The 112,925-nt window shown below is 69.2% G+C and carries 104 protein-coding genes, 4 tRNA genes and 2 pseudogenes (2 of these 110 running past the window's edge); 47 read left to right on the forward strand and 63 right to left on the reverse strand.

Going from position 1 to position 112,925, the window contains the following annotated elements; all coding sequences use genetic code 11:
• On the forward strand, positions 1-174 hold the end of the coding sequence (locus ABZ463_RS07345; RefSeq protein ID WP_352010352.1) for a MaoC/PaaZ C-terminal domain-containing protein. Its footprint begins 276 nt before the window's first position; the window shows 174 of its 450 coding nt (coding positions 277-450); the start codon falls outside the window, past its left edge; its stop codon occupies positions 172-174.
• A 45-nt stretch (positions 175-219) separates the two neighbouring features.
• On the opposite strand, the gene ABZ463_RS07350 is transcribed toward ABZ463_RS07345, so the two are convergent.
• Entirely contained in the window at positions 220-978 is a 759-nt protein-coding gene (locus tag ABZ463_RS07350) for an AfsR/SARP family transcriptional regulator (protein ID WP_352010351.1), read from the reverse strand.
• A 199-nt stretch (positions 979-1,177) separates the two neighbouring features.
• On the opposite strand from ABZ463_RS07350, the gene ABZ463_RS07355 reads away from it, so the two are divergent.
• Genes ABZ463_RS07355 through ABZ463_RS07365 form a run of 3 tightly spaced genes read left to right on the forward strand, consistent with a single transcriptional unit; the run spans position 1,178 to position 3,055 of the window.
• Positions 1,178-1,582 (forward strand): MaoC family dehydratase N-terminal domain-containing protein, encoded by a 405-nt coding sequence (locus ABZ463_RS07355; protein ID WP_352010350.1) that lies wholly within the window; start codon positions 1,178-1,180, stop codon positions 1,580-1,582.
• The gene (locus tag ABZ463_RS07360) at positions 1,575-2,003 is read left to right on the forward strand and encodes a MaoC/PaaZ C-terminal domain-containing protein (protein WP_352010349.1); all 429 of its coding nucleotides are present in this window, start codon (positions 1,575-1,577) and stop codon (positions 2,001-2,003) included. The genes ABZ463_RS07355 and ABZ463_RS07360 overlap by 8 nt, the downstream gene beginning before the upstream one ends.
• A 26-nt stretch (positions 2,004-2,029) precedes the next feature.
• A complete protein-coding gene (locus ABZ463_RS07365) occupies positions 2,030-3,055 on the forward strand; it encodes a lactonase family protein (protein WP_362774005.1) in 1,026 nt (341 codons plus the stop codon).
• A gap of 79 nt (positions 3,056-3,134) precedes the next feature.
• Here the strand turns inward: ABZ463_RS07365 and ABZ463_RS07370 are convergent, their stop codons facing one another.
• Both ABZ463_RS07370 and ABZ463_RS07375 read right to left on the reverse strand, forming a co-directional pair.
• Positions 3,135-3,770, reverse strand: coding sequence for a MerR family transcriptional regulator (locus tag ABZ463_RS07370; RefSeq protein WP_352010347.1), 636 nt, complete (start codon positions 3,768-3,770; stop codon positions 3,135-3,137).
• Positions 3,771-3,886: 116 nt separating this feature from the next.
• A complete protein-coding gene (locus ABZ463_RS07375; RefSeq protein ID WP_352010346.1) occupies positions 3,887-5,308 on the reverse strand; it encodes an MFS transporter in 1,422 nt (473 codons plus the stop codon).
• A gap of 122 nt (positions 5,309-5,430) precedes the next feature.
• Here ABZ463_RS07375 and ABZ463_RS07380 point away from each other — a divergent pair, with 122 nt between their 5' ends.
• The 6 genes from ABZ463_RS07380 to ABZ463_RS07405 all read left to right on the forward strand — a co-directional run bounded on the left by ABZ463_RS07380 (position 5,431) and on the right by ABZ463_RS07405 (position 12,215).
• Positions 5,431-7,590 carry an MMPL family transporter gene (locus ABZ463_RS07380; protein ID WP_362774009.1) on the forward strand — a complete coding sequence of 720 codons (2,160 nt, stop codon included), beginning with the start codon at positions 5,431-5,433 and terminating at the stop codon, positions 7,588-7,590.
• Between the two features lie 12 nt (positions 7,591-7,602).
• Complete coding sequence (locus ABZ463_RS07385; protein ID WP_352010733.1) at positions 7,603-8,631, forward strand: aldo/keto reductase; 1,029 nt, start codon at positions 7,603-7,605, stop codon at positions 8,629-8,631.
• Positions 8,632-9,069: 438 nt separating this feature from the next.
• Entirely contained in the window at positions 9,070-10,131 is a 1,062-nt protein-coding gene (locus ABZ463_RS07390; RefSeq protein ID WP_362774012.1) for a histidine kinase, read from the forward strand.
• The gene (locus ABZ463_RS07395; RefSeq protein WP_362774015.1) at positions 10,050-10,769 is read left to right on the forward strand and encodes a response regulator transcription factor; all 720 of its coding nucleotides are present in this window, start codon (positions 10,050-10,052) and stop codon (positions 10,767-10,769) included. Before ABZ463_RS07390 ends, ABZ463_RS07395 begins: the two co-directional genes overlap by 82 nt.
• 22 nt (positions 10,770-10,791) lie before the next feature.
• Entirely contained in the window at positions 10,792-11,760 is a 969-nt protein-coding gene (locus ABZ463_RS07400; RefSeq protein WP_362774018.1) for a hypothetical protein, read from the forward strand.
• Positions 11,757-12,215: an ABA4-like family protein gene (locus ABZ463_RS07405; protein ID WP_362774020.1), complete on the forward strand. Its 459-nt coding sequence runs from the start codon at positions 11,757-11,759 to the stop codon at positions 12,213-12,215. Before ABZ463_RS07400 ends, ABZ463_RS07405 begins: the two co-directional genes overlap by 4 nt.
• 62 nt (positions 12,216-12,277) lie before the next feature.
• Here the strand turns inward: ABZ463_RS07405 and ABZ463_RS07410 are convergent.
• From ABZ463_RS07410 to ABZ463_RS07420, 3 genes are all read right to left on the reverse strand, one after another.
• Positions 12,278-12,354, reverse strand: a tRNA-Lys gene (locus ABZ463_RS07410).
• A 399-nt stretch (positions 12,355-12,753) separates the two neighbouring features.
• Complete coding sequence (locus ABZ463_RS07415) at positions 12,754-13,152, reverse strand: OsmC family protein (protein WP_352010338.1); 399 nt, start codon at positions 13,150-13,152, stop codon at positions 12,754-12,756.
• A gap of 76 nt (positions 13,153-13,228) precedes the next feature.
• The gene (locus tag ABZ463_RS07420; protein WP_352010337.1) at positions 13,229-13,513 is read right to left on the reverse strand and encodes a hypothetical protein; all 285 of its coding nucleotides are present in this window, start codon (positions 13,511-13,513) and stop codon (positions 13,229-13,231) included.
• A 196-nt stretch (positions 13,514-13,709) separates the two neighbouring features.
• On the opposite strand from ABZ463_RS07420, the gene ABZ463_RS07425 reads away from it, so the two are divergent.
• On the forward strand, positions 13,710-14,078 hold the full coding sequence (locus ABZ463_RS07425) for a phage holin family protein (protein ID WP_352010336.1): 369 nt from the start codon (positions 13,710-13,712) through the stop codon (positions 14,076-14,078).
• A 141-nt stretch (positions 14,079-14,219) separates the two neighbouring features.
• On the opposite strand, the pseudogene ABZ463_RS07430 reads toward ABZ463_RS07425, so the two are convergent.
• Positions 14,220-14,816: pseudogene (locus ABZ463_RS07430) on the reverse strand (transposase); the annotation flags it as partial.
• Between the two features lie 399 nt (positions 14,817-15,215).
• On the opposite strand from ABZ463_RS07430, the gene ABZ463_RS07435 reads away from it, so the two are divergent.
• Positions 15,216-16,586, forward strand: a complete 1,371-nt coding sequence (locus ABZ463_RS07435; protein WP_352010335.1) for a carbohydrate-binding protein — start codon at positions 15,216-15,218, stop codon at positions 16,584-16,586.
• A 156-nt stretch (positions 16,587-16,742) separates the two neighbouring features.
• Here ABZ463_RS07435 and ABZ463_RS07440 read toward each other — a convergent pair whose 3' ends face one another.
• On the reverse strand, positions 16,743-17,723 hold the full coding sequence (locus tag ABZ463_RS07440) for a LacI family DNA-binding transcriptional regulator (protein ID WP_362774026.1): 981 nt from the start codon (positions 17,721-17,723) through the stop codon (positions 16,743-16,745).
• A gap of 230 nt (positions 17,724-17,953) precedes the next feature.
• On the opposite strand from ABZ463_RS07440, the gene ABZ463_RS07445 reads away from it, so the two are divergent.
• Positions 17,954-18,844, forward strand: coding sequence for an amidohydrolase family protein (locus ABZ463_RS07445; RefSeq protein WP_352010333.1), 891 nt, complete (start codon positions 17,954-17,956; stop codon positions 18,842-18,844).
• A gap of 52 nt (positions 18,845-18,896) precedes the next feature.
• Positions 18,897-19,421: a cysteine dioxygenase family protein gene (locus ABZ463_RS07450; protein WP_362774030.1), complete on the forward strand. Its 525-nt coding sequence runs from the start codon at positions 18,897-18,899 to the stop codon at positions 19,419-19,421.
• 79 nt (positions 19,422-19,500) lie between these two features.
• Here ABZ463_RS07450 and ABZ463_RS07455 read toward each other — a convergent pair whose 3' ends face one another.
• Both ABZ463_RS07455 and ABZ463_RS07460 read right to left on the reverse strand, forming a co-directional pair.
• Entirely contained in the window at positions 19,501-20,598 is a 1,098-nt protein-coding gene (locus ABZ463_RS07455; protein WP_362774033.1) for a glycerophosphodiester phosphodiesterase, read from the reverse strand.
• A gap of 493 nt (positions 20,599-21,091) precedes the next feature.
• Positions 21,092-22,552, reverse strand: coding sequence for a benzaldehyde dehydrogenase (locus tag ABZ463_RS07460; RefSeq protein ID WP_362774036.1), 1,461 nt, complete (start codon positions 22,550-22,552; stop codon positions 21,092-21,094).
• Between the two features lie 147 nt (positions 22,553-22,699).
• On the opposite strand from ABZ463_RS07460, the gene ABZ463_RS07465 reads away from it, so the two are divergent.
• Complete coding sequence (locus ABZ463_RS07465; protein WP_362774039.1) at positions 22,700-23,407, forward strand: haloacid dehalogenase-like hydrolase; 708 nt, start codon at positions 22,700-22,702, stop codon at positions 23,405-23,407.
• On the opposite strand, the gene ABZ463_RS07470 is transcribed toward ABZ463_RS07465, so the two are convergent.
• A complete protein-coding gene (locus ABZ463_RS07470; RefSeq protein WP_362774042.1) occupies positions 23,399-23,521 on the reverse strand; it encodes a hypothetical protein in 123 nt (40 codons plus the stop codon). The two genes, ABZ463_RS07465 and ABZ463_RS07470, sit on opposite strands and share 9 nt — an antisense overlap.
• Positions 23,522-23,664: 143 nt before the next feature.
• Here ABZ463_RS07470 and pcaB point away from each other — a divergent pair, with 143 nt between their 5' ends.
• From pcaB to ABZ463_RS07485, 3 genes are all read left to right on the forward strand, one after another.
• A complete protein-coding gene (pcaB, locus tag ABZ463_RS07475; RefSeq protein WP_362774045.1) occupies positions 23,665-25,014 on the forward strand; it encodes a 3-carboxy-cis,cis-muconate cycloisomerase in 1,350 nt (449 codons plus the stop codon).
• Between the two features lie 141 nt (positions 25,015-25,155).
• On the forward strand, positions 25,156-26,118 hold the full coding sequence (locus tag ABZ463_RS07480; protein ID WP_362774295.1) for a LacI family DNA-binding transcriptional regulator: 963 nt from the start codon (positions 25,156-25,158) through the stop codon (positions 26,116-26,118).
• A 135-nt stretch (positions 26,119-26,253) separates the two neighbouring features.
• Positions 26,254-26,814: an RICIN domain-containing protein gene (locus ABZ463_RS07485; RefSeq protein ID WP_352010326.1), complete on the forward strand. Its 561-nt coding sequence runs from the start codon at positions 26,254-26,256 to the stop codon at positions 26,812-26,814.
• Positions 26,815-26,819: 5 nt separating this feature from the next.
• On the opposite strand, the gene ABZ463_RS07490 is transcribed toward ABZ463_RS07485, so the two are convergent.
• The gene (locus ABZ463_RS07490; protein ID WP_362774048.1) at positions 26,820-28,022 is read right to left on the reverse strand and encodes an MFS transporter; all 1,203 of its coding nucleotides are present in this window, start codon (positions 28,020-28,022) and stop codon (positions 26,820-26,822) included.
• Between the two features lie 65 nt (positions 28,023-28,087).
• On the opposite strand from ABZ463_RS07490, the gene ABZ463_RS07495 reads away from it, so the two are divergent.
• Positions 28,088-29,068, forward strand: a complete 981-nt coding sequence (locus tag ABZ463_RS07495) for a winged helix-turn-helix domain-containing protein (protein WP_362774051.1) — start codon at positions 28,088-28,090, stop codon at positions 29,066-29,068.
• Between the two features lie 324 nt (positions 29,069-29,392).
• On the opposite strand, the gene ABZ463_RS07500 is transcribed toward ABZ463_RS07495, so the two are convergent.
• Complete coding sequence (locus tag ABZ463_RS07500; protein WP_352010323.1) at positions 29,393-30,169, reverse strand: AMP-binding protein; 777 nt, start codon at positions 30,167-30,169, stop codon at positions 29,393-29,395.
• Positions 30,170-30,818: 649 nt separating this feature from the next.
• Complete coding sequence (locus ABZ463_RS07505) at positions 30,819-33,299, reverse strand: tetratricopeptide repeat protein (RefSeq protein WP_362774054.1); 2,481 nt, start codon at positions 33,297-33,299, stop codon at positions 30,819-30,821.
• 221 nt (positions 33,300-33,520) lie between these two features.
• Here ABZ463_RS07505 and ABZ463_RS07510 point away from each other — a divergent pair, with 221 nt between their 5' ends.
• On the forward strand, positions 33,521-35,509 hold the full coding sequence (locus tag ABZ463_RS07510; RefSeq protein ID WP_352010321.1) for an ABC transporter ATP-binding protein: 1,989 nt from the start codon (positions 33,521-33,523) through the stop codon (positions 35,507-35,509).
• On the opposite strand, the gene ABZ463_RS07515 is transcribed toward ABZ463_RS07510, so the two are convergent.
• From ABZ463_RS07515 to ABZ463_RS07530, 4 genes are all read right to left on the reverse strand, one after another.
• On the reverse strand, positions 35,497-37,014 hold the full coding sequence (locus ABZ463_RS07515) for a penicillin-binding protein 2 (RefSeq protein ID WP_362774058.1): 1,518 nt from the start codon (positions 37,012-37,014) through the stop codon (positions 35,497-35,499). The two genes, ABZ463_RS07510 and ABZ463_RS07515, sit on opposite strands and share 13 nt — an antisense overlap.
• An 85-nt stretch (positions 37,015-37,099) precedes the next feature.
• Complete coding sequence (locus tag ABZ463_RS07520; protein ID WP_352010319.1) at positions 37,100-37,510, reverse strand: MerR family transcriptional regulator; 411 nt, start codon at positions 37,508-37,510, stop codon at positions 37,100-37,102.
• Positions 37,511-37,546: 36 nt separating this feature from the next.
• On the reverse strand, positions 37,547-38,203 hold the full coding sequence (locus ABZ463_RS07525; RefSeq protein WP_352010318.1) for a TetR/AcrR family transcriptional regulator: 657 nt from the start codon (positions 38,201-38,203) through the stop codon (positions 37,547-37,549).
• Between the two features lie 493 nt (positions 38,204-38,696).
• Positions 38,697-39,614 (reverse strand): aldo/keto reductase, encoded by a 918-nt coding sequence (locus tag ABZ463_RS07530; protein WP_352010317.1) that lies wholly within the window; start codon positions 39,612-39,614, stop codon positions 38,697-38,699.
• Between the two features lie 168 nt (positions 39,615-39,782).
• On the opposite strand from ABZ463_RS07530, the gene ABZ463_RS07535 reads away from it, so the two are divergent.
• Complete coding sequence (locus tag ABZ463_RS07535; protein ID WP_362774064.1) at positions 39,783-40,355, forward strand: MerR family transcriptional regulator; 573 nt, start codon at positions 39,783-39,785, stop codon at positions 40,353-40,355.
• Here ABZ463_RS07535 and ABZ463_RS07540 read toward each other — a convergent pair.
• A complete protein-coding gene (locus tag ABZ463_RS07540; protein ID WP_362774067.1) occupies positions 40,347-40,754 on the reverse strand; it encodes a hypothetical protein in 408 nt (135 codons plus the stop codon). The genes ABZ463_RS07535 and ABZ463_RS07540 overlap by 9 nt on opposite strands.
• A 380-nt stretch (positions 40,755-41,134) precedes the next feature.
• Between ABZ463_RS07540 and ABZ463_RS07545 the strand changes: the two genes are divergently transcribed.
• Both ABZ463_RS07545 and ABZ463_RS07550 read left to right on the forward strand, forming a co-directional pair.
• Positions 41,135-41,569 carry a transposase gene (locus tag ABZ463_RS07545; protein ID WP_362774298.1) on the forward strand — a complete coding sequence of 145 codons (435 nt, stop codon included), beginning with the start codon at positions 41,135-41,137 and terminating at the stop codon, positions 41,567-41,569.
• Positions 41,488-41,958, forward strand: coding sequence for a transposase (locus ABZ463_RS07550; protein WP_362774301.1), 471 nt, complete (start codon positions 41,488-41,490; stop codon positions 41,956-41,958). Before ABZ463_RS07545 ends, ABZ463_RS07550 begins: the two co-directional genes overlap by 82 nt.
• A gap of 37 nt (positions 41,959-41,995) precedes the next feature.
• Here ABZ463_RS07550 and ABZ463_RS07555 read toward each other — a convergent pair.
• Positions 41,996-43,324, reverse strand: a pseudogene (locus ABZ463_RS07555) (IS701 family transposase).
• A 725-nt stretch (positions 43,325-44,049) separates the two neighbouring features.
• Positions 44,050-48,966: a LamG-like jellyroll fold domain-containing protein gene (locus ABZ463_RS07560; RefSeq protein WP_362774070.1), complete on the reverse strand. Its 4,917-nt coding sequence runs from the start codon at positions 48,964-48,966 to the stop codon at positions 44,050-44,052.
• Positions 48,967-49,283: 317 nt separating this feature from the next.
• Here ABZ463_RS07560 and ABZ463_RS07565 point away from each other — a divergent pair, with 317 nt between their 5' ends.
• Positions 49,284-52,451: a BTAD domain-containing putative transcriptional regulator gene (locus tag ABZ463_RS07565; protein ID WP_362774073.1), complete on the forward strand. Its 3,168-nt coding sequence runs from the start codon at positions 49,284-49,286 to the stop codon at positions 52,449-52,451.
• Between the two features lie 20 nt (positions 52,452-52,471).
• On the opposite strand, the gene ABZ463_RS07570 is transcribed toward ABZ463_RS07565, so the two are convergent.
• From ABZ463_RS07570 to ABZ463_RS07585, 4 genes are all read right to left on the reverse strand, one after another.
• Positions 52,472-53,398, reverse strand: coding sequence for a hypothetical protein (locus ABZ463_RS07570; protein ID WP_362774076.1), 927 nt, complete (start codon positions 53,396-53,398; stop codon positions 52,472-52,474).
• A gap of 549 nt (positions 53,399-53,947) precedes the next feature.
• Positions 53,948-55,090 (reverse strand): acetate kinase, encoded by a 1,143-nt coding sequence (locus ABZ463_RS07575; protein WP_352010312.1) that lies wholly within the window; start codon positions 55,088-55,090, stop codon positions 53,948-53,950.
• A complete protein-coding gene (gene pta / locus ABZ463_RS07580; protein ID WP_352010311.1) occupies positions 55,087-57,126 on the reverse strand; it encodes a phosphate acetyltransferase in 2,040 nt (679 codons plus the stop codon). The genes ABZ463_RS07575 and pta overlap by 4 nt, the downstream gene beginning before the upstream one ends.
• Positions 57,127-57,227: 101 nt before the next feature.
• On the reverse strand, positions 57,228-58,016 hold the full coding sequence (locus tag ABZ463_RS07585; protein WP_362774081.1) for an alpha/beta fold hydrolase: 789 nt from the start codon (positions 58,014-58,016) through the stop codon (positions 57,228-57,230).
• 209 nt (positions 58,017-58,225) lie between these two features.
• Here ABZ463_RS07585 and typA point away from each other — a divergent pair, with 209 nt between their 5' ends.
• A complete protein-coding gene (gene typA / locus ABZ463_RS07590) occupies positions 58,226-60,079 on the forward strand; it encodes a translational GTPase TypA (RefSeq protein WP_352010309.1) in 1,854 nt (617 codons plus the stop codon).
• A gap of 489 nt (positions 60,080-60,568) precedes the next feature.
• The gene (locus ABZ463_RS07595) at positions 60,569-60,799 is read left to right on the forward strand and encodes a DUF397 domain-containing protein (RefSeq protein ID WP_362774085.1); all 231 of its coding nucleotides are present in this window, start codon (positions 60,569-60,571) and stop codon (positions 60,797-60,799) included.
• Positions 60,800-60,930: 131 nt separating this feature from the next.
• Here the strand turns inward: ABZ463_RS07595 and fmdA are convergent, their stop codons facing one another.
• The 7 genes from fmdA to ABZ463_RS07630 form a co-directional block, all read right to left on the reverse strand.
• Positions 60,931-62,178: a formamidase gene (fmdA, locus tag ABZ463_RS07600; protein WP_352010307.1), complete on the reverse strand. Its 1,248-nt coding sequence runs from the start codon at positions 62,176-62,178 to the stop codon at positions 60,931-60,933.
• Positions 62,179-62,268: 90 nt separating this feature from the next.
• Positions 62,269-62,916, reverse strand: a complete 648-nt coding sequence (locus ABZ463_RS07605) for an AmiS/UreI family transporter (RefSeq protein WP_352010306.1) — start codon at positions 62,914-62,916, stop codon at positions 62,269-62,271.
• Between the two features lie 21 nt (positions 62,917-62,937).
• Entirely contained in the window at positions 62,938-63,213 is a 276-nt protein-coding gene (locus tag ABZ463_RS07610) for an FmdB family zinc ribbon protein (RefSeq protein WP_352010305.1), read from the reverse strand.
• A gap of 207 nt (positions 63,214-63,420) precedes the next feature.
• Positions 63,421-64,056 (reverse strand): DUF2461 domain-containing protein, encoded by a 636-nt coding sequence (locus ABZ463_RS07615; RefSeq protein WP_352010304.1) that lies wholly within the window; start codon positions 64,054-64,056, stop codon positions 63,421-63,423.
• A 30-nt stretch (positions 64,057-64,086) separates the two neighbouring features.
• Complete coding sequence (locus ABZ463_RS07620) at positions 64,087-64,935, reverse strand: polysaccharide deacetylase family protein (RefSeq protein ID WP_362774091.1); 849 nt, start codon at positions 64,933-64,935, stop codon at positions 64,087-64,089.
• 61 nt (positions 64,936-64,996) lie between these two features.
• Positions 64,997-65,311, reverse strand: coding sequence for a hypothetical protein (locus ABZ463_RS07625; RefSeq protein ID WP_352010302.1), 315 nt, complete (start codon positions 65,309-65,311; stop codon positions 64,997-64,999).
• Between the two features lie 150 nt (positions 65,312-65,461).
• A complete protein-coding gene (locus ABZ463_RS07630; protein ID WP_352010301.1) occupies positions 65,462-66,037 on the reverse strand; it encodes an XRE family transcriptional regulator in 576 nt (191 codons plus the stop codon).
• Between the two features lie 85 nt (positions 66,038-66,122).
• On the opposite strand from ABZ463_RS07630, the gene ABZ463_RS07635 reads away from it, so the two are divergent.
• Positions 66,123-66,959: a DMT family transporter gene (locus ABZ463_RS07635; RefSeq protein WP_352010300.1), complete on the forward strand. Its 837-nt coding sequence runs from the start codon at positions 66,123-66,125 to the stop codon at positions 66,957-66,959.
• A gap of 26 nt (positions 66,960-66,985) precedes the next feature.
• Here ABZ463_RS07635 and ABZ463_RS07640 read toward each other — a convergent pair whose 3' ends face one another.
• The gene (locus ABZ463_RS07640) at positions 66,986-67,573 is read right to left on the reverse strand and encodes a sigma-70 family RNA polymerase sigma factor (protein ID WP_352010731.1); all 588 of its coding nucleotides are present in this window, start codon (positions 67,571-67,573) and stop codon (positions 66,986-66,988) included.
• Positions 67,574-67,855: 282 nt separating this feature from the next.
• On the opposite strand from ABZ463_RS07640, the gene ABZ463_RS07645 reads away from it, so the two are divergent.
• Positions 67,856-68,932, forward strand: coding sequence for a PLP-dependent cysteine synthase family protein (locus tag ABZ463_RS07645; RefSeq protein WP_362774096.1), 1,077 nt, complete (start codon positions 67,856-67,858; stop codon positions 68,930-68,932).
• Positions 68,933-68,954: 22 nt separating this feature from the next.
• Here ABZ463_RS07645 and ABZ463_RS07650 read toward each other — a convergent pair whose 3' ends face one another.
• Positions 68,955-69,977 carry an iron-siderophore ABC transporter substrate-binding protein gene (locus tag ABZ463_RS07650; RefSeq protein ID WP_362774099.1) on the reverse strand — a complete coding sequence of 341 codons (1,023 nt, stop codon included), beginning with the start codon at positions 69,975-69,977 and terminating at the stop codon, positions 68,955-68,957.
• Between the two features lie 135 nt (positions 69,978-70,112).
• Here ABZ463_RS07650 and ABZ463_RS07655 point away from each other — a divergent pair, with 135 nt between their 5' ends.
• From ABZ463_RS07655 to ABZ463_RS07665, 3 genes are read left to right on the forward strand one after another with little or no spacing between them, the layout of a single operon-like run.
• Positions 70,113-71,168, forward strand: coding sequence for an iron ABC transporter permease (locus ABZ463_RS07655; protein WP_362774102.1), 1,056 nt, complete (start codon positions 70,113-70,115; stop codon positions 71,166-71,168).
• A complete protein-coding gene (locus ABZ463_RS07660) occupies positions 71,165-72,274 on the forward strand; it encodes an iron chelate uptake ABC transporter family permease subunit (protein WP_352010296.1) in 1,110 nt (369 codons plus the stop codon). Before ABZ463_RS07655 ends, ABZ463_RS07660 begins: the two co-directional genes overlap by 4 nt.
• Positions 72,271-73,098 carry an ABC transporter ATP-binding protein gene (locus tag ABZ463_RS07665; protein WP_352010295.1) on the forward strand — a complete coding sequence of 276 codons (828 nt, stop codon included), beginning with the start codon at positions 72,271-72,273 and terminating at the stop codon, positions 73,096-73,098. Before ABZ463_RS07660 ends, ABZ463_RS07665 begins: the two co-directional genes overlap by 4 nt.
• 51 nt (positions 73,099-73,149) lie before the next feature.
• On the opposite strand, the gene ftsY is transcribed toward ABZ463_RS07665, so the two are convergent.
• Both ftsY and smc read right to left on the reverse strand, forming a co-directional pair.
• Positions 73,150-74,328 (reverse strand): signal recognition particle-docking protein FtsY, encoded by a 1,179-nt coding sequence (gene ftsY, locus ABZ463_RS07670; protein WP_352010294.1) that lies wholly within the window; start codon positions 74,326-74,328, stop codon positions 73,150-73,152.
• Between the two features lie 501 nt (positions 74,329-74,829).
• Positions 74,830-78,504, reverse strand: a complete 3,675-nt coding sequence (gene smc, locus ABZ463_RS07675) for a chromosome segregation protein SMC (protein WP_362774107.1) — start codon at positions 78,502-78,504, stop codon at positions 74,830-74,832.
• Between the two features lie 126 nt (positions 78,505-78,630).
• Here smc and ABZ463_RS07680 point away from each other — a divergent pair, with 126 nt between their 5' ends.
• Complete coding sequence (locus ABZ463_RS07680; RefSeq protein WP_362774110.1) at positions 78,631-79,413, forward strand: hypothetical protein; 783 nt, start codon at positions 78,631-78,633, stop codon at positions 79,411-79,413.
• 156 nt (positions 79,414-79,569) lie between these two features.
• Here the strand turns inward: ABZ463_RS07680 and ABZ463_RS07685 are convergent, their stop codons facing one another.
• The 9 genes from ABZ463_RS07685 to recG form a co-directional block, all read right to left on the reverse strand.
• Positions 79,570-79,764 carry a hypothetical protein gene (locus ABZ463_RS07685; protein ID WP_184719995.1) on the reverse strand — a complete coding sequence of 65 codons (195 nt, stop codon included), beginning with the start codon at positions 79,762-79,764 and terminating at the stop codon, positions 79,570-79,572.
• A gap of 188 nt (positions 79,765-79,952) precedes the next feature.
• Positions 79,953-80,228, reverse strand: coding sequence for an acylphosphatase (locus tag ABZ463_RS07690; RefSeq protein ID WP_352010291.1), 276 nt, complete (start codon positions 80,226-80,228; stop codon positions 79,953-79,955).
• The gene (gene mutM / locus ABZ463_RS07695; protein ID WP_362774115.1) at positions 80,225-81,091 is read right to left on the reverse strand and encodes a bifunctional DNA-formamidopyrimidine glycosylase/DNA-(apurinic or apyrimidinic site) lyase; all 867 of its coding nucleotides are present in this window, start codon (positions 81,089-81,091) and stop codon (positions 80,225-80,227) included. Before mutM ends, ABZ463_RS07690 begins: the two co-directional genes overlap by 4 nt.
• Before the next feature lie 36 nt (positions 81,092-81,127).
• Positions 81,128-81,862 carry a ribonuclease III gene (gene rnc / locus ABZ463_RS07700; protein ID WP_352010289.1) on the reverse strand — a complete coding sequence of 245 codons (735 nt, stop codon included), beginning with the start codon at positions 81,860-81,862 and terminating at the stop codon, positions 81,128-81,130.
• Between the two features lie 210 nt (positions 81,863-82,072).
• Positions 82,073-82,252, reverse strand: a complete 180-nt coding sequence (rpmF, locus tag ABZ463_RS07705; protein WP_179824792.1) for a 50S ribosomal protein L32 — start codon at positions 82,250-82,252, stop codon at positions 82,073-82,075.
• Position 82,253: 1 nt separating this feature from the next.
• On the reverse strand, positions 82,254-82,808 hold the full coding sequence (locus tag ABZ463_RS07710; protein WP_362774119.1) for a YceD family protein: 555 nt from the start codon (positions 82,806-82,808) through the stop codon (positions 82,254-82,256).
• Between the two features lie 66 nt (positions 82,809-82,874).
• Positions 82,875-83,351, reverse strand: a complete 477-nt coding sequence (gene coaD / locus ABZ463_RS07715; protein ID WP_352010287.1) for a pantetheine-phosphate adenylyltransferase — start codon at positions 83,349-83,351, stop codon at positions 82,875-82,877.
• 16 nt (positions 83,352-83,367) lie between these two features.
• The gene (rsmD, locus tag ABZ463_RS07720) at positions 83,368-83,937 is read right to left on the reverse strand and encodes a 16S rRNA (guanine(966)-N(2))-methyltransferase RsmD (RefSeq protein WP_352010286.1); all 570 of its coding nucleotides are present in this window, start codon (positions 83,935-83,937) and stop codon (positions 83,368-83,370) included.
• 426 nt (positions 83,938-84,363) lie between these two features.
• Positions 84,364-86,535: an ATP-dependent DNA helicase RecG gene (gene recG / locus ABZ463_RS07725; protein WP_352010285.1), complete on the reverse strand. Its 2,172-nt coding sequence runs from the start codon at positions 86,533-86,535 to the stop codon at positions 84,364-84,366.
• 261 nt (positions 86,536-86,796) lie between these two features.
• On the opposite strand from recG, the gene rpmB reads away from it, so the two are divergent.
• Both rpmB and ABZ463_RS07735 read left to right on the forward strand, forming a co-directional pair.
• Positions 86,797-86,982 (forward strand): 50S ribosomal protein L28, encoded by a 186-nt coding sequence (rpmB, locus tag ABZ463_RS07730; protein WP_012894387.1) that lies wholly within the window; start codon positions 86,797-86,799, stop codon positions 86,980-86,982.
• Between the two features lie 116 nt (positions 86,983-87,098).
• Positions 87,099-87,710 carry a hypothetical protein gene (locus ABZ463_RS07735; RefSeq protein WP_362774124.1) on the forward strand — a complete coding sequence of 204 codons (612 nt, stop codon included), beginning with the start codon at positions 87,099-87,101 and terminating at the stop codon, positions 87,708-87,710.
• 56 nt (positions 87,711-87,766) lie between these two features.
• On the opposite strand, the gene thiD is transcribed toward ABZ463_RS07735, so the two are convergent.
• From thiD to ABZ463_RS07750, 3 genes are all read right to left on the reverse strand, one after another.
• Positions 87,767-88,570 carry a bifunctional hydroxymethylpyrimidine kinase/phosphomethylpyrimidine kinase gene (thiD, locus tag ABZ463_RS07740; RefSeq protein ID WP_352010283.1) on the reverse strand — a complete coding sequence of 268 codons (804 nt, stop codon included), beginning with the start codon at positions 88,568-88,570 and terminating at the stop codon, positions 87,767-87,769.
• Between the two features lie 34 nt (positions 88,571-88,604).
• Positions 88,605-89,576, reverse strand: coding sequence for a hypothetical protein (locus tag ABZ463_RS07745; RefSeq protein WP_362774127.1), 972 nt, complete (start codon positions 89,574-89,576; stop codon positions 88,605-88,607).
• A gap of 203 nt (positions 89,577-89,779) precedes the next feature.
• The gene (locus tag ABZ463_RS07750; protein ID WP_352010281.1) at positions 89,780-90,736 is read right to left on the reverse strand and encodes a thiamine-phosphate kinase; all 957 of its coding nucleotides are present in this window, start codon (positions 90,734-90,736) and stop codon (positions 89,780-89,782) included.
• A gap of 51 nt (positions 90,737-90,787) precedes the next feature.
• Here ABZ463_RS07750 and ABZ463_RS07755 point away from each other — a divergent pair, with 51 nt between their 5' ends.
• Complete coding sequence (locus ABZ463_RS07755; protein WP_352010280.1) at positions 90,788-91,021, forward strand: Lrp/AsnC ligand binding domain-containing protein; 234 nt, start codon at positions 90,788-90,790, stop codon at positions 91,019-91,021.
• A 17-nt stretch (positions 91,022-91,038) separates the two neighbouring features.
• Positions 91,039-91,485 carry a DUF3515 domain-containing protein gene (locus ABZ463_RS07760; protein ID WP_352010279.1) on the forward strand — a complete coding sequence of 149 codons (447 nt, stop codon included), beginning with the start codon at positions 91,039-91,041 and terminating at the stop codon, positions 91,483-91,485.
• A gap of 1 nt (position 91,486) precedes the next feature.
• Here the strand turns inward: ABZ463_RS07760 and ABZ463_RS07765 are convergent, their stop codons facing one another.
• The 4 genes from ABZ463_RS07765 to ABZ463_RS07780 form a co-directional block, all read right to left on the reverse strand.
• Positions 91,487-92,596 (reverse strand): D-alanine--D-alanine ligase family protein, encoded by a 1,110-nt coding sequence (locus ABZ463_RS07765; RefSeq protein WP_352010278.1) that lies wholly within the window; start codon positions 92,594-92,596, stop codon positions 91,487-91,489.
• 50 nt (positions 92,597-92,646) lie between these two features.
• Positions 92,647-93,897 carry an aminotransferase class I/II-fold pyridoxal phosphate-dependent enzyme gene (locus ABZ463_RS07770; protein ID WP_352010277.1) on the reverse strand — a complete coding sequence of 417 codons (1,251 nt, stop codon included), beginning with the start codon at positions 93,895-93,897 and terminating at the stop codon, positions 92,647-92,649.
• A 148-nt stretch (positions 93,898-94,045) separates the two neighbouring features.
• The gene (locus ABZ463_RS07775) at positions 94,046-95,056 is read right to left on the reverse strand and encodes an NAD(P)H-dependent glycerol-3-phosphate dehydrogenase (RefSeq protein WP_352010276.1); all 1,011 of its coding nucleotides are present in this window, start codon (positions 95,054-95,056) and stop codon (positions 94,046-94,048) included.
• Between the two features lie 20 nt (positions 95,057-95,076).
• Entirely contained in the window at positions 95,077-95,790 is a 714-nt protein-coding gene (locus tag ABZ463_RS07780; RefSeq protein ID WP_352010275.1) for a lysophospholipid acyltransferase family protein, read from the reverse strand.
• A 66-nt stretch (positions 95,791-95,856) separates the two neighbouring features.
• Here ABZ463_RS07780 and cofC point away from each other — a divergent pair, with 66 nt between their 5' ends.
• Positions 95,857-96,543 carry a 2-phospho-L-lactate guanylyltransferase gene (gene cofC / locus ABZ463_RS07785; protein WP_352010274.1) on the forward strand — a complete coding sequence of 229 codons (687 nt, stop codon included), beginning with the start codon at positions 95,857-95,859 and terminating at the stop codon, positions 96,541-96,543.
• 90 nt (positions 96,544-96,633) lie between these two features.
• Here the strand turns inward: cofC and ABZ463_RS07790 are convergent, their stop codons facing one another.
• Positions 96,634-98,091 (reverse strand): MFS transporter, encoded by a 1,458-nt coding sequence (locus ABZ463_RS07790; protein WP_352010273.1) that lies wholly within the window; start codon positions 98,089-98,091, stop codon positions 96,634-96,636.
• Positions 98,092-98,291: 200 nt separating this feature from the next.
• Between ABZ463_RS07790 and ABZ463_RS07795 the strand changes: the two genes are divergently transcribed.
• On the forward strand, positions 98,292-99,047 hold the full coding sequence (locus tag ABZ463_RS07795) for a TetR/AcrR family transcriptional regulator (RefSeq protein ID WP_352010272.1): 756 nt from the start codon (positions 98,292-98,294) through the stop codon (positions 99,045-99,047).
• Positions 99,048-99,065: 18 nt separating this feature from the next.
• Positions 99,066-99,281, forward strand: a complete 216-nt coding sequence (locus ABZ463_RS07800; RefSeq protein WP_352010271.1) for a hypothetical protein — start codon at positions 99,066-99,068, stop codon at positions 99,279-99,281.
• 88 nt (positions 99,282-99,369) lie between these two features.
• Here the strand turns inward: ABZ463_RS07800 and ABZ463_RS07805 are convergent, their stop codons facing one another.
• From ABZ463_RS07805 to leuC, 4 genes are all read right to left on the reverse strand, one after another.
• A complete protein-coding gene (locus ABZ463_RS07805; RefSeq protein WP_352010270.1) occupies positions 99,370-99,669 on the reverse strand; it encodes an HU family DNA-binding protein in 300 nt (99 codons plus the stop codon).
• Positions 99,670-99,810: 141 nt separating this feature from the next.
• Complete coding sequence (locus ABZ463_RS07810; RefSeq protein WP_352010269.1) at positions 99,811-100,065, reverse strand: hypothetical protein; 255 nt, start codon at positions 100,063-100,065, stop codon at positions 99,811-99,813.
• On the reverse strand, positions 100,044-100,631 hold the full coding sequence (gene leuD, locus ABZ463_RS07815; protein WP_352010268.1) for a 3-isopropylmalate dehydratase small subunit: 588 nt from the start codon (positions 100,629-100,631) through the stop codon (positions 100,044-100,046). The genes ABZ463_RS07810 and leuD overlap by 22 nt, the downstream gene beginning before the upstream one ends.
• Positions 100,632-100,643: 12 nt before the next feature.
• Positions 100,644-102,023, reverse strand: a complete 1,380-nt coding sequence (gene leuC / locus ABZ463_RS07820) for a 3-isopropylmalate dehydratase large subunit (protein ID WP_352010267.1) — start codon at positions 102,021-102,023, stop codon at positions 100,644-100,646.
• Positions 102,024-102,092: 69 nt separating this feature from the next.
• Here leuC and ABZ463_RS07825 point away from each other — a divergent pair, with 69 nt between their 5' ends.
• Positions 102,093-102,809 (forward strand): IclR family transcriptional regulator, encoded by a 717-nt coding sequence (locus tag ABZ463_RS07825; protein WP_352010266.1) that lies wholly within the window; start codon positions 102,093-102,095, stop codon positions 102,807-102,809.
• A 51-nt stretch (positions 102,810-102,860) separates the two neighbouring features.
• Entirely contained in the window at positions 102,861-104,606 is a 1,746-nt protein-coding gene (locus tag ABZ463_RS07830; protein WP_352010265.1) for a hypothetical protein, read from the forward strand.
• 165 nt (positions 104,607-104,771) lie between these two features.
• Here ABZ463_RS07830 and ABZ463_RS07835 read toward each other — a convergent pair.
• The 3 genes from ABZ463_RS07835 to ABZ463_RS07845 all read right to left on the reverse strand — a co-directional run bounded on the left by ABZ463_RS07835 (position 104,772) and on the right by ABZ463_RS07845 (position 105,069).
• Positions 104,772-104,844: transfer RNA gene (locus ABZ463_RS07835), tRNA-Glu, on the reverse strand.
• 15 nt (positions 104,845-104,859) lie between these two features.
• Positions 104,860-104,935, reverse strand: a tRNA-Glu gene (locus tag ABZ463_RS07840).
• 62 nt (positions 104,936-104,997) lie between these two features.
• Positions 104,998-105,069 (reverse strand) — tRNA-Gln (locus ABZ463_RS07845).
• 199 nt (positions 105,070-105,268) lie between these two features.
• Between ABZ463_RS07845 and ABZ463_RS07850 the strand changes: the two genes are divergently transcribed.
• Complete coding sequence (locus ABZ463_RS07850; protein WP_362774141.1) at positions 105,269-107,245, forward strand: M3 family metallopeptidase; 1,977 nt, start codon at positions 105,269-105,271, stop codon at positions 107,243-107,245.
• Positions 107,246-107,711: 466 nt separating this feature from the next.
• Here ABZ463_RS07850 and ABZ463_RS07855 read toward each other — a convergent pair whose 3' ends face one another.
• Positions 107,712-108,251, reverse strand: a complete 540-nt coding sequence (locus ABZ463_RS07855) for a PadR family transcriptional regulator (RefSeq protein ID WP_362774144.1) — start codon at positions 108,249-108,251, stop codon at positions 107,712-107,714.
• 55 nt (positions 108,252-108,306) lie between these two features.
• Here ABZ463_RS07855 and ABZ463_RS07860 point away from each other — a divergent pair, with 55 nt between their 5' ends.
• Complete coding sequence (locus ABZ463_RS07860) at positions 108,307-109,635, forward strand: MATE family efflux transporter (protein WP_362774147.1); 1,329 nt, start codon at positions 108,307-108,309, stop codon at positions 109,633-109,635.
• Here the strand turns inward: ABZ463_RS07860 and gltX are convergent.
• Both gltX and ABZ463_RS07870 read right to left on the reverse strand, forming a co-directional pair.
• Complete coding sequence (gltX, locus tag ABZ463_RS07865; RefSeq protein WP_362774305.1) at positions 109,529-110,860, reverse strand: glutamate--tRNA ligase; 1,332 nt, start codon at positions 110,858-110,860, stop codon at positions 109,529-109,531. The genes ABZ463_RS07860 and gltX overlap by 107 nt on opposite strands.
• A gap of 28 nt (positions 110,861-110,888) precedes the next feature.
• Complete coding sequence (locus tag ABZ463_RS07870) at positions 110,889-111,665, reverse strand: fumarylacetoacetate hydrolase family protein (RefSeq protein ID WP_352010261.1); 777 nt, start codon at positions 111,663-111,665, stop codon at positions 110,889-110,891.
• Between the two features lie 333 nt (positions 111,666-111,998).
• Between ABZ463_RS07870 and ABZ463_RS07875 the strand changes: the two genes are divergently transcribed.
• The 4 genes in view from ABZ463_RS07875 to ABZ463_RS07890 are tightly spaced (each overlapping or abutting the next) and all read left to right on the forward strand, a layout consistent with a single transcriptional unit that may run on beyond the window.
• Complete coding sequence (locus ABZ463_RS07875) at positions 111,999-112,406, forward strand: Asp23/Gls24 family envelope stress response protein (protein WP_352010729.1); 408 nt, start codon at positions 111,999-112,001, stop codon at positions 112,404-112,406.
• Positions 112,403-112,669 (forward strand): hypothetical protein, encoded by a 267-nt coding sequence (locus ABZ463_RS07880; protein WP_352010260.1) that lies wholly within the window; start codon positions 112,403-112,405, stop codon positions 112,667-112,669. Before ABZ463_RS07875 ends, ABZ463_RS07880 begins: the two co-directional genes overlap by 4 nt.
• Positions 112,666-112,854, forward strand: coding sequence for a hypothetical protein (locus ABZ463_RS07885; protein WP_352010259.1), 189 nt, complete (start codon positions 112,666-112,668; stop codon positions 112,852-112,854). The genes ABZ463_RS07880 and ABZ463_RS07885 overlap by 4 nt, the downstream gene beginning before the upstream one ends.
• Positions 112,851-112,925 carry the start of an Asp23/Gls24 family envelope stress response protein gene (locus tag ABZ463_RS07890; protein WP_352010258.1) on the forward strand. 330 nt of this gene lie beyond the right edge of the window, so the window shows 75 of its 405 coding nt (coding positions 1-75); its start codon is at positions 112,851-112,853; its stop codon lies beyond the right edge, outside the window. Before ABZ463_RS07885 ends, ABZ463_RS07890 begins: the two co-directional genes overlap by 4 nt.

Consider the following 112,925-nt stretch of genomic DNA (forward strand, 5'->3'; position numbering starts at 1 on the left):
CCCCGGCTCGTCCCGGTGCCCAACGACGGTGTCGGCGTCGAGCTGACGGTCGAGGCCACGGTCATGGAGAAGCTGGAGCCGCCCAGGCTCAGGCTCAGCGTGGCCGTACGGCTCGGCGGGAGCGACGGCGGCAAGGTTCTCACCATGCCCAGGACCATCGTGGCGCTGCGGTAGCGCCCGCCTCCTTCCCGGGTCGTCGCCGGGACAGGAGGCGGGGGCTCACCCGGCTTCGGCCAGGATCTCGTGGTGGAGCCGCTGCAGCTCGGCGGACGGTTCCAGGCCCAGTTCCTCGTGCAGGACCCTGCGCAGGTCGCGGAAGGCCAGCAGGGCCTCGCCCCGGCGGCCCGACAGGTGCAGCGCCTCGATGAGGCGGGCGTGGAACCACTCGTTGAGCAGGTTGCTCGCCACCAGGCCGCGCAGGTCGGGGATCAGCTCGCGGTGCAGGCCCAGGCGCATGTCGGCCTCGACGGACAGCTCCATGGCCCTCATCCGCTTCTCCTCCAGGTGGGCGACGTGACGGGTGAGGACCGGGCCGAGCGGAACGTTGGTCAGCGGCGCCCCCCGCCACATGCCCAGCGCCTCGCGCAGCAACCGCGCGGCCTCCGCCGTACGGCCCGCCACCAGGGCGGTCCTGCCGTCGGCGACCAGCCGCTGGAAGTGACGGATGTCCACCTGGTCCTCCGTCACCCGGAGCTGGTAGCCGGTCGGCTCGGTGATCAGCAGATCGGCGAGCCCCGGTTCGCCGCTCTCCTTGGCCAGCATCTGGCGCAGGTGGTAGACGTGCGTGCGGATCGTCGCGACCACGGTCTTCGGTGGCGCCCCGTCCCACAGCTCCTCGGCCAGGGTGTCGATGTCGACCACCTGACCGGGCCTGAGCAGCAGCAACGCGAGCAGCCTGCGGACCTTGGGACCGCGCGGGACCCAGACCCCCTGTTCGGTCCGCAGTTCGAAGGAGCCGAGGATGGAAAAGTTGATCATGTTCTCTCCCCCCCAGGGAAATGACCTGACGGAGGAGAGTCTGCATATGCCACCTCAAATAGTGATACTGCGCTAAAGACACATCGGATGTCTCCAAAGAGACATAGCACCACCAATGAGAAGCAGGTCGGGACGTGTCCAGACCGTGCGGCGTGATTTACGTCTCCCCCGCAACCGCCCTCAAGCCGAGGAGGTCGAGGTGCCGCTGAATCCGGCCTTCGCCGGCCGGGTCTACCCGGCCACCGTTCCCTATCTGGTCGGCCGTGAGAAGATCCGCGAGTTCGCCGCAGCGATCGGCGACACGAGCGACGACCCGGCCGCCCCACCGACGTTCGCCATCGCGCTCACCCTGCGCGCCGAGGTCGAGGTCGTCAGCGATCCCGATCTCGGGCTCGACCTGACGCGCCTGCTCCACCGCGACCAGCGCTTCGAGCACAGGCGCCCCATCAGGGACGGCGACGAGCTGACCGTGACGGTCACGATCAGCGAGGTCGGCCGCGTCGGCTCGACCGACACGGTCACCCTCACCAGCGACCTGCGCACCGTCGCGGGCGAGCACGTGTGCACCACCACCTCGACACTGATTGCGCAGAGCGATGACTGAACCGCTGCCTCGATACGACGACGTCACCCCGGGGACCGCGCTGCCCCGGCTGACGCACGTGATCCGCCGGGGCGACCTGGTGCGCTACGCGGGCGCCTCCGGCGACCTCAACCCCATCCACTGGAGCGAGCGCGCCGCGACGGAGGCGGGCCTGCCCACGATCATCGCGCACGGCATGCTCACCATGGGCGTGGCCATGCGGCTGGTCAGCGACTGGGCGGGACGGCAGGCCGTCCTCGAATGCGGGGGCCGCTTCGCCAGGCCCGTCGTCGTCCCGGACGACGAGGCGGGCGTCGAACTCGTCGTCGACGGCGTGGTCGCCGAGAAACTGGACGGCTCCCGGGTCCGCGTCGACCTGACCGTCCGCTGCGGCGGGGAGAAGGTCCTGGCCCGCCCCCGGGCCGTCGTCGCACTCAACTGACCCAGACAACAGAGAGGAACTCCACGATGCCGACCTTCGTGGGCGCCTACTCCTGGACCGAGGTCCCCGCGACGGGGATCACGGTCATCGAGGCGGGCGCGGTAACCGGTACGTTCACCGACATCGTCAACCCGTTCCACCTGGCCCTGTCCCCGTCGGGACGGACCCTGTACGCCGCGAGCAACGCCCCCGAGGGACGGGTGTTCGCGCTGACGGTCGGGGACGACGGGTCGCTGACCCCGCTGAACGACCAGCCGACCGAGGGCGCGGGGACGATCCACGTCCTCGTCCACGCGGGCCACGTCTACGCGACCAACCACGACTCGGGAGAGGTCGTGGTCTTCCCGGTCAACGACGACGGGAGCCTCGGCCCGGTGCGGCAGTCCGTCAAGCACCTCGGCTCCGGCCCCAACGAGCTGAGCCAGCTCGGCCCGCACCCGCACGTGACGGTCCCCGACCCGACCGGCGACCGCGTACTCGTGCCGGACAAGGGCAACGACCAGCTGTACGTCTACCGCCTCGACGAGGGACTGCTGGTCCCGCACAGCCAGGTGCACCTCGGCGCGGGCACCGGCCCCCGTCACCTGGTCTTCCACCCGGACGGCCGCCACCTCTACGTGGTCAACGAGCTGGTCTCCACGGTCACGGTCTGCGGCTACGACCCCTCGACGGGCGCCCTGTGGACGGCCGGTTCCGCCCCCACGCTCCCCGACGGGGAGGACGGCTGGAACGCCCCGTCCGCGCTCGTCCTGTCGGCGGACGCCCGGTTCGTCTACGTCGCCAACCGGGGCCACGAGAGCCTCACCGTGCTGCGGGTCGACAAGGAGGGCGCGCACCTGGAGCCGGTGCAGAACCTCAGGCTCTCCGAGGAGCCGCTCAGCACGATGCCCTGGGACCTCGTGTTCGACGTGTCGGGCACGACGCTGCGCCTGGCCAACCAGTCGGCGGGGACGGTCGTCGCCCTGACCGTCGACCCCGAGACCGGCCTGCTCTCGCTGGACGGCGCCCCGGCGGTCGAGGTCCCCGGCGCGGCCTGCCTGCTGCCCTTCTGACTCCGGAGCCCGAACGACGACAGGCGCCGGACCCCGTCGGGGTCCGGCGCCTGTTCGTCTCTCGTGGGGGGAGGGCGCCTCAGTCGTCCACGTAGCCGCCGAAGCGCCGGGCGGTCTCCGCCTCCTGGGCGATGCGCCTGAGGGAGGAGACCACGGCGTCGCCGATCGCGGTCCAGATCACCACGGCCTCCGCCATGCTGTCGAGGTCGGGCCTGCCCATGATCGCGGTGATCTCCAGCTCGGCCAGGTGGCCGACCGTCTCGGCGTACTCCCCGAGCAGGGCGAAGTAGTCGTCCTGCCGCAGGCGGTGCATGGTGGCCAGCGCCTCGGTCAGGCTCAGCCTGGCCGGGTTGCGGGGACCGACCCGCCACTCCCGTTTGGCGATGAGCTCCTCGACCTGGCGGGACGCCTCGGTCCAGGCCTCGTCCTCGACGTGGTCGCGACGGGTCGTCAGGGCGTATTGAGCCTTGCCGAGCGCGCTGAGGCTGTTCATCTGCGAGTCCATCAGGGTGAGGACGTCGCGCGCCGCGGCGATGCTCAGGCCACCGACCTCCACCAGCGCCCTGGCCAGCTTGAGCCTGCGCAGGTGGGTCTCCTCGTACTGCGCCTGGTTGGGGCTGGTCCGCTCACCCGGCGGCAGCAGCCCTTCCCGCATGTAGTACTTGATCGTCGGGATCGGCACTCCGCTGCGACGGCTCAGCTCCGCGATCCGCATACCTCTCCTCCCCTCCCCCTGCCACGTCCCCCGGCCGTCTTCCCAGTGGGCGGAGACGACCGGAGGAACGGCCTTGACCGCATCGAATCGATTCAGGATAGACAGCGAACCCTCCGCTATCCACTTTCCACGGTTCTGAGCGGCTTGATTTCCTCGATCCGGGCGACCGGAGCGGGGGGACGGGCCGGGGTGAGCAGTGCGGCGAGGGCTCCCAGGGCGAGGATGACGGTGCCCGCCCACAGCGCGGGCCGCAGGCCGGAGACGAACTCCTCAGGCCCCGAGTAGCCGCCCGTGGCGGCGAAGAGCCCGGACAGTACGGCGATGCCCATGACCACGCCGACCTGCCGCATGGAGCTGTTGACGCCGGAGGCGACCCCCTCCTCCTCGACGGAGACGAAGTCCAGCGTCTGCCTGGCGCTGAGCGCGAAGAACAGGCCCATGCCCAGTCCCGCGACCACCATTCCGGGCAGCAGCACGAGGTAGGAGACCTCGGAGGAGACGACCAGCGCGAACCAGGCCAGCGCCCCGCCCTGAAGGACCGCGCCGGCCACCATGAGCCGCCTGACGCCGAGCCGCTCGCCGAACATGCCCGCGAGCGGGGCGACGAGGACGGGCATCATCGTCCACGGCAGCGTGCGCAGCCCGGCCCCCATGGGCGAGAAGTTCAGCACGTGCTGCAGGAACTGCGTCAGCAGGAAGACCGCGCCGAACATGCCGCCCTGGACGAGCAGCGCGACCAGGTTGGACAGGGTGAACCCCCTGCTGCGGAACAGCCTGGGCGGCACGACCGGGTTGGGGACCCGGCCCTCGAAGAGGACGAACCAGACCAGCAGCGCGGCTCCGGCCGCGACGGGGGCGATCACCTGCGGGCTTCCCCAGCCGAGGGTGGTGCTGCGCACCATGCCGAAGACGACGCCGAGCAGGCCGAGCGTGACCAGCAGGGTTCCCCGGACGTCGAGACGGCTGTAGGGGCCGTGGCTCTCGGTCAGCATGCGCAGCGCGAGCGGCACCAGGATCACCCCGATGGGGACGTTGATCCAGAACACCCAGTGCCAGTCGCCGAGTTCGACGATCATGCCGCCGATCCAGGGGCCGACGGCGATGGCCAGGCCGCTCATGCCGCTGAGCCCGGCGATGGACATGCCCCTGCGCTCCTGTGGCACGGACTGCACCACCAGGGTCAGCGCGAGGGGGAAGATCACCGAGGCTCCGACGCCCTGCACGGCCCGCGCCAGGACGAGCCACTCCGCGGAGGTGGCCATGGCCGCGGCCGCCGAGGCCAGGGTGAACAGGGTGACGCCGCCGACGAAGACCCTGCGCCGCCCGAAGCGATCCCCGAGGATCGCCGCGGTGAGCAGGAAGATCGCGTATGTCAGCGTGTAGGCGTTCACCGTCCACTCAAGGCTCTCAAGTGAGGCGTTGAAGCGGTCACGAATAGTCGGTAACGCGGTGGTGACGACGAGGTTGTCCATCGACGCCATGAAGGCCGCAACCCCGGTGATCAGGAACGTGGACAGGCCGCCGCCTCGCACATTCACAAGACGCCTCCATCTCAAAGGACCTTGCGAAGACTCGCACAGATAGTAGATATTATCACTATCGGGTTTTTATCGATAGTAGTGATATCCACTATCCACTGGCGTCCAATGGGAGGGGACTGATGTTCTCCGCACTTGGCAGGTTCGCCGCGAGACGCCGACTATGGGTCGTCATCGGCACCCTGCTCTTCACCGTCGTGGCAGGCGGATGGGGATCGGGCGTGCTGAGCAGGCTCGGTGGCGGCGCGGGCTTCGACGACCCGGGCAGCGAGTCGGTGCACGCGGACGAGATCGTCGCGGGCCCCCTCGGCCGGTACGCGAACGACCTCGTGGTGCTCTACGAGAGCCCGGACAAGACAGTCGACGACCCCGCCTTCTCCGGCCCCCTCCAGAGCGCCCTGGCCGCGGTTCCCCGTGACAACGTCTTGCGCCTGGAGACCTACTGGACGACCAAGTCCCCGGACTTCGTCTCCAAGGACAAGCACGCGACCTACGTCGCGATCCAGCTCAACTCCAGCAACGACCAGCAACGCGTGCTGCAGCTGCGCGCGATCCAGGACAAACTCAAGGTCGACGGCCTGACCGTCCGCTTCGGCGGCCTGACCTCGATGACCGACCAGGTGAACCGGCAGACGCTGCGTGACCTGATCTTCGCCGAGTCGCTGTCGGTCCCCCTCCTGCTCATCCTGCTGGTGCTGATCTTCCGCAGTTTCATAGCGGCGGCGCTGCCACTGCTCATCGGCTTCACCGCGGCCTTCGGCTCGTTCGCCGTGCTGCGCTTCGTCACCTTCTTCGCCGACATCTCGACGTTCGCGATCCAGGTGATCAGCATCCTGGGCCTCGGTCTGGCCATCGACTACGCCCTGCTCATGGTCAACCGGTTCCGTGAGGAGATGCGCAACGGCCACTCCGTCGACGAGGCGGTACGGCGCACCATGGTCACCTCGGGCCGCACCATCGCCTTCTCCGGCCTGATCGTCGCCATGTCCTTCGCCGGCCTGACGGTCTTCCCGTCCAGGTTCCTGCTCTCGATGGGCTTCGCGGGGGCGGGCGTCACGCTGCTGGCCGTACTGGCGACGCTCACCGTGCTGCCCGCGGTGCTGCGCTACGCCGGACCCCGGGTGAACGGCCGCAAGGAGCGCCGCGGCCAGGTCACGACCGTCCCGGCGACCGAGGGCCGCTGGTACCGGCTCACCCAGTCCGTCATGCGACGCCCGCTGGCCTTCACCGCCGTCATCGTGGTCGTGCTGGTCGGCCTGGGCCTGCCCTTCCTCGGCGTCAACTGGGCGCGTCCCGGTGACTGGGTGCTGCCCATGCAGGCCGACGCCCGCCTGGTGACCCAGAAGCTGGCCACCGACTTCTCACACGACCCGGCCAAGCTGGTGACCTCGGTCGTCGAGGGCAAGGCCGACACCGCCGCCCTCGACGCCTACGCCCGCAGGCTCGACGCGGTCGCCAACGTGGACAGCGCGCGGGTGACCGGCACCGCGGCCGACCAGGCCAGGCTCGCCATGGGCTACTCGATCGACCCGATGTCCCCCGAGGCCCGCACGATGGTCGAGAACCTGCGCGCGGTCGCCCCGCCGCCCGGCACCAAGGCCTCCTTCACCGGAATGCCCGCCTCCCGGGTGGACATCGTCGACATGGTCATCTCCCGGATGCCGTGGATGGCGTTGTTCGTGGCGGTGGTCTCCTTCGTGGTGCTGTTCCTCGCCTTCGGCTCGGTGGTACTGCCGCTGAAGTCGATCGTGCTCAACCTCCTGTCGCTCTCGGCCTCCTTCGGCGCCATCAAGCTGATCTTCCAGGACGGCTGGCTGTCCGGATTGCTGGGCTTCGTCCCGGTCGGCGCGATCGACGTCAACTTCCCGGTGCTGATCGTGGCGATCGCCTTCGGCCTGGCCATGGACTACGAGGTCTTCCTGCTGTCGCGCATCCGCGAGGAGATGGAGCGCACCGGCGACCCGGTCGAGTCCATCGCCCTGGGCGTCCAGCACACGGCGAGGATCATCACCAGCGCCGCCCTGCTGCTGGTCGTGGTCGTCGGCGGCTTCGTGATCTCCGGCATCACGTTCATGAAGATGGCCGGCGTCGGCCTGCTCATCGCGGTCGTCGTCGACGTGACGATCGTCCGCGGCCTGCTCGTCCCCGCCACGATGCGCCTGCTCGGCCACGCCGCGTGGTGGGCACCCGCCCCGCTCAAGCGGGTGTGGGAGAGGTTCGGCGTGCGCGAGACCAGCGACGCCGACGACATCGACCTGGCGCCCCGCCCCGCAGGAGTGTGACCCGTGACCACCATGGAATACCGCGTGCTCGGCCGTACCGGGCTGAAGGTGAGCAAGATCTGCCTGGGCGCCATGATGTTCGGCTCCTGGGGCACCTCGGAGCAGAGCGAGGTGACCAAGATCATCGGTACGGCGCTCGACGCGGGCGTGAACTTCGTCGACACCTCGGACAACTACTCCGGGGGCGAGTCGGAGCAGCTCGTCGGCGGCGCCCTGGCCGACCTGGGCGCGCGGGACAAGGTGGTGCTCGCCACCAAGTGCCACATGCCGATGGGTGACGACCCGAACTCGCGCGGCAACTCCCGGCGGTGGATCTTCCAGGAGGTCGAGAACAGCCTGCGCCGGCTCGGCACGGACTGGATCGACCTCTACCAGATCCACCGTCCCGACCTCACCACCGACATCGACGAGACCCTCGGCGCGCTCACCGACCTGGTCCGCGCCGGGAAGATCCGCTACTTCGGCACCTCGACCTTCCCGGCCCACCTGCTCGTCGAGGCGCACTGGACCTCGCAGTTCCGGGCCAGGGAGCGCTTCGTCTGCGAGCAGGCGCCGTACTCACTGCTGGTACGCGGGATCGAGGGCGACGTGCTCCCGGTGTGCGAGGACCTCGGCACCGGCGTCATCACCTGGAGCCCGCTGGCGGGCGGCTGGCTGAGCGGGACCTACCGCAAGGACAGGGAACTGCCGTTCACCATCCGCAGCTTCGTGCTGCCGGAGCGCTACGACATGCAGCTGCCCGAGAACCAGCGCAAACTGGAGGCGGTCGAGGCGCTGGCCGGGCTCGCCGAGCGGACGGGCGTCAGCCTGATCGAGCTGTCGCTCGCCTTCGTGCTCCAGCACCCGGCCGTCACCTCGGTGATCATCGGCCCCCGTACGGCGGAGCACCTCGACAGCCAGCTCCCGGCGGCGGAGGTGACCCTCACCGCGGAGGTGCTCGACGAGATCGACAAGATCGTTCCGCCCGGCGTCACGCTCAACCCGCACGACGCCGGTTGGCGTCATCCGGCACTGGAGGACCAGGCCAGACGACGTCGTTGAAACTTCATGAAATATGATTCGGCCTTAATGACATAGCACACAAGCGCACAATCCCAGCTGGGAGCGGTCGTCGGCAATTGAAATGTGAGCCTTCCTATATGTTTGCCGACGGCCGCACCCCCAGTCAGTGCGGACCGTGGTGCCTCGAATACAGTCATATTTTGTTTTTGGAGTGTCATTAACGTTGCACGGGATACGCCTTGCCTAGATAATGTTAGGAGCAGGACCGGCTACGCTGGCGTTCGGGGGAACGAGTCCAGCAATGCATTCCATGGTTCGCTTACTTCATTGCAGCCAGACCAGCCGTAGCGGATCGGTCCGTACATGCTCGAAGTTCGTCCATTGAAATGCACGGGGATGACGATGCAAGGGACCAGTATCGGCGCACTGCTCACACCTCACCAGCGATTCACGTTAAACAGTTCAGCAATACTTGAAGTGTACGAAGCCCGCCTGCGGGAGCTGTCCAGCCCGCTGGTCAGAAGCCCTGAGATCTGGGAGGAATGTCGGTTACAGGCCGAATTGGTACTCACGGAGTGCGCTGAGACGCTCAAGAGCGGGGAGCGGAGAACCCCCCCGCGGTTCACCGAGCTGCCCGCCCACGCCACCAGCCAGATCGACCCCCTGGAGGCCGCACTCGGCTGGACGGAGCTGTTCGACGCGGCGTGCGACCGCCTGCCCTCCATCCTGGACGGCCATCCGGACGAGGCGGAGCTGCGCAGGGCGTTCCTGACGACCCTCAACCGGGGCATTCTCGCCCTCACCCAGGTCCTGGCCGCCAAGCGGGACGCCATGACGCTCGACCGCATCCACGAGACCCAGATCGACGACCGTCACCGGCTCGCGCGGGACATCCACGACTGGATCGGCAGCGGCGTCAGCATGGCCCTTCTCCACCTCGACCTGTTCGAGAGCCAGCGGCAGGCCGAGGGCATGGAGGCGGACATCAGAAACATCCGCCAGGCGCTCTTCGAGATCTCCCAGGGTGCGAGGAGGCTGGTCTCCGGGCTCCGGCTGCGCGTGGCCGAACCTCCTCTCGCGGTCGCCCTGAAGGAGTTCGCCCGGGACGCCGCACCGGCGGAGACCGAGGTGAGCGTCGCCGTCCACGGGGACGAGCGCCTGCTGCCCGACCACTACAGGAGCGAGATCTTCGCGGTGCTCCGCGAGGGCATGCGCAACGCCTTCGCGCACTCCAAGGCCGGCAAGGTCGTCACCCGTGTGGACATCGTCTCAGGAGACCTTCTCGCGACGGTCGACGACGACGGCACGGGGCTGATCGTCAAGGACAAGGAGAACAGCGCGGGGCTCTCCTCCATGAGAGAGCGCATCGAGCTACTACACGGGGTTTTCCACCTCGCCAGCCGCCTGTCCGCAGGCACGCGGCTCCGGATATGGGTCCCGCTTCCAGGAGCTTTGTCATGCCGGAATCAAATGATCGGATTCGGATTCTCGTCGCCGACGACCACACCCTGTTCCGAGACGCCCTCTGTCAGGTACTGAGGGCCGAGGACGACTTCCACGTCGTGGGGGACGCCTCTGACGGCCCCGGGGTGATCTCGCTCGCCGCCCATACCAGGCCGGACATCGTGTTGCTCGACGTGGAGATGCCCAACCACCATCCCGCGCGGACCATGCCTCGCCTCCTGGAGATATCGCCGCCGCCCAAAGTGATCATCCTGAGCATGCACGACGACCCCCAGCTGGTCCAGGACCTGCTGGCCGCCGGCGCTCACGGATACCTGCACAAGGCCATCCGCAGCCAGGAGCTGCTGGTGGCCATCCGCAGCGTGCACGCCGGGCGCCACGGGGTGACGGTGCTGGTCTCCCAGGCGATCGCCCCGGCTCCGCGCGCCGCTCCGCAGGGCGTCCTCACCGAACGCGAGCAGGAGGTCCTGGCGCTGGTCGCCAAGGCGCTCAGCAACCGGCAGATCGCCGTTCAGCTGGCGATCACCGAGGGGACCGTCAAACGGCACCTGCGCAACATCTTCGGCAAGCTGTCGGCCGTCTCCCGCATCGACGCGGTCAACAAGGCGATCGGGACGGCTCCCACCCATCCGCTCCTGCGGTCGGCGCACGCCGCACCGCCCCCTCTCACCAGCCTGAAGCAAATTATGGATCGCGCTACTATCGATACATGATTATCCATTGCTGGGAGGTGCCGTGACACGCACCCTCCGCCTCGTTTCCGGCTGGCATCGCCCGCTCGTCGTGTTCAGCGCCGTGCTGACCGGCCTCGCCGTGTTCAGCGCGGCCGGCATGCTCGTCGACGAGCGCACCCTCGACGGCGCCTCCGTCTGGCTCAAGCCGTTCAAGTTCGCCCTGTCGTTCATGGTCTACAGCCTGACGCTCGCCTGGCTGCTGCCGATGCTCGGCCGTACGCCCGAACTGGCCAGGAAGACCGGGACCGCGATCGTCGGGCTCACCACGGTCGGGGTCGGGCTCATCGTCGTGCAGGCCGCGCGGGGTAGGCACAGTCACTTCAACATCAGCACCCCCCAGGACGCCGCCGTCTTCGGCGTCATGGGCATGCTCGTCACGATGCTCGCGGTCGTCACCATGGTCGTCGCGGTGCTCGCGCTGCGTCAGCAGACCGGTGACCGGGTGACCACGGCCGGGCTGCGCTTCGGGCTGCTGGTCTGCCTGCTGGGCATGATGGTCGCCTACTACATGGTGGGCGGCACCGGGCGCGCCGAGGCCGCCGCCGCGGGAACCCTGGCCGCGGGCGCGCACAGCGTCGGCGTCCCCGACGGCGGCCCCGGCATGCCGATCCTCGGCTGGAGCACCACGGGAGGCGACATGCGCGTCCCCCACGCCGTCGGCCTGCACGCGCTGCAGGTCATGCCGGTGCTCGCGTTCCTGCTCACCGCGCTCTCCCGCCGCCTGCCCGCGCTCGCCCCCGAGCGTGTACGGCTCGGCCTGGTGTGGACCGCCGGGCTCGGCTACGCCGGGCTCGTGGTGCTGCTGACCTGGCAGGCGCGCCGGGCCCAGCCGCTGATCCACCCCGACGCCCTCACCCTGACCGCCCTGGCCGCCCTGGCCGGCGCGGTCGTCGTGGCCGCGGGGCTGGTCGTGACGTTCGGACGCAGGCAGCCGCTCGTGCGCGCGGCCGTGGGGAAGGGGCTGTCATGACGGTCGACACCCTCTTCACCATCACCTTCCCGCTGACCGTGCCGTTCTGGGCGTTGATGGTCTTCGCCCCGACCTGGTCGATCACCCACCGGATCATCTCCTCGCCGCTGATCATCCTGCCGCAGCTGGCGATCTACCTGACGCTGGCCATCCCGCGCTTCCCCGACCTGTGGGAGGTGGTCAGCAGGCCCGACCTGGACCTGATCACCGCCTTCTTCGGGCGAAGGGACGGCGCCGCCATCCTGTGGGCGCACGTCATCGCCTTCGACGTGTTCATCGCCCGCTGGATGTATCTCGACTCCAGGGAGCGCCGGGTCCACCCGCTGCTGATGGGACCGCTGCTGGTCTTCACGCTTCTGCTCTCCCCCATGGGGCTGCTGATCTACCTGGCGATCCGCACCGTCGTCGGACCGCCGAGGACCACGCCGTCCACCGAACGCCTGGCGCCGGGGTGAGACCCTCCGCCGGGAAACACGAACGAGGCCCAGGTCGAGATGACCTGAGCCTCGTTCGTGTGTGGTGCGCCGCCAGGGACTCGAACCCCGGACCCGCTGATTAAGAGTCAGCTGCTCTAACCAACTGAGCTAGCGGCGCCTGCGACGGAGGTAACTCTAGCAGTCCTCCGCACGGCGGCGCACATCGGCTACATCCGGAGAAGACAGACGAGGACCGGGCGGCCCCCCAACCGCCCGGCCCTCGCCTGGAAAGAGGTCCCGGGGCCGAATGGTCCCCCAACCATCCAGCCCCGGCCTCATCGCGGGCCCGCCTTCGCCTCCCCCAAGACTCCGGCGGCTCCGCTCTAGGACGCGATCCCCCTCGCGTCCGTTTCCGGTGAAAAGTCTCCTGCTGTAGCTCCCCCGGGCTTCGCAGAACCCCTTGACCTGCTTCAACAGTACAGAAGCGAACGTAACGAGCACGTCATCCGAGGGTTGATTTTGGGCCTACACCCGGAGATGACCCGGTATCACCGGACGTCCTCCTCAAGGAGGAGCCTCACTCGGGCAGTTCGAGCCTGACCTCGGTCTGCTCCCTCAGCGCCCGGCTCACCGTGCAGTATCGCTCCTCGACCCGCTTGGCCACGGCACGGAAGACCTCGTCGGCCGCGTCGTCCCCCTCGGGGAGCTCGACGTCGTAGGTGACGGTGATCGGGCCGAGCAGCGTCGGCTCAACCTTCTCCGCCTGGACGGTCATCGCCAGGCGCACGAGCCGGTGCCCGCGCTTGGCGGTGAGGGGCTCGACGGTGACGATGTTGCAGCCGCCGAGCGCGGCGAGCAGCAACTCGACCGGGGTGAAGACCCCCTGCTCGTCGCCGCCGCCCATGACGACCTCGGCCCCGCGGTCGTTGCGGGCCACGAAGCCGTTCTCGGTCCGTTCGACGTTCACCCGAGCCATGACGCTCCTCCCCGTGTTCCCCGGCCAACCCTACCCAGGCGGCCGGTACGGCGGGCGCCCGGCACGGGCGGGCGTCTCAGGCGTCGGGGTGCTGCGACAGGTACTCGATGTAGAAGGGACGGAGCGCGTCGCCGAGCTCCCCCTCACCGGACGCCATGGCGTCGCTGAGCAGCGCCGAGACCCGGCTCAGATCATTGGCCGTCTCGTCCTCGTTCCCGGTTGACGCCTCCGCGGCGGGAATCACCTTGAGCAGTTCCCACAGGAAGGCGAAGTCTCCGTGGTGCACGGCGTAGCGGACCGCCCGATCATGCAGTTCCTGGGCCGACAGCGCCTCAAGCTGGTCCGTCTCCAACTTCCTCACCCCCTCACGCGCCCTTCTGCCCCCAGATCGCGTCGATCATTCATGTTCTGCCCGCGTACGGCATCGCCCATGCATGTGCGCCACCACGCCGCGACGGCGTGACCCCGAATCCGTGACCGAACAGCCGCGCCGACGCGTCCCAGACTGTTTAGTGTCCAGGTATGCCCGTCCGACCCCCATGCGAGGATGCCCGAACGTGAGAATCATCATCAAGATCCTGGTTGTGGCGGCCGCCCTGTGGGCGGCGACACAGCTCGTGAGCGGCATCACGGTGTCCGCGACGTCCACCAGCAGTCAGATCGTCACCCTGATCGCGGTCGCCCTGGTCTTCGGTGTCGTCAACGCGGTACTCAAGCCGATCATCAAGGTCCTCGGCTGCGCCTTCTATGTGCTCACGCTGGGCCTGTTCGCCCTGGTGGTGAACGCCGGCCTGCTGCTGCTCACGAGCTGGATCGCCGAGCAGCTCCGTCTGTCGTTCCACGTGGAGGGCTTCGGCGCCGCCTTCTGGGGCGCGATCATCGTCGGTCTGGTGAGCTGGCTGCTCGACCTGGTCCTCGGCGACTGACGACCCGCGCCGGAAGACCGCGACCAGGCCGGGGGAACGGCGGACGGCCGTTCCCCCGCTGGGAACGACCCGGGTAACGCACCATGACGTGACTCCTCCGCTCCCTGCGGGCCGCTCGACCGTGCCCGCGGCCGAACGGGTCATGTTCGCGATCCGCAGATCCTCGTGCACGGTCACGTCATAGGCGCGGACCAGGGCGAGCGCGGCCTTGTGCCCGTGGTCAAGACGCTGACGGCGGACCTTGCCGTGCAGGGCGGCGACCCGTGCCACGGCCTTACGGCGCCGCCGCGAGCCGCGCTTCTTATGGGCCAGGGCCCGCTGCGCCCCTGCGAGACGATCAGCGGTCACAGCGAAATAGCGCGGGTTGGCGACGTGCTCACCGCCGGAGGTGGTCACCAGCGAGGCGACCCCCATGTCGATACCCGCCACCGCGCCCCTGGCGGGAAGTGGTTCGGCGGGCACGTCCTCGCACGACAGCACCACGTACCAGCGGGAGCCCTCCCGCTTGACGCCGATCGTCTTCACTCGGCCCTTGACCGGCCGGTGCCGGTGCGCCCGGATGTGCTTCAGGTCGGCCGACTGCTCGCCGTAGCGGATCGTGACGCCCGCCTTGCGGTAAGCCGTACGGCGGCGCTCCAACGCGGCGTTGTACAGGACCCGGTGGTCCTCCAGGCACGCCGCCAGCGCGATCTCCTGATGACGGGTAGGGCGCAACAGGAACGTGAACGACCTGCGCACACCCCACCCCCCTCACGTTCGGCAACGACACCGTCACGGTATCGGCAGGCACCGACAAAACCAGGAAGGACATCCGCGATGCGCGGACCAGGCGGGTCAATGCACGCTCGGGTCTTGGCGGCCCTCCCGCTCCAGCTCCCGATTCTCCCGTCACCTAAAGGCGACCGTCCCCTCGAAAGAATCTGATGAGGCGCCCACAATGGACGCGGCCCCGTTGAACCGACGTCCTCCGCCCTACGTACCAGATAGGGATGACGGAGTTGACTAACGGTGTCACCCTTTAACAAGTCATGTCGGTTAAATCTTCATAGCACAGTGATAGGGCCGTTCTGAGAGAGCCGCTCCTTGTGTCCTAACCGTTACGTTGACGGCGCACCCCCCGACACGAGGAGAGATCACATGCTCCGCAGAAATGCCGTGGCAGTGGGCGTCACGCTCGCCGCCGCGTTGGTAGCGACCCCCGCCCTCGCCTCCGTAACCACCGGCGCAGCCTCCGCCGATCCCCTTTATGTTCAGGCGAAGGCCCAGGCCGCCGCCGTCGTCAAGCCCGCCCCCGAACTGGTCTCCGCGCTCACCCGCGACCTCGGCATCACCGGTGAGCAGGCCTCGACCCGCCTGGTCAACGAGAGCGCGGCCTCCAAGGTCGAGCCCGTCGTCGCCAAGCAGCTCGGCGTCGCCTACGGCGGCACCTGGGTCACCGGCCCGACCTCCGACCTTGTGGTCGCCACCAGCGACTCCAAGCAGCTGACCGCCATCCTCAAGACCGGCGCCCAGGCCAAGCTGGTCAAGCACTCGCTGGCCGCGCTCACCGCGGCCCAGGAGGGCCTCAACCGGCAGGCCAAGGAGTCCTCCCCCTCCTCGGTGAACGCCTGGTACCTCGACGTCCGCAACAACTCGGTGGTCGTGCTGGCCTCCGACGTCGCCGCGGGCCAGTCCTTCGTCGCGGCCAGCGGCGTGGACAAGGCGCTGGTCAAGGTCGAGCAGTCGAGCGAGAAGGCCAGGACGTTCTACGACCTGCGCGGCGGCGACGCCTACTACATCGGCAGCGGCAGCCGCTGCTCGATCGGCTTCTCCGCCACCCGTGGCGGCCAGAGCGGCTTCGTCTCCGCGGGTCACTGCGGCAGCACCGGCAGCTCCACCAGCGGCTCCAACCGGGTCGCGCAGGGCACCTTCCAGAACTCCGTCTTCCCGGGCAGCGACTACTCCTGGATCGCCACCAACTCCAACTGGACCCCGCGTGGCGTCGTGGTCCAGAACGGTGCCACGATCCCGGTGAACGGCTCGACCGTCGCCCAGGTCGGTTCCTCGGTCTGCCGTTCCGGCTCGACCACCGGCTGGCACTGCGGCACCGTCCAGCAGCTCAACAGCAGTGTCGCCTACCAGGAGGGCACCGTCTACGAGGTGACCCGGACCAGCGTCTGCGCCGAGCCCGGCGACTCCGGTGGTTCGTTCATCTCCGGCGACCAGGCCCAGGGCGTCACCTCCGGCGGAACGGGTAACTGCTCCTCCGGCGGCACGACCTACTTCCAGCCGGTCGGCGAGATCCTGCAGGCGAACGGCCTCACCCTGGTCACCAGCAACGGTGGCCCGAACCCGACGCCGACCTCGACCTCGACCCAGAACCCCGGTGGCACCTGGGCCGCCGGCACCGCCTACAGCGCGGGCGCGACCGTGACCTACGGCGGCTCGACCTACCGTTGCCTCCAGGGCCACACCGCGATGCCCGGCTGGGAGCCGCCGAACGTCCCGGCCCTCTGGCAGCGCGTCTGACACCGGGCCATCCCGGGTCCCCTCGACGGCGCCTGCCCGCGTGAGGACCCACGGACCGGCCAATGAGCGGACGGCCTCCCGACAGGGCCGTCCGCTCGGCAGGAAGGCCCGGCACCGAACCACGGTGCCGGGCCTTTCGCGTGTCGGACGCCGCGTTCAGAAGGCGCCGGGCTCGGCCGTCCCCCTGCCGACCGAGCCGCGCTCGCGCAGCTCGGGGGCCTGGACGATACGCCGGCGGCGGGTGTTGCCGTCGGCCGCGGCCACCACCGTGCGCACGGCGGCGCGGATGATGCCGTCGATGTCCCAGTCGACCGTGGTGAGCCCCGGGGTGAGCAGCCCCGACATCGGGTGGTCGTCGTAGCCCATCACCGACACGTCGGCGGGGATGCGCAGCCCCCGTTCCGTCGAGGCGGCGTAGACGCCGTAGGCGATCGAGTCCGCGAAGCAGAAGAACGCCCGGTGCCCGTCCGCGAGCATCGCGTCGGCCACCCCGGTCGCCGCGGTGAGCGCCTGCGGCGCGGTGACCACCTCGATGTCCAGGCCCAGCCGTCCCGCCTCCGCGAGCACGTGCACGTCCGCCGGGCGGTCCGGGGTGCTCGCCCTGGTCGGGGTGAGTACGGCGATGCGCCCGTGTCCCCGGTCCCGCATGTGTTCGAGCGCCAGCGTGACCCCCGCCCGGTTGTCGAAGACGACCTCCCCGGCGGTCCGCGCGCCCGCCAGGCCGTCGCCGATCGAGACGACCGGCAAACTCTCACACAGTTCCGGCCACACCTCGGCCGCCGGGTCGACCGGCTGCACGATCAGGGCGTCCACCCGCTGGTCGCGCAGCTGCCTGGCCAGGGTCCGTTCCCGGTAGGGATCGCCCGCGGCGTCCAGGATCAGCGCGTACCGGTCGTTGTCCTTCAGCGACCTGCCGATGCCGACCGCCAAGGCCTGCTGCCAGAGGTCCTCAAGCGAGCCGCAGAGCAGTCCGATCGTCCCTGTCCTGCCGCTGGCCAGCGCGCGGGCGATCGGATCGGCCTCGTAGCCGAGTTCGGCGGCCACGCGCCGGACCCGCTCGATGGTCTCCTCCGACACCTGCAGGCCGCGCAGGGCGTAGGAGACCGACGCCGGGGAGAGACCGGTGGCCTTCGCCACCTCACGTATAGTCGCTCGTTTCCGTGGCTGGGGCACTTGTCCACCCTATGCCGGAACCCCCGTCTGAACAGGGGTATGCCGTACATCCGGATGGTTCGGGGCATCGCCCCCCATAAGGTGAACCGATTCACTGAATCGGTTCACTGAACCGTGTCACCCGGAGACGTAGTAAGGTCAGAGCTGTTACCTATATTCTAGGTAGGGAATACCACGAAAGGAAGGGGAGAAAAATGGCCGTCGACGTGCACCAGCACCTGTGGGCGCCCGCGTTCGTGGACGCGCTGCGCCGCCGTACGGCTCCTCCCCGCCTGGACGGCTGGACCCTGCACCTGGACGGCGAGCCCCCCTACGAGGTCGACCCGGCCGACCACGACCTCGCCGTACGGCTGGCGCGCAACGAGGACCTGGAGCTGGCGCTGGTCTCACTGTCCAGCCCGCTCGGCATCGAGACGCTGCCGCCCGAGGAGGCCTGGCCCCTCATCGACGCCTACCACGAGGACGCCCTGGCGCTGCCCGCCCCCTTCGGCGCGTGGGCGGCGGCCTGCCTCTCCGACGTCGACCCGGCCAGGCTCGCCAAGGCCCTCGACCAGGGGCTCGCCGGGCTCCAGCTGCCCGCGACGGCCATCGGCGACGAGGCGGGGCTGGCCGGGGTCGCGCCCCTGCTCGACGTGCTCGCCGAACGCGACCTGCCGCTCTTCGTGCACCCCGGCCCCGCCGGGACGCCCACCGGCCCCGGCTGGTGGCCCGCCGTCGTGCCGTACGTCCAGCAGATGCACGCCTCCTGGTATGCCTTCGCCGCCTTCGGCCGTGCCCGCCACCCCGACCTGCGGGTCTGCTTCGCCCTGCTGGCCGGGCTCGCGCCGCTGCACTCCGAGCGCCTGATCAGCCGGGGCGGCCAGAGCCGGGGCCAGGTGGACCCCGGCGCCTTCCTTGAGACCTCCTCCTACGGTCCCCGGGCCATCGACGCCGTCATCCGCGAACTCGGCATCGACGTCGTGGTCAACGGCTCCGACCAGCCGTACGCGACCGCACCCGACCCCGCGCTCGGCGAGGCCGCCGGGCACGCCATCGCGGTCACCAACCCCAGCCGTCTGTTGAACCGAAAGGAGTCGCGCAAGTGAACGTGAATCAGTCCCAGGGCAGCGGGCGCTGCCGTCTCCTGGGAGGCATCCGATGAGCTTCGACGCCCTGCCGGAGCGCGCCCTCGACCGGCGTGAGCTCCGCGACCTGGTCGACGCGCTGGCGGCGGACCCGTCACGCTGGGAGGACCAGGTGGCCTTCCCCGAGGAGGGGGGCCGCCACTACGCCTCCCTCTACCGGGACGCCTACGTGGACGTCTGGCTGCTGTGCTGGCGCCCCGAGGACGACACCGGCTGGCACGACCACGACATCTCCTCCGGCGCGGTCCGCGTGGTGGCCGGCACGCTGCTTGAGTGCAATCCCCGTATCGGCGGCGAGCACCTGGAGACGGTGGTCTCGGCGGGTGAGTCGTTCTCCTTCGGGCCCGACCACATCCACCGGCTGACCGGGGCCGTGAACGGCAGCGTCTCGATCCACGCCTACTCGCCGCCGCTGTGGCGCCTGGGCCAGTACTCGATCAGCGACACCGGGGTGATGCGCCGTGTCTCGGTGAGCTACGCCGACGAGCTGCGCCCGATGGACGACCTCGCGGAGAACGGCGAGGTCGCCGTCGCGTAGGAGGCGCCGGGATCACTCCAGGATCGCTCCAGGACCACCGCCGGTCACCCAAGGGGCGGGTGGCCGGCGGTTCCCGTTCTCACCGGACCCGGTCCCTGACCGCCCTGGCCACGCCGGGGTCGTCGGAGAAGACGCCGTCGAGCCCGAGCCGGTAGAGCCGCTCAAGCCACCCGGCCACGTCACCCGTCGCGCGCGGGTAGACGGGACTGGCCGGGTTTCCCGCCCGGAAGTCCACCGGGAGCTGGGAGTTCTCCGGCCTGACCGTCCAGGCGTGCACCTGCAGCCCGGCCCGGTGCGCGTCCTGGACGAGCGTCGTGGGCTGCCGGGTTCGCCCCTCCGCGTCGAGGGGGACGACCCGCCGGGTGTCCACGCCGACGCCGTCCGCGTAGCCCGCCACCTCCCGCAGCCCCGCCGGGGTGAGCATGGTGTCGTAGGTGCGCGGGTCCCCCGCCGCCGTCCAGTCGTACGGCGCACCGGTGGCGTTGACCAGCTGGACCAGCCGCAGCCTGGTCCGTCCGCGCAGCTCCCGCAGGTTCGCGGTCTCGAACGACTGGACGAACACCGGGTCACGCCGCCCGCGCCAGCCGTACCGGCCGAGCACCTCGAGCAGCGGCTCCTCAAGCGACAGGCCGATGGAGTCGAAGTAGGTGGGGTGCTTGGTCTCCGGGTAGACCCCGACGCCGCTGCGGCGCGCCAGCCGTACGACCTCCTCGAAGGTCGGGATCTCGGCGAGCCCGTCGAAGGCGGTGTTCTCCGGGCGCAGGTCGGGGATGCGCTCCTTGGCCCTGAGCGTCTTCAGCTCGGCCAGGGTGAAGTCCTCGGTGAACCATCCCGTGACGGCCCGCCCGTCGACGGTCTTGGTCGTACGGCGTCCGGCGAACTCGGGATGGCTCTCCACGTCGGTGGTCCCGGAGATCTCGTTCTCGTGCCTGGCGACCAGCACGTGGTCCTTGGTGGAGACCAGGTCGGGCTCGATGTAGTCGGCGCCGAGCGCGATCGCGGTCTCGTAGGAGAGCAGGGTGTGCTCCGGCCGGTGGGCGCTGGCGCCGCGGTGGCCGATGACGACGGGATTCCGGTCCCGGTGTTCCGCCGCCGCGGGCCTGGGCTGCTGCAGCAGGGCCACGGCGGTACCGGTGACGAGGACGGCCAGCGTGGCGGCCGAGAGCCTGCGGATCATGATCTGAACGGTAGGACGGAAAGGTGGCCGCCGGGTGCCGGGGACACGACCGGGACCACACGCACAGGTGTCCGCACGGGACTCCGGCCGATGGCCGAGACGTGGTCCGAGGCCGGTCGACGGCTGTTCGATCGACCGCCTTCTCCCTTGTCCGAGAGCAGGCGAGGCGCTGTTCTGCCGGGGGGGGCGACCCGTCCACTCCCCGATCACCCGAATGGACGGACCATGTCCCCGCGCGAGGCGGCGCCGGTGCCCCCATAGCCCTGTCCGCCGCCTTGAGGGACGCCCGCGCGGGTCCCGTACCCCCGGCGCCCAGAAGAACCCGGAAGACGGCCCTCGGCGCTCAGGAGGCGTGCGGTCCGTACGGCCCCTCCACAAGGATCACCCTGCTGCCGGGCAACCGGCCACGCGACGCCGCCGGCACCTCAACCGTCACCGCGGCGGCCGCCCGCGCCTTTTGCGACTGAACGCGCCGGCGGCCGCTCGGTCACGTTCAGAAGGGGTAGCCCGCGATCTCGCCCTGCACCGTCACCCAGCGGGTCTCGGTGAACGCCTCGGCGTTGGCCCTGCCCCCGCCGAAGCGTGAGCCGGTGCCCGAGGCGCCCAGCCCGCCGAACGGCGCGACGGCCTCGTCGTCGACCGTCTGGTCGTTGACGTGGACGATCCCGGTGGGGATGAGGTCGGCCAGCGCCAGGCCCCGCATCGCGTCCCCGGTGAGGATGCCCAGAGACAGGCCGTACTCGCTGTCGGCGGCCAGCGCGGCGGCCTCCTCGGCCGTGGAGAACGGCACGACCGGCGCGACCGGGCCGAAGACCTCCTGGGCGTAGGCGGGGGCGCCCTCGGGAAGGTCGGCGAGCACCGTCGGCCGGTAGAACAGTCCCTCGTAGGTGCCTCCGGCCGCCAGCCTCGCTCCGGCCTCGACGCTACCGGTGACCAGGGCGTGGACCTTGTCGCGCTGCCCGGCGTCGATCAGCGGGCCGAGCGCGACCCGTCCGCCCGCCGGGTCGCCGACCGTCAGGCGCTCGGCCTTCTCCGCCAGTCGCGCGACGTACTCCTCCGCGATCGAGGAGTGCACGATGTGACGACCGGTCGTCATGCAGATCTGCCCCTGGTGCAGGAAGGAGCCCCACGCCGCCGCGGAGACGGCCCGGTCGAGGTCGGCGTCCTCAAGCACGATCAGCGCGGAGTTGCCGCCGAGTTCCAGGTGGGCGCGCTTGAGCAGCCGCCCGCACTCCTCGCCGATCCTGCGTCCTGCCGCGGTCGATCCGGTGAAGGAGATCACCGGTACCAGCGGGTGGCCGACCAGTGCCTGGCCCGCCTCGACGCCGCCGGGAAGCACGTGGAGCAGGCCCTTGGGCAGCCCCGCCTCCTCGAAGACGCGGGCGATCGAGAAGCCGCCGGAGACCGCGGTGCGCGGGTCCGGCTTGAGGATCACCGCGTTGCCCAGCGCGAGCGCGGGGGCGACCGAGCGGATGGCGAGGATCAGCGGGAAGTTGAACGGTGAGATCACTCCGACGACCCCGACGGGGACGCGGCGGGCCATGCTGAGCCGCTTCTTCGCGGTCGGCAGGATCTCTCCCAGCGGCTGGGAGGCCAGCGCGGCGGCCTCGTAGCACTCCTGGGCCGCGATGTGCGTCTCGACGCCCGTCTTCGGGCGGACGGACCCGGCCTCACGGACCAGCCAGTCCTGGATCTCCCGCTCGTGCTCCTCGAACAGCCGCCCGGCCCGCCGCAGCACCGCCGCCCGCTCCTCGAAGGAGGTGGCCGCCCACTCCCGCTGAGCCCGTACGGCCAGCGCGGCCGCCTCCGCCACGTCCTGCGCGTTCGCCATGCCGACCCGCCCCAGTTCGGCACCGGTCGCGGGTTCCACCACCGCGGCGTCTCCGCCGCGCGGGGTGGTCCAGCCGTCCCCGTAGACCAGTCCCGTCCATGTTTTTGCGTCCATCAGCGTCATGGGGTCGTCTCCCTGTCGTCGCGACATGGTGGTGGGCGGGATGTTCAAAAATGAACATTCGTCCGCAGAACGAACTTACACATACAGGACGCATGCTGACCACGGTCTTCTCTTCAATGGGGCATAGCACCTCATACGATGTGATTCGTGCGCACTCTCGTTCTGTGGGACATCGATCACACACTGCTCGCCGTCGGACCGTTGACCAGAACGATCTACGAGAACGCGTTCACCACCGTGACGGGCCGGGTCCTGGCCGCGCACGGACTGCCCTCCTTCGCCGGGAGGACCGACCGGGCCATCATCACCGAGACACTGCTGACACACGGCATCGAGACGTCGGAGCCGCTGCTCCAGCGCCTGTGCCACGAGTTCGCCACCGGCTTCGACGCACGCATCCACGAGATCCGCGAACACGGCCGTGTCCTGCCCGGCGCCAGGGAGGCGCTCAAGGCCCTGGCCTGCCGTACCGACGTGGTGCAGTCGGTGCTCACCGGAAACATGCGGCCCATCGCGGTCAGCAAGCTCGCGGCGTTCTCCCTGGACGAGTACGTGGACTTCGAGGTCGGCGCCTACGGCCTCGACCACGGCGACCGCCCGCCCCTGGTACGGCTCGCGCAACTACGGGCGGCCGAGAAGTACGGCGAGCGGTTCGACGAGCACAGCACCGTCCTGGTCGGCGACACCCCGCACGACGTCCTGGCCGGGCACCACGGCGGCGCCAGGGTCGTTGCGGTCGCCACGGGGGCGAGCGACGAGGCCGCGCTGCGCGAGGTGGGAGCCGAACTGGTCCTCACCGACCTGTCCGACACCCCGGCCGTGATCGCCTCCATCCTCGGCACCGCCTCAGCGTGACCCGAGCAGGGCGGCCCGCGCCACGTCGTGACCGAGGAACGCCCGGCCGGGGACCCGGATCAGTACATGGTCGAGACGCTCGGCCCTGCCGATGAGGATCTCCAAGCGATCCATGCCGACATCCCTCCTGAACCACCCGAAAGCAACAGCCCGAAACCACACCGGGTGCCGACATCCGGGAAGGAAGGCACTTCCCCGTCAAAGAGGTCTTTTCTATTTGTCCCTACGCCTCCTCCGGAGCGTGACAGGCTGTCGCCATGACATTTCTAGAGGTGACCATGACCTCGTCAGCGCGCCATGGACTGTTCTCGGGGATGTTCTCCAGGGGCGGCGCGGCGCCCGAGGTGTCGGACGCGGCGTGGCTGGCCGCGATGCTGGACGTCGAGGCGGCGCTGGCCGCCGCGCAGGCGAAGGCGGGGCTGGTGCCGTGGGAGGCGGCCTCCGCCGTACGGGAGGCCTGCGAGCCCGAGCGGTTCGACCTGGCCGAGCTCGGCCGCGCGGCCGTACCGACGGGGAATCCGGTGATCCCCATGGTCGCGGCCCTGCGCGAACGGGTCGAGCCGGAGGTCCGGCGGTTCGTGCACTACGGCGCGACCAGCCAGGACATCAACGACACGGCCTCGATGCTGGTCGCCTCGCGTGCCCTGGCACCGCTCACCGCCGACCTGTCGGCGTGCGCGAGCGCGTGCGCCCGGCTGGCCGTCGAGCACCGGGACACCGTGATGGCCGGACGCACGATCCTGCAGCACGCCGTGCCGATCACCTTCGGGCTGAAGGCGGCGGGCTGGCTGAACGCGCTGAACCAGGGCCTGGCCGCGCTGACCGACCTGCGCCTGCCCGTCCAGTACGGCGGAGCCGCCGGAACCCTGGCCGTGCTGCGTGGACGCGGTCACGAGGTGCTGCCGTACCTCGCGGCGGAGCTCGGGCTGGCCGAGCCGGTCCTGCCCTGGCACACCGACCGCACCCCGATCGCCCGGCTGGCCTGCGCCCTCGGCACCGTGGCCGGGACGCTGGGGAAGATCGCCACCGATGTGAAACTACTGTCCCAGCCGGAGGTCGCCGAGGCGGCCGAGCCGTCGTCGCCGGGCCGGGGCGGTTCGAGCGCGATGCCGCACAAGCGCAACCCGGTCGCCGCGATGTCGGTTCTGGCCTGCGCGCAACGCGTCCCCGGGCTGGTCGCCACCGCGCTCGGCGGCATGCTCCACGAGCACGAGCGGGCGGCCGGGCCGTGGCAGGCCGAGTGGGAGACGCTGAGCGACCTGCTCAGGCTGACCGGGAGCGCCGCGGCCTGGCTGCGTGAGGCGCTTGAGGGGATGACCGTGGACGCCGGGCGGATGCGGGCCAACCTGGGCGCGACGCGGGGGCTGATGATGGCCGAGCACGTCGTCGTCAGGCTCGGCGGCACCCCGAGGGCCAGAACGCTGGTCGACGCCGCGTGCGCCAGGGCCTCCGACGGAGGCGGCACGCTGCGCGAGACGCTGCTGGCCGATCCGGAGATCGCCCTGACCCCCGGCGAGGTGGACGCCGCCCTCGACCCGACCGGCTATCTCGGATCGGCCGAGGCGTTCGTCGACCGGGCGCTACGCGCCCACACGGACAGGCCATAACAGCCATAATCTAGACACAGGGGGCGGGGGTGTCCGTTGCGGGACGACATTGTCGAAAAAATGGGTCTGGGCGATGATCGGGCCGTGACCGACCGCCCCCATCGCCGTCCCGCCACGGGCGGTTCCCGAGGCCGTCCCACCATGAAGGACGTCGCCGCGTCCGCCGGGGTGGCGCTCAAGACCGTCTCCCGTGTCGTCAACGGCGAACGCGGGGTCAACGCGGTGACCGCCGAACGGGTGCGCTCGGCCATCGAACGGCTGGGCTACCGTCGCGACGAGAGCGCCAGAGGGCTGCGCGGCGGCCGTACGTCGAGTGTCGGCCTGGTGATCGAGGACGTGGCCGACCCGTTCTACTCCGGTGTCAGCCGGGCGGTCGAGGACGTCGCCCTCGGGTACGGCTCGCTGCTGCTCAGCGGTTCCTCGGGGGAGGACCCCCGGCGGGAGCGCGAGCTCGTCCTCACCTTCTGCTCCCGGCGGGTCGACGGACTGATCATCGTGCCCGCCGGGGCCGACCACGAGTACCTCAGGCCGGAGTTGGAGGCGGGCACGCCCGCCGTCTTCGCCGACCGGCCGGGAGGCCTGGAGGCCGACACCGTCATCTGCGACAACGCGGGCGGCGCGTGCTCCGGCGTGACCCACCTGATCAGGTACGGTCACCGCCGCGTCGCCTTCATCGGCGACAGCGCGTCCATCTTCACCGCCGCGGAGCGCCTGCGCGGTTACCGGCGGGCCCTGGCCGAGGCCGGTCTGCCCGCCGACGACTCCCTCATCGCGACGGGTCCCCCCGAGCGAGCGGGGGCGGCACTGGCCAGGATGCTCTCGGAGCGGACCCCGCCGACGGCGCTGTTCACCGGCAACGGCCGGGTGACGCTGGCCGTGCTGCGCACCGGGCACCGGTTGCCCATGGTGGGCTTCGACGACTTCGAACTGGCCGACCTGCTGGTGCCGGGGGTGAGCGTGGTCGCCCAGGACCCGGCCGGGCTCGGCAGGACCGCGGCCGAACTGCTCTTCCGCCGCATCCAGGGCGACCCCGGTCCCGCCGAGCACGTCGAGCTGCCGACCAGGCTCATCCCCCGGGGGTCGGGAGAACTGCCTCCCCCCTGACCCCGCGGGGGTGTTCTGGGCCGGATGTCGGCCTGAGAACACGACACAGAGCCGTCACACGACGTGACTCACCGAAACGCTCCGTCATCCGTGCTAATAAGTGCAGGTCGATCTTTCAGAGCACCGGGAGACGTGATGGGGCCCATCCGCGCAGGTCGTGCCGTCGCCCTGGCGGCCGCCTTGATCACCGTCCCCCTTCTCGGCCCGTCCACGGCCGTCGCGACGGGTGGTGCGGCGAGAACGGGTGAAACAGGAACGAAGGCGGGGTTCCGGTTCAGGGCGAGCCTGGTGGCCCGGCACAGCGACAAGTGCCTGGACGTCGAGAGGGTCAGCACCAGGAACGGCGCCGACCTCCACCAGTGGACCTGCCTCGACGACCAGCCCAACCAGGAGTGGAACCTGGTCGCCACCAGCGACGGCTACTACACCCTGAGGGCGACCCACAGCGGCAAGTGCCTGGACGTCGAGGGCGTCAGCACCAGGAACGGCGCCAACGTCCACCAGTGGACCTGCCTCGACGACCAGCCCAACCAGGAGTGGAAGCTCCTGCAGCGCGACAGCGGCTACTTCATCCTGGTGGCCCGGCACAGCGGCAAATGCCTGGACGTCGAGAACGCGGGCACCGACGACGGTTCCGGCATCGACCAGTGGACCTGTGTCTACGGCCGGCCCAACCAGGAGTGGCGCCTCGCCTGAGCGGGTCACGACGCCCCGGCCACGGACCCGGGCCGCAGGTGCCTCCAGAGGACGAGGGCGGAGACGATCACGGCGACACCCGCCCCGGCGACCGCCAGGCTCGGCGCGACGACCTCGGAGACTCCCCCCACCAGGGCGGCGCCGACCGCCTGACCGGTCATCAGGCCCGCCCCCGCCAGCCCGAACGACTGCCCCCTGACCCGTTCGGGAACCGCCTCGACGAACCTGCGCTGCAGGCCGAGCTGACAGGCGCCGCTCGCCGCGGTGGCCAGCAGGAGCGCCAGCCCGGAGACGGCGAGTCCCGGCGTGAGCGCGAAGGCGAGCAGCGGCAGCCCCGACAGCACCGCCAGCGGCGCCGCCAGCCGCTCCCGGGTGTACGGCGCGGCGAACCGCCCCATCAGGAGGTTGCCGACCGCCAGCCCGACACACGCCGCGGCCAGCGCGACCCCGGCCGTCTCTCCCAGGTAGGGGACGAGCATCGCCTCCGCCCCGGACAGGAACGAGGTGGGCAGCCACTGGGCCAACAGCAGCCCACGCACCCCGGGGTCGGCGAGCAGGTCCCGGTTGACCCGCAGCGTCTCCGCGACCGCGCCGCCCCGCTGTACACCGCGGGCGGGCAGGTCGGACAGCCCGGCGCGCAGCACCAGGGCGGAGAGCACGGACAGTACGGCGGTCGCGGTGAGCGCCCCCGCCGGCCCCGCGACGGCCAGGACACCGCCGCCCAGCCCCAGCCCGGCGATCTGCGCCCCCGCGGACGTCATGGACAGCACGGACCTGGCCAGCACGAACGTGTCCCCCGGCAGCAGTTCGGGAAGCAGGGCACTGCGGGCCGCCCCGAAGACGGGTGAGAACAGGCCCGTCACCAGGACGAGCACCAGCATCATCCAGACCGGCATCCCGGTGAGGGCCAGCAGCAGGCATGTCACCACCCGGACCAGCTCCCCGACGATCATCAGGGCGCGCGGCCGTATCCGGTCGGCGAGGGAGAGCAGGAACGTCCCGCCGACCGCGTACGGCAGGAAGGCCAGCATGTAGGCCATCGCCGACAGACCCGGCGAGCCGGTCCTGGCGTAGACCAGCGCCGCCAAGGCGAGCATCTTGACCTGGTCTCCGACGACAAGGAACGTGAAACTGCCGAACAGCACCCGGAACTGCCCGTTGGCGAAGACCTCGGAATAGGTCGCGCCGTCTTTCCCCGTGAAGAGCATGGGCACGATGCTGGGAGACACCGGAGCGGCAGGCTAACCTTTCGACCATTCCCGAAAGGTGCCGAATGGGATATCTCATCAAGGTCAGTCCGCAGGACATCGTGACCAGCAGGTTCGCGATCTCCCCGCTCATGGTGACCAAGCAGGCCCTCTGGCTGCTGTCGGGCAAATGGGAGGCCGGGGTGTGGCTCTCCTGGATACGCCAGGCGCGCGAGCCGTACGGCCGGCTGCTGGCGGAGCGGCCGGGACTCGGCCCGATGGTCTCGCTGTTCCGCGAGCGGCACTACAACGCCGACTTCCCCGCGCCGCCGCCCGACGGGGTGAACACCTCCTTCGAGGCGGAGCTCTCCGCCGTACGGGCGACGCCCGCCACCCAGGCGCACCAGGAGATCGCCAGGAACCTGGAGGGCATGCCCCGGCCCCCGGAGGCCGTCCTTGACGTGTTGTTCTCGCCGGATGTCGTCGAACTGTTCGCCGACGCCCTCGAAGCGGTCTGGGCCCGGATCGTCTCCCCCATCTGGCCGCGCGTCCACGCGATCCTGGAACGGGACGTGGTCCAGCGGGCGGGCCGGCTGGCCACCTACGGCTGGGCGGCCGCACTGGACGACCTCAACCCCCGGGTGCGCTGGCGCCCCGAGGGGGTCATCGAGGTCGCTCCGGGCGGGCAGGAGGTGGCCCTTGAGGGGCGAGGGCTTCTTTTCGTGCCGTCCCCCTTCGTTTCCGGGGTCAGCTCCTACCTCGAACAGGCCTGGCCGTACGCGATCGGATATCCGGCGCGGGGCACGGGGATCACGCATGAGACGCCGGACGGCCTGGCCACGCTGATCGGCAGGACCAGGGCCCGGGTCCTGCTTGAGCTGGCGGTTCCCGCTACGACCAGCCAGCTCGTCCGCCTGCTCGGCCTGAGCCTCGGCACCGTCGGCGGCCACCTGGCCGCCCTGCGTGGGGCGGGCCTGGTGACGGGCAACCGCACGGGGCGCGGAGTGCTGTATCACCGCACCGCCCTGGGCGACTCGCTGGTGAGCCCCTCGACTCCCCTGCCGTGACCCGACCGCCGACCCTCCCCGGCCCCGTCCACCGGGGGAGGACCTCGGCCTGTCCGCGGCCCCGTCGTGCCCCCTGTCCGCCCCCGCTGTAGGAGGTCAGGTGGGCAGGGCCCGCCACAGCCGTCCAACCGTCGTCACATGGTCTTGCCGCCCCTTCGGGGTCGAGGCTCCGAAGGGCCCATGGAGAAGATGACAACGTTGTCAGAGGCTGTACACCAATCAACGCATCCGTCAGCGCGAGACGTCAAGGCATAGTCGGATAACAACACGTGCCCGTCCCTCCGCAGCCGCCGCCCGGGAGCGGCGGCGGCCGGCACGGCCCGGTCACACACGCTGGACCGTCCCGTCGAGCAACGTCAGCACGGTGACGCCGAAGTCATGGATCGTCGCCGACAACTCCTGCGCGGCCAGGCCCGGAGCGACCACGACCAGGGAGCCGCGCATCAGCGCCAGCCCGATCAGGGTCGCCAGAGCCAGGGTCGAGACCAGCGGCCAGGTCACCAGCAGGACGTCGGACTTCTCCAGCGCGACGAGCTTGTCCAGCTCGCACATCCGCCAGATCAGATCTTCATGGGTGAGCACGCTTCCGTCCTCGACCCGCAACGCGGGCTGCACGGACGGATCGAGGGACGGCAACGGAGCCGGGGCGAGCAGCAGCAGGTCGGCGAAGTCGACGGTGTCACGCGCCTGACCGAACGCGATCACCTGCCGCACCCGGGAGTCGTCGGCCGCCTGTAACGAGCTCTCCGCCAACCCCGGGGTGGTGATCAGGAAGCGGGCGTCAAGGCGGATCAGCAGGTCGCCCATCCGTCCGTTGCCGGACGCGATGGGCGCCGCGACGAGACCCGCCGCGATGACGGTGTGCACCGCCAGGACATGGGCGGCCACGTTGTCCACGTGGATCCCGGCCACCTGCCGTCCCCTTGCGCCCCTCCTGACCAGCCCCGAGGCTCCTCGCGTCACCTCCTCGGCCAGGCGGCGGTGGCTGTAGACCACCCCCGCACCGAGATCGATCAACGCGGGCCGGTCACCTCGCTCGTGCGCGCAGCCGAACACCGCCTCGGTAACGGTGCCCCTTATGGACGAGGAGGTCGGTCTCATGCCGACGACCGTACGGGCGGCGGCTCCGGCCCTGCATCGACAGATATATGTAAATGAGTGTGTATCCGGGCCGGCCACGTCCGATGCCCCTTTCCCCGACCAGGCGTTTCCGTGATTCACCGAAAGACGGGTGGCCTGCGGAAACATCGCCGATCCGGGATGGGTTCCGTGATTCGCGGCGCCTTCTGCGGCGCTGACGGGGAATTCGAACCGGCCGCCGACCGGTGGGAAATCGCAGAGGAAGACATCGGGCCTCTCACAGGCGCGGGAGTCTTCACGCGCGGGCCTCTCACACCGACGGGCCCTTCGACGTGGGGCCCTTCACGCGTGCGGGTCCGAGCCCTGCGCGGCTCGGACCCGCTGCCGCATGTCCCGTGGCCTTCGGTCCCCACCCCTCCGAGGAGACCTCGACCGTCGAGAGGGACACGCGACGTTCGCGATGTGCCCGACCGAGACGCCTGGGATGGTGTGGGCCTGCCGTACCTGACCGCTGTGGCGGGTGTGGCGCGGAAGGCGGGGCGTCATCGGTCGAACACGAGGAAAACGTACGGCTACCTGCTGCTTCTCCGCATGCGCCGGAGTGCGTATCCCGAGGTGTATCTACGTGGCCGTCGATGTGTAGTTCCTGTGTGTAGGCGGAACGTCACCCTCAGACGCGATTGTGCTCCACGACCCATGTGGCGACCTGGGTGCGGGAGGAGAAGCCGAGTTTGGCCAGGATGTTGGCCACATGCCTGGCCGCGGTCGCGGGGCTTATCACCAGTTCGTCGGCGATGGCCTTGTTGCTCAGCCCCCTGGCGATCAGCTCGGCGATCTCCCACTCACGCCCGGTGAGCGTGGTCAGCGGGGCGGCCACCGGCATCCTTCCCGTCGGCAGCGGCGTCTCGGCCCGGTCCTCACCCTCCAGGGCGTAGCGGACCGCCTGCTCCTGGGTCATCTCCTTGCCGAGCGCCCACAGCTGGGCGACCAGCGTGTCACCGAGACGCGCACGGGCCGGCTGGAGCAGCTCCTCCATCCGCGCGCCGAACCCGGACGGCATGGCACTGCCGCTCATCGCGTTCCTGATCGCGGCGGAGGCCCCCGCCAGGCGCACCGCCCGGTGGTCGTCCTCCTCGGCGAGGGCGAGCTGGGCGAGCGTCTCGATCCGCCGGGCGACGCCGAGCCGCTGACCGGTCCTGCGACACAGGCGCAGGCTCTCGGTCAGCCTGGCGCGGGCGGTCGTGAGATCTCCCTGGGCCAGGGCTATCCGCCCCAGGCCGGACAGACAGGTGATGGTCTGCCAGTGGGCGGTGATGTCCTTGAGCTGGTCGAGGGCCTGTTCGTAGTGGGTACGGGCCTCCAGCAGGTCGCCCCGCGTCCAGGCGACCTGGGCCAGGCCGATGAGCGCCACCGGGGTGGCCCAGTGGTTGTCGAGACCGCGGGCGATGGCCAGCGCGGCCTCGAAGGAGCGCTGCGACTCCTTGGCCCGCCCCTCCGACAGCGCGAACGTCCCCTCCATCGAGCGGATCACCATCTCGTGCCAGGGGTCGTCGACCTTGCGCACCGCCTCCAGGGCCTCATCCAGCAGGCGCCGGGCCTTGTCGGGGCGCCGCTGGTAGATGGCGACCCAGGCCAGGATGGCCAGCGCCCCGCTGAGCGGCCCGTGCAACGCCGTCGCCCGGCACAGGTCGGCCGCCTCGGAACAGGCCTCGTACGCCTTGGCGGGGTCGCCCTGCCCGAAGGCCACCTGCCCGCGCAGGACCAGGGCGTCGCCGCGCACCTTGGGAGGGAGCGCCGCGGCCTTGTCGGCGGACAGCAGGCGCTCAAGCCACTCGTCGGCGGGGGTGAACCGGCCGCCCGCGATGGTGGGCCAGCGCAGCAGCACCAGCAGCCGCAGCGCGTTCTCCGGCTCCTCCACCTCGGCAGACCAGCGGACCGCGGCCCACAGGTTGCTCTGCAGTTCGTCCAGCAGCACCAGCACCGGGCAGATCTCGGTCCAGGTCGGGCGGGGAGACCTGACGATCAGCTGGTGCACGCGGCCGGCGATCACGGCCATGTGGTCACGGTGCCGCCGCCTCAGCTCGTGCTCCTCGCCCGCGATCTCCAGCTGTTCGGCGGCGTACTGGCGGATCGTCTCCAGCATCCGGTAGCGCGTCTCGCCCGCGACCTCGGCGTCCGCCAGCACCAGGGACTTGTCCACCAGGCCGCACAGGACGCTCAGGACGTCCTCGGCCCACAGACCGTCACCGTCGCAGACCTTCTCGGCCATCTCCAGCGTCCATCCGCCGGTGAACACGGCCAGGCGCCGCAGCAGGATCCGTTCCGGCTCCTTGAGCTGCTGGTAGCTCCAGTCGACGGTGGCCCTGAGCGTCTGGTGCCTGGCGGGAGCCGTACGGTCTCCCTCGGAGAGCAGCCGGAACCTGTCCCTGAGCCTGGCGTGGATCTGCTCGACCGTCAGCACCCGGCACAGCGCGGCGGCCAGCTCGATGGCGAGCGGCATCCCGTCGAGCGCCCCGCACAGGCTGGCGATCTCGTCGGCGTTGCCCGCGTCGAGGGTGAATCCGCGCACGGCGGCTCTGGCCCTCCTGACGAAGAGCTGCACGGCCTCGCTGTCCATGGCGTACTCGTGGCCGTCCGCCTCCGGCAGCGTGAGCGGCGGCACCCGCCACACGGTCTCCCCCGCGACCCGGAGCGGCTCCCGGCTGGTGGTGAGCACCCGCACCTCGGGACAGATCGTGAGCAACGTCCTGCAGAAACGGGCGCACTCGTCGATGAGCGACTCACAGTTGTCGATCACCAGCAGCATCTGCCGGTCGGCGAGCGCGTCGAACAACGTCTCGGAGAGCGAGCGGGACGGCTCGGCCTTGATGCCGAGCACGGAGGCGACCCGGGGAGCGATCAACTCGTCGCCGGCCGCCTCGGCCAGCTCGACCAGCCACACCCCGCCGGGGAACCCCGCGGCCAACCGGCCCGCGACGTTGATCGCCAGCCTGCTCTTGCCGATGCCTCCCGCCCCGCACAGGGTCACCAGGCGGGCGACACCCAGCAGCTCGACGAGTTCCTCGGCGTCGACCTGACGCCCGACGAAGTCGTTGGGCTCCAGGGGGAGGTTCCCGCCGGTCGGAGAAATGTGCGCGGTGTCCTGTGTCATCGGCCCTTAACGAGATCGCGGGGCAGCAGTCACAGAAAGTGTGACACTAATTACCGTGTCGTGCCCAGGCTTAGCACCATTTCAGATGCTCGGATTTCCTGACTCTCCCTATTGGGACACCGTAATGAATTCACCATCGGGCCCGCCCGCCGTATCGCCACTACTGACCGTGACCGGTCAGCGGATGGCGGATCGACGGTCGGGCGATTCACACTGCAGGCATGCCGGACACTCCCTCGGACCACGATCCAGCCTCTCCCCCCTCTCCTCGGCTCGCCCCCGACTCCCTGCCCGTTCCGCCCGCCCCCGGCCCCGCCCCCGAACCTGACGCGGCGTCCGGTCCTGGCAGGACGGCCACGCCGGTGCTCGGCGAGCTCAACCTCTCCGACTGGTACGCCCACGCCGACACGATGACCGACGTCGGCTTCCTGGCCCTCTCCAGGCGGCTGCCCGCCCTCGTCGCGCAGGCCGTACGGCTCGGCTGGCTGGCCAGTCCCCGCGACATCGTCGTCACGATCGGGCTGAGCCTGCTCGGCGGCGCGTTCACCGCGTTCGGGCTGCTGGCCACGACCGGGGTGCTCTCCGCCCTGTTCGAGGCGGGCCCGACCCCGGAGCGGGTCGTCGCCGCCCTGCCCAGCCTCGTCCTGGTCGGCGTCGCGGGCATCCTGCGCACCCTGATGCAGGCGGGCTCCGGATGGGCGCAGTCCCGGCTCGACCCGCAGGTGAGCCGGGTCGCCGAGGAACGGCTCTACGGGCTGACCGGCCAGGTGAGCCTGGCCGCGTTCGACGACTCGGACTTCCACGACTCGCTCCAGCGCGCCTCCTCACGCGGCGTGACGACGGCGGGGACGATCGTCAGCACGACCATCAACGTACTGACCGCCTTCATCGGGATCGTCTCCGCGGCCGGGGTGCTCGGGGTGCTCCATCCGGTCCTCCTGCCGCTGCTGGTGCTCGCGGTGCTGCCGGACGCCTGGGCCGCGGTGCGCACCGCGCGCATGCGCTACACCACGATGTACGCGATCATTCCCGTCTCCCGACGCAAGTGGATCATCTCGGAGCTGCTGGCCGAGCGTGCGGCCGCCGCCGAGGTGCGCTCCTTCACGATGCGGGACTTCCTGCTGCGGATGTACGACGCGGTCGCCACCGCCGAGCAGGACGTCAGGCTCGACCTCGCCCGGCGGCAGACCTTCGCCAAGGTGGTCGGCGAGGCCCTCGGCGGGCTCGGGGCGGCCCTGGTCTACGTGGCCCTCGGGCTGCTGCTGGCCTCGGGCGCGGTGGCGCTGGCCGTGGCGGGCACCGCCGTACTGGCGATCCGGTCGGGGCAGACCTATCTGTCGAACCTGATGTTCGCCACCAACCGGCTCTACGAGGAGGGGCTGTACTTCACCGACTTCCTCGACTTCTGCGCCGAGGCGGAAAGGCGTGTCGGCCCGGCACGGCCTGACGCGGCGCCGGAGACGTTCGAGCGGATCACCGCCGAGGACGTCGTGTTCACCTACCCCGGCGCCGAGACGCCCGCGCTGCGCGGGGTCTCCGTGCACATCGACCAGGGCGAGGTGATCGCCCTGGTCGGTGAGAACGGCTCGGGCAAGACCACGCTGGCCAAGCTCCTGGCCGGTCTCTACGAGCCCGACGGCGGGCGTGTGCTGTGGGACGAGACCGACCTGGCGGGAGTGGACCAGGACGGGCTCAGGCGCAACATCGCCGTCATCGCCCAGGACCACACCCGCTGGCCGCTGACCGCCAGGCACAACATCGGCATGGGGACCGACAGGGGCGAGGAGACGCTGGCCGCCGCGGCGAAGGTCGCCGGGGCCGACCAGGTCGTGGCCGAGCTGCGGCACGGCTACGACACGCTGCTCGACAGGAGGTTCAAGGACGGTCAGGAGCTGTCCGGCGGGCAGTGGCAGCGGATCGCCATCGCCCGCGGCTTCCACCGGGACGCCCCGCTGCTGATCTGCGACGAGCCGACCGCCGCCCTCGACGCCCGTGCCGAGCACGCCCTCTTCGAACAGGTCAGGCGGCACGCCGACGGCCGTACGGTGCTGCTGATCACCCACAGGCTGGCCAGTGTCCGCTACGCCGACCGGATCTACGTCCTGGACCACGGCCGGGTCGTCGAGCAGGGCACCCACGGCAAGCTGATGGCCCTCGGCGGTCTCTACGCCGATCTGTACGGCCTGCAGGCCGAGGCCTACTCGGCCTGAACCTCCCGCGGTTCCTCCCCGACCTCCCGCGGTTCCTCCCCAGGGAAGGAGGGCGCGAGTACGGCCCGCATGACGGCTCTGGCGATGGGGGCCGCGACCTCGCCGCCCGAGCCGCCGTGCTCGACGAGGACGCCGACCGCGACCCTGGGCGCGGTGGCCGGGGCGAATCCGGTGAAGACGGCGTGGTCCCCTCCCGGGACCCCGTTCTCCGCGGTGCCGGTCTTCGCGGCCACCTCGACGCCGGGGATGGCGGCGGCCTCCCCGGTGCCGCCGGGCCTGGTGACCGTGACCATCATCGCGGTGAGCCGGTTGGCCTCCTCGGCGTCCAGCGTCCTGCGGTACGGCGAGGGGGCCGCCCCGTCGACCAGCGCGCCGTCCGCGAGCCGGATCTCCTCGACCAGGTAGGGACGCATCAGCGAGCCGTCGTTCGCGACCGCCGCCGACATCATGGCGATCATGAGGGGAGTCGCCCTGGTGTCGAACTGACCGAGCGCGGACATGGCGGTCTGCGCCCGGTCCATGTCCTGCGGGTAGACGCTCCGCGCGACCGGCATGGGGACGGTCAGGTCGTCGGCGTCGAAACCGAACGCCCGGGCCTGATCACGCAGTGTCTCCTGCCCCAGGGCCATGCCCAGGTTCGCGAACGGGGTGTTGCAGGAGAGCTGGAAGGCGTAGGCCAGCGGTGCCCTGCCGTTCCCGCACGGAGCACCGCCCGCGTTGCGCAGGTAGGAGGCCGTCCCCGGCAGGCGCAGGACGGCCGGCGCGCGCAGGCCGGTCGTCGGGCGGTATCTCCCCGAGCCGAGCGCGGCGGCACTGGTGACGATCTTGAAGGTCGAGCCGGGCGGGTAGCCGCGCCGGATCGCCCGGTTCAGCAGGGGTTCGCGAGGGTCGTCCCGCAGCCGCCTGTCCGCCCGCTCCAGTCCCACGGCGTCGGGGTCGGTGTAGAGGTTCGGGTCGTAGGAGGGGTAGGAGGCCATGGCCAGGATCGCGCCGGTCCCCGGTTCGATGGCGACGACCGCCCCGGGCCGTCCCGTCGCGCGCAGCCCCTCGTAGGCCGCCCGCTGCGCCGCGGGGTCGATGGTGAGCCTGATCGTCGCCCCCGCCCGCGTGCCGTCCAGCAGCGCGCGCAGCTTGACCCGCGGGTCGGTGCCGGACAGCACGGCGTCCTGCGCGCGTTCGAGCCCGGTGGCGCCGTAGATCGACAGATGCCCGGTGACCGGCGCGTACGGCGGCCCGCCCGGGTAGAGGCGCCGGTACCTGTGTCCCGCGGTCTCGTTCTCGACGCTGGTCGCCACGACGGTGCCGTCGCGCAGCAGGATGTCTCCCCGGAGCCCGTCGAGACGCGTGATCACCACGCGGGGGTTGCGGGGGTCCTCAGAGAGTCTGTCGCTCCGGAAGGCCTGGAGATAGGTCACGTTGGCCAGCAGCGCGAACATCATGGCTCCGCACGTCAGGGTGACGTGCCGGAGCGGAATGTTGATCCGGCGCGCGCGCGGTGCGGCCATCGCCCCTCCCCCGGTCCCGCTTCCGGTTTAACAGGCGAAGCGGAAAGAAGGGGCAGGAGCGGAGCAAAGCCGCTGTACGGCTTCGTCAGGCCCTGGAGACGAGCGGCTCGCAGGCGGGCGGCAGGTCGGCCACGTCACGGTAGTAGCCGATCTTCGCCTGGACCGCCCGCTGCTTCTCACGCAGGTTGGCCACCTGCTCCTCGACCCGCCTGTCGTGGGCTTCGAGCAGCGCGACCCGGTCGGGAATGGTGTGGTCTCCCGCCCTGACCAGTTCCGCGAAGCGGAGCATCTCGGCGATGGGCATACCGGTGTCCCGCAGGCACCGGAGCGTGCCGAGCCAGCCGACATCGTCCTGGGTGAACCTCCGCTGCCCGGCCGCGTTGCGGCCGACCCTTCCCAGCAGGCCGATCCGTTCGTAGTAGCGCAGGGTGTCGAGGCTGAAACCGGTCTCCTCGACCACCTGTCCCGGCGTGTAGACACTCACGTCCGGCAGCATCCCACCTGGAGTGCGCTCCAGGTCAAGCCGGGCCGTTCAGTCGTCCGGCAGATGGGCCGACAGATAGCGGCGCACCAGCCGCTTGCACTCGCCGATCAGCTCGGGGTCGCCACCGGGCTGGGCGCGGAAGGCGAGCTTGAGCACGGCGTCGGCCGCCTCGACCGCGACGATCAGCGCCCTGTCCAGCCCTCGGCCACCGGGAACGCCGAGCAGGTCGATGATGATCGCCTTGAGCCGGTCGGCGACGACGACGTTGTTCCTCAGCGCCGTGTCGAGCGTGCGCTCGGTCCCCTCAAGCGCCGGGCCCCCCGGAGTGAGCAGCACCTCGCCGAAGTCGACGACCGCGAACCCGGGCGTCGTGCGCTTCATCGCGACGAACTCGTCGATCGCGAGATCCACCATCTCGGTCCAGTCGGACAGCCGTACCTCGGTGAGCCTGGCCGTGACGCGGCCGAGGAAGGCGTCGAGGTTGCGCAGCGCGAGCGCGCGCGCCAGTCCCTGTTTGTCGGGAAAGAACTGGTAGAACGTGCCGATCGGCACCTCGGCCCTGCGCGCGACCTCCTTGGTGGTCAGGGCGTCGTACCCCACCTCGTCGAGGAGCCGTGCGCACTCGTCCAGCATGCGCTCGACACGTTCGAGGCTTCGGCGCTGGGCGGGACGACGGCGGAGGGTCTCCCCGGAAACGTTCGTCATCGCTCTATCATCCCTCATGACAACCGACAGTGATTGTCATGATCTTTACCTGATGTCGATCGAGAAGTGAACGTTCCCCGGGGTACGGCGACCGCCTCCCGCCGGACCCTCGATCGTCACGCACGGTGACCTTCGGCGGCCACGGGATTCACCCGGCGGACCACCTCACCCATCCCGACTTTCCCACCGGGAAACGCCTCCCAATACCGATCCCCACCGGCATGGGAACCGCATCGCGGAATGCGAAATCCCGTTTTGCGAAAAACTCTCAGAAAAGCGGAGCCACCGCCGGTTCCCGCCGAGCTCCGGGCGACCCGGTTTCCCGGGCTTTTCCGGATGCCGAGCCCTTCGGCGTGTTCGGTTTCCCGGACGTCTCCGGGTGTCCGATGCCTCCGCCCTTGGACTCTCCGACGTGTCCGGCTCTTCCTCGGCGACTTCGCGGCGGTCTTGGCCTCGTCCCGAGGGGATCGCCGCCTGATCCCGTCCGTCGCCGTCACCCCTCCTGCCCGGCCTCAAGGCCTGCCGCCGACAGCCGCTCGAACTGCTCCCGCGACAGCGAGACCTCCAGCGCGGCGACGTTCTCCTCCAGGTGCCCGACCGAGGTCGTGCCGGGGATCGGGATGACCGTCGGGGAGCGGTGCAGCAACCAGGCCAGCGCGGTCTGCGAGGAGGTCGCGCCGACCTCGCGCGCCACGGCCGCCACCGGGCTGTCCTGGCCCGCGTGCCCGCCCATCGCGATCGGGAAGAACGGCAGGAACGCGATGCCGTGCTCGGCCGCGTAGTCGACGACCTCGTCGTGCTGACGGGTGACGAGGTTGTACATGTTCTGCACGGCGGCGATCGGTGTGATCTCCGAGGCCTCCCTGAGCTGCTCGACCGTCACCTCCGACAGTCCGATGTGCCGGACCTTGCCCTCCTCACGCAACTGCCTCAGCGCACCGATCTGGTCGGCCAGCGGCACGTTGGGGTCGATCCGGTGCAGTTGGAGCAGGTCGATGCGCTCGACCCGGAGCCGTCGCAGGCTCAGCTCGGCCTGCTGCCTCAGGTAGGCGGGGTTGCCCAGCGGAATCCACTCGGCGGGGCTCGGCCGTACGACACCGATCTTGGTGGCGATCGCCACCTCTCCCGAGTAGGGGTGCAGGGCCTCGGCGACGAGTTCCTCGTTGGCCCCCAGCGCGTAGGCGTCGGCGGTGTCGACGATCCCGACCCCCAGCTCGACCGCCCTGCGCAGTACGGCCAGCGCGGCGGCGCGGTCGGCGGGAGCCGTCCAGATGGGCGCGGCCCAGGCCTCGGCGGGCTTGTCCGGCCCGTCGGCCAGCCGCATGGCGCCGTACCCGATCCGCCGCACCTCCAGATCGCCGCCCAGGGTGAAGGTGGTGGTCACTGCCGTGGTGTTCGCGTTGTTCGTCATGCCGGCAACGCTAGGAGCTCACATCGATGTGAGATTCAAGCCGGTGTGAGGCAGATCACCAATGCTGGTTTGCGGCGCTTCCGGATGAGATCACTTACTTTGTGCCTTATATGGGATGTCCTTCTGGATTGATCGACGCTCGCGTAACGCTCGTGTGAGGTGACCTCCGTGCAGACCGGCACCCTGGGCCGAACCCCCACCCCTCAGAAGCGTGGGACCGCCCTCAGGCCCTCCACCCGCAGGACCGTCTCCTCGACCGCGTCGTCCTCGGAGGCCGCACCGCCTCCGGTCGTGTCCCGTGCGGACGCCTCCGCTCTCCCGCCCCGTACGGCCTCCCCCGGCTCCGCCTCTCCCGCGAAGACGTCCTCCGAGCGTGGGATGAAGATCGGCGAACTGGCCCGCGAGACCGGCGTGAGCGTCAGGCTGCTGCGCTACTACGAGGAGCAGGGCCTGCTCACCTCACACCGCAGCGCGAGCGGCCACCGCCACTACACCGCCGAGGCTCCCACCGTCGTCGGCCACATCCGTGTCCTGCTGGCAGCCGGCCTGCCCACCAGGACCATCCGCGACATCCTGCCCTGCATCGAAGGTCCGGGCCCCGACATCCACCCCTGCGTGCAGAACTACCTCCGGACCCACCTCGAAGAGATCGAGACCCAGATAACCACCCTCCAGCGGTCCAGGAGTTCCCTCACCAACCTCCTGACCGCCACGGAGAATTTCCGGACGTCATCATCCTGATCTGTGCCGCAAAGCCGTGAACGCCTTTCTCAGCAGGATGGACGCGAGTGGTAGCAGAAGCAGGGAGCCGACCAGGAAGGTCCAGATGTCCTCGTGGTATTCGTTCAGTAGGTTCAGCAGGAAGCCCAGTATCAGGATTTTAGGACCCCACGAGTCCGAGGAAGACTTCCGGCCCTCGGCTTCCTTCTCGCGGTCGGAGAACCCGCCGAAACGCCACCTCCTGTACAGCCAGAACAGGTAGTAGAAAACGCTGGCCGCGACGCAGACGAGCAGGGCCGCCACCAGCACGGGAGACCCGTGACGGAACTTCACGGCGCCGAACGAGAAAACCCAGAGGACCAGCAGACCTCCCAACCCGGACTCATCCGAAACACCGCGAGCGGAACCCTCGTCGACCACGACGCCTCCGCGCAAGAAACCGCTGGCAACCCCGATGACTTCGGAAACAGAAAAATGCATCCGAGGCAGGCACCCATCGGAACGAGCCTAATCCATTTCACGAAACCCCGGGCGCCACATGAACAACAGGAAGACAGGGCCGGATGTCTCGAATACAGTCGCCGTGTTCAGGTATTTCAGCGCCGATGGCTCGATCAGAAGACTAGGATGCCATCGCCACTACACCGCCAAACCCCTGGCGCAGCAGTGCCCTGTTAGGCCCTGCCTCGACAGTCTGATATGTCACGACGCGTCGCCGCCTCTAAGCAAAGAGATCTCCGGTAAAAGGTTCAACGACCGTGAAGAACCTGAGTACCGGAGATCTCGTGACCACCCTAGGGGTGACAAGGCGGTTTGACCTGACCGATGCGCAATGGGCGGTGTTGGAGCCGTTGCTACCCGTGGCGAAACGGCCGGGCCGCCCGGCGAAGTGGGCCAAGCGGCAGCTCATCGGCGGGATCCGGTGGCGGGTGCGCATCGGGGCGCCATGGCCGGTCTACTCGTTGTTTCGCCGCCGGCAGCGGACCGGCGTCTGGCAGCGCACCCTCACCCGGTTACAGGCCATGGCCGGTACGGCGGGCGTGATCTCCTGGCAGGTTGGGGTGGACTCCACGATCTGCCGTGCCCACCAGCACGCCGCCGGTGCCCGCAGGCACGGGAAGATAAGATCCAGGCCGAACCGGCCGATTACATACTGGGCCGCTCCCGCGGAGGCCTGTCGACCAAACCGCACCTGGCCTGTAAGCAGGGCCGAAGATTGCTGTCGGTGGTGGTGACCGGCGGCTGGCGCGGGGACGCGCCGCAGTTCGAGGCGGTCATGGCCGCCATCCAGGCGCCCCGGATCGGGCCGGGACGACTACGCACCCACCCTTGTCTTGTGCGGGCAGACAAGGCCTATTCTTCCCGGGCGATCCGTGCCCATCTACGCCGACGCGGAATTCGTGCCACGATTCCCGAACCGGCCGACCGGGTTCTGGGACGGCTGCGGCACGGTAGCCGGGGCGGGCGGCCGCCCGTCTTCGACCGGGCTGACTATCGGGACCGGAACGCCGTGAAATACGGGATCAACCGGCTCAAACGCCACCGCGCCGTCGTCACCGGTATGACAAGCTCGCCGTCCGCTATGAGGCAGGCCACAGCCCTTATCTCAGCCCTCAACAACTGACTTACCTGTCTTCGAAACAGGTCCTAGTAGTGCTTTGTTAGGTGGTTAGGGCGGTCGCTGGTGGCAGGTCGGGCAACGGCCTGCCCAGATGGCCAACAGCGTCTGCAGTTCCCGCAGGACCGCATAAAGCGTCAGGCCGCCCAACCGCTTTTGGGCTGCTCAAGCGCAGCTCGGTGCAGAACAGATGCGCGGCGCTCACCAGCGTGACGTACCGATGCCAGCCGTTCCAGGACCGGCCTTCGAAGGGGTCCAGTCCCAGGCCGGTCTTCAGTTCCCGGTAGTCGTGCTCGATGCGCCAGCGGATCTTGGCCAGGGCGACCAGGCCGGCCGGGTGTCAGCGGGCAGGTTCGACAACCAGTACGCGGTCGGTTCGGGGGCGTTTCGGGGCCACTCGGCGATCACGTGGCTGACCGGCAGTGACCCGTCGGCGGCCAGGCGGGGCCAACGTCCGGCGATACGCACCGGCATGATCACAAACTCCGACCGCAAACTCCCCTTGGAGCCGGTGCGCCAGGTCAGCGAGCGGGCCGCGGCAGGCCCGACAGCCAGGACATGCTCGCGCAGGCTGACCGGCCGGGTGCGATAGCGCGCCTTGGGGCGCGGCCCCAGCCCCGAATAGGGAATCGCCGCGGGGACGGCATCGATTGCGTGCGCGGTGACGGCGCCTTTGACCTGCACCACATAGTTCAGGCCCCGCTCGGCCAGCGCGGCGCGCAACGCCGCGTTGTCGCCGTAGGCGGCATCGGCCACCACCGTCGGCGGTGTGAGTCCCTGCCCAGTGAACTCGTCGAGCATCTCCAGGGCCAGCTGCCATTTGGGGCGGTGGCCTTCGCTTGCCGGGATGGCGCAGCGGGCCCAGCCGGGCGGTGATGTGCCCGGCCGCCACCTGGTCGGCGGCCTGGGCGGCGTCCCAGGAAGCGGGTAGGAACAGCCGCCAGGTCAGCGGGCAGGAGGCGACATCGGTGACCGCGTGCACGCTCACCCCGATCTGGCAGTTGCCGATCTTGCCCAGGGTGCCGGAGTACTGGCGGGTCACGCCGGGGGAGGTGGTGCCGTCCTTGGCGAAGCCGGTGTCGCCGATCACCCAGGCAAGTGGGGCGATCGCCTGGGTCGCCCGATGGGCCAGGCGGTGCCGTACCGCACGGAAGTCCAAGGTGGAGGAGGTGAGGAACTGTTGCAGGCCCTGGTGATCCACGCCCAGGCGCTCGGCCATGGGCTGCATGGACTTGCGGCGGCCGTCCAGCAGCAGGCCGCGCAGGTAGGTCAGGCCCTTGGCCCGCTGATCAGAGCGGGCCAAGGGGGTGAACACCTCAGCGGCGAACGCTTCCAGCTGCTGCCGGGTGTATGCGAGCTGTTCGGGCGTCACTCCCGGAGCGAACCATCACACCGTGGCATCGACCAGTCACAACAGGCTGACCTAACAAAGCACTACTAGACGCCATCCCACAAAATCGCGCCATCCTCCTCTATTTCGAGGACATAAGGGAAACATCCACCCTTGCGCCCAACCCCACCCATACAGGTCATCGAAATCCGGATAACCCCTATCGAACAGTTCAGAAAATCCCTCACGAACCTCTTGATGGCCGCAAAACGCCCCTAGATCCCTCGTTGCCTCATGTACTTATATTTCATCCTGTATCACATTCCCGCAAAGGGAATATGAATTTGAAGAGCTATTCACCTGAAGCGGGAAGAGGTTCATCTTCCTAACAACCCGACAGGCCTTCTGCTGTGCGCTCACAGGGCCACAGGCCTGATATGAGCGGAGTCGAACCTTCCCTGAAGGCCAACTTGCTCCTGCCTGTAAGCGACTTCGGCACCTGTTGATCTACATCGACGCAAGCTGCCCATCACGTGACCAAATCGAGAGCCTTCAAGCGACAAAATGTTCCCGGGTTAGGCCGAGATCGATCCGTACCCCGATCTCGATAATGAATCTAATGTCTATGACAAACGCCGTCTGATTTAGCATCAAAAGATTAACTTAAAGCACAATTGGTCACCACCGATTAGGTGACATATCAACATCTTGAAGAGCAGGGGTGAAAATTCTTTCACCCCTGCCCGGGAATTACCGGCTATCTTATATCAACCCAGTGAACCATAAAGGGTAGCCGCTTTTCCGTTGCAAGCAATCGGCAGCATGGTAACCCCTCTCCTGGTCACGGAAAAAACCTCGACACGCGCTTCAATATCGCATATATATGAGTGCTGCGCCCTAACGGAAAACTTTTTGGATGTACTCTTCCTCGTATCCGGATTCGTCGTTTTCAGCGTAAAGTACGCTTCCAGGAAGCTTCTCTGGTAGTGCCCGAATCGATCTATCTTACAGTCCCCGAGAGTCGGGTCAGAGCATTCCGCCTGGATTAGAGGAGTAGCACTGCTTACGACATTTCTATTATTTGGATCGTCGTTCTTGGCTTTCTCTTTACGGCATTTCTCAACCTGGCTACCCTTAATACTCATTTCTCCGCTAGCGCCCGCATCTGGAGGGGTGATGCTGATCCCGAGTTTAACCTCCGTCTGAGTTAGATTGTGCCGAAAGCAACCCAGCGCCTCCAGGTTCATTTTTACACTCTTCTTAAATTGCCTCCCGAAGGCCGTGTTCTCGTATTTTCTGTTTTGTGGATACGCGTACATGAAGTTGTTGAAAGTACCTATTTGCCATCTCTGCAGAGCAGACAGACTTCCATATTCCTCCGGCTTCGACCATGTCGAATAAACGGAGGAAAGGAGCCACCAGTTCTTCTTTCCGAGCTTCTGGTTCACCTCGCAATACAAATTTAGTTGCTCTACAGAGCATTTTCGGCCGCCTCCTGGTGTCATCCCTCCGGAAGAGCAGCGAGAGCTGGCGAAGCTTGTGGAGTTACCACCACAGCCTTTAGCTCCCGAATCACTAAAGTCCGTCGAGTCCTCATGTATCGAATCTGGCTCGTAGAAGAGAATAAGATCACCACAGTCATTGAATGCATGCACACGACTGGTCATGCTCTGATGGGGTTCAACTTGCCCAGCAGTCCCCTGACTCTGTATGCCCTGAGCTCCGTCCTCCTCTGGAAGCGTGATATTCCAGGTACGCTTCACGGTTGCTTGGACATGGATATTCCCATCAGGTGCTTCGTAGGTAGCAATGTCACTCAATAAAACAGTGGAATCTGTCCGCTTTGCTGCTTCCAGATCCATCGCCCGCTTTTCGGCCGTTAAGCGACCATTAAACAACGAAAGCTCGGCGGTAATCGGAGCATCTGCACCGGCGCCTGGGGCCTGCCATACGTTTTGCGCCCGCCCTTCAAGAACGGCATCTTCTGCCTTGTAGTAATCCTTGATAATCTCGGCGTAGTCAGGCGTTTCGATATTCACCGTTCCGCTCATGCTAACCCCGCCTGGCTCGCCCGATAAACACGGATTCCCCGGAGGCAGGGCGGGAGGAGTGGGCGCGGTCGGTGCCACGCTAATGGGTCGCCATTCACTAACTCCGAATCGAGTTCTTGAACGCACCCTGATTGTGTATATTGATCCGTTAGTCAGGCCATCGACCGTGGTTTGAGGGTCGGAAACTTCCAGTGTGCGAATAACTTCGCCCCCGGAATCAACGACTTCAACGTCGTAGCCATCGATAAGAACTATTCCGCCGTTGTCTTCCGGAAGTCCCCAGCTGACAACTGCGCTTTTATCACCTGGCTGACTCGCTAGGTTGACAACTGCACTTGGCGGGCCTGATGGTATATAAGAGAGGGAAATTGAAGGCTGATTAGCAACCCCTGTCTCACCGAAGGTGAGGGTCTCATCCTTGTTCGAGGTGAGCATCAGCCACTGATATACGCTATCAGCGATATCGGCCTGAGGGTCGGAAATTTGCAGCTCATAGCTGGCACTATCATCAACATCAGCGGCCAGAGCCGACCCTCTGCTCTCCCCGGTCACCTCGCTTTTCAGCGGCACCGCAGTTATCACTGCGTCAGCAGGGCATGTTCCTGTCGAGCATGTGGCGGCACCTAGTTTAATAGAGGCATTGGAGATGAAAGCCCCATCGGGTATCTCGTCAAGCTTTATCCCCAAAACCGTAACGGTCTTCTCCTCCCCCAAACCACCCAACCGAATGGTCGAGGAGTCTTCCAATGGACACGGAGCACCATCACAAGCTACAGCATCAGTTTTCGTTACTTTAATAACGAAATTATTCTTCAGAAGTGTCAGATGTCTGACTTCCTCTTCCGGCAGTTCAGATGGCGTCCCCGGAAGGGTAAAACTGATCAAGCTGCTCTTGGGGGTGCAGACTTCCAGGGCACATGCCTGCATCTGCCATTTGTAAGTATTACCTGCTTGCACAGCCTCGGGCGGAAGCTGGAACGAGGCACGTTCTCCACCATTAACCGATCGCTCTCCTATAGGACTTGAACCGACCGGAAAGCCGCCGCTGTCATATAGGAAATATTTCGCCGTGACGATTTCCCCAGAAGGCCGATTGACCATTCCCGACAGGATCGGCTGAGCCGGGTCGGCCGTGCCGGTTTCGGTGTCGGTGGGGAGGAACGGGGCGTCGCTGGTGATTCGGTAGGCCGGGCTTTCGTTGCAGGAGGGCGGGGTGACGCCCGTGCGGCAGGCCTTGACCACGAACTTGAAGCTGGCCGGGTTGTCCAGGGCGAAGACCTTGTCGATGGGCTGACCCGAGGGGATCCCGTTGTAGCTGGTCGTGGTGGGGGCGCCCTGGATCGCTCTGACCTCCTCGAATGTCAGAGCACGGTCGTAGACGTGCAGGTCGTCGACCGAACCGCTGAGGAAGCCCGGAATGCTAATGATCTTTCCGCGACCGATCTGGAAGGCTCCACCGGCGTCCCAGGTGCTGGTGTGGTCCTTCTCCGCGGCCAGGGCGCCGTCCACGTACAGGCGTAGCTTGTGCGCGGTGGCGTCGTAGACAGCGACCACGTGGGTCCAGGCGTTGATTTTCGCGGGTTTGTCGGAAATGGCCACGGTGTGGCTGGTGGCACTGGCATCGTTGGCCGGCATGCCCAGCCACCACTTCTGGTTGATGTCAGGGTTGCCGGGAGAGTCCACATAGGAGAGCGCGAACCCGGGCTGAACGGTTCCGCTCTGGCTGAAGACGGTCTGGTTCCCCGCCGCACCGTCCAGCTTGACCCAGGAACTGACCGAGAAGCTGGTGTTGGTGTGCACCAGGGGGTCGCTGGTCGAAACGTAGGCGTCGTTGCCGTTGCCGTCAGACTGGTCGTTGGCGAAGGTGAGCGCCTGGCCGAGTTGCCCGGTGCCACGCCCTACCGGACCGTTCAGGGTGGCGGTGACGTTGTGGCCGGAGGAGTCGGCCGCCGTGGTGCCGGAAGTCTCGTCGAACTTGTAGTAGGCCACATCGCCGGTGGGAATGGCCGGTGGGGTGATCATGGTGGAGTCGTTGACCGAGACCGTGTAGTCCAGCGGTGTGCCCTCTGCGACGCTGGACTTGAAGACGACCTTCACATCGGTGCTGCGCGCGATCGCGTCGTTGTCCACCATCGAGTCGATCGACTGCGCCTCGACGGTGGGAATCTCCGGCGGAAGCATGTAGGAGACGGTCAGCCTCGGCGGGTGGGCGTCCGAGCCGGTCCGTTCGGCGGAGTGGAACTCCACCCAGCCGTTCTGCCCCCAGGTCATCGACTCGTTGACGCCCCGCAGTTGCAAACCATGGTTGGCCGCACCGGCTGCCCAGGCGTTGGCGATGTCCTTGATCGACCAGGAGAACTGCGTCGGATACGCCGAGTAGTCCGGGCACAGCTGGGTCTGCGAACCGCTTTCGGCCGCCGCCGGAAGGCTCGACCAGGCCAGATTGTCAATCGTGGCCGGGTCCCAGGCTTCGGTGACCCTGGAGACTTTGATCCCGTTGGTGTTGAAGTTGCAGCCGGGACCGCTTTGAGCGAACAGCTCCAGCTGGGCGCTGCCGACGGCTCTACCGAGGAAGGGCGCGGTGTCGAATTTCAGGAAAGTCCGGTAGTAGTTCAGGGCGCTGGTGCCCCCACAGGCGTAGGACTGGCCGCCGGCCCACAGTCTGTCAGCGCCGGGACCACCGAGGCTGCCGCACTGGGAGCGTGAACGCACCGAGACGTCCGACTGCAGCGTCAGCGTCGTCGTCGGGTCCACGGTGACCGGGTAGACCGTGGCCGGATCGTTCAGGAACTTCTCGTCCGGCTTCAGGATCAGCACCGGCTTACCGTTCTCCACGGCCACGCGGGTGTCGATCTTGCCAAGCCTCAGCTTGGCGGTGCCCTTGCCCGCGTTGTCCCCCGCCGAAGCGGCGGAGTCGGTCATCACCGGCTCCGGAGCCTGGGCGATCGTCTTGCCCGAGGCGTCGGAGAGCTTCAGGCCGTTCTGCTTGCTTCTGGCGAGCGTGAGCCTATCCGTCTGGACAGGGATACGGAACTCCACCGGCCCGGTCGGCTTTGAACGGAGCACCACGTCATGCCGGAAACCGGTCGGCAGTACGGTGACCACCAGGTCGGCCTCGGGTCCGGCCGCGTTCGGATAGGTGGCGACGTTGCCGGTGATGGTTGGCCTGGGCAGGGCCGTGGGCCAGCTCAGTGCGAACCGCTGTCCCTTGTCACGTTTCATCGACGCGAACGGTTGGCCAGGGCCTCCGGCGGAGAACTCCATGTCCGCCTTGGCCACCTTGGGACGCAGCACCCCGTCTCGCTCGACCAGGGTGGTGTCGATCCACGCCCAGCTGCCGTCGGCCTGCTTGACCCTGGTGGGGGCCGCGTAGGACTGCGTGGTCAGGTGGCCGTCGGGGAAGGCCCAGGTACGGGCCGTCTCGGTCGAGGCCTCGGTGACCTCGACGGCCTTGTTCTGTTTCTTCGCCGCCTCGATTCCGGCGCGCAGCGCGGCGTCCGGGTCCCTGGGGGTCGGAAAGGTGGTGAACGTCGGCTCGGCGGGAGCGGGTTTGGCAGGCGGTTTCGGCTCGGCCTGCGCGGGCGAGACTCCACCGCCCACCAGAAGTGAGGCGGCCAGCGCCGAGACGGTCACGACCGTCGGCGCCACCCGCCGGGGGGTCCCACGCCGTGGCGGCGGCGCGGAAGGACGGCTCGGTAAGGGAATCCCCACCGTTACCTCCATCATTCAGGGGGAGAACGGCCGGGCATGAAAAAAGACCCAGCCTGATTGATCAGCGCAAGGGTCCCGTACGATGCTGTTGATCTTGTCATCCATAATGTCTTGATCTTGCCATTTGACTTACTCCAAAATGCTTTACGCGAACGAGGCCCAGGTCGCGAGCGCAGCCCGACCACACACGAGTAATCAGGTGACACCGCAGCGTCACAAATTTTCTCGACGGGGGTAAAGTGCAATTTCGTGTTCTCGGACCCGTTGACATATGGCTGGACGGCCGTTCCGTCGCGGTAACCGGTCTGAAACAACGAACCCTGCTGGCTCTTCTCGTCCTGCAGGCCAACCGGATCGTCTCGCATGACCGACTGATGGACGCACTTTGGGGAGACCGCGTCCCTTCCAATGGACGCAGGCTCCTCCACAACCATCTGTGGTCGGTACGGCGGCTGCTGGCCGACGGCGCCACACTGGCGAACACGACGACCGGTTACTCACTCCACCTGCGGCCGGACGCTTCCGACCTCGGCATTTTCAACACGGAGACGGCCCTCGCCCGATCGGCCCTCTCGGCGGGTGACGCGACGGGGGCCTCGGAACGGCTCGGCAGGGCCCTGGCGCTGTGGCGCGGCCCCGTCCTCGGTGGCACCGATCCGGATCTTCGGGCGACCGAGGGGCCGGCCCTTGATGAGGCTCGCGTCGCGGCCCTCATCAACCGCGTAGAAGCCGATCTCATCGTGGGACGTCATGCGGAACTGATCGGGGAACTGCGCGGCCTGGTCACCGAACATCCACTGAACGAGACCCTGCGTGGCCAGCTCATGCGGGCGCTGCACCACGTCGGCCGTACGGCGGAGGCTCTGGAGGAGTTCCGAATCGCACGACAGCGGTTCCGCGAGGAGCTCGGGCTCGATCCTGGGGAGAGCCTGACCCGGCTGCACCAGACGATCCTGTCCGGAGACGGCGAAACCGGCCGGACCTCGATCTCCGTCCCGATGCCGAACGGTACGAGACAGCCTCCGCGTTCGCTCATTCCTCGGCAGCTGCCCGCCGACACCGCGCGTTTCACCGGCAGGGTCGAACAACTACAGCGGTTGGACGCCCTCCTCTCCGAGGAGAGGCATGCGACGGTGGTGATCTCCGCCATAGCGGGCACCGCCGGCGTCGGTAAAACGGCACTGGCGACGCACTGGGCACACCGGGTGGCGGCGGAGTTCCCCGACGGGCAGCTCTATGTCAACCTTCACGGCCATTCCCGCGGAAAAGCGACTGCGCCGTCTGATGCCCTGAGCCATCTTCTCCAGGGGCTCGGCGTGCCGGGTGACGAGGTGCCTCACGACACCGATCAGCGCACGATGCTCTATCGAAGCTTGCTGACCGACAAGCGGGTGCTGATCGTCCTGGACAACGCGGCCACCCCCGATCAGGTCCGTCCCCTGCTGCCGGGTTCCTCGCCTTCCAGGATCGTCATCACGAGTCGCGACTATCTGCGCGGCCTGTTCGTCACCCACGACGCGTACAGCATCGTCCTTGATGTGCTTTCGCCCACCGAGGCCTCCGCTCTTCTCACCTCACTTCTGGGGGCCGAGCAGTCTGAGCATGCGATCGATTCGTTCGCCGATCTGGCCCGCCTATGCGGATATCTACCGCTTGCGCTCAGGCTCGCCGCCGCGCAGCTCATCAGCCGCCCCGTTCCCCGGGTCAAGGACTTCGTTACCAGGCTGAGGCAGGAGAACCGGCTGAGCGTTCTGGACATCGAAGAAGACCCCCATATTGGAATCCGCACGGCGTTCAGCCTCTCCTACCAGGCTCTTCCCCTGTCGGAGCAGCGGCTGTTCCGACTGCTGGGAATCGGTTTCGGACCCGATGTGTCCCTTCACGCCGCCGCCGCGCTGGGTGGCCTCAGCCTTCAGGACACGGAGGCATCGCTGGATCGGCTGACGGCGGCCCATCTGATCCAGCCCAGTGGAGACCGCTGGCAGATGCATGATCTTCTTCGTGTCTACGCCACCGAGCGCGCCTGTTCCGAGGAGTCGGAAGCCGAGCTCGACGCGGCACGGACTCGGTTGCTGAACTGGTACCTGCACACCGCGGGCGCCGCCGCCGACCGCATCGACCCCGACCGGATCCCCATCAGCGTCACAGCTGACCTACCCCATTTTCCCGGTCCTGTTTTCGAGACCCTTGAGCAGGCGCAGAGCTGGCTGGAGAGCGAACGCTCCACGTTGGTGGAGACGGTACGGCGGGCAGCCGCTGGAAAGTGGCCGACGCACTCGTGGCAGCTGGCGTGCACGTTGTGGCAGTTCTTCGCCTATCGCAACTACGTCGACGACTGGTTCGACACCCATGGAAACGCCCTGGAGGCGGTCAGGGAACTGAATGACCTGACAGCCGAGGCCTATCTTTTGGAAACCCTGGGGCACGCCCATCGACGCACGGGTAACTATCGCAAGGCCATAGACCACTATCTGGCCAGCAAAGCACAGCGTGACCGGTCCGGTGATCTGCACGGTGCGGGTCGTGTCTCGAACGCCCTCGCACTGACCTATGACCTGCTGGGCGAGTTCTCCGTCGCGGGCCAGTACTACGAGCGTGCGTTGAAGCTTTTCCATGCCGTCGGCGACCAGCACCGCGAGACAACCATACTAGGGAATCTCGGCATCTTCCATGCACGAAGGTGCGATTTCAAAAAAGCAATGACCTGCTGGCGAAAGGCACTCTTCCAATTCAACCAAAGAGGCGATACGTACAGCGAGGCCGGAATTCACATCAACATCTCCACCGCAAGCAACCGTATCGGCCGACCGAGGCTGACGATAAAGCACGGTCTCAGCGCGCTGGAAATCTATCGAAAGCTATCGACGCCCCAGGGGAAATCCATCGCACTCAACAACATGGCTCTCGCGTTCACGTACCTGGCCGACCATGAGGCGGCCGCCAGGTCCCTGGAGGAGATAGAAGAGCTCCTTCGCGACTTCGACAACCTTGAGGTCAGGGTGCACACCGCCAGCACACGTGGAGCCATCCACCTGCTGAACGATAGATTCGACAAGGCCGTTATCGAACTGCAGACGGCCCTGAAACTGAACGAGGACCTGAACGACCCGTACTTCGAATGCGAGACAGCAAACCGGCTCGGCCACGCCTACCACGAACTTGGTGATCACAAGTCGGCCATAGCCACTCGTCTCCGGGCGATGGCGATCGCCGAGCGCGTCAACGACCGTCTCGAAATAGGAAACGCCCACAAGGGAATCGCCGATGCTCTGGAAGCCCTCAGCGAGAGAGAGGAGGCCAAGACGCACCGCGGAAAAGCAAACGAAATCTTTCAGGACCTCGGCGCCTTCGTCTTCGGTCCCGCCCCCGACACGCAGGGCGGTGAACCAACGGTCGGGCGGCCCTGAAACGACTCACCCCACACTGGTCAGAAGACTGAGATGTGGACGTGGTCGTAGTGGTTGGCGGTTATGCCACCTCGGTCGGACATCATTCGCCAGCCGGTGCCGGTGCGGATGTCGTAGTAGCGCTGCCGCCAGATGATGTACATGATCCCGAGGTCGCGGCCGTGGTCGATGGCCCACTGGGCGAGGCGGTCGCCGCGTTCCCTGGCCTCGGCCGTCGGCATGCGGCCACCGGTGCTCATCATGAAGTCGCAGGCTCGGCCGCTGCCGTGTTCACCGGGGTCACCGCGGCGCAGGCAGCCGACCGAGTAGGGCATCGGAAAGCTCCGCATGATCGTGTTGCGCACGTTGACCATGCGGGAGGTCAGGCCCTCGCTGCCGCCGGGTTGCTGGAAGCCGTACTTGGCGAGCAGGGCCTCGATGCGGACGCGGTCCTTCTTGAGCTTGGTGATGTCGTCCCTGAGCTTGACGACCTTCGCCGTGGCCGCCTCCTCCGCGTCCTTGGCCTCCTTGACGAGTTGTTTCAGGCGGCTGAGCCGGCCTGCGCGCTGGCCCGCGAGGTAGGACAGCGTCGAGACGCCGTCGAGGACGGCGCCCGGGTCCCCCTGGAAGGACAGCAGGCTGGTGCTGTCCAGGTCACCGCCCATGTAGGCGGTCTGGGCGAAGCGCATGACGTCGGTCTGCGCGGTGGCCAGGCTGCGTTTCAGACTCTTGGCCCGCTGTGTCGCCTTGCTGGCCTGGACCCGGGTCTCCTCAAGGCTCTGCACCTGCCCGCGGTAGCGCTTGTTGATCTCGTTGGCCTCGCGGGTGAGCTTGGCCAGTTCGGCTTCGGGGTTGGGCTTGGCGGCCCGCACGGTCGCGGCCCTCTCGGCGGCGGCCCCGGCCATGACCGGCGTCACGAGCAGGGTGGAGAGCATGACTCCCAGCGTGATCGAGCGACTCGATCTCACGCTTCGCTCACCTCCAGACCCCCTCACGGCCGGAGCGAAACTATAGAAGACGATCTTGAGACCTGTCAGAGAAACGATGGAACTCCCGCACCATTGACGAACTATCTACCAGTCTGCGGGGATTTAGACAATTGCCCCTCAGATCACAATCCCCCCTCCCGTCCCCCAACCTCACCTCTTGCCTTGTTCGACAGAACATGATTCGGTCTCATCAACGGCAGCCGAAACCCGCGCCGTTCACGCATCCATCGCGTGCCTGGGCCGACGGGCCCCGGCGCTCCTGAAGCCCCTGACGCCTGATCCGTTCCCCCGGTCCGTCCCGGTGCGGGAGAGGCGTCAAGGGGCCGACGCGTGCTTGTACGGCCCCGCGAAGCCGTACAGGCGGAGCCGTACAAGCACGCCCGCGGACGGATGAACGGCCCAGCACGCCCCCGCGACGCTGGGCCACCACCGGTGAGCGCGTCCCACGACCCCCGCCGAGGGCGGAGGGGCCGAGTCCCATGGACCGCTCGGGGCGGATCTCATCCATCTGACTTAGGTAGACGTGGTTTATGGGTGTTTGGTTCGAGGCAAAACCGCAAGAGTTTGCCGGGCGATCTCCAGCTCCTCGTTCGTGGGGATCACGACGACCCGCACGGCCGTCCCGTCAGGGGAGATGACCCGCTCTCCCCGCTCGTTGCGGCCCGGGTCGACGGCGATGCCCAGCGCCTCAAGACCGTCCAGCGCCGTCTGCCTGACCAGCGGGGAGTTCTCCCCCACCCCGCCGGTGAAGGCGATCACGTCGACCGTGCCGAGCACGGCGTAGTAGGCGCCGACGTACTTGCGCAGCCGGTGGCAGTAGACGGAGAAGGCCAGTTCCGCGTCGGGGTCCCCGGCCGCGAGGCGCTCCTGTACGGCCCGCATGTCGTTGTCCCCGCACAGGCCGCGCATGCCGCCGCCCCGGTTGAGCATCGTGTCGATCTCCTCGAAGGACATCCCCCCGGTCCTGGCGAGGTAGGTCAGGACGCCGGGGTCCAGGTCCCCGGAACGGGTTCCCATGACGAGGCCCTCAAGCGGGGTCATGCCCATCGAGGTCTCCAGGCAGCGTCCGCCGGAGACGGCCGAGGCGCTGGCCCCGTTGCCCAGGTGCAGCACGATCACGTTTCCGTCCGGCCTTCCGGCCTCCGCGGCGGCCTCCCGGGAGACGTAGGCGTGCGAGGTGCCGTGGAAGCCGTAGCGGCGGATTCTCAGCCGTTCCGCCACCTCCCTGTCGATCGCGTACGTCGCCGCGGCCGGGGAGATCGTGGAGTGGAAGGCGGTGTCGAAGACGGCGACCTGCGGCAGGTCGGGACGCAGCCGCCGGGTGACCTCGATGCCCGCCAGGTTGCCCGGATTGTGCAGCGGGGCCAGCGGGACCAGTTCCTCGATCATCGCCGTCACCTCGTCGGTGATCAACGTCGGCTCGGTGAAGTCCGTACCGCCGTGCACCACCCGGTGCCCGATCGCGGTCAGCTCGGGAGAGTCGATCCCCAGGCCCTGACCCGCCAGTTCGTCGGCGACGATGTCCAGGGCCGCTCCGTGGTCGGCGACCGGGGAGCCCGGCTCGCCGATCCGCTCCACGATGCCGGAGGCCAGCCGGTCCTCACCGGCGAGCAGGGCGTACTTCACCGAGGACGACCCGCTGTTGATCACCAGGACACGCTTCACGGTCACCCCTGTTCCTGCGCCTGGATGGCGGTGATGGCCACGGTGCTCACGATGTCGGTGACCAGTGCGCCCCGCGACAGGTCGTTGACCGGCCTGCGGAGTCCCTGGAGCACCGGCCCGACCGCCACGGCCCCGGCCGAGCGCTGCACGGCCTTGTAGGTGTTGTTGCCGGTGTTCAGGTCCGGGAAGATCAGTACGGTCGCCCGGCCCGCGACCGGGGAGCCCGGCAGTTTGGCGGCGGCGACCCTGGCGTCCACCGCCGCGTCGTACTGGATCGGCCCCTCGACCAGCAGGTCGGGTGCCCGCTCGGCGACCAGGGCGGTGGCCTGGCGCACCTTGTCGACGTCCGCGCCGCTGCCCGAGTGCCCCGTCGAGTACGACAGCATCGCGACCCTGGGCTCGATGCCGAAGCGCCGTGCCGTACGGGCCGAGGAGATCGCGATGTCGGCGAGCCGTTCGGCGTCGGGGTCGGGGTTGATCGCGCAGTCGCCGTAGACGAGCACCCTGTCGGCCAGGCACATGAAGAACACCGAGGAGACGACCGAGGTGCCCGGGACCGTCTTGATGATCTGGAAGGCCGGCAGGATCGTCGCGGCCGTGGTGTGCGCGGCGCCGGAGACCATGCCGTGCACCTCGCCGCGGTGCAACATCATCGTGCCGAAGAAGTTGACGTCGGCCATCAGTTCCTCCGCCCGTTCCTGCGTCACGCCCTTGTGCGCCCGCAGCGCGGCGTACTCGCGGGCGAAGGGACCGCGCATCGGGGAGGTCACGGGGTCGACGACGGTCACGCCGGACAAGTCGAGACCGAGGTCGCCGATCCTCCTGCGGATCACCTCCTGCCTGCCGAGCAGGGTGAGGTCGACGATGCCACGCCGCATGAGGATGTCGGCGGCCCGCAGGACGCGGTCCTCCTCGCCCTCGGGCAGCACGATGTGCCTCCGCTGGGCGCGGGCCCGCTCCAGCAGGGTGTGCTCGAACATCATCGGGGTGACCCGCTCAGGACGGGCCAGTTCGATCCGGTCCGCGAGGTCGGCGGTGTTCACATGGGCCTCGAAGTGGCCGAGCGCGGTGTCGATCTTGCGAGGGTTGTCGGCCGTCAGCCGCCCTTCGAGCCCGGCCAGGGTCGTGGCGACGGTGAAGCTGTCCGCCGCGGCGGAGAGCACCGGCACCCCGGGGGCCAGACGGGCGGTGAGGTCCCGCACGGTCTTCGTCGGCTCCTGGCCGAGCGTCAGAACCACGCCGGACGGCCTGACGGTGCCCGCCGCCTCCGTCGCGAGGGAGGCAAGCAGCAGGTCGGCCCGGTCTCCCGGGGTGATCACCAGGGCCCCGTCCGTCAGGTGTTCGAGGAAGACCGGCAACGTGGCCCCGCCGAACACGAACCCCAGCACGTCCCTGCGCAGCGCGTCCTCGTCGCCCTGCAGCCCTCTGGCGTCGACGGCCCGCATCACCTGCCCGACCGTCGGCGCCGAGAGCGAGGGATGCTCAGGGATGACGTAGCAGGGCACGGGAAGAACGGGATCGACGCTCATCCCGGCCGGCACCCGGTTGGCGACGACCGCGAGCACCGTGCTGCCGAGGTCGGAGAAGACCTGGTAGCCGGTGCGCATCTCCATCGCGATCTCCTCGGCCCGTTCGCCGTGCGCGCCGACCACCACGATCACCGGGGCGCCGAACTCCGCGGCGAGCCGGGCGTTGAACGCCAGTTCCCTGGGCAGGTCGTCGGTGGCGAAGGAACTGCCGAGCACGAGCAGCGCGTCGCACTCCCGTTCGAGCGCGTGGAAACGGGTGACCAGCCGGGAGATCAGCTCCTCGGTGCCGTGACCGGCGTAGATCTCCGCGGCGGCCTCGGCCGTGACGCCGGACTGGGCGGCCGCGGGCCGGTATCTCATGCCGAGCAGTTCGAGCGTGCGGTCGTCTCCCCTGGTGATCGGCCGGAAGACCCCCGTCCTGTGGGCCCGGCGGGCGAGCAGCTCCATCAGGCCCAGTTCGACGATCTGCCTGCCGTCCCCCCGCCCGAGACCCGCCACGTAGATGCTGCGCATACGCCCTCCTGTGCCGCGAGACCAGGTCACGAAACCAGGCCCGACCAAAAGACGCAGAGCAGTCAACACCCTCGGGGCGTCGCCCGGGTGAACCAGGGTGGTCAGGAGTTGGCCACGACCCACCTGCCGATCCTGCGGACCAGGTCGGGGGTCGCCGCCGACTCGGCGTGGCCGTAGCCCGGCTCGATCCACAGCTCCTTCGGCTCCCCCGCCGCGTCGTGGAGCTGGTGGGCGTGGTCGAGGGGGAAGAAGGAGTCGGCGTCGCCGTGGACGATCAGCAGCGGGGTCGGCGAGATGTCCACGACCGCCTCGTGGGGGGCCGAGGGCACCGGGTCCCATCCCCTGCTCCTGATCCGCGTCCGCTTGCCGACCCGCGCGGCCAGGCGTCCCAGAGGGCGCTCGATCGCCCAGTGCACCTGCCGCATGGGCCTGGTCCCTCGGTAGTACCACCGCGCGGGCGCGCTGACCGTGACCACGGCGTCGATCTCGCCGTCCCGCCCGGCCCGCCCGTCCCTGCCTGCCGCCGCCCGCCGTCCGGCGTACCGTACGGCCACCGCCCCGCCCATGGAGAAGCCGACGACGGCGACCCTGGCGTAGCCGATCGCCCTGGCGTGCCGTACCGCCGCGTCCATGTCGAGGACCTCCAGGTCCCCGACGGTCGACTCGCCGCCGGAGCGGCCGTGGCCGCGGAAGTCGAAGGAGACGACGCCGCCGAACCCGCTGAGCACGTGGGTGATGCGGCGGGCCGGGCGTTCCCTGAGCGAGCCGGTGAAGCCGTGGGCGAGCACGATGCCCAGGTCGGCAGGACCGCGTGACGGGGTGTGCGCGGCCTCGATCCGCACGTTGTCCTCGGTCCTGAGCATCACGGCGAACGACGGCGCTAGCGGCATGCCCACGAGCTTATGACCGAACACGGCGGGCCGGGGGGACGGCTCGTCATATCGGAGAAAGGCCCGCTCCGCAGGCCTGCGGGGTGTCCCGGAGGTGAACATATGACCGCGTTCGGCGGCGGCGTGAAAGCGATTGTTGCGGATCAACTAAAATAGGGAGGCCGCACGGTCCGCGGCCAGCCTCCACGATCACAGAGTGAGACTCAAACATGCCTTTGAACAGCCGCGATGACCTGCGGAACATCGCGATCATCGCGCACGTCGACCACGGCAAGACCACTCTCGTGGATGCCATGCTCTGGCAGTCCGGAGCGTTCCGCGCGAACCAGGACGTGGACGACCGTGTCATGGACTCCAACGACCTCGAACGCGAGAAGGGCATCACCATTCTCGCGAAGAACACCGCCGTCAAGCACGGCGGCATGACCCTCAACATCATCGACACCCCGGGCCACGCCGACTTCGGCGGCGAGGTCGAGCGCGGTCTGTCGATGGTCGACGGCGTCGTGCTGCTGGTCGACGCCTCGGAGGGTCCGCTGCCGCAGACCCGGTTCGTGCTGCGCAAGGCGTTCGCCGCCAAGATGCCGGTCATCCTGTGCATCAACAAGGTCGACCGCCCCGACGCCCGGATCAAGGAGGTCGTGGACGAGGTCTACGAACTCTTCATGGATCTCGACGCCACCGAGGAGCAGATCGACTTCCCGATCGTCTACGCCTCGGCCAAGGCGGGCCGCGCCTCGCTGAACCGCCCCGAGGACGGCGGGATGCCCGACTCCGACGATCTCGAACCGCTCTTCGAGGTCATCAAGGAGACCATCCCCGCGCCGACCTACGACCCGGACGCCCCGCTGCAGGCGCACGTCACCAACCTCGACGCCTCCTCCTACCTCGGCAGGATCGCGCTGTGCCGCGTCCACCAGGGCACCATCAGGAAGAGCCAGCAGGTCGCCTGGTGCCGCACCGACGGCAGCATCCAGAAGGTGAAGATCACCGAGCTGCTGATGACCGAGGCGCTTGAGCGCAAGCCCGCCGAGGAGGCCGGTCCCGGCGACATCATCGCGATCGCCGGCATCCCGGACATCATGATCGGCGAGACGCTGGCCGACCCGGAGGACCCGCGTCCGCTGCCGCTGATCACCGTGGACGAGCCCGCGATCTCGATGACCATCGGCACCAACACCTCGCCGCTGGTCGGCAAGGTGAAGGGCTCGAAGGTCACCGCCCGCATGGTCAAGGACCGCCTCGACAAGGAGCTGATCGGCAACGTCTCGCTGCGCGTCCTGCCGACCGACCGGCCCGACGCCTGGGAGGTGCAGGGCCGTGGTGAGCTGGCGCTGGCCATCCTCGTCGAGCAGATGCGCCGCGAGGGTTACGAGCTGACCGTCGGCAAGCCCCAGGTCGTCACCAAGACCATCGACGGCAAGGTGCACGAGCCGGTCGAGCGGCTGACCGTCGACTGCCCCGAGGAGTACCTCGGCGCGGTGACGCAGCTGCTGGCCGTACGCAAGGGCCGGATGGAGCACATGACCAACCACGGCACCGGCTGGATCCGGATGGAGTTCGTGGTCCCGGCTCGTGGTCTGATCGGCTTCAGGACCGAGTTCCTCACCGAGACCCGGGGCACCGGCCTGGTTCACCACGTCTTCGACTCCTACGAGCCCTGGTTCGGCGAGCTGCGCACCCGCAACAACGGCTCCCTGGTCGCCGACCGCCCCGGCCCGGTGACCGCGTTCGCGATGCTGAACCTCCAGGAGCGCGGCGTGCTGTTCGTCTCGCCGACCACCGAGGTCTACGAGGGCATGATCATCGGCGAGAACTCCCGCTCGGATGACATGGACGTGAACATCACCAAGGAGAAGAAGCTCACCAACATGCGCTCCTCGACGGCGGACGAGACCGAGAAGGTCATCCCGCCGCGTCAGCTCTCCCTTGAGCAGGCGCTGGAGTTCATCCGCGAGGACGAGTGCGTGGAGATCACTCCGGAGAACGTGCGCATCCGCAAGGTCGTCCTCGACGCGGCCACCCGGGGCAGGAGCGCGGCCCGCGCCAAGCGCGGCAACTGAGAACCCCGGAAAACCCCGGAAAAAGGGCGTCCGTCGTACGGCGGGCGCTCTTTTTGCGTTTCACGGCCCCCACCGTTCCCAGAAAGGAACACGCGTCACTCCTTCAACGGAGCCTCCGAAGCGGTTCCCGCGCCATCACGCCGAATACATCCGAGAATTCCGTTACCCGAATTGCCCATTAACGGGAGTCCCAGGTAACCGTTCGACAACGGGCCGGTCGGCACGGGAAGTGATCGGTTACCCACATCGTGTTTTTCACGGGAAATCCATGTCACCGGATCCGCCCACGAGGCCGTACCTGCTCGAACGGTGAATACCGCCGTCCCCGTCGGCGAAACCGGGGTAACGTGTTGAGAAACGGCGTCTGCGACCGCATCATCATTGAACCGTCCGAAGGACCCGGGGGCAGTGCGGTCATTTGAGGCTGCCCTCCTCCCGTTTTATCACCGGCATGCCAGAGGACAGCATCAAGAGAATGGTAGAGGAGAAATGGACCTGAGCAATCTCCCGTGGCGGAAGTCGAGTTTCAGCAGCCCCAACGGAGGCGACTGCGTCGAGGTCGCCGAACTCGGCTCCGCCGCACACCGCCCCGAGCACAAGCTGGACGCCACCCATGCCGTTCGTGACAGCAAGGACCCGCTGGGTCCCGTCCTCTACTTCACCTCTCCCGGATGGCACGCCTTCGTCAACGGCGTGAAGTCCTCCGCGTTCGACCGCTGACCGTCGCCCGCGGCTCTCCGGGCGGTCCGTGACCACAGGCCGGCCCATGGAGACCTGGACGCGCGGAGAGTCCCCCGGCCCCATCGCCAGAGGACTCTCCCGCGGAGGGGAGCCCCCTCCGGGTCATCGGGTCAGGACGAGACCGCGCACTGTCCCCGCTTCTGCTTGACGGGCCCCTCCTTGTTCGGGCGCACGTCGAAGTCGAAGATCTCCGTGGGCAGGTAGAGCGAGCAGCAGGCGTTGGGAATGTCGACGACGCCGCTGATCCGGCCCTCGATGGGCGCCGAGCCGAGCAGCAGGTAGGCCTGCTCCCCGGTGTAGCCCCACCTCTTGAGGTACTCGACGGCGTTGAGGCACGCCCTGCGGTAGGCCACCGTCGCGTCGAGGTAGTAGTTGGTGTTGGTGTCGTGGTCGACCGAGATGCCGATGAACGAGATGAACTCCGAATAGCGCGGCTCGACGTTGCCGGGCATGAAGACGGGGTTGGTGCTGACGCCGTACTTCTCCATGCCTCCCTTGATGAGGTCCACGTGGAAGTCGATGAAGCCCCCCATCTCGATCGCCCCGCAGAAGGTGATCTCGCCGTCGCCCTGGCTGAAGTGCAGGTCACCCCCGGAGAGCTTGGCGTCCTTCACGTGGACGGGGTAGAAGACGCGTGCGCCGCGGGTGAAGTTCTTGATGTCGTGGTTGCCGCCGTTCTCCCGCGCGGGCACGGTACGGGCCCCCTCACGGGCGATCCTGGCCTCCACCTCGCCGGTCGCCTGACCGGCCAGGGTGTTCTCGGCCAGCGGCGGCAGGCCGAGCGCCGGAACCCGGTCGGGGTCGGTGTCGATGAGCGCCTGTTCCCGCCGGTTCCAGTCGGCGAGCAGTTCGGCCGACGGCGCCGTGCCGAACAGGCCGGGGTGGGTGATCCCCGCGTATCTGATACCGGGCAAATGGCGAGATGTCGCATATATGCCGTTGAAGTCCCAGATCGCCTTGTATGCGTCGGGGAAGTAGTCGGTCAGGAAGCCACCGCCGTTCGCCTTGGCGAATATGCCGGTGTACCCCCAGCCCTGTCCCGGCGCCTCACCGGTCTCCTGGGGGACCGGGCCCAGGTCCAGGATGTCGACCACCAGCAGGTCTCCCGGTTCGGCCCCCTCGACCCCGATGGGGCCGCTGAGCATGTGCGCGAGGGACAGGTCGACGTCCCGCACGTCGTTCGCCGAGTCGCTGTTGTGTATCTGTGAGTCGGTCCACTCACGGCATTCGACGCGGAACACCTCCCCCGGCCTGACCATGGCCGCCACGGGGATGTCCGGGTGCCACCGGTTGTGCCCCGGCACCTGCTGATCACGCATCGGCTTCGACTGATCCACGCTGAAGACGACCTTCGGCATGGCAACTCCTTTCTCGGGATGTGTGTGCCGACCGAATGTCCAGGCCACATCACCTCCTCCGGATCGCACGCCGTACGGGCACGCACGGATCTAGTGCGCCGCGGCCGTCGTCCCCCCTGCCGGACCGGTGCCGCCGGGAAGTGACCGCCGCCCCCTCGTCAGCAGCCACAGCCCGCCGAAGACGACCACGCCGAACACCGCCAGCAGTACGGCCAGCAGGTCCTGGTTCCAGTTCTGCCAGTAGCCGGTGAGCAGCAGGAAGGCCGGGATGGCCGCGGTCACCCACCCCTCGATCGCCGTCACCCAGCCCGTGTAGACGGTCAGATGCTCGCGCTTGAGCCCGAGCAGCAGGAAGAACAGCAGCCACAGGAACGCCCAGTAGAGCCAGATGACGCCGAAGGGCTTGTCACCGAGGATCCTGAAGTTCGCGTAGGAGAAACCGAGCGCCGTGATCGCCACGAACAGCGAGAAGTAGCCGACCCCCGTGGTGTCGAACCCGCCGAGCAGGCCGATGCCCACGTAGAGATAGGTGAAGCCGAACAGGAAGAGTCCCGAGGCCCCGAGGATCGCACCCGCCCTGTCGCCCGCGGCGATGATCAGCACGGTGGGCGTGATCACCTGCAGCGCCCCGACGAAGAGGTTGAAGACGGCCGCCGCCCGCGCGTCGACCTTTCCCAGCAGCATCATTCCGTTGATGAAGAGCACCGCACCGACATAAAGCAGTCCCACGGTCGCCATCGCCGGACCTCCCTCACAGGCTCATGGCCGGGGCAGGCGCGCCAGCGCGGGGTGCGGCGGCCGGGGCGGTCGCCGTCCCGGCGGCGTGGTGACGACCTCGGGCGCCTCCCGGCTCTGTTCCTCACGGCCGAACGCGGCCGCGAGCGCCGGAGGAACCCAGGAGACGTTCGGCGGGGAGTAGACGCGACGGGCGTCGTGTCCGCAGGTGGCGCAGCCGTACTCGGACGGCGCGGTTCCCATCGGAAGACGAACGTCGAAGTATCCACAGTCCCGGCAGACATACTCGTAGGTCGCCATTGGCGCCTCCCCGCTCCGACTGGTGGTGTCGCGAATCAGCAGCGACTCGGACCCATGCCTCCGGACTATCCGAAACCCGAGCGGAGTGTCAAGGTTCCTGTCAGGAGGGCGGGCCGTCCCGAAAACACGAAACGCCAGGTGACCGGTCGAAGACGGTCAGGGCCGTCAACGAACCGTGACCGGGGGCATACGAAGCCCTGACCCGGGTCAGTCGGCGGGAAGGTGGTCGGCGAGCCACTCGACCAGCGGGGTGAGGTCGCGCCAGACCTCCCGCACCCGCTCCACGACCTGCGGGGTGTGGATCCACCCCTCCGGCTCGAAACGGCGGCTCGCGTGCAGCGACCTGTGACGGAGCAGGTCGAGACGGGGGTGGTCCTCGGGGACGCCCCTCGGCCGCGTCTTGAGACGGTCGCCCTCGATGGCGTAGCCCGCGACGCGCGCCTCGGTGACGATCTTCTCCAGCGGCGTCCCGCTGATCTCCTCGTCGACCGCCTGGCGGTAGCGGGCCAGCTGTTCGCCCTGCGCGGCGTAGAGTCCTCCGCCGACGAGCAGCCCGGCCGCGTCGAGCTGGACGTAGAAGCCGATCGCCTCGCCCTTCGGGACGTAGGACCCCTGGTGCGTCTTGTAGGGGGACTTGTCCTTGGAGAAGCGGACGTCGCGGTTGGGACGGAACATGCGCGCCTGCCCGAACTCCTCGGCGAGCTCCTCGCCGAGGGCCGCCATCGGAGCCCGGACCGCCTCCTCGTAGACCCGCTTGTTGCGCGTCCAGTAGGTCTTCGAGTTGTCCGCCTCAAGGCCCTCGTAGAACAGGAGCCCCTCGTCGGGAAAGCCGCTGAAACCCATGCGGCCCATCGTGCCATCGGCCACCGACGGTTAGGGAATCTCCGTGGCCGCGGTCCCCCTGGCTCCGTCGCCCATGCTGGTGTAGGCCCTGCCGGGCACCAGGCGGGGCACGCCGTACAGCTCCGACAGCGTCACGAACGTGTAGCCCCGCTGGACGAACTGGTTCAGGACGGCGGGCACGGCCTCGACGGTCGTCGGGTGGATGTCGTGCATGAGCACGATGGCCCCCGGGGTGGCCTGGGCCGCGCGCTGGGCGACCAGCCTGGAGTCGCGGTCACGCCAGTCGAGGGTGTCGACGCTCCACATGACCTGGGCGAGCCCGAGACGGGAGGCCTCCGCCGCGACCCGCCTGCCCGTCGAGCCGTACGGCGGCCGCATCATCGTCATCTTGACCCCGGACAGCCGTCTGACGATCTTCTGGGTGCTGGCCAGCTCGAACCTGATCGACTTCTCCGAGAGCTGAGGGAGCGGAAGGTGGTCCCAGGTATGGTTGCCGATCTCATGTCCCTCGACGACCATCCTGCGGAGGTTCTCCCCCCGGTCCTCGGCGACCATCCTGCCCAGTACGAAGAAGGTGGCCCTCGCCTGGTGCCTGGCGAGGATGTCGAGCAGCCTGCCGGTGTACGGCCCGGGCCCGTCGTCGAAGGTCAGCGCGACGCACCTGATCCTGGCGCAGTTCACCCCGCGCGCGCCGGGCGGCTTCGGAAGGCTGTTCCTCGGCCACTGCCGCTGGATCGCGACCAGCCTTTCGGCGAGTTCCTCCGGGTCGAAGAGCGGGAAGGCCTCGGGGGACGGCGAGACGGACGGGGACGGGTCGCTCTCGATGCTCAGGATCGCGACAGGGGGCTCACAGCCCGCGACTCCCAGCAGGACGGCCATGGTGAAAACCATCCATCGCCACACGTCTGCCCCCCGCCAGGCCGGCCGGGGTCACAGATGGTCATGGATAGTCTCCGGCCACGTCCCCCCGCAGACTCCTGGCCAGTTCGTCCCACCAGGATGGGACATCTGCCTGGAGTTCCGCATAGCGACGCGCTACCCGAATGGCGCATCCTTTCGAATCCGTGCCCAGATGTCGACGTTTCACCTGGCCCTCCTGCCACCGGTAGAAACCATCTCGGAAGCGAACGACGAGCCCGATCCATACCGAGAGAGTGCCGTCGTCGTCGACCTCGTAGGCGCCGGTGACCCCGAGCCCGGCCAGGTCCGCGCGGAGCCTGGCGATCGCCTCTCCCGCCTCGACACGCTCGTTCACCCGTCACCTCCCCGGCGGACGGAGGGACCGCTCCCCGACGGAGGGACGGACCGCGCGGCCGGGACACAGGCCCCGCCACCGGCGGGTGACAGCGAAAGCGACATGGGGTAATGATGCGGTCACGCGTCGCCTGGTGACACCCGTTCCCCACTATTGGTCAGGTGTCTCCTTCGGCTCGGTCACCACCATCGTGAACCTGAGCGGGACCTGCCCGTTGTTGGAGTAGCGGTGCGGCCGGTCGGCGCGGAACACCACGGCGTCGTCCACGCCCACGACGTGGCTGCCGCCGTACACCGAGAGGGTGAGCTCCCCCTCGATGACGGTCAGCATCTCCCTGGTGCCCGGAGGGTGGGCGTCACCGTCGTGGTGGTCGCCGGGGGCGAGCCGCCAGTCCCACAGCTCCAGGATCGACGGGGCGTCGGTGCCGACCAGCAGCCGTGCCGAACTGGCCTTCCCGTGCGGGAAGGTGACGACGCTGGCCGCGGGGACGACCCGCACCACGGGCACGTCCGAGACCTCGACCAGGCGCGCGACCGTCACCCCGAGGGCGTCGGCGATGCGGGTGAGCGTGTTGATGCTGGGGTTGGTCCGTCCCTGCTCGACCTGGACGAGCATGCCGCGGCTCACCCCGGAGCGGGTGGCCAGTTCGTCGAGCGTCATCTGCCGGTGCGCCCGCTGGGCCCGCACGTTGTTGGCGACCGCCGCGTTGATCGTCTCGGGATCCATCAGTCCAGTGTAGTGAACCTGATTTGCAGTATTTTGCACCTCATATATTGTTCCAACGGTGCAATCCATTGAACTGAGGTGAAGGATGATCGCGGTGGCGCTGGCCACACTCTGCGCCGTGGTCTACGGCACGGCCGACTTCTTCGGCGGTCTGGCCACCCGCAGGTCGCGGGTGATGGCGGTGGTCGTGCTCTCCCAGGGCGCCGGGCTCGCCCTGGTGGTCGCGCTGATGCCGCTGCTGCCCGGCGCCCCGACGGCGGGCGCGTTCGCCTGGGGCACGGCGGCGGGTGTCTCCGGCGCCGCCGGGCTGGTGCTCTTCTACCGGGCGCTGGCCACCGGCGTGATGTCCGTCGTCGCCCCGACCACCGCGACCACCTCCGCGGCCCTGCCCGTCCTGTACGGCCTGGCCACCGGGGAGCGGCCCGAGCCGCCGGCGCTCTGCGGTGTGGTGCTGGCACTGGTCGCGGTGCTGCTGGTCAGCCGTGATCCCTCGCGGAGCGCGTCCGGGAACGGCCGGGGGCCGCTGGTGGCCGCGCTGGTGGCGGGCGTGGGGTTCGGCGGCTTCTTCGTCCTGCTGGCGCAGTCGCCCGCCGAGACCGGGATGTGGCCGCTGTTCGGCGCGCGCCTCTCCTCGATCGCCCTCATCGCCCTGCTGGCCCTGGCCACCGGCCGTACGCTGCGGCCGGGCGCGGGCGCGCTGCGGATCATCCTGGCGGCCGGGGTCCTCGACATGCTGGCCAACGTGCTGTTCATGTTCGCCCAGCAGCGCGGCATGCTGAGCCTCGTCGGCGTGCTGGTCTCCCTCTACCCGGCGAGCACGCTGGTGCTGGCCAGATACGTCCTGAAGGAGCGACTCAACGTCGTGCAGATGACGGGCATCGGCTTCACCCTCGCGGCGGTCGCGCTGATCGCCGCGGGCTGAGCCCCGGATCGGTCATAAGCCGCCGGTCAGGCGGCCTGGCGCTGCTCGGGCAGGCGGACGGCGCCCTCCTCGCGGGCGTAGTCCTCAAGCATCGTCCTGAGCTGACGACGGCCACGGTGCAGCCGGGACATGACGGTGCCGATGGGCGTGCCCATGCGCTCGGCGATCTCCTTGTAGGCGAAGCCCTCGACGTCGGCCAGGTAGACCGCGACGCGGAAGTCCTCGGGCAGGGAGCGCAGCGCGTTCATCACGGCGCTGTCGGGCAGCTGTTCGAGCGCCTCGGTCTCGGCGGACTTCAGCCCGGAGGACATGTGGGACTCGGCGGCGGCGAGCTGCCAGTCCTCGATCTCCTCGGTCGCCGAGAGCTTGGGCGAACGCTGCTTCTTGCGGTACTCGTTGATGAAGTTGTTGGTGAGGATCCGGTGCAGCCACGCCTTGAGGTTGGTCCCCTCCCGGAACTGGTGGTAAGAGGTGAACGCCTTGGCCACCGTCTCCTGCACGAGGTCCTCGGCGTCGGCGGAGTTGCGGGTCAAACGCATCGCGGACGCGTAGAGCTGGGTGGTGACCGGAACGACGTCGCGCTCGAACCAGTCCTGGCGCTGCTCTTCGGTCATCGTGATCACGTGTTCTTCCCCCTTGTACTGATTCCCCCCACCACCGTCCGGCACAGGCACGACACGCCCTTTCCGGCGGCTTGTCGAATGCTCGCAGGCGGCTCGTAAGCGGGCCGTTAAGAGCTCTTCCGCCTGGTCAGGAGGTTGGTCGTCGGCTGCTTCGAAGGCGGGTACGACACGCCCTACAGCCGGACAAGTCTCATTATCGTAACATCTCCCTCTGAAGATGGTAGAGGTTGTGTCCATCATCACATAACCCCAGCTCGCGCTACTTTTGGGTGCATGGAATACGTGGACAGGCATGACCCCTATACCCGCTCCTGGGTGGCCGAGGCCATCCGTCACGTCGAGGCCGACGCCCACCGAAGCTGCGATACCCATCTCCACGTCTTCCCGCTTCCCACGCACTGGGGGGTAAACCTCTACCTCAAAGACGAGTCCGTCCACCCAACCGGTTCACTCAAGCACCGCCTGGCCCGATCCCTGTTCCTGTACGGCCTGGCCAACGGTTGGATCGGCCCCTCGACCACGGTCGTCGAGGCCTCCAGCGGCTCGACCGCGGTGAGTGAGGCCTACTTCGCCAGGCTGGTCGGCCTGCCGTTCGTCGCGGTGATGCCCGCCTCGACGTCCCCCGAGAAGATCGCCCTGATCGAGTTCTACGGCGGCAGGTGTCACCTCGTTCAGGACCCCGGGACCATCTACGAGGAGTCCCGCCGGGTCGCGGCCGAGACCGGCGGCCACTTCATGGACCAGTTCACCTACGCCGAGCGGGCCACCGACTGGCGCGGCAACAACAACATCGCCGAGAGCATCTTCCAGCAGATGGAGATGGAACCCCACCCCGAGCCGACCTGGATCGTGGTCGGCGCCGGCACCGGCGGCACGTCCTCGACCATCGGCCGCTACATCCGCTACCGGCGGCACCAGACCAGGCTCGCGGTGGTCGACCCGGAGGGGTCCGCCTTCTACCCGGGCTGGTGCGCCGGCGACGACACCGTCACCGCCCCCGGCTCCCGCATCGAGGGCATCGGCCGCCCCCGGGTCGAACCGTCGTTCATGCCCACCGTGATCGACCGCATGATCCAGGTCCCGGACGCCCTGTCCATCGCGGCGATGCGCTGGGTCCGCGAGGTCACCGGCCGCGACGTCGGCGGCTCGACGGGCACCAACGTCGCGGCCGCCGTACGGATCCTGCGGGAGATGCGCCAGGCGGGCGAGCGGGGCAGCGTCGTCACCCTGATCTGCGACGGCGGCGAACGCTACCGCTGCACCTACGGCGACGACGCCTGGCTCGCCGAGCGCGGCCTGGACATCGCCCCTCACCTGGAGGAACTGAGGTCCTTCCTGGCCGAGCCCTGACATCCCACCCGAAGGGACCCGCTCAGGAGGCCCTGGCGGGATCGACCCCGAAGACCTTCGCGACGTCGTCGAGGATGGCGTGGGCGCCCTGGATGCCGACCGCGCTCATCCAGATGACGTCGGCGACGTCGTGCTTGGCGCCCTTGAGCCTGCCCCAGAGCGGGTTGGCCTGGAACTCCTTCTTGATCGGCTCGGCCGCCGGGTCGGGGTAGGCCGCCACGAAGATGTGCTCGGCGTCGAGCTGGGAGATGTTCTCCTGGCTGATGTTCACCGCGATCGTCTCGGTCGTGGTCGGCTGGTCCTTCGGCCGGACGAAGCCGACGTCCTTCAGCACCAGCCCCGAGTAGGAGTTCTCCACGTACAGGCGCACGGTCGGCTCCCCGGCGAACCGGACGACCGAGACGGTCGGCATTCCGCCGTTCTTCTTGTCGATGGAGGCGCCGAGCGCGGCGGCGCGGTCCTGGTAATCCTTGAGCCTGGTCTCCGCCAGGTCCTCCTTGCCCAGGGCCCGCCCCATGAGCCTGAGGTTCTCCTTCCAGATCGCGCCGGTGGTCTCACTGAACACCGTCGGAGCGATCTTCGACAGCTTGTCGTACAGCGCCTCGTGCCGGACCTTCGCCGAGACGATCAGGTCGGGCTTGAGGGCGATGATCCGCTCCAGGCTCGGCTGTTCGAGCGTGCCGACGGAGACGGCGTCCTTGGCGTGCCCGAGGACCGGGGTCAGATAGTCGGGGAGCTTGTCGTCGATCGCCCGGTAGGTGGTGAACCCGACGACGTCGGTGTCCAGGGTGAGCACTGCGTCGACGAAACTCTGGTCGAGGGTCACGACCCGCACCGGCCTGGCCGGGATCACGGTCTCGCCCATGGCGTGCTTCACCGTGCGGGGGAAGCCCTCCGCGTTCGCCGCCCCGGCCGAGGGATCCGCCCCCGTCCCGGTTTCCGCGGCGGGCTTCGCGGTGGTCGGCGTACTCGTGCCGCAGGCGGCCAGCCCCGCCGACAGTACGGCCGTCGCCATCCCGAGCGCCACGGCGCGCAATGTTCTCATCAGGACTTCCTCCAAGGTAAGGCACGCCTAAATTAGATTAGGCATGCCTAAACTGTCATACTCGTTCGGAGCCCGACAATCGGGGTCCCGGTCCGCGGGACGGTGTCCGGTCTCCGGCAGGCGAGAGGAGCGCGCGTGAGCACGACGGCGGTCATCGCGCGGTCCCCCTCACCCAGGGGCGTTCTCACGGCCCTGCGTACCCGCAGGTCGATCGTGGTCGCCGGGTTGTTCGCCCTGCTGCTGACCGCCGTCCTGCTGAGCCTCGCGGTCGGCGCGAAACCGGTCCCGCCCGGCGACGTGTGGCACGCCCTGACCGGCCCGTCGGGCACCGAGAACGACATCGTCGTGCGGTCGCTGCGCGTGCCCAGGACCGCCATCGGGGTCATGGCCGGGATCGCCCTGGGCGTCGCGGGCGCCCTCATGCAGGGGCACACCCGCAACCCGCTGGCCGACCCCGGTCTGCTCGGCGTCACCCAGGGCGCGGCGTTCGCGATGGTGCTCGCCATCATGACGCTCGGCGTCACCGGCCTGTACGGCTACATCTGGTTCGGCCTGGCCGGGGCCCTCGTCGCCAGCGCCGGAGTCTTCGCCCTCGGCATGGTCGGCGGACGGTCCGGCCCGACCCCGCTGACCCTGGCCCTGGCCGGCACGGCGGTCAGCTCCTTCCTCTACGCGCTCACCTCGGCCCTGGTCCTGATGGACGAGCAGGCGATGGACGTCTTCCGGTTCTGGCAGACCGGCTCGATCGCGGGCCGGGGCGCGGAGACCGTCACCCAGGTGCTGCCGTTCGTCGTCGTCGGGCTCCTGCTCGCCCTGGTCAACGCCCCCGGCCTCAACGCGCTCGCCCTCGGCGAGGACGTGGCCAGGGCACTGGGCCAGAACGTCACCCTGACCCGCGCCGTCGGCATCTGCGCGATCGCGCTGCTCACCGGCGCCTCGGTCGCGGCCTGCGGCTCGCTGGCCTTCCTCGGCCTGATGGTCCCCCACCTGGCCCGCCCGCTCTCCGGCCCCGACAACCGGTGGCTGCTGCCGTACGCGGGGCTGATCGGCGCGGTGGCGCTGCTGCTCGCCGACGTGACGGGACGGGTGGTCGCCCGGCCCGGCGAACTGGAGGCAGGAGTGGTCCTCGCCCTGCTCGGCGCGCCGTTCTTCGTCGCCCTGGTCCGCCGCAGGAAGCCGGTCCGCCTGTGAACCCCACCCCCGTGTACGGCCTGCGCCCCTCTGAGACGAAGGCCCCGACAAGGGCACAGACAAAGGCGCTACGGGCCGGTCCCGCCTCCTGGCCGCTGCGGCCACGCCCCGTCCTGACGGCACTGGTCCTGCTGGCCGCCGCCGTACTGCTGACCGGGCTCGGCATGCGGATCGGCGACATCCCGATGAGCCTGGCCGAGGTGGGCCGGGCCGTCGTGGGGGACGGCCCCGACCACCTCGTGGTGATGGAGCTGCGGCTGCCCCGGGCGCTCACCGGCGTCCTGGTCGGCGCGGCGCTCGCCCTGGCCGGGGCGATCACCCAGGCCATCGCGCGCAACCCGCTGGCCAGCCCCGACATCCTCGGGGTGACGCCGGGCGCCAGCGTGTGCGTGGTCGCGGCCATCGTGGCCACGTCGAGCGCCGCGGGCGGGGCGGGCGGCATGCTGGCCTCGGTCGGGATTCCGCTGCTCGCCCTGCTCGGCGGCGCGGCCGGGGCGCTGGCCGTCTACACGCTCGCCTGGCGGGGCGGCCTGGACGGCTACCGCCTGGTGCTCGTCGGCATCGGCGTCTCGGTGATGTGCGTCAACGTCAAGTACTGGCTGCTGACCATCGGCGACGTCAACGACAGCGGGCGCGCCATCGTCTGGATCACCGGCTCGCTGAACGGCAGGGGCTGGGAACACGTCGTCCCCGTCGCGGTTGCGCTGGCCGTACTGGTCCCGGCGACCCTGGTCGGCGCCCGCTCACTCGGCGCGCTGCGCTTCGGCGAGGAGACCGTCACCGGGCTCGGGGTGCGCCCCGACCTCACCAGGAGCCTGATGATCCTGGCCGCCGTGCTGCTGGCCGCGCTCGCGACCGCCGCGGCGGGCCCCATCGCCTTCGTCGCGCTGGCCGCGCCACAGATCGCGTTGCGCCTGGCCGGAGCGGCCCAGCCTCCGCTCGTGGTGTCCGCTCTCACCGGTGCCGTCCTCACCAGCGCCTCCGACCTGGTCGCGCGGACCGCGTTCAGCCCCGTCGAACTTCCCGTCGGCGTGGTCACCGCGGTCCTCGGCGCCCCCTATCTGATCTATCTCCTCGTCCGCGCGCGAAGAAAGGCACGACCTTGAGACTACGGGCCGTCGACGTCAAGCTCGGGTACGGCGACCGCGTCATCGTCGACGGGCTCGACCTCGGGATCGAGGCCGGGACGGTGACGACGATCATCGGCCCCAACGGATGCGGCAAGTCCACGCTGCTGCGCGCGCTGGGACGCCTGCTGAAGCCCTCCGGCGGCGAGGTGCTGCTGGACGGCAAACGCATCGACAGGATGCCGACCAGGGAGGTCGCGAAGATCCTGGGAGTGCTGCCGCAGGCCCCCACGGCCCCCGAGGGACTGACCGTGGCCGACCTGGTGGCCAGGGGACGGCACCCGCACCAGACGTGGTACCGGCAGTGGTCCTCCGGTGACGAGACGGCCGTCAACGAGGCCCTGTCCATGACGGGCCTGCTCGACCTGGGCGAACGCCCGCTCGACGAGCTGTCCGGCGGGCAGCGTCAGCGCGCCTGGATCTCGATGGCCCTGGCCCAGGGCACCGACCTGCTGCTGCTCGACGAGCCGACGACCTTCCTCGACCTGGCGCACCAGATCGAGGTCCTCGAACTCGTCCGCCGCCTGCACGGGGAGCTCGGCCGTACGGTGGTGATGGTCCTGCACGACCTCAACCTCGCCGCCCGCTACACCGACCACCTGGTCGCCATGCGCTCGGGCAAGGTCGTCGCCGCCGGGCCCCCCGCCGAGGTCCTCACCGAGGAGTTGCTCGCGAAGGTCTTCGACCTGGCCGCCCGGGTCATCGAGGACCCGGTGGCGGGCACCCCCATGGTCGTGCCCGTCGGGCCGCTGCCCTCCGCCGGAGACCGCGCCCGGCGCAACGGGGCGCTCCTTCGGGACTGACGTCCCCACCGGGACGCGGCGTTCACCGCGTCCCGGTTCCTGGTGGCTCTCTCAGTCGCCGAGCAGGGCGTCCACGAAGACCTCGGGGTCGAACGGGGCCAGGTCGTCCGGCCCCTCACCGAGGCCGACCAGCTTGACCGGCACTCCGAGCTCACGCTGGACGGAGATGATGATGCCGCCCTTGGCGGTGCCGTCGAGCTTGGTCAGGGCGATACCGGTGACGTCGACGACCTCGGCGAACACCTGGGCCTGGCGCATGCCGTTCTGACCCGTGGTCGCGTCCAGGACGAGCAGGACCTCGTCGACCGTCGCCTTCTTCTCGATGACGCGCTTGACCTTGCCCAGCTCGTCCATCAGGCCGGTCTTGGTGTGCAGACGGCCCGCCGTGTCGACGATGACCACGTCCACCTTGTCCTCGATGCCCTTGGCCACGGCGTCGAAGGCCACCGAGGCCGGGTCGCCGCCCTCGGGACCACGCACGACCTCGGCGCCGACCCGGTCGCCCCAGGTCTGGAGCTGGTCGGCCGCGGCGGCGCGGAAGGTGTCGGCGGCGCCGAGCACGACCTTGTTGCCGTCGCCGATGAGGGAACGCGCCAGCTTGCCGGTCGTCGTGGTCTTGCCGGTGCCGTTGACGCCGACGACGAGCACGACCGCGGGACGCTCCCCGTGCGGCTTGACGTGCAGGGTGCGGTCGGTGTCGGCGCCGATCTGGGTCAGCAGCTGCTCCTTGAGCAGTCCGCGCACCTCGGCGGGCGTCCTGCTGCCCAGCACCTTCACCTTGGTCCGCAACTCCTCGACCATCGCCTGGGTCGGGGCGACGCCGACGTCCGCGGTGATCAGGGTCTCCTCGATCTCGTCCCAGGTGTCGTCGTCGAGACGGTCACGCGAGAGCAGGTCGAGCAGGCCCTTGCCGAGGGTGCTCTGGGACCGGGCGAGCCTGGCGCGCAGCCGTACCATGCGGCCCGCCGAGGGCGGCGGGATCTCGACGGCCGGGGGGACGACCATGGGCTCGGCGGGCTTGGCCGGCGGCGGAAGAGTGGTGGTCGCCGCGTCGTCGTCCTGCGCGGCCCCCACGGGAGGCGCCTGTTCCTCCCCGGGAACGGGCCGCACCTCGGGCGGCTCCACCGGAGGAGCCGACTTGCCCCGCGGCCTGAGCAACAGGAACATGCCGCCCGCCGCCAGCAGGGCGACAACGACGATGATCGCGATTATGCCGAGATAGCCTTCCACAAGAGCACAGTTTTCCAGACCCCCCGGAATGCTCCGACCCCCCGGGTCAAGTCACCCCCCATCGATCTTGACTGCTCACCCTTCCCACCACGACGACACAGACGTCCCCCGCACCTGCCCGCGTGGACTTTCCACCTCCGAAGCGAGGGGTCGGCCGACACCCCCGGCGCCAAGTGTGAAGAGTTTCGGCTTGGGCGCGTCGGTGTCTGGACTGAGGAACGCAGGAGCGAAGCGACGAAGAGACGAGGGAAGACACCGACCCGAAAGCGCCCAAGCCCGCGACGCCGCCAAGCGGAGCAAAGAGACACGGCTTGTGCTTTACCGGCGCCAAGTGTGAAGAGTTTCGGCTTGGGCGCGTCGGTGCTTGGACTGAGGAGCGAAGGAGCGCAGCGGATGAGTGACGAGGGAAGACACCGACCCGAAAGCGCCCAAGCCCGCGACGCCGCCAGGCGGAGCAAAGAGACACAGCCCGCGCTGCCGAAGCCGCGCAAAGAGACACAACTAACTTTCTCGAAGCCGCTGACTGATCACCTGGCTGACCCCGTCCCCCCGCATCGAGACCCCGTACAGCGCGTCGGCGATCTCCATTGTGCGTTTCTGGTGGGTGATGACGATGAGCTGTGACGTCTGCCGCAGTTCCTCGAACAGGGTCAGCAGCCGTTGGGTGTTGGTGTCGTCGAGCGCCGCCTCGACCTCGTCCATCACGTAGAACGGCGAGGGCCGCGCCTTGAAGATGGCGACGAGGAAGGCGACGGCGGTCAGCGACCGTTCCCCTCCGGACAGCAGCGACAGGCGCTTGACCTTCTTGCCCGGCGGTCTGGCCTCGACCTCGACGCCGGTGGTCAGCATGTCCTCCGGGTCGGTGAGCAGCAGCCTGCCCTCACCGCCGGGGAAGACCCGCCCGAAGATCTGCTCGAACTCGCGGGCGACGTCGGCGTAGGCGGCGCCGAACACCTGCTCGACCCGCTCGTCCACCTCCTTGACGACGAGCAGCAGGTCACGTCTGGTCTTCTTGAGGTCCTCAAGCTGGGAGGTGAGGAAGGCGTGCCGTTCCTCAAGGGCGGCGAACTCCTCAAGGGCCAGCGGGTTGACCTTGCCGAGCTGCGCCATCTGCCGGTCGGCGGCCCTGGCCCGCTTCTCCTGTTCCTCACGCACGTAGGGAACGGGGTCGCCGTCGACGGTCGGGACGGGTTCGGCCGGGCCGTACTCGGCGATGAGCGTGTCGGGTTCGACGCCGTACTCGTCGACGGCCTTGGCCTCCAGCTGTTCCAGGCGCAGGCGCCGTTCGGTTCTGGCGACCTCGCTGCCGTGCGCCCTGTTGATCAGCTTGTCCAGTTCGCCGGACAGTTCCCTGACGCGGAGCCTGATCGACTTGAGCGACTGGTCGATCTGCCCGCGCGCCTGTTCGGCCTCGTCGCGTTCCTCGGCCGCCACGGTGAGGGAGGTCTCCAGGCGGGCCAGGGTCAGCTCGGTGCCGCGGACCACGGCCTGGGCGACCAGTGCCTGCCTGCGCCGCCGTTCCCGCAGCTCGGCGGCCCTGGCGCGTTCCTCGCGCTCCCGTTCTGCGGCGCGCAGCAGTTCGTCGGCCCGGCCCGTGAGGCCCTTGACCCGCTCCTCGGCCGTCCGTACGGCCAGGCGGGCCTCCATCTCCGTCTGTCTCGCCGAGGCGCAGATCTCCGCGAGCTCGTCGCGCATCTCGGTGGTCGGTTCGGGTTCGGCCTCCACCTCGGCGGTGGCGGCGGCGAGCCGTTCCTCGATCTCGGCGAGCCCCGCGGCGTCCCGGTCGCGGGCCTCCTCGGCGGCCCGTACGGCCCTGGCGAGCCGTTCGCACTCGGCGGCGGCGGCCTCGGCCGCGGCGCCGAGCTGGGCCAGTCGCCGCGCGGTCGCGGCGGCCCGCTGGTCGGCGTCACGCTGTCTGGCCCTGATCTGGTCGAGCGCGGCCTGGGCGGCGTTCACCCCGGCCTGGGCGGTCTGCACGCCTGTCTGCGCCTCGCCCACGCCCGCCTGGGCGACCTCGACGGCGAACTGCGCCTGTGCCTCGGCTTCGGCGGCCTCCTCCATGGCGAGGCCCGCCTGTTCGGCGGCCTGCCTGGCCGTGGCCAGGTCCGCGACGGCCTCGTCGAGAGCGGCCCGCATCTGGAGGGCGGAAGCCGCGCCCGTTGAGCCTCCCCTGGCGGCGTAGGAGCCGACCAGGTCGCCGGAGCGGGTGACGGCTCGCAGCTCGGGCCACTGCTCGACGGCCTTCCTGGCCGTCTCAAGGTCGTCGACGACCAGGACGTCGGCCAGCAGGTGCGTGACGGCGGCCCGCAGCGCGTCGGGCACGGTGACCAGGTCCGCCGCCCACCGGCCGCCCGCGACGGGCATGTCGGCCCTCCGCGGGACCTGCCCGCCCGTGGCGACGAGCAGGGCCGCCCGGCCCCCGTCCTGGCGGCTGAGGAAGTCGATGGCGTCCGCGGCGGCCTGCAGCGACTCCACGGCCACCGCCTCGGCGTAGGCGCCGAGCACGGCGGCCACGGCCGTCTCCGCGCCGGGGCTGACGGTCAGCATGGTGGCCACCGGGCCGAGCACCCCGGCCAGGTCGGCGGCCAGCAGTGCCGCGGCGCCGTCCGTGCCGCTCGCCAGGCTCAGCTGGAGCGCCTCGAACCTGGCTTCGAGCGCGGCGACCTGACGCTGGGCCTCCTGGTCGGCCTTGCGGGCGACACCCACGGCGGCCTTGGCCGAGGACAGGGCCGCGTTGGGGCCCGCGACCGAGGCCTTGGCCTCCTCGGCGACGGCCTTGGCCTCCTCGACGGCCTCCCTTGCCTGTGCCACGGCCTCAAGGGCGATTTCCAGCTCTTCGGCGAGGGCGGGGTCGATCTCCGGCTCAGAGCGTTCCTGGCCCTCGTGGTCGGCGCGGGCGCGCTCGGCGCGCTGTTCGGCCTCTTCGAGGGAGAGCCTCAGCCGCCCGATCTCCTCCTCGGCCGCGCCCGCCCTGCTGTGCGCCGCGCCGGCCTGCCCCCTGAGCTTGGCCAGCCCTTCGCGCCGGTCCGCGACGGCCTTGGCCTCCGCGGCCAGGCGGCGTTCCTCGGCGGCGAGCGCCGCCTCGCTCTCCGAGCGTCCCGCGACGGCCTGTGCCAGGGTCTCCCGCTCCTGGTCGAGGAGTTCCTCAAGGACGCGTTCCTGCTCCTGGATCTCCTCGGCCTCGCGCTCGTAGTCCTCCGGGTCGCGTCCTCTGCGCTCGACCGTGGTGTCGGTCGCGTTGCGGTGCCGTTCGGCGGCCAGCCCGACCAGGCCCCTGAGGCGCTCGCGGAGGGACGAAAGCCGGAAGTAGGTCTCCTGGGCGGCGGCCAGTCGCGGCTGTGCCTCGGCCTCCGCGGCCTCAAGCTCGGCCTCGGCGACCTGGCCCTGTTCCAGCTCGGTCTCCACCACCGTACGGCGGGCCAGCACGGCGGCCTCGTCGGCGGTCTCCCGCTCCAGGGTGACGCGCAGGGTGAGCACGTCGTCGGCGAGCAGCCTGAGCCTGGCGTCACGCAGGTCGGCCTGGATGACCGCGGCCTTGCGGGCGATCTCCGCCTGGCGGCCGAGGGGTTTGAGCTGTCTGCGCAGCTCGGTGGTGAGGTCCTGGACCCGGGTCATGTTGGCCTGCATCGCGTCGAGCTTCCGCAGCGCCTTCTCCTTGCGCTTGCGGTGCTTCAGAACGCCCGCGGCCTCCTCGATGAAGGCCCTGCGGTCCTCCGGGCCCGCGTGCAGCACCTGGTCGAGCTGGCCCTGCCCGACGATGACGTGCATCTCACGGCCGATGCCCGAGTCGGACAGGAGTTCCTGGATGTCGAGCAGGCGGCAGGTGTCGCCGTTGATGGCGTACTCGCTCTGTCCCGCCCTGAACATCAGGCGGCTGATCGTGACCTCGGTGTAGTCGATGGGCAGCGCGCCGTCGGTGTTGTCGATGGTGAGCGTGACCTCGGCACGGCCGAGCGGGGCCCGTGAGGACGTCCCGGCGAAGATGACGTCCTCCATCTTGCCGCCGCGCAGCGACTTGGCGCTGTGCTCGCCCATCACCCAGGCCAGGGCGTCGACCACGTTGGACTTGCCCGAGCCGTTCGGGCCGACGACGGCGGTGATGCCGGGTTCGAACCTGAGGGTGGTGGCCGAGGCGAAGGACTTGAATCCGCGCAGAGTCAGGGTTTTCAGATACATGTCACCCCTCGTCCGCCGCGTTCACCCGTGTTCACTCGCGCTTTCCCAGGCCGCCCTGTCGCTCTCGCCTGGGAAGACTACCGTTCTTCGCCCGCGCCCGCCTGTCCAGCGCCTAGGGTGCCCTGCATGGATGCGGAACGCGGCGAGGGCTCCCCGCACGGCGGGGACGGCCGTCTCAGACGGCGGGCTTTCCTGGTCGGCGGCGGGCTGGCCGCGCTCGGCCTGGGCGGTACCGCGCTCGCGATCGGTCCGGACGGTTTCCGGAACGCCTACGCCCGCGTCGTCTGCGGAGGCGTCCCCGACCCTCCCGTCGCCCGTCCCGGGGCCCGGCGGCTGAGCGAGGTCGAGGGCCGTACGGTGATCGTCTCACTGCCGCCGCGGCCACGCGACCGGACCACCGTCGTGATCATGTTTCCCGAGGGCACGGAGAACGCCCGCGCGTCGCTCGACCTCTGTTCCGCAGACCGTTACCTGGCGGCGAGCGGGGGGCGGTTCGCGGTCGCCGCGATCGACGACTGGCCCTCGGCCGACGTCGTGGGGACCGTGCTCCCGCATCTGGAGACCCAGGGGTTCGACACCGGAAGGATCGGGCTGCTCGGCTGGGCGGCGGGCGGGGCGGAGGCCCTCAGGCTGGCCGCGCAGCTGGGTTCCGGCCGGGTCGCCGCGGTGGCCGCGGCCTCACCCGCCGTCACGGCGGCACGGGCTCCGCTGCGTGACCTGGTGGACATCCCGGTCTGGCTGGGCTGCGGTGAACGCGACGACAGGGCTCCGCAGACGGAGACGATGCTGAAGGGGTTGAGGGCGCTCGGCGCGACGACGGAGGGGGGGATCTCCTCGGGGTGCCAGGACACGGCGTACCGGGTCCGTGTGCTCCCCGAGCAGTTCGCCTTCTTCTCACGTCATCTGTGAGCGATCTCGTCGTACGGCGGTGCGCCGGGCGTACCGTGTGGTCCGCCCGCCGTACATGGGTCGTTCGCCATGCGTGGCCCCGCACGTGACAGGGGTCGGCATGGCAAGGGACGCCCCGGCGAGGCGCCCCTGGACAGTGGTGTTTCGTCCCGGTCTCTAAGTGAGAACCGGCTCACGATCCTGCAGGCGGGTGAACGCCTCGTCGCGGGTGCCGGCCGCGAGTTCGTCGTTCTGGGCCTGGAGCCGGGTGAGCTCTGCCTCCAGATCACGGATACGCTGCTGAAGACGGCGCATCTCCGAGACCATACGAGGGTCAGGACCGCCGACGTGGCCGAGTAGAGCCTTCGCCATGGTAAAGGGTCCTCCACGCTGAGTGACCAGACTGGTTCGCGCACTTCTTGCCGCGGGAGGGGTGCGCGTGGTTCTTATCAAGAGTCGCACCGGCGGAAGGGGCGGTCAAGTTGAACGCTCCGTGTGGATGCACCAGTGGGCACTCTCGACAGTAAAATATACCTTATTTTGGGCGGTTTAAGGAAGCATCAGCGCTCAACGAAACCGCCAAGATTTCCTTTGGCCTCGCTCCAGCGTTCCACGACCGCGTCAACCTTTCCCGGGGTCGCACCCGCCCTGAGCTGGGAGAGCAGGTTCTCGCACGCCTCACGACCACCCTCGGCGACGACCTCGACCCGGCCGTCCTCGGTGTTCCTCGCCCATCCGGAAAGTCCGAGCTCCAGCGCTCTGGCCCGCGTCCACCAGCGGAAACCGACCCCCTGGACACGCCCTCTGACCCAGGCGGTCAGCCGTACGGCCGTCATGCCGCCGTCCCTCTCGGGCGGGGCTGGCAGCGGGGGCAGCTGTAGGAGGAACGGTTCATGAACGACTCCCTGACGATCGGCGCGCCGCAGCGCGGGCAGGGTTCGTCCCGCCTGCCGTACACGGCCAGTGAGCGCTCGAAGTAGCCGCTCTCACCGTTGACGTTGACGTAGAGGCTGTCGAAGGACGTGCCGCCCTGCGCCAGGGCCTCGGTCATCACCTCGCGGGCCGCGCCGACCAGCTCGGAGATCTTCGGCCCGGTCAGCGCCCCGGCCGGCCTGGTGCCGTGCAGGCGGGCCCGCCAGAGCGCCTCGTCGGCGTAGATGTTGCCGACCCCGCTGATCAGCGACTGGTCCAGGAGCGCCCGCTTGATCTCGGTCCGCCGGGCTCGCAGACGGCGGGCGAAGAGCGCCTCGTCGAAGTGCTCCTCGAACGGGTCGGCCGCGATGTGGGTGATCGGCTCGGGCACCTGCCTGCCGCCGGCCTCGGCCAGCGGTGTCACCAGCACGTGCCCGAAGGTCCGCTGGTCGACGAAGCGCAGGTCGGGGCCGCCGTCGGCGAAGGTGATCCGGATCCGCAGGTGTTTCTCCAGGGCCGTGTCCGGCTCGACGACCAGCAGCTGGCCGCTCATGCCGAGATGGGCCAGGATCGCGTCCGTCCCGTCGAGTGGCAGCCAGAGGTACTTGCCCCTGCGTTCGGCGGTGCCGATCGTGCGCCCCTTGAGCTGGGCGGCGAACTCCTCGGCGCCGGGGACGTGCCTCCTGATCGCTCTCGGGTGCAGCACCTCGGCCCGCGCGACGACGCGTCCGCGGACCCAGCGTTCCAGGCCGCGCCGTACGACCTCGACCTCGGGCAGTTCGGGCATGCCCCCTCCTTCGGTTCGTGCCGTACGGCTCGCGGGTCAGCCGGCCTCGCGCTTGTCGCGGTCCTCACGGATGCGGGTCCATGCGGTCTCGGCCGCCTGCTGCTCGGCCTCCTTCTTCGAACGGCCCGAGCCGGAGCCGTACTCCTCGCCGCCGACCCTGACGATCGCGGTGAAGGACTTGGCGTGGTCGGGGCCGCTCTCCTCCACGTGGTACTCGGGCACGCCGAGCGACTCGGAGGCGGTCAGCTCCTGCAACGAGGTCTTCCAGTCGAGACCGGCGCCCAGCGAGGCGGAGCGGGTGATGAGCGGGTCGAACAGCAGGTGGACGACGCGGAAGGCCTCGTCGAGGCCCTTGTCCACGTAGACCGAGCCGATCAGCGCCTCAAGGGTGTCGGCGAGGATCGAGGACTTGTCACGCCCCCCGGTGCCCTCCTCGCCCCTGCCGAGGCGCAGGAAGCGCCCGAGGCCGAGGGTGCGGGCGACGCCCGCGAGGGCGCGCATGTTGACCACCGCGGCCCTGAGCTTGGCGAGCTGCCCCTCGGGCAGGTCGGGGTGGTTGCGGTACAGGGTGTCGGTGACGACCAGGCCGAGCACGGAGTCGCCGAGGAACTCAAGGCGCTCGTTGGTCGGCAGGCCGCCGTTCTCGTAGGCGTAGGAGCGGTGCGTCAGCGCCCGCTCCAGGATCGCCGCGTCCAGTCGCACGGAGAGGACCTTGTCGAGCTCGTCACTGACGACCTCGACGGCTACCGGCTTGACACTGCTCATCCCCATGGTTTCTTCTCCTCGCACGCTTGCGGTGAAATGCGCGATGGCGAGGAAGGGAATGAGAGATGCCCGAAGATGTGGTGGGCGCCGGGAGGGTACGCGTCACCGCGTAACCCGGCGTCCACCACAGCCGCGGGCCGACCGCCATCGCATGTGGATCGCGAACGGTGGCACCGGCCGGAGAGACCCGGCCGGTGTCCGTCGGTCAGACTGCGATCAGGCGGAGGGCTCGATCACCTGACGGCGGTTGTAGGTGCCGCAGGAGGGGCACGCCACGTGCGGACGCTTCGGCGAGCGGCACTGGGGGCAGCTCACGAGCGAGACCGCGGCGGCCTTCCACTGCGACCTGCGGGAGCGAGTGTTGCTCCGCGACATCTTGCGCTTGGGGACAGCCACGTCAGCTCTCCTGATCGTTGTTATGTTCTGGAACCAGACCCTGCAGCTTGGCCCAGCGGGCGTCGACGACCTCGTGTCCGTGATCAGGCTCGGCGTCGGCCAGCCTGATCCCGCACTCCGAGCAGAGCCCGGAGCAGTCTTCGCTGCACACCGGGCTCAACGGCAGTGTGAGCACCACCGCGTCACGGAACGCAGGTTCGAGGTCGAGCAGTTCTCCGTCGAGAAGCGAGTCGTCCTCGGCGGCATCCTCCGCCGAGTAGAAGAACAGCTCCTGGAAGCTCACCTCGGTATCCGAGACGATCTCCTCCAGGCAGCGTGCGCACTCCCCCCGCAGCGGGGCCCGCGCCGTGCCCGTGACGAGCACACCTTCCATGACCGCTTCAAGCCGGATGTCCAGCTCGACGTCGGTGTCCCTGGGGACACCGATCATGTCAACACCGATGTTCGCCGGCGCCGGGAGCGTGATACTCATCCGAAGCATCGCCCCCGGTCTCCGCCCCAGGTCATGGGTGGAGATCACCCACGGGGCGCGGGGGTCAAGGCTGTGCGGAGTCATTCCACTCTCATCAGGCATGGCGAATCAACGCCGTCGTGCAAGGCAGAAACAAGAGGATACCAGGGGTCAGCCCCTGAGCCGTTCGACCAGGAGTTCCTGGACGAGATCGGGTACCAGACCGGCCACGCTCCCGCCATAACGGACGATCTCCTTGATGCGGCTCGACGACAGGAACGACACCTCGGGACCGGTGGCCATGAACAGTGTCTCGACCCCGGACATCCGGTAGTTGAGCTGGGCCATCTGCAACTCGTAGTCGAAGTCGCTGATCGCCCGCAGGCCCTTGACGATGGCCGGGATCTGCTGCTGCCTGCAGTAGTCCACCAGCAGACCGTGGAACTTGTCCACGCGCACGTTGCCGTACTCCTTGGTCACGTTCTGGAGCATCTCGATGCGCTCCTCGACCGTGAACAGGCTCTTCTTCTCGATGTTGATCAGGACGGCGACCACGACCTCGTCGTACTGCCGGCAGGCCCGGCCGATGATGTCCAGATGGCCGTTGGTAACGGGATCAAACGATCCCGGACAGACAACGCGACGCAAGGCGAAACCCCCTGCCCTATGGATTCCCGGCGGCGCGACCGTACCAAACGGCCGCTTCCCCGTAACGACGGACCCTGTCCTCCTCGTACCCCTCGGGCCACACCAGGTCTGTGCCCCGGCTCTCGCGTTCCACGACCACCAGGGCGTCCCGTTCCAGCCAGCCGCCGTCCCTCAGCCCCCTGAGCACGGCGTCGACCGCCTCGGCGCCCAGTGTGTACGGCGGGTCGGCGAACACCAGGTCGTACGGCTGCGCCGTTCCCCGTTCGAGCACCCGCTCGACGCGGTCGGCGGCCAGTTCCGCACCGGGCAGCCCGAGGGAGGCGATGTTGGCCCTGATCGTCCTGATCGCCTTGGCGTCCGACTCGACGAGCAGGGCGTGCTCCGCGCCCCGGGACAGCGCCTCAAGCCCGAGGGCCCCCGACCCCGAGTAGAGGTCGAGCACCCGGGCGCCGTCCAGGGGGCCGAACAACGACCCGACGGTTGCGAAGATCCCCTCTCTGGCCCGGTCGCTCGTGGGGCGGGTCCCCCGCCCCGGCGGCACGGCCAGCCGTCGTCCTCCTGCGCTTCCCGCGATGACTCGACTCACCGGCCCATTGTCCCAGCGGCGGCGCGGACCACGGCCCGGCGTGTCGCGACGCATCACATAACCGCAGGTCAAAAGGGTTCGGGTAGGTGATCTAGGTCAAGAGTGGGCAAGGAGTGGCGACGAAAGCGCAAGGGTCGTTCCCCCGGGTCACGACTGCTTGCATGATGAGTCCTGCGGCCTTCGGCGACCCAGGAGAAGGCCGACCGGCGTGATCGTGAGCCCTTCCGCACGCCGGTGCTCTCGGCACCTGACCCGAGGGCGGGCCCAGGCGGGGACGGCATTCGGGGGGAGGCCGTCCCCGCCTTCGGGCGTCTTCTGACCTTTCCCGCCCGCTTCGCTGCGGCCCTTCCGTGCCGCCCCAGGCCTCCCGCTCCCGTCGGCGGACGCCGAGGGCCCCGGACGCCCAAGGACCGTCTCCCGACGGGCTCAGGTCTTCTCCAGGTATTCGGCGCGCTCGTCGGCCAGCAGCCTGTCGATCTCCATGCGCAGCATCGGGTGCCCCGACAGCTCCGGATCGCTCTCCAGCACGCCCTCGGCGTCGAGGCGGGCCGAGTGGATGACCTCCTCGTCCCGCAGGAGCTGCAGCAGCTTCAGCGACGACCTGCGGCCCGACTGCGCGACGCCCAGCACGTCGCCCTCACGGCGCTGTTCGAGGTCGACCCGGGACAGCTCGAAGCCGTCGAGGGTCGCGGCCACCGCGTCGAGCCGCTGCCTGGCCGGGGTGCCGCCGGGGGCGTCGGTCACCAGCAGGCACAACCCGGGCAGCCCGCCCCGGCCGACCCGGCCGCGCAGCTGGTGGAGCTGGGAGACGCCGAACCGGTCGGCGTCCATGATGACCATGACGGAGGAGTTGGGCACGTCGACGCCGACCTCGATGACCGTGGTGGCCACCAGGACGTCCGTCTCGCCGCGGCTGAAGGCCCGCATCACGGCGTCCTTCTCCTCCGGGGGCAGCTTGCCGTGCAGCACCGCCGTACGCAGGCCGTGCAGCGGGCCCTGGGAGAGCGTCTCGGCCACGTCGAGCACCGCGAGCGGGGGGCGGCGCTCGTCGTCGTCCTTGGACAGGTCGCCCTCGTCGCCCTCTAGGTCGCCGATGCGCGGGCAGACGATGTAGGCCTGCCGTCCCAGCTCGACCTCCTCGCGCAGCCTGCTCCAGGCCCGGTCGAGGAAGTGCGGTTTCTCCGCGGCGGGGACCACGTGCGTGGTGATCGGCGCGCGCCCCGAGGGGAGCTGGGAGAGCGTGGAGACCGTCAGGTCGCCGAAGACGGTCATGGCGACCGTGCGCGGGATCGGGGTCGCGGTCATGACCAGCACGTGCGGACGGCCTCCCCCGGCCTTCTCCCTGAGCGCGTCGCGCTGCTCGACGCCGAAGCGGTGCTGCTCGTCGACCACGACCAGCCCCAGGTCGGCGAACTGCACGCGCTCCTGCAGGACCGCGTGGGTGCCGACGACGATCCCGGCCGCGCCCGAGGCGGCGTCGAGCATGGCCGTACGGCGGGCCGCCGCGCCGAGCGAACCGGTCAGCAGGGCGACCGCCGTACCGCCGAACATGCCGCCCGTCGCCAGGTCGCCGAGCATGGCCGTGATCGACCTGTGGTGCTGCTGGGCGAGCACCTCCGTCGGGGCGAGCAGTACGGCCTGGCCTCCTGCGTCGACCACCTGGAGCATGGCGCGCAGCGCGACGACGGTCTTGCCCGCGCCGACCTCGCCCTGCAGGAGCCTGTGCATGGGGTGGGCCAAGGCCAGGTCGGCGGCGATCTCCTCGCCCACGCTCCGCTGCCCCTCGGTGAGCTGGAACGGCAGGCGCGCGTCGAAGTCGGCCAGCAGCCCGTCCGCGCGGGCGGGCCTGGGGGCGGCGGGCCAGGAGGCCGCGGCCGCGCGGCGCTGCAGCAGCACCGCCTGGAGCAGGAAGGCCTCGTCGTACTTCAGCCGCTTGCGCGCCCTGGAGACGTCGGCGTGGTCGCGGGGCCGGTGGACGGCCGTGAGCGCCTCGGCCAGCCCGGGAAGCTCACGTCTGCTCCGGAGGTCGGCGGGGAGCGGGTCCTCAAGGGGCTCCAGGGTGTCGAGCAGGACGCCGAGCGCCCTGCGGATCGCCCAGGGGGTCACGTCCTTGCCCGCCGGATAGATCGGCACCAGCGCGGCGGCGAACCTCTCGGCGCCCTCCTGGCTCTCGTCGAACATCTCGAACTCGGGGTGGGAGAGCTGCCACCTGCGTTTGTCGCCCTGGCCGAACGCGCCGACCTTGCCCGCGAACATGCCCCTGACGCCGGGCCGCAGCCGGGTCTCCGCGATGTGGGAGGCCCTGCCGAAGAAGGACAGGTAGATCTTGCCCCGGCGGCCGTCGACGATCTCGACCTCCAGCCAGGTGCCGCCCTTGTTGCGCATCGGCCTGCGCATGGCCCTGGTGACCTCGCCGACGACCGTGGCGTGCTCGTCGGCCTGAAGGTCCTCGAAGTCGGTCAGCTCACCGCGCTCGGCGTAGCGGCGGGGGTAGTGCCGCAGCAGGTCGCCCACGGTGCGCAGGTCGAGGACGCTCTCCAGCAGCTTGGCGGTCTTGGGGTCAAGCGCCTTGGTCAGCGGCTCGTCGAAGCTCGTCACCCCAGAGTTTCTACCGTGTCCGTGCGACAGAATCGCCTCGACACCACGCGGGCGGGCCCGGCACGGCCGTCCGGCGGTCCCCGGGAATGCGCTACCGTTGACCCTTGGGACTATCCCCGTTCGGCCAGTCATGGCGGTCCGTGTTGTCATGTGAGGCCGGGCGTCGGGTATTCTCGTCTGGCCAGCCGGTCGTCCCGGCACGCCCGATGACCGCCGCCGACGCGGCGGATCGAGCCTCTCGACTGATCTAAGGAGCGAACCGTGGCTTCCGTCTGCGATGTTTGCGCTAAGAAGCCGACCTTCGGCAACAACGTCTCCCACTCGCACCGCCGCACCCGCCGCCGCTGGAACCCGAACATCCAGCCCGTGCGCGCAGTGGTGAACGGCACGCCGAAGCGGCTGAACGTTTGCACCTCCTGCATCAAGGCCGGCAAGGTCACCCGCTAGCCAGACGCACCCGCGGCCCGGCGCCCCCTCGTGGGGCGCCGGGCCGCGTCGTGCTGCCAGGAGTCTTTTCTGGACATCTCCTCTGAATCACCATCTTGACTGGTTAATGTCAGATGGTGAGCACCTCTCCCGCACCACTCAAACTGAGCGCCGGAGCGAGCACGGGCTCCAAGATCATCATGTCGGTTCTCGCCCTCCCCTTCGTGGCGCTTCCGCTGTTCGTGATCCTCATGGTGCGTGACCAGCACACGTCGACGGACTATCCGTACTACCCCCCGGACCACTCCCCGTTCCGGATCGAGTACCTGGTCCTGCTGATATTCGCGCTGGTCGGGACGGTCTTCCTGGGCGGTCTCGTCGCCGCCTTCCGTTTCAGGGCGACCCTCACCGGGAGTGTGCTGGAGGTCCGGCGCACGTTCAGGACACGCCGGGCCGACCTCGCCACGGCCCGCGTCTGGCTCGGCTCGACCCCCGAGTACGAGGGAAGCGGCGAGCACAGGCACCAGACCGGGCGCACCATCCCTCACCTGACGGCCCGGGACCACAACGGCCCCAAGGTACGGCTCCACCTGCGCACCGTGAACGGTTTCCTGCCGCCGCACGAGCTGGTCGCGCTGGCCGACGCCGTCGAGTCGGGCCACAGGGAGGGCCCGGACGCCGAGCAGGCGTCCAGGACCGCCGAGGTCCTGCGCCGCCTGGGCACCGACCCCATGATCGGGCTTCTGTGAACGGGGCCGGAGATCGGGCTCCGGCGGGACGTCACACGGGCTGAGACCCAGGAGGGCTAACGCCAGCGCCAGGCGTGGTCCACGGGGCCTATGCCGGAGCCGAGGGCGAAACCGTGGGCGATGGCCCCGGTGACGTACGCCTTGGCCTTCTCAACGGCGGCGGGGACGTCCTCGCCGAGCGCCAGGTAGGAGGCGACGGCCGAGGCCAGGGTGCAGCCGGTGCCGTGGGTGTGGCGGTTGTCGTGACGTTCGGCGTGGAAGCGGAACTCACGGGTGCCGTCGGTGAGCAGGTCGACCGGCTCTCCCGGCAGGTGACCGCCCTTGATCAGCGCCCAGGCCGGGCCGAGCGCGAGGACGGCGTCGGCGGCCTTGCGCATGTCCCGGTCGTCCTCGACCTTGACGCCGGTCAGCTGCGCGACCTCCCAGAGGTTGGGGGTCACGACGGTCGCGACCGGCAGCAGCCGTGTCCTGACGGTCTCGACCGCCTCCGGTGCGAGCAGCGTGTCCCCGTGCTTGGAGACCCCGACCGGGTCGACCACGACCGGCGCCCCCGCCCCGGCGAGCGCCTCGGCGACCGTCTCGACCAGTACCGGCGAGGCCAGCATCCCGGTCTTGATCGCCTGTGCGCCGATGTCTCCGAGCACCGAGTCGAGCTGGGCGCGGACCGCCTCCGCGGGCAACTCCCAGTAGCCCTGGACGCCCAGCGAGTTCTGGGCGGTCACCGCGGCGATGACGCTCATGCCGTGGACGCCGAGGGCCAGCATCGTCTTCAGGTCGGCCTGGATGCCCGCGCCGCCGCCGGAGTCGGATCCGGCGACGGTCAGCACGCGGGGAGGGGCGGAATCGGTCATGAGCCCCATCCAACCAGCTCTCGGGCATGCCCGCCGTACCGGATCAGATGACGACGCAGTCAGCCTGGGGGCTCTGGCAGGTCTTGGGGGTACTCGACTGGCCGTCCGCGCTGAAGGTGACGACCAGGTTCTCCCCCGGGTCCAGGTTCTGCCCCGAGTCGAGGACGAGGATTCCGCCCTCCTGCTTCCAGTCGGCGCCGTGCAGCGAGGTGATCTCGCCACCGACCGGCACCTTCAGCGTCAGGCCGTCGAGCTTGCCGTCCGCGGCGATGACGAGCTGGGCGGTGTAGGCCTGGGTCTTCTCCTTGACCAGGCCGAATCCGACGGTGACCCCGGAGGCCGCGGGGGTGGTCGGGGTGGGCGCCGGGGTCGCGGAGGTCTCGGGGACGCCCGGCGACTCGCCGGGCGTGTGCGGCCGTTCGCCGGTGACGAGCGCCTCCCCGGTCGGTTCCGGTGTGGGCTCGGGGTCGTCGCTCGGCTGCGCCTGCTCGGTGCGGCGCGGGGTGTGCCCGGTCTTCGGGGTCGGGCGCGCCTTCGCCTCTGGGGTCTCGGGGGTCTCGGGGGTACGGTCCGCGCGGTGCGCAGTGGCGACGGGCGCCGGGGTCCGCGGGGGCCGCGTCTCCGTCCCGCCGGGCTTGCCCGTCGGTTCCCCGGTCGGCTCCTCCGCGGGCTCCTCCGCCTCCTCTCCCGGCGGCGTGGGGTCCTCGGGATCGGTGAGCGAGTCCTCGGGGGCGGGCCGTTCCGAGGAGGCGGCCGCGCAGCCGCCGGGCGGGCAGGCGGTGGTCGAGTCGGCGGAGCCGCTGGTCAGCTGGATGGCCGCGGCGCTTCCGCCGAGGACGGCGACGACCGCGACCGCGGTGAGCAGCATCGTCCTGACGCGCCGTCTCGGCTTGCGCTCCTCTCCCGGCCAGACGGGCTCGGACAGTTCGGTCGTGGCCGACCAGCCTGATCCGAGGAACCCCTTGGCGGGTTCGGTGATCGCGGACTCCTCTGGACGGAGCCGGCGCCCGATCAACTCGTCATTGGTCCCGGACTGTTGGGGGGGCTCCGGAGCTGACTCCGGCTCACGTTTCCCCCGGTTGCGGGGGACGTCTTCCCCATGTCCACCATGGCGGCCCATGTCGCCCCTTCCTCTAGGGAATCTCGGCCGCCAAACTTCATACCATTTCAATAACCGTTTGTCGCAATTTTCACGAATGTCACAGGAAGTGGGAAAATTCACTCCCTGAAGTGATCCCACCCCTCATAGGCCATCGAACGGCCGTTGACCTGCACGCCCTTACCCGCCTCGGCCCGGCCGACCACGGTCCACTCCTGCGGCAGCCGTACGCTCTGAGGGAACGTCGCCGCGAGCGCGTGATCGTCCCCGCCGGACAGGATCCACCCGAGCGGGTCCACCCCGAGCCGCCCGGCAGCCTCCTCAAGGGGCTCGGAGATCACGAAGGCCTCCGGCAGGAGCACGATCCCCACCTCGCTCGCCTCGGCGACGTGACCGAGGTCCTGGAGGAGCCCGTCGCTGACGTCGAGCATCGAGGTGGCGCCGAGCGCGGCCGCCCGGGGACCGCAGGCGTACGGAGGCGCGGGGCGGCGATGGGCGTCGAGCAGTTCGGCGGGGCCCTTCTCGCCGGCGGCGAGCAGCGCGAGCCCCGCCGCCGCGTGACCGAGCCGTCCGGTGACCGCGACCACGTCGCCGGGGCGCGCGCCGGAGCGGGTGACCGGGGCACGCCCGCCGAGGTCTCCCAGCGCGGTCACCCCGAGCACGACCAGGTCGCAGCGGGTGACGTCGCCGCCGACCACACTCGCGCCGACCAGGTCGCACTCGTCGCGGAAGCCGTCGGTGAGGTCGTCGAGCCAGCCGGTGGCGGCGTCGGCGGGCAGGCCGAGACCGACCACGATGCCGGTGGGGTCGGCCCCCATGGCAACGATGTCTGAAAGATTCTGGGCCGCAGCTTTACGCCCGATGTCGTAGCCACTGGACCAATCGCGACGGAAATGCCTACCCTCGATCAGTAAGTCTGTCGTCACGACGACCCGTCCGTCAGGAGACCTCACCATCGCGGCGTCGTCCCCGGGACCGAGAAGCACGGTCCCACCTTGTGGCAAGCGTTCGGCTATACGTGCGACAACTCCGAATTCGCCGAGATCTCCGACTGTGATGACACACCTCCCGTTCATCACAGGGTACGGTGGCCCTTCGGCACTGATCCAATCGCCCGGGAGGACGTTATGGTGCAGGCCTACATCCTGATCCAGACCGAGGTCGGCAAGGCCGCGAACGTGGCCGGACAGATCTCCTCGATCACCGGTGTCACCCAGGCCGAGGACGTGACCGGACCCTACGACGTGATCGTCCGCGCCGAGGCCCGCAACGTGGACGAACTCGGCAAGATGGTGGTGGCCCAGATTCAGGCGGTGGAGGGCATCACACGTACTCTTACGTGTCCCATCGTCCATATCTGACCTCACCGGGAGACTCCATGTCACTCCGGTTCGCCCGCTGGGCCGCGCTCGCCTGCCTCCCTCTGCTCCTGGCGGGATGCGGCGGCGCGGTCCGCGTGGACCCGCCCGTTCCCGAGGGAGCGGCCGCCGCCGCGTGCAAGGCTCTCGGCGGACGGCTGCCCAAGACCCTCGACGGTGTGGACCGGGTCGAGTCGTCGCCCGCCTCGCCGTACGTCGCGGTGTGGGGGCAGGCGCGGATCGCGCTGCGCTGCGGGGTGACCCGGCCGTCGACGATGGCCGCCACCGACGAGGTGCCGGAGATCAACGGGGTCGCGTGGTTCAACGACCCCGCCAGGCCCGCCCTGTTCACCGCGATCGGCAGGCAGGCCTACGTCGAGGTGACGATCTCCCGCGAGCACGTCCCGGGGAACGTCCTGGTCGACCTCTCCGGGCCGATCAAGGCGGCGCTCCCCCAGACGGGCTGACCTACCTGAGCCCCGGCGCGCGGTTCAGCGCCAGCTGGATCAGCCGGTCGACAAGCTCCCCGTACGGCACGCCGGTCGCGGCCCACAGCTGCGGCGCGACCGAGACCGAGGTGAAGCCGGGCATCGTGTTGATCTCGTTGAGGATCAGCCGGCCGTCCTCGGTGTAGAAGAAGTCCACCCGGGACAGGCCCTCACAGCCGAGCGCCTCGAAGGCGCGCACGGCCATCGCGCGCAGCTCCTCGGCGACCTCGGCCGGAATGTCGGCGGGCACGGCCAGGGACATCTCGTCGCCGATGTACTTGGCCTCGAAGTCGAAGAACTCGTGGTCGCCGTGGACCAGCACCTCACCGGGCAGGCTGGCCCTGGGCGCCTCGTCACCGGGGGACTCCAGCACGGCGCACTCGATCTCGCGGCCCACGATGGCGGCCTCGACCAGCACCTTGGGGTCGTGCTCGCGGGCGAACTCCACGGCCCTTTCGAGCTCCTCGCGGTCGTTGGCCTTGGAGATGCCCTGGCTCGACCCGGCGCGGGCGGGCTTGACGAAGACCGGCCAGCCGAGCTCCTCGACCTCCTTGAGGACCCGCTCGCGGGCGGTGCGCCAGTCACGGTCGCGCACGACGACGTACGGCCCGACCGGCAGGCCCGCGGCGGCCAGCACCGTCTTCATGTAGCCCTTGTCCATACCGACCGCGCTGGCCAGCACCCCGGAGCCGACGTAGCGGACCCCGGCCATCTCCAGCAGCCCCTGGATCGTGCCGTCCTCGGCGAAGGGGCCGTGCATCACCGGGAAGACGACGTCCACCTGGCCGAACTCGACCGGGATGCTGCCCGCTTCGTAGACGACCAGCGCGTCGCCGCCGGTCGGCAGCGCGAGCGCCGTTCCCGTGGCGTCGACGACCGGCATCTCGCCGTTCTCGATCGCGTAGCGCTGCTCGCCGGAGGCGAGCACCCACCGCCCGTCCTGGGCGATGCCCACGGGGAGAACCTCGTACTTGGACCGGTCGATGGCCTCAAGGACGCTCCCGGCCCCGAGGAGGGAGACGCCGTGCTCGGAGTTGCGGCCACCGAAGACGATTGCAACCCGCGGGCGGGTTTCGCGCTGCTCGCTCATGATGACCGAATGTACCCCCTCTGGGCCGTCATCCCGGCTGTCAGACGCGCCTATCGTCCCGATCCGGGGCCCTTTCCGCTGTCCGGGGCCACCCCTTGGTCGAGGAGGGCGTCCAGAGCCCTCGTCACGTCCATGATGAGGTCCTCCGCGTCCTCCAGGCCGATCGAGAAGCGGACCGCCCCGGCGTCGATCCCGGCGGCCCCGCCGAGCTGCGGATGGCTGGTCGAGGCGACGTGCGCCGCCTTGGTCCTGGTGCCGCCGACCGAGGTGGCGATCGAGGCGATCCTGAGGCCGTCGGCCAGCGCGACGCCCGCGTCGTAGCCGCCGTGCGGGGTGACCGTCACGCAGGCGCCGTACCTCGTCCCCTCAGGGCCCGAGTCGAACAGGTGCCTGGCCAGCTGGTGGCCGGGGTGTCCCGGCAGGCCCGGGTAGTCGACCCGGCGCACCGCGGGGTGCTTGGCCACCGCGGCGGCGAAGACCATCGCGGTCGCGCACATCCTGCGCACCCGGAGCGGGAGGGTCGCCAGCCCCCTGCGGAGCAGGAAGGCGTCGTCGGGGGAGAGCGTGCCGCCGGTGTCGAGACGGACCTCGCCGAGCTGCGCGATCAGGTCGGGACGGCCGACCGCGACACCGCCCTCGCAGTCGTCGTGGCCGCCGAGATACCGGGTCGCCGAGTGGACGACCAGGTCGGCGCCGTGTTCGAGCGGGCGGCAGACGACCGGGGTCGCGAAGGTCGAGTCGACGACAAGCAGCGCCCCGGCCCTGCGGGCGATGCGGTACAGGCCCCGGATGTCGGAGACGGCCATGGCCGGGTTGGACAGGGTCTCCGCGTAGATGATCTTCGTGTTCGACCTGACCTCGGCGTTCACCCGGCTGAGATCGCCGTAGTCCGCGAAGCCCGCCGAAACACCGAACCTGGAGAGCACGTTGGTGATCAGCGAGTAGGTCCCGCCGTGCACGGGGATCGGGGCGACGATGTGCGCTCCGGCCCGCAGGAAGGTCATCAGGACGGCGGTGATCGCGGCCATCCCCGAGGAGAAGGCCTGCCCGGCGACGTCCTTGGGCGCCGCGGCCCCTTCGAGCGAGGCGACCGCGGCGGCGAAGGCGGCGGTCGTCGGGTTGTCCACCCCGCCGTGGGCGAAGCCCGAGCTCTTCTCGTCGCACATCTCGGCGTACTCGGCCGAGTCGGCGAAGCCCCAGGCGGAGCTGCGCCACACCGGCAGGCCGAGCGGGCTCTGCCGGGGGTCGGCCAAGGGGGGCAGGTGGACCGCGCGGGTGTTCTCACCGTTGGGTCTGCGCATTCGTCGGCTCACCGGATTCGCGCCGGGGGTACTCCGATCCCGGGGCGGGGTGACGGCGCTTCCCTCCCTCGCGGTGTCGGCGGGATCGTACGGCCGACGCCTCCGGGCTCCCTCTCCCGTGTCCTCGGCGGCGAGGACGACAGGGAGGTCAAACGCCGTACCGTTCTGGTTTGAGGGTTCGCGACATCAGCAGGTTCCCGGCCTCGGCGGGAGGCAACCCGTCGTGCACGACGGCCACAACCACCTCCGTGATCGGCATCTCGACATCGTGCTTCCTGGCCAGTTCCAGAACCGACTCGCAGGATTTGACTCCTTCGGCGGTCTGCTTCGTCGCGGCGACGACCTCGGCCAGGGTCATCCCCCGGCCAAGATTCTCACCGAAGGTACGGTTCCTGGACAATGGGGAGGTGCAGGTCGCTATGAGATCGCCCATTCCGGCCAGCCCGGCGAAGGTGTGCGGATCGGCGCCGAGCGCCTCGCCCAGCCGGGAGATCTCCGCGAGTCCCCTGGTCATCAGCATCGCGCTGACGTTGTCGCCGAGCCCCATCCCCGCCGAGACGCCGACGGCGAGGGCGATCACGTTCTTGACGGCGCCGCCGAGTTCGACCCCGACGACGTCCGGGTTGGTGTAGGGGCGAAACCACGGCGGCAGGTGGCAGGCCTCCTGGAGGCGTTCCATGGCGCGCCGGTCGGCGCAGGCGACCACGGTCGCCGCGGGCTGGCCCCTGACGATCTCACCGACCAGGTTGGGGCCCGAGACGACCGCGACCCGCTCCTTCGGCACCTCGGCGACCTCGCAGATCACCTCGCTCATCCGCTTCGTCGTGCCGAGCTCGATGCCCTTCATCAGGCTGACCAGCACCGCCTCCGGCGGGAGGTACGGCTTCCACCCGGTCAGGTTCACCCGCAACGTCTGGGACGGCACGGCCAGCACCACGAAGTCCGCCCCGTCCAGGGCCTCGGCAGGGTCGGTCGTCGCGCGCAGGGTCTCGGGCAGCCGTACGCCCGGCAGGTAGTCGGGGTTCTCGTGGCGGCGGTCGATCGCCTCGACGACCTCGGGGCGCCTGCCCCACAGAACGGTCTTGCCTCCCGCGCCCGCGAGGATCATCGCGAATGTGGTGCCCCACGAGCCCGTGCCGAATACAGCCGCCTTGGTCATTTCATCACCGTACGTCGAAGTCAATGGTCCGAGGGCCGCTTGAACGGTGCCGGCGGCGCCTTCTCCCCCCGCAGCTCGGCGAGCTGAGCGGTGACCGCCGCCATGATGTCCGCGGTCGCCGCGCGCAGCACGTCGGCGTGCAGGGGCCGCCCCTCGTACTTCGACAGGTCGACCGGTGGCCCCGCCAGCACGTGGAAGGTCTTACGCGGCCAGAGTCTTGGCCGTTTACCGCCGTAGGGCAGGATCTCCTGGGCGCCCCAGTGCGCCACCGGGATCACCGGCGCGCCGGTCGCCAGCGCCAGCCTGGCCGCGCCGGTCTTGCCCTCCATCGGCCAGAAGTCGGGGTCGCGGGTGCAGGTGCCCTCGGGATAGAACATCACGCACGCGCCCTCGGCGATCCTGCGCTCCGACTCGGCGAGCGATCGGGAGGCCTCCGCGCTGCCCCGGTGGACCGGGATGGCCATCAGCCCGCGCACCGCGCGCCCGAGCAGCGGCACCGAGAACAGTCCGGCCTTGGCCAGGATCGTCGGCCAGCGGCCGTTGTTGTAGAGGTAGTGGGCGACCAGGACCGGGTCGAGCCACGACAGGTGGTTGACGGCCAGGATGACCCCGCCGGTCGGCGGCAGCCGCTCGGCCCCGCGCCAGTCCTTCCTGACCAGGAGCCACGAGATCGGCTTGACGATCGTGACGGCCAGGGCGACCCAGAACCGGGAAGGCCATCCAGGACGTCTCATGAACTCCTCCGTAAGCAGTGATGCGCCCCAAGTGTCCCGGTTGGCCGTACAGGATGTCGAGGCGCGATGCTTAAGGCTATGCCTGCTCCGCAGAGTTCAGCCTGGACCCTCGTCGTGCCGGTCAAGACGTTGGTCGCCGCCAAGACGCGGCTGTCGAGGGCGGCGGGCCCGCACCGGGCCGCCCTGGCCGTCGCGTTCGCCTGCGACACCGTCGAGGCCGCGCTGGCCTGCGCGACGGTCGCGCGCGTCGTGGTCGTGACGAGTGATCCCGTGGCCGCGCCCGCGCTCGCCGGGATCGGCGCCCATGTGGTGGGCGATCCCGAGGCCGGCCTGAACGCGGCGCTGCGGCACGGCGCCACCGAGGCCGTACGGCTGGCGCCCGCCGGCTCCGTGGGCGCGCTCCAGGCCGACCTGCCCGCGCTGCGGCCCGCCGAACTCGCCCTGGTGCTGGCCGCGGCCGGCGAGTTCGACCAGGCGTTCCTGCCCGACGCGGCCGAGATCGGCACGACCTTCTACGGCGTACGGCCCGGCGTCCCGTTCACCCCGGGCTTCAGCGGCGAGTCGCGTGAGCGTCATCTGCGGTACGGCGCCAAGGAGCTCTGTCTTGAGGGGGTCGCCTCGGTACGCCGGGACGTGGACACCCCGGACGACCTGCGCAGCGCCCTGTCCCTCGGGGTCGGTCCCCGCACCCTCGCCGTGGTGGAGAAGATCGAAAGGGAGTCCCCCGCCGGGGGGACTCCCTCTTCCTCCTGACCCGCCCGTGCCCGCCGTGTCCGCCGTTCCGGGCCGGAGGCGCTCCGGCTCCGAACGGCGGGCCCCCGCGGGCGGGGCGCCGTGGCGGGGTCAGTGCCCGGCGTTCTCCCCCTCCCTGGCCTGCTTGGGCAGCAGGAAGGCCGTGACGAAGGTCAGCAGGAGCATCCCCGCGACCACCCACAGGACCGTGCCCGCCGCGCCGACGAAGTCGGGCCTGAGGGTGGCCGCGGCCTGGTCGAAGAAGACCGTGCCGAGCAGGGCGACACCGACGGCGCCACCGAGCTGCTGGATCGCGGTCAGCGTGCCCGAGGCCGAGCCGGTCTCGTGCTGCTCGACGCCGGCCAGGATGATGTCGAAGAAGGGCGCCATCAGCAGACCCATGCCGAGCCCGGTGACCGCCAGGGAGGGAACGAACTGCCAGGCGGTCACACCGGTGCCGGCCTGGGCGATCGTCAGCAGGACTCCGACGACGCCGAGCGCCATGACGAGGATGCCGCCCTGCAGGACCTTGCGGCCGAACTTCGCGACCGCCTGCGCCACCCCGAACCCGGCGACCATGCCCAGCGACCAGGGGATCATCACCAGGGCCGCCTGGAGCGTGGAGTAGCCCAGGCCGATCTGGGTGTAGAGGTTGAACACCAGCGCGAAACCGGACATGGCGGAGAAGAAGACCAGGCCCGTCGCCAGACCGCCGGTGAAGGCGCGCTTGCGGAAGAGGCTGGGGACGACCAGCGGGTCACCGCCCGTCCGGCTCTTCCTGGCCTCGAACCAGCCGAAGAGCACGAAGAGCACGGCGGAGGCGCCCATCATCAGGAAGGCCCAGGCGGGCCAGTCGCTCTCCCTGCCCTGGACCAGGGGGAAGACCAGCAGGAGACCGGCCAGGGAGGCCAGCAGCACGCCGGGGACGTCGAGCTTGAGCGGGTGCGGCGAACGGGACTCGGGCAGGAAGCGCATTCCCATCAGGACGGCGGCCAGGCCGAGCGGCAGGTTGATCAGGAAGATCATGCGCCAGCCGGTGCCGAAGAAGTCGGCGTCGACCAGCCATCCGGCCAGGATCGGGCCACCGACCGTGGACAGGCCCATGACCGGCCCGAACAGGCCGAACGCCGCGCCCATCTCCTTCGGCGGGAACATCTCCTTGATCATGCCGAGCCCCTGCGGCAGCATGACGGCGCCGAACAGGCCCTGCAGGACCCGCGCGCCGATGAGCAGTTCGGGTGACTGGGCGAGGCCGCACAGCAGCGACCCCAGGGTGAACCCGGCCGCGCCGATGACGAACATCCGCCTGCGGCCGAAGATGTCACCGAGTCTGCCGCCGGTGATCAGGCCGACCGCCATCGAGAGGGTGTAGGCGGCGCCGAGCCACTGGATGACGGAGGCCGAACCACCGAGCTCGTTCCTGATGGTCGGCCCGGCGATGTTGGTGACCATGGCGTCGAGGAGGTCCATCACCTCGCCGAGCAGGATGACGGCGAGCGCGACCCAGCGCCACCGGTGGAGGGGCGGCTCGGCCGCCTTCCGAAGTGGTTCTGACACGTCTGTGGTCATGGGGGGACTCCCAGCGGTTGGAGGGATTGCGATGAACAGCGTTCACCATACACGAGCATTGTTCTTTCAAAGAACGTCGTTCGCCACTCAGTGCGGTGTTCTTAAGATATGTCGCATCGATGCCGAAGACAAGATATGTCGTGAAAACGAGCGGCGTTCGATGTGATGAGCAGTGTTCACCCTGGCGTTACACTGGCGTCATGAGTGACGAGCTGCCCGCACTGCCGTGGGATCGGGCACGCAGAAGGACGGGTCCGGCCCGCATCCCGCTCACCCGTGACCGGATCATCGAGGCCGCCTACACGGTGATCGACCGCGTGGGCTACGAGAAGCTCAGCATGCGCCAGGTCGCGGCCGAGCTGAACGTCGCGGTCTCCGCCCTCTACGCCCACGTCAGCGGCAAGGACGAGCTGCTCGAACTGATGTACCTGCGGATGTTCCGCGACTGGGAGCTGCCCGCCCCCGACCCGGAGAACTGGCAGGAGCAGATCAGGCAGTACGCCCGCACCGGGCGGACCAAGCTGCACGAGCACCGCGACATGGCCAGGATCGCCATGACCGGCTTCCCCTTCAGCGCCGAGGCGCTCCCCCACCTTGAGCAGCTCCTGGCCGTCTTCCGCGCGGGCGGCCTCCCCGACCACCTCGCGGGCGCGGCGGGCGACATGATCTCCACCTTCATGAACGGCTTCGCCTTCGAGGAGAGCGTCTGGGACGACCGGCGCCAGGAGGCCGAAGAGGACGGGGAACGGCCGGCGGTCGAGAGGTCCTGGGCGGAGATTAGGCAGACGCTCGAACGCTACTTCAGGGAGCTGCCGCCCGACCGCTTCCCGAACATGGTCGAGCTCGCCGACGTCATGCTCCAGCGGACGAACGACGAACGGTTCGACCTCGGCATAGAGATCATCATCCGGGGGCTGGCGTCCTACGCCGCCGACCACCCGCGTCCCTCCGGGTGACCGGGTTACCATGACCGGGTGCAGGCGACGGTACGGATCTTCGACACGACGACCAGGTCGGGCTCTGTCTACTCCGACGACGGGACGGAGATCCCGTTCGACACCGCGGCCTTCGACGCCGGACCGCTGCGGCTTCTACGGGCGGGACAACGGGTGAACGTCGTCCTCGACGGCGACCGGATCACCTACGTCACGCTGTCCACGTTCCCGGTTCCTCCCACCGCCCCCATGTGACGGGCCCATGCGACGGGACCGTACGGCCGTCGCGTGAAAGGCGGGGCGCCGGGCCCCCGCGACGGGAGTCCCGGCGCCCGGGCGAGTCCTACCTTTTCTTCGCGGCCTTCTTTCCCTCCACGTTGACGAGCTCCTTGAAGTCGGAGCCCGGCCGGAACTTGGGACCCCAGCTCTCGGCGACCTTGATCTCCGCGCCGGTCGAAGGGTTCCTCGCGGAACGGGCGGGCTTGTGCACCATCTCGAAGGCGCCGAATCCGGTGATGGAGACCTTGTCGCCGCTGGCGACGGCCCGCTGAATGGTGTCGAGCACCGCGTTGACGGCCTCGGTCGCGGTCTTTCTGTCACCGACGCGATCCGCGATCGCCTCGACGAGTTCCTTCTTGTTCATAAAGGTTGCTCCCCCTGCTACCGATGTCTGGGAGTGGGTCGTGGGGCAGGTAGCCCGTCTCACCCGGTTGTCACGGCCCGAGGTCTCAACAGAGCGAGAAACCCCTTGCCCGCTTGAAATTAGGGGACGGAGCCCTACGACTCAATCACCTTCCGCAATGTTTCCAGCACTTGGCGTATCTGAAACCAGAGCATCAAGGTCGAGAAGGAATAAATCAAGACGCCCCGCTGCACGGTGGAGATCGTGCTTTGCGAGGTCACAGATCGACAGCAGGCGTCTGGCGAGACGCTCCCGCCGCTCCGGAGAAAGGGTCAACAAACGAACCCGGCGGTGCGCGTCGCGCAGCCGCCGGGCCAGGTCGTCTTCTGAACGTGTCAGACGGTCGTCGGCAGCCATGGCTGCCGACCATTCTCGTATGTCGCGATGTCGTCGGCGTTGCGCAGGGTCAGCCCGATGTCGTCGAGCCCCTCCATCAGACGCCAGCGGGTGTAGTCGTCGATCTCGAAACCGGCCGTCTCCCCCGCCCAGCGCACCTGGCGTTCGGCCAGGTCGACGGTGACCTCAAGGGTCGGGTCCGCCTCGGCCGCCGCCTGCAGGGCCTCGACCTCCGCGGCCGAGAGCACCACCGGGAGCAGCCCCATCTTGGTGGAGTTATTACGGAAGATGTCGGCGAAACGCGGTGCGATCACCGCGCGGAAGCCGTACTGCTGCAGGGCCCAGACGGCGTGCTCACGTGAGGAGCCGGTGCCGAAGTCGGGACCGGCGACGAGGACCGAGGCCCCCTGGTAGGCCGGGTCGTTCAGGACGAATCCGGGGTCCTCGCGCCAGGCGGAGAACAGGCCCTTCTCGAACCCGGTCCTGCTGACCTGCTTGAGCCAGACCGCGGGGATGATCTGGTCGGTGTCGACGTTGCTGCGGCGCAGCGGTACGGCCCGGCCGGTGTGGACGGTGAAGGCTTCCATTGCGAGTTTCTCCTAGACCAGGTCGGCGGGCGCGGTCAGTTTTCCGGTGACGGCGGTCGCGGCGGCGACCTGCGGGGAGACCAGGTGGGTACGGCCACCCTTGCCCTGACGCCCCTCGAAGTTGCGGTTGGAGGTCGAGGCGCTGCGCTCGCCGGGGGCGAGGGTGTCGGGGTTCATGCCCAGGCACATCGAGCAGCCCGCCTCGCGCCACTCGGCGCCCGCGGCCTTGAACACCTCGTGCAGCCCCTCCTGCTCGGCCTGGAGCTTGACCAGCATCGAGCCGGGGACGATCAGCGTGCGGGTGACGACCTGGCGCCCGCGCAGCACCTCGGCCGCGGCGCGCAGGTCCTCGATCCGGCCGTTGGTGCAGGAGCCGACGAAGACCGTGTCCACCGCGACCTCGCGCAGCGGGGTCCCCGCGGTCAGGCCCATGTACTCGAGCGCGCGGGCGGCCGCGCCCGGGTCGCCGGTGTCCTCGGGGGCCGGGATCGCGCTGCCCAGCGGAGCGCCCTGGCCCGGGTTCGTGCCCCAGGTGACGAACGGGGTCAGCGTCGAGGCGTCGATCTCGACGACCGTGTCGAATACGGCGTCCTCGTCGGTCGACAGCGACCGCCAGTACTCGACGGCGGCGTCCCAGTTCTCGCCGGTGGGGGCGTGGGGCCTGCCCTTGAGGTACTCGAAGGTCGTCTCGTCGGGGGCGATCATGCCCGCCCTGGCGCCCGCCTCGATCGACATGTTGCAGACGGTCATCCGGCCCTCCATGGAGAGCTTGCGGATGGCCTCGCCCCGGTACTCGACGATGTAGCCCTGGCCGCCGCCGGTACCGATCTTGGCGATGATCGCCAGGATCAGGTCCTTGGCGGTGACCCCGACGGGCAGTTCGCCCGAGACCTCGATGGCCATCGTCTTCGGCCGGTAGGCGGGCAGCGTCTGGGTGGCCAGCACGTGCTCGACCTCGGAGGTGCCGATGCCGAAGGCGATGCCGCCGAAGGCGCCGTGGGTCGAGGTGTGAGAATCACCACAGACGATGGTCATGCCCGGCTGGGTCAGGCCGAACTGCGGGCCGATGATGTGCACGACACCCTGACCCGCGTCGCCCATCGGGTGCAGCCTGACGCCGAACTCCGCGCAGTTCTTGCGCAGCGTCTCGACCTGGGTGCGCGAGACGGGGTCGGCGATCGGGCCGAGCACCGTCGGGACGTTGTGGTCCTCGGTGGCGATCGTGAGCTCCGGCCTCCGCACGGGACGCCCCGCCATGCGCAGGCCGTCGAACGCCTGCGGGCTGGTCACCTCGTGAATGAGGTGCAGGTCGATATAGAGCAGGTCGGGTTCTCCCTCCGCACGTCGCACCACGTGCTGCTCCCAGACCTTCTCCGCCAGCGTGCGCCCCATGTCGCCTCCTTGCGATCGCTTTCCGCACCCCACTTGCTTTCTCATATGTCGAGACGGCAGTATCGGTGTATGGACAACTCTAGCGGAGTCGGCGTACTCGACAAGGCCGTTCTCGTGCTCAACGCCCTTGAAGCCGGCCCGGCGTCCCTCGCGCAGCTCGTCCAGGCCACCGGCCTGGCCCGGCCCACGGCCCACCGGCTCGCCGTCGCCCTCGAACACCACCGCATCGTCTCCCGTGACACACAGGGGCGTTTCGTCCTCGGCCCCCGGCTGTCCGAGTTGTCCACCGCGGCCGGTGAGGACAGGCTGCTGGCGGTCGCCGTACCGGTGCTGACCCAGCTGCGTGACCTGACGGGCGAGAGCGCCCAGCTGTACCGGCGCCAGGGCGACGAGCGGGTGTGCGTCGCCGCCGCCGAGCGCGCCAGCGGGCTGCGCGACACCGTCCCCGTCGGCTCCGCCCTGCCGATGCTCGCCGGGTCCGCCGCGCAGATCCTGCTCGCCTGGGAGGAGCCCGACCGCCTGCACCGCGGCCTGCGCGGGGCCAAGTTCACCGCGGCGACCCTGGCCAGCGTCCGCCGCAGGGGCTGGGCGCACAGCGTCGGCGAGCGCGAGCAGGGGGTGGCCAGCGTCTCGGCGCCGATCAGGGGCACGGGAGGCAAGGTCATCGCCGCGGTCTCCGTCTCCGGCCCGATAGAGCGGCTGACCCGCACCCCCGGACGGCTGCACGCCGCCCCCGTGGTCTCCGCCGCCGAGCGGATCACCGAGTCGATGCGACGGGCCAACTGAGCCGTACGATATGAGGAGGCGAGCACCCTTCCGGCCCCCTAGGCTGGGTAGGTGACAGATCGCATTGAGGCAGCCGCCGCTGAACTGCGTCCCCTGCTCCAAGACTTCATCCTCTGGGCGCGTGAGAACGCGCCCGGCAGCGATTCCAACTTGGTGGGCTCCGTCGCCCTCTGGCACCGGCTGATCGCCTCGACGGACGTCGGCCGGTGGAAGCGGGCCGACCTGCGCGCCGTTCTGCTGGACCGGATGCCCCAGGTCGTCGAGGACCCGGACGCGGCCGCCGACGGCATGGTGCCCGCGGTCCGCGCCTACCTGACCTTCCTGTCCGAGACCGGGAAGCTGAGCGCGGGATCCTCCTCGCTCAAGGAACTGCTCGCCGAACTCGACCGCATCGAGGACGACTTCGTCGACGCGATGGAGGACCTCGCCGCCGAACAGGACGACGAGTACGACGACGAGGACGAAGAGGACGAGATCGACGGACTTGGAGACTTCGAGCCGTTCGCGGACGAGCTCGCGGAGCTGGACACGATCCGGCTCCGTCCCGACAGCGAGCTGGCCTCGGCCGCCCGGGAGGTCAGGCTGATCGTCAAGGCCCGCGATCTGGCGGTGTGGGTCGGTTCCGAACGCCAGGTCGGCGAGACGAGCCTGCTCACCGACGCGGAGATCGTCGAGGCCCTCGGCGCCCTCGGCCTTCCCGTCCCCGAGACGGACGGCGCCTCACTGGCCGACTCGGTGCCCGCGCTCTGGAACATCTGGAACCTCGCGATCGACCTCGACTTCCTCCAGCCGGAGGGCGAGGACACCGTCAGCGCCGACCCCGACACCGCCGAATGGCCGTTCGAGGAGGACGACGACGTCCTGGACGCCTGGCTGGCCGGTCTGCACTCGATCGACTACGGCGACCCCGAGCTCGACGACGAGGACGCCACGATCGCCCTGTCCGGCCTGACCAGGGCGCTGCTGGTCAGGGTGCTGCTGGCGACCGGCTCAAAGGGCCTGGCCGAACTGCGCGCCGAGCTTGAGGAGGCCGTCGCCGAGTACGACGACCAGGGCGCGCAGGCCTGGGCCGCGGCGGTCGCGCAGTACGGCGACCCGCTCGCCCCCGTGCTCGACTGGCTCGCCGGCTACGGCATGGTCGAGGTCGAGCACGACCAGGTACGGCTGACGCCGCTCGGCATGGAGGGCGTCGTCCACCTGGCCGACGACGCCGACATCGAACTGGACGCCCGCCCCGCCATCGACGCGATGACGGCCCTCGACCTGCTGTCCTTCAGCGCGGAGCTGCCCGAGGAGGAGGCCGACGCCGAGTTCGCCGCCTGGATGGAGCTCCGCGAGCCCGGCAAGGCCGCCAGGGAGCTGCTGGAGGCCGCCGCGGAGGACGACGCGGACGCCCTCGTCAGGGTCCAGGCGGCCAGCATGGTCGGCTCGCTGGGCGAGATCGCGGTGCCCGCCTGGCAGGAGGCCCTCGACGAACCCTCCCTGCGCCCCTACGCGGCCACCCACCTGGCGCAGCTCGGCGTCGAGGACGCCCCGCCGCCCACCCAGGCCGACACCCACTGGCTCATCCTCGACATGCTGACCATCTCGGCGGGCCTCGGCCGCCCCGAGTTCGTCAGCAGCCTCGACGACATCGGCAACGTGCCGAACCTCGTCAACCTGCTCGACGTGATCTGGAAGGTGCCGCACCCCCATCTGGAGGAGCTCCTGGAGGCGATCGGCAAGGCCCACCCCGACCGCCAGGTCGGCAAGGCGGCCAAACGGGCCCTGTTCAAGGCCCGTTCAAGCCACAACTGACGCCCTCGCGGTGCGCCCCGTCTCGGGGCGCACCGCGGTCTTTTTTCCACGCGAAGACGATTCTCCCGGTGGGAACGATCACCCGCGGACGCGTATTTCCGCGGACCGCTTTTCCTGAAAAGCAGAAAACCCCCGGAAGCCTGCGCTTCCGAGGGTTCACCTGGGTAGCCCCGACCGGATTCGAACCGGCGCTACCGCCTTGAGAGGGCGGCGTCCTAGGCCACTAGACGACGGAGCCTTGCGATGCTGACAGTGGTAGTCCCGACCGGATTCGAACCGGCGTTACCGCCTTGAGAGGGCGGCGTCCTAGGCCACTAGACGACGGGACCGTGACACTGTCGTCGGATCCCATTGAGACGGAATCCGCGGCGTCTCCTGAAGGGAGACGCAGCTGGGGTACCAGGACTCGAACCTAGAATAACTGAACCAGAATCAGTCGTGTTGCCAATTACACCATACCCCACCGCCCTTGACCCCCTTGCGGGGCTCGCTGGCGACTCCGAAAGAATAGCCCAGGTTGGGGGTCAAGGCCAAAACGATTGGCCGCCCCGGTCGCGGGAGGCCTCCCCGGTGCCTGCGCTGTCCCCGGGCAGGGGGCTGTGCGACGCTGCTGCAGACGATCCGATCCGGTCCGATCCGGTCTCACGTGAGGAGCCCTTACCTTGGCTGAGAACCCCTTCTTCGCTCCCAGCGCGCTGCCGTACCGGCTGCCGGACTTCGCGCGGATCCGGGAGGAGCACTACCTGCCCGCCTTCGAGCACGGCATGGCGGAGCAGCTCCGGGAGGTCGAGGCGATCACCGCCAACCCCGAGCCCGCCACGTTCGCCAACACCGTCGAGGCCCTCGAACGCTCCGGGCAGATCCTGTACAGGACGACGATCGTCTTCTCCAGCGTCGCCGCCTCGGACGCCACCGACCGCATCCGGGAGATCGAGACCGAGATCTTCCCCAAGCTGACCAAGCACGACGACGCCATCCGGCTGAACCGCGCCCTCTACGCGCGGATCAAGCAGGTCACCACCGACGACCCCCAGGAGGCGTGGCTGCTGGAGAAGTACCGGGTGGACTTCGTCAGGGCGGGCGCCGACCTGTCCGAGCCCGAGCAGCTGCGGCTGCGTGAGCTCAACGAGGAACTGACCCGGCTCGCCACCTCCTTCTCCCAGAACCTGCTCAAGGCCTCGACCGCCTCCGCCCTCGTCGTCGGCGACCCCGCCGAACTCGACGGGCTCTCCGAGAGCGCGATCAAGGCGATCGAGAAGGACGGCGAGTACGTCCTGCCGCTGCTCAACTTCACCAACCAGCCCGCCCTGGCCGAACTGACCGACCGGAACACCCGCAGAAGGCTCTACGAGCTCTCGGTGAACCGGGCGCCGGAGAACTTCGGCCTGGCCGTACGGCTGGCCACCCTGCGTGCGGAACGCGCCGCCCTGCTCGGCTACTCCGACCACGCCGCCTACTCCGTGGCCGACCAGACGGCCAAGACCACCGAGGCCGTCGAGGAGATGCTCGGCAAGCTCGTCGGCCCCGCGGTGGCCAACGCCCGCCGGGAGGCCGAGGCGCTGGCGCAGGAGGCCGGATTCCCCATCGAGCCGTGGGACTGGTCGTTCTACGCGGAGAAGGTGCGCAAGTCGCGCTACGACTTCGACGGCGCCGAACTGCGCCCCTACTTCGAACTGGACCGGGTGCTTCGCGACGGCGTCTTCCACGCCGCCGGCGAGCTGTACGGGATCACCTTCACCGAGCGGGACGACCTCGCCGGATACCACCCGGACGTGCGGACCTTCGAGGTGTTCGACACCGACGGCTCACAGCTCGGCCTGTTCCTCTTCGACCCGTACGCGCGGCCGACCAAGCGGGGCGGCGCGTGGATGAACAACCTCGTCGACCAGTCGCACCTGTTCGGCCACCTGCCGGTGGTGATGAACAACCTCAACATCACCAAGCCGACGCAGGGCCCGACGCTGCTGACCTTCGACGAGGTCACCACCGCCTTCCACGAGTTCGGCCACGCCCTGCACGGACTGTTCTCCGACGTCCGCTTCCCCCGGGTCTCCGGCACCGAGGTGCCCAGGGACTTCGTCGAGTACCCCTCCCAGGTCAACGAGATGTGGGCGACCTGGCCCTCCGTCCTCGCCAACTTCGCCAGGCACCACGAGACCGGCGAACCGGTGCCCGCCGAACTGCTGGAGAAGATGAAGGCCGCGGAGAGGTTCAACCAGGGCTTCGCGACCGTGGAGTATCTCGCCGCCGCGCTGCTCGACTGGGCCTGGCACAAGCTGGCGCCCGGCCAGACCGTCGAGGACCCCGAGGCCTTCGAGGCGCATGCCCTGCAAAGCGCTGGAATCGCCTTCGAGCTCGTCCGCCCCCGCTACCGGACCAACTACTTCGCGCACATCTTCTCCAGCGGTGTGGGCGGCTACAGCGCCGGCTACTACTCCTACATCTGGAGCGAGGTGCTGGACGCCGAGAGCGTCGAGTGGTTCAAGGAGAACGACGGCCTCAGGCGCGAGAACGGCGACCACTTCAGGACGGCCCTGCTGTCCGTCGGCGGCTCCATGGACGTCATGGACGCCTTCCGGGCCTTCCGGGGACACGACCCACGGATCGAGCCGCTGCTGGAGCGTCGCGGACTGCGTTAACCTTTGCGCCGCCTGCGGCGGCGCGGGTTGTGTCTCTTTGCGCCGCCTTCGGCGCCGCGGGCTTGGGCGCTTTCGAGTCGGTGCTTTCCCTCGTCACTCCGTCGCTGCGCTCCTTCGCTCCTCAGTCCAGACACCGACGCGCCCAAGCCATATCTCTTTGCTCCGCCTGCGGCGGCGCGGGCTTGGGCGCCTCGGGTCGGTGCTTTCCCTCGTCACTCATCCGCTTCGCTCCTTCGCTCCTCAGTCCAAGCACCGACGCGCCCAAGCCGACACTCCTCACACGCGGCACCGGGGAAGCACAAGACGAACCCCTCACATGCGACGTGGGGGGTTGGATCGAGTCTGGGCCGGGTCTCTCGATCCGGCTCGGACGGGCGCCTCTGCCGCGTGTGGCTTCGGGGTACGGGGTCAGCCCCTTCTTCCCCACCACCGTTCCGGACCGCACGCCCCACTGACCGACCGGACGTCAGGGCCGCTCCAGGGTCGCCAGGGTCTCTCTCAGCCACTGTCGTTCGGCGGCGGAGGTGGCCCTGGCGACCAGCAGCATGCCCCGCCTGAAGGGGTCGGCGACCTCCTCGGCGCGTAGAGGCCTGCCGTCCCGGTAGAAGAACCCGGCCGGGGTCTCCAGGAAGCCGAGACGGCGGCGCAACACCCTCGCCTGGGCTGCGGGGTCGGGGAGCTGGGCCAGGAAGGCCAGCAGCCCGAAGAAGCGGGTCTGGTCGCTGATGTCGAGATCGGCGGGCTCGGCGAGCCTGCGCCACAGCTCCGCCCGGCCCTCCTCGGTCAGGGTGAGGACCTGCCTGCGGGCCGCCGCCGTCCCCTCCTCCTCGTGCCGTGCCACGAGCCCGGCCCTCTCCAGGCGGGCGATCGCCGGATAGAGGGCTCCGTCGCTGACGGGCCGCAGGTGACCGCTCATCTCCAGGATGCGGCCCTTGAGCTCGTAGCCGTGCATCGGCCCCTCCCCCAGGAGGCCGAGGATCGACAGGGACAGGTCACCGTTTGCCATGGGTGCATCGTATCGCTATACCTCTAAACGATATAGCTCGAAAAGAGGTAAAGTGATGTCATTGATCCGTCTGGCCCTGCCCGTCTACGTGGAGTTGCTGACCGCCGTGGTCGCGGTCGGCCTGATCGACCTGTTCTGGGTCTCGGGCCTCGGCGGCCCGGCCGTGGCCGCGGTGACGATCGCGACCACCGTGGAGCACCTCGCCCTGGGCGTCGTCCTGGCGGTCGGGACCGGGACGACCATCGTGGTCGGCAGGCGCGACGGGTCCGGACCGCTCACGCCCGTGGTCCGTACGGCGTGGCTGCTGTGGGCGGTCGTCAGCCTGGCGGTCACGGTGCCCGGGGTCCTGGCGCGGGAGCCGCTGGCGGCGCTCTTCACCGACGATCCGGCGACGGCCGCGCTGACCGCCGAATTCTTCCTGGTCTCGCTGGCCGGGATTCCCGTCTTCTACGCCCAGTCGCTCACAGACGGAATCTTCAAGGGGCGGGGCGACACGACCACCCCCATGCGTGTCGCGTTGCTGTGCAACGTTCTGGTGATCGCCCTCGACCCGCTGTTCATCTACTCGTTCGGCCTGGGTGTCCAGGGGGCCGCCTGGGCGACGGTGCTGGCCCGCGCGGTGACGCTCGCGCTCTCCCTGACCCTCCTCCTACGACGCACGCCCCGCGACGCGCGGCAGGGCCCGAACCGCCGCGACGCCGTCGAGATCCTCCGGGCCGGGCTTCCCCTGTCGGGGGACTTCCTGGCCAGGTCACTCGTCGGCATGACCATGGTCGGGGTGGTCAGCGGCTTCGGGGTGGCCGTTCTGGCGGGCTACGGCATCGGCCTGAAGATCATGTTGGCCGGGGTGATGGCGTTCTACGCGCTCCGCCAGGCGAGCACCATCCAGACGGCCCGCTCGGGCGAGGCGGGCCCCGCCCTGCCGTACGGACTGCTGACGGGTCTGGTCGTCGGCGTCGTGCTGGCTCTCTCCGCGCGGGGTGTGACCGGTCTGTTCACCGATGATCCCGACGTTACCGACGCGGCCGTCGGCTTCCTGCGCTGGATGCCGCTGTATCTCGTCCCGTTCGGCGGCCTGATCGCCGTCGGCGGGGCGTTCCAGGCGAGCGGGCGAGGCGGCAGGCTGCTGGCCGCGACCCTCACGGGTTTCGCGGCCCAGCTCTCCTGCGCCTACTTCCTGGGGCCCCTGCTGGGGGTGACCGGGGTCTGGCTGGCGATGGCGGCGGGTGCCGCCATCGCCCTCACGCTCGTCCTCGTCCCGGTCTCCTCTTCGAGCCTCAGGCTTCGAGCCTGGCGAGCGCGGCGCGGATCCGGGCCGCGGACCGCTCCCGGCCGAGGGCCTCGATCGACTCGAACAACGGCAGTCCGACGGTCCTGCCGGTGATCGCCACCCGGACCGGGGCCTGGGCCTTGCCCAGCTTGAGGCCGTGCTCCGCGCCGACCTCCTCAAGCGCGGCCTTGAGCGAGTCGGGGTCCATCGCGACCGTCTCCAGGCGGGCGAGGTAGCCGGTGAGGATCTCCTTGGCGGAGGTCTTCATGGCCTTGTCCCACGAGGCCTGGTCGAAGACGGGCTCGTCCAGGAAGAGGAAGTCGACGTTGTCCCTGATCTCCGACAGGACCGAGATGCGGGTCTGGGCCAGTTCGGCGATCTTGGCGAAGGTCTCGCGGTCCCAGCCGGGTTCGAGCCACGGCTCGCAGCGGGCGACGAACTCCTCAGGGGACAGCGCCCTGATGTACTCGCCGTTGAAGGCCCGCAGCTTCTTCTCGTCGAAGAAGGCCGAGGACGGGTTGACGTCCTCCAGCCTGAACCTCGGCACCATCTCCGACCAGGGCATGATCTCCCGGTCCTCGCCGGTCCCCCAGCCGAGCAGCATCAGGTAGTTGACCATCGCCTCCGGCAGGTAGCCCTCGTCGCGGTAGGACTCCAGGGCCACCTTGTCGCGGCGCTTGGACAGCTTCTGGCGCTTCTCGTTGACGATGACCGGCACGTGCGCCCACACGGGCGGGGTGAGGCCGAGCGCCTGCCAGAGCAGCTGCTGCTTGGGGGTGTTGGACAGGTGCTCCTCGGCGCGGACCACGTGACTGATGCGCATCTCGACGTCGTCGACCACGTTGGCCAGGACGAACAGCGGAGAGCCGTCACCGCGCGCGATGACGAAGTCCTCTATCGCGTTGTTGGGGAACTCGACCGTGCCGCGGACGAGGTCCTCGACCACGGTGACGCCCTCGTCGGGGGTGCGGAACCGTACGGCGCCCTCGGTCAGGCCGCGGTCGCGGCAGAAGCCGTCGTAGCCCTGGTGCTCGGAGCCGGTGCGGGCCTTGACGTCCTCGCGGGTGCAGGTGCAGTAGTAGGCGCGGCCGTCGGCGGCCAGCTTGGCCACGGCCTCCTTGTGCTGCTCGGCGTAGGACGACTGGAAGTAGGGCCCCTCGAAGAGGGGACTCTCCTCGTTGATGCCGATCCAGGCCAGCGCGGAGATGATGCCCTCGGTCCACTCGGGGCGGTTGCGGGCCGCGTCGGTGTCCTCGATACGCAGCACGAACCTGCCGCCCGACCGCTCGGCCAGCGCCCAGTTGAACAGCGCGGAACGCGCGCCGCCGACGTGGAACATGCCGGTGGGGGACGGGGCGAAACGAACCCTAATCACGGGAGACCACCCGGTTGGTGAGAGTGCCGATTCCTTCGATGGCGACGCTGACCTCGTCGCCGACGTCGAGCGGGCCGACCCCTTCCGGTGTCCCGGTCAGGATCACGTCGCCGGGGATGAGGGTCATGACCGCGCTGACGTGGGCGATCAGCGTGGGGATGTCATAGATGAGCTTGGAGGTGCGAGAGCTCTGCCTGACCTGGCCGTTCACCGTCGTCGTGATGCCGACGTCGGTCACGTCGAGTTCGGTCTGGATCCACGGGCCGAGCGGGCAGAAGGTGTCGAACCCCTTGGCCCGGGTGAACTGCACGTCCTTCTTCTGCAGGTCACGGGCGGTGACGTCGTTGGCGCACGTGTAGCCGAAGATCACCTCATGGGCGCGCTCCGCGGGGACCTCACGGCAGAGCCTGCCGATGACCACCGCGAGCTCGCCCTCGTAGTCGACCCTGCTGCTCAGCCCGGTCGGGTAGGAGATGGACTCTCCCGGCCCGATCACCGAGGTCGAGGGCTTGAGGAAGACCAGCGGCTCGTCGGGGACCTCGCCACCCATCTCCTTGGCGTGGTCGGCGTAGTTCTTGCCGATCGCGACGACCTTGCTGGGCAGCATCGGCGCGACCAGCCTGACCCGCGAGAGCGAGTGACGCTCACCGGTGAACTGGATCGGGCCGAACGGGTGCCCGGAGATCGCGGAGATGAACTCCTCGCCTGGCCCGCCCTCGACCACGCCGAACCCGACACCCTCACCTGTGGAGAACCTCGCTATACGCACACGACAAGGCTAGTCGGACCCCGCGTCCCGCCGGACCGTCCGCACCTCTCTTCACCCCCATCACTCCCCCAAAGCACGCATAAAGCACTCGATTCCAAAAAGATCAACAAAAACCCTAAATGCTCATATAAAGGATTTTTCTAAGAAGAAGTATGTGCTGGTTAGTGCCCATGTGGGGGGTATGAGAGGCATAGGTAACTTCCGGGGAAGCCGAGCGTCTTCCCCTCGGGGGAGGGAATCGACGTGACCGAAGCCAACACGGTGAACAGGCCGAGGGGCGAGGGCAACCCCGCGCCGCAGGCTCGGACCGACGTCGCCGCGAGCCAGGGAGGCCTGGTGACCCCCAAGGGGACCACCAGCATCGACAGCGGGGTCGTCGCGAAGATCGCGGGCCTGTCGGCCAGAGAGGTGAACGGCGTCTACAACATGGGCGCCGGAACGGCACGGGCGCTGGGCGCCGTACGCGGCATCGTCGGCGGTGACAAGAGCACCGCCACCCAGGGTGTGTCCGTCGAGGTGGGCGAACGGCAGGCGGCGGTCGATCTCGACCTGGTCGTCGAGTACGGCGTGGCCATCCCCGACCTGGCGGCCTCCGTGCGCCGCAATGTGATCACCGGCGTCGAACGCATGACCGGGCTTGAGGTGACCGAGGTCAACATCAAGGTCGACGACGTCCACCTGCCCGGCGACAAGGACGGGGAGAAGGCCGACCAGCCCGATCAGGAACCCCGCGTCCAGTGACCGAACTCGCGCGTGAGATAGCCGACGCCGTACGGCACTGCCCCGACGTGGCGGACCTGTCCGGCGGCCCCTTCGGGACCGTGGCGACCTACCTGCCGGGGGAGCGCGTCTCCGGCGTCGCCCTTCGTGAGGACGAGGTCGAGGTCTCCATAGTCGCCCGGACGACACGGCCGCTGCCGGAGATCGCCGACGAGGTACGGCTCGCGCTCGCGCCCCTGGTCGGCGACCGCGCCGTGAACGTGCATATCGGAGGTGTTCAATGAACCAGTTCCCAATCTGGTCGGTGGCCGGGCTGACCACCGGCATCGCCCTGGGTTTCGCGGCGGCGTTCGGCGGCCTCGGCGCCTTCCTGCTCGTGCTCGTGCTCGGCGCCGTCGGATTCCTCATCGGCCGCATCGTCGAGGGCGGCGAGATCGACGTGTCCCGGCTGTCGGCGAGACGGCGATGACCGCTCCGGCCGCCGCACAGCCCGCCGCACGGCCCGCCGTACCGGCGGAGCTGCGCGGCAGGACGGAGATC

The organism is Streptosporangium sp. NPDC020145 (assembly GCF_040631275.1).
Lineage (GTDB): Bacteria > Actinomycetota > Actinomycetes > Streptosporangiales > Streptosporangiaceae > Streptosporangium.

Bases quoted from the DNA above. Each gene is read 5' to 3' on its own strand.
- ABZ463_RS07350 (WP_352010351.1), bottom strand. From the start codon at position 978: ATGATCAACTTTTCCATCCTCGGCTCCTTCGAACTGCGGACCGAACAG.
- ABZ463_RS07360 (WP_352010349.1), top strand. From the start codon at position 1,575: ATGACTGAACCGCTGCCTCGATACGACGACGTCACCCCGGGGACCGCG.
- ABZ463_RS07365 (WP_362774005.1), top strand. From the start codon at position 2,030: ATGCCGACCTTCGTGGGCGCCTACTCCTGGACCGAGGTCCCCGCGACG.
- ABZ463_RS07370 (WP_352010347.1), bottom strand. From the start codon at position 3,770: ATGCGGATCGCGGAGCTGAGCCGTCGCAGCGGAGTGCCGATCCCGACG.
- ABZ463_RS07380 (WP_362774009.1), top strand. From the start codon at position 5,431: ATGTTCTCCGCACTTGGCAGGTTCGCCGCGAGACGCCGACTATGGGTC.
- ABZ463_RS07385 (WP_352010733.1), top strand. From the start codon at position 7,603: ATGGAATACCGCGTGCTCGGCCGTACCGGGCTGAAGGTGAGCAAGATC.
- ABZ463_RS07395 (WP_362774015.1), top strand. From the start codon at position 10,050: ATGCCGGAATCAAATGATCGGATTCGGATTCTCGTCGCCGACGACCAC.
- ABZ463_RS07405 (WP_362774020.1), top strand. From the start codon at position 11,757: ATGACGGTCGACACCCTCTTCACCATCACCTTCCCGCTGACCGTGCCG.
- ABZ463_RS07415 (WP_352010338.1), bottom strand. From the start codon at position 13,152: ATGGCTCGGGTGAACGTCGAACGGACCGAGAACGGCTTCGTGGCCCGC.
- ABZ463_RS07435 (WP_352010335.1), top strand. From the start codon at position 15,216: ATGCTCCGCAGAAATGCCGTGGCAGTGGGCGTCACGCTCGCCGCCGCG.
- ABZ463_RS07445 (WP_352010333.1), top strand. From the start codon at position 17,954: ATGGCCGTCGACGTGCACCAGCACCTGTGGGCGCCCGCGTTCGTGGAC.
- ABZ463_RS07450 (WP_362774030.1), top strand. From the start codon at position 18,897: ATGAGCTTCGACGCCCTGCCGGAGCGCGCCCTCGACCGGCGTGAGCTC.
- ABZ463_RS07455 (WP_362774033.1), bottom strand. From the start codon at position 20,598: ATGATCCGCAGGCTCTCGGCCGCCACGCTGGCCGTCCTCGTCACCGGT.
- ABZ463_RS07460 (WP_362774036.1), bottom strand. From the start codon at position 22,552: ATGACGCTGATGGACGCAAAAACATGGACGGGACTGGTCTACGGGGAC.
- ABZ463_RS07470 (WP_362774042.1), bottom strand. From the start codon at position 23,521: ATGGATCGCTTGGAGATCCTCATCGGCAGGGCCGAGCGTCTCGACCAT.
- pcaB (WP_362774045.1), top strand. From the start codon at position 23,665: ATGACATTTCTAGAGGTGACCATGACCTCGTCAGCGCGCCATGGACTG.
- ABZ463_RS07480 (WP_362774295.1), top strand. From the start codon at position 25,156: ATGAAGGACGTCGCCGCGTCCGCCGGGGTGGCGCTCAAGACCGTCTCC.
- ABZ463_RS07485 (WP_352010326.1), top strand. From the start codon at position 26,254: ATGGGGCCCATCCGCGCAGGTCGTGCCGTCGCCCTGGCGGCCGCCTTG.
- ABZ463_RS07490 (WP_362774048.1), bottom strand. From the start codon at position 28,022: ATGCTCTTCACGGGGAAAGACGGCGCGACCTATTCCGAGGTCTTCGCC.
- ABZ463_RS07495 (WP_362774051.1), top strand. From the start codon at position 28,088: ATGGGATATCTCATCAAGGTCAGTCCGCAGGACATCGTGACCAGCAGG.
- ABZ463_RS07500 (WP_352010323.1), bottom strand. From the start codon at position 30,169: ATGAGACCGACCTCCTCGTCCATAAGGGGCACCGTTACCGAGGCGGTG.
- ABZ463_RS07505 (WP_362774054.1), bottom strand. From the start codon at position 33,299: ATGACACAGGACACCGCGCACATTTCTCCGACCGGCGGGAACCTCCCC.
- ABZ463_RS07510 (WP_352010321.1), top strand. From the start codon at position 33,521: ATGCCGGACACTCCCTCGGACCACGATCCAGCCTCTCCCCCCTCTCCT.
- ABZ463_RS07515 (WP_362774058.1), bottom strand. From the start codon at position 37,014: ATGGCCGCACCGCGCGCGCGCCGGATCAACATTCCGCTCCGGCACGTC.
- ABZ463_RS07520 (WP_352010319.1), bottom strand. From the start codon at position 37,510: ATGCTGCCGGACGTGAGTGTCTACACGCCGGGACAGGTGGTCGAGGAG.
- ABZ463_RS07525 (WP_352010318.1), bottom strand. From the start codon at position 38,203: ATGACGAACGTTTCCGGGGAGACCCTCCGCCGTCGTCCCGCCCAGCGC.
- ABZ463_RS07530 (WP_352010317.1), bottom strand. From the start codon at position 39,614: ATGACGAACAACGCGAACACCACGGCAGTGACCACCACCTTCACCCTG.
- pta (WP_352010311.1), bottom strand. From the start codon at position 57,126: ATGCGCAGCATCTACGTGGCGGGTCTCGGGCGGGGGGACGGCAGGCAG.
- ABZ463_RS07585 (WP_362774081.1), bottom strand. From the start codon at position 58,016: ATGCCGCTAGCGCCGTCGTTCGCCGTGATGCTCAGGACCGAGGACAAC.
- typA (WP_352010309.1), top strand. From the start codon at position 58,226: ATGCCTTTGAACAGCCGCGATGACCTGCGGAACATCGCGATCATCGCG.
- ABZ463_RS07595 (WP_362774085.1), top strand. From the start codon at position 60,569: ATGGACCTGAGCAATCTCCCGTGGCGGAAGTCGAGTTTCAGCAGCCCC.
- fmdA (WP_352010307.1), bottom strand. From the start codon at position 62,178: ATGCCGAAGGTCGTCTTCAGCGTGGATCAGTCGAAGCCGATGCGTGAT.
- ABZ463_RS07605 (WP_352010306.1), bottom strand. From the start codon at position 62,916: ATGGCGACCGTGGGACTGCTTTATGTCGGTGCGGTGCTCTTCATCAAC.
- ABZ463_RS07610 (WP_352010305.1), bottom strand. From the start codon at position 63,213: ATGGCGACCTACGAGTATGTCTGCCGGGACTGTGGATACTTCGACGTT.
- ABZ463_RS07615 (WP_352010304.1), bottom strand. From the start codon at position 64,056: ATGGGTTTCAGCGGCTTTCCCGACGAGGGGCTCCTGTTCTACGAGGGC.
- ABZ463_RS07620 (WP_362774091.1), bottom strand. From the start codon at position 64,935: ATGGCCGTCCTGCTGGGAGTCGCGGGCTGTGAGCCCCCTGTCGCGATC.
- ABZ463_RS07630 (WP_352010301.1), bottom strand. From the start codon at position 66,037: ATGGATCCCGAGACGATCAACGCGGCGGTCGCCAACAACGTGCGGGCC.
- ABZ463_RS07635 (WP_352010300.1), top strand. From the start codon at position 66,123: ATGATCGCGGTGGCGCTGGCCACACTCTGCGCCGTGGTCTACGGCACG.
- ABZ463_RS07640 (WP_352010731.1), bottom strand. From the start codon at position 67,573: ATGACCGAAGAGCAGCGCCAGGACTGGTTCGAGCGCGACGTCGTTCCG.
- ABZ463_RS07645 (WP_362774096.1), top strand. From the start codon at position 67,856: ATGGAATACGTGGACAGGCATGACCCCTATACCCGCTCCTGGGTGGCC.
- ABZ463_RS07650 (WP_362774099.1), bottom strand. From the start codon at position 69,977: ATGAGAACATTGCGCGCCGTGGCGCTCGGGATGGCGACGGCCGTACTG.
- smc (WP_362774107.1), bottom strand. From the start codon at position 78,504: ATGTATCTGAAAACCCTGACTCTGCGCGGATTCAAGTCCTTCGCCTCG.
- ABZ463_RS07680 (WP_362774110.1), top strand. From the start codon at position 78,631: ATGGATGCGGAACGCGGCGAGGGCTCCCCGCACGGCGGGGACGGCCGT.
- ABZ463_RS07685 (WP_184719995.1), bottom strand. From the start codon at position 79,764: ATGGCGAAGGCTCTACTCGGCCACGTCGGCGGTCCTGACCCTCGTATG.
- ABZ463_RS07690 (WP_352010291.1), bottom strand. From the start codon at position 80,228: ATGACGGCCGTACGGCTGACCGCCTGGGTCAGAGGGCGTGTCCAGGGG.
- mutM (WP_362774115.1), bottom strand. From the start codon at position 81,091: ATGCCCGAACTGCCCGAGGTCGAGGTCGTACGGCGCGGCCTGGAACGC.
- rnc (WP_352010289.1), bottom strand. From the start codon at position 81,862: ATGGGGATGAGCAGTGTCAAGCCGGTAGCCGTCGAGGTCGTCAGTGAC.
- ABZ463_RS07710 (WP_362774119.1), bottom strand. From the start codon at position 82,808: ATGACTCCGCACAGCCTTGACCCCCGCGCCCCGTGGGTGATCTCCACC.
- thiD (WP_352010283.1), bottom strand. From the start codon at position 88,570: ATGGGGCTCATGACCGATTCCGCCCCTCCCCGCGTGCTGACCGTCGCC.
- ABZ463_RS07750 (WP_352010281.1), bottom strand. From the start codon at position 90,736: ATGAACGGGAGGTGTGTCATCACAGTCGGAGATCTCGGCGAATTCGGA.
- ABZ463_RS07755 (WP_352010280.1), top strand. From the start codon at position 90,788: ATGGTGCAGGCCTACATCCTGATCCAGACCGAGGTCGGCAAGGCCGCG.
- ABZ463_RS07760 (WP_352010279.1), top strand. From the start codon at position 91,039: ATGTCACTCCGGTTCGCCCGCTGGGCCGCGCTCGCCTGCCTCCCTCTG.
- ABZ463_RS07765 (WP_352010278.1), bottom strand. From the start codon at position 92,596: ATGAGCGAGCAGCGCGAAACCCGCCCGCGGGTTGCAATCGTCTTCGGT.
- ABZ463_RS07770 (WP_352010277.1), bottom strand. From the start codon at position 93,897: ATGCGCAGACCCAACGGTGAGAACACCCGCGCGGTCCACCTGCCCCCC.
- ABZ463_RS07775 (WP_352010276.1), bottom strand. From the start codon at position 95,056: ATGACCAAGGCGGCTGTATTCGGCACGGGCTCGTGGGGCACCACATTC.
- ABZ463_RS07780 (WP_352010275.1), bottom strand. From the start codon at position 95,790: ATGAGACGTCCTGGATGGCCTTCCCGGTTCTGGGTCGCCCTGGCCGTC.
- cofC (WP_352010274.1), top strand. From the start codon at position 95,857: ATGCTTAAGGCTATGCCTGCTCCGCAGAGTTCAGCCTGGACCCTCGTC.
- ABZ463_RS07790 (WP_352010273.1), bottom strand. From the start codon at position 98,091: ATGACCACAGACGTGTCAGAACCACTTCGGAAGGCGGCCGAGCCGCCC.
- ABZ463_RS07795 (WP_352010272.1), top strand. From the start codon at position 98,292: ATGAGTGACGAGCTGCCCGCACTGCCGTGGGATCGGGCACGCAGAAGG.
- ABZ463_RS07805 (WP_352010270.1), bottom strand. From the start codon at position 99,669: ATGAACAAGAAGGAACTCGTCGAGGCGATCGCGGATCGCGTCGGTGAC.
- ABZ463_RS07810 (WP_352010269.1), bottom strand. From the start codon at position 100,065: ATGGCTGCCGACGACCGTCTGACACGTTCAGAAGACGACCTGGCCCGG.
- leuD (WP_352010268.1), bottom strand. From the start codon at position 100,631: ATGGAAGCCTTCACCGTCCACACCGGCCGGGCCGTACCGCTGCGCCGC.
- leuC (WP_352010267.1), bottom strand. From the start codon at position 102,023: ATGGGGCGCACGCTGGCGGAGAAGGTCTGGGAGCAGCACGTGGTGCGA.
- ABZ463_RS07825 (WP_352010266.1), top strand. From the start codon at position 102,093: ATGGACAACTCTAGCGGAGTCGGCGTACTCGACAAGGCCGTTCTCGTG.
- ABZ463_RS07855 (WP_362774144.1), bottom strand. From the start codon at position 108,251: ATGGCAAACGGTGACCTGTCCCTGTCGATCCTCGGCCTCCTGGGGGAG.
- ABZ463_RS07860 (WP_362774147.1), top strand. From the start codon at position 108,307: ATGTCATTGATCCGTCTGGCCCTGCCCGTCTACGTGGAGTTGCTGACC.
- gltX (WP_362774305.1), bottom strand. From the start codon at position 110,860: ATGTTCCACGTCGGCGGCGCGCGTTCCGCGCTGTTCAACTGGGCGCTG.
- ABZ463_RS07885 (WP_352010259.1), top strand. From the start codon at position 112,666: ATGAACCAGTTCCCAATCTGGTCGGTGGCCGGGCTGACCACCGGCATC.